Source organism: Sphingobacterium sp. SGR-19 (assembly GCF_011043555.1).
GTDB lineage: Bacteria > Bacteroidota > Bacteroidia > Sphingobacteriales > Sphingobacteriaceae > Sphingobacterium.
Genome location: NZ_JAAKGS010000002.1, coordinates 461,372 through 576,714 on the forward strand (window position 1 = coordinate 461,372; position 115,343 = coordinate 576,714).

A 115,343-nucleotide genomic window follows, 5' to 3' on the forward strand; every position below is an offset into this window, starting at 1 on the left:
GGACGCTTTACCTGAAGCGGAGAACGGGAACTTACCTACTTTAAGTTCATATCCAGCGTCTTTAGCAGCTTTCTCGGTGTAACCGACGGAAGCAATTTCTGGCGAACAATAGGTACATCCAGGAATATTATTGTAATCAATAGGTTCGACATGTAGACCTTTAATTTTCTCTACACAAGTTATCCCCTCGGCAGAAGCAACGTGTGCTAAAGCCTGACCTTTTACGATATCACCGATGGCATAGACACCTTCTACGTTTGTTTTATAGAAATCGTCCACTACAATTCGGCCCTTATCCGTTTTTACGCCAACTTCTTCTAAGCCTAAGTTTTCGATATTTGGTGTGATACCTACAGCAGAAAGTACAACTTCTGCTTCGATAGTTTCCGTGCCTTTTGCTGTTTTAATGGAAACTTTCGATAGGTCACCTTTAGTATCTACGGATTGTACCTCGGATTTGACCATGATATCGATACCTGCTTTTTTAAGAGATTTTTCCAATTGCTTGGAAACTTCTTCATCTTCTACAGGTACAATTCTGTCCATAAATTCAACAATAGTCACTTTTGTGCCAACAGCGTTATAAAAATAGGCAAACTCCACACCAATAGCGCCAGACCCGACAACGACGAGTGATTTAGGTTGCTTAGGAAGGTTCATCGCTTGACGATAGCCGATGATCTTCTTGCCATCCTGAGGCAAGTTAGGTAATTCGCGCGAACGGGCACCTGTCGCCAGTATCGTATGTTTAGCAGTGTATTCTTTGGTCGAACCATCAGCACCTTTCACCTCTATCTTACCGCCTTTTTTAATTTTAGCCGTACCCATAATGACATCAACCTTGTTCTTTTTCATTAAGAACTGAATACCTTTGCTCATGCCATCAGCGACGCCACGGCTTCTCTTTACAATGGCAGAAAAGTCAGCTTCTCCACCTTGAACTTTGATTCCGTATTCTTCGGCGTGGTTTAAATATTCAAATACCTGTGCACTTTTCAATAAAGCTTTCGTCGGGATACAGCCCCAGTTTAAGCAGATGCCGCCTAATGCTTCGCGTTCCACAATGGCTGTTTTAAAGCCTAACTGAGATGCGCGGATGGCAGCAACATATCCTCCTGGACCACTACCGATTACTATGATGTCGTAGTTCATAATGTGTATTTGTTTTTAAGCGTATTTACCGTACAATGGGTATTCTGAGTACGCATTTAATTTAAATGTTTTGTAGTAAAAGACTTTGTTCGCATATGAACGTTCCAAAAATACATATTTTTTTCATCTTGTTCCATACAAATGCCATATTCTTGATCACATGTCAGCATTTGGTCAATAGATGATTAAAATACTTCGCTATTGGACTTTAGAACGTATGTTTGCGGAAACTTTTAATCGATCATTATGCTACGTATTTTTCAGCAAATTGCATTGTGGGAGGCTATCTCCACTGTTATACTTTTCTTCATCGCTATGCCCTTGAAATATCTGGCAGATATTCCGGAGGCCGTTCGTATTGCCGGCTCAATTCATGGTTTTTTAGTCGTACTGTTTGTTATTCTGCTGGTTATGTGCTGGAACGAATATAAATGGCCCGCTAGCCGCGTGGTAAAATACTTTTTGGCTTCCTTAATACCTATTGTATCCTTTTGGGTAGAGCGGGATGTTAAACGTCAGATTCACGCACAAAAGACGACCGATACACTTTAGCCTTATTGCTTGTCCGGAAAGGAGTCGATGCTCATGTAGGCATAAGTGATCTCTGTCTTTCCATGGGGTACAGGATTGCCGTCTTTGTCCAGATTGACGAATACAAGCTTGTCGATCGAAAGTATGGTTTTTCGGGTAATCTTGTTGCGCACTTCACACCGCATGGTGATGGATGTTGTGCCGAAATGTGTCGCCGTGATGCCCATTTCTATAATATCGCCCTGCTTAGCGGAACTTACAAAATTGATCTCGGAAATGTATTTCGTGACAACATGAGGATTGCCTAATTGTACAATTGCATAGATTACGGCCTCTTCATCTATCCAACTTAACAACCTCCCACCGAACAGAGAGCCATTGGGATTTAGATCTTCGGGTTTTATCCATTTTCTAGTGTGAAAATTCATAATGTCAATGATTAATTAAAAAAGGCAAGATAATCGATCTTGCCTTTTAATTATTTAAGCGTGAATTGCTCTATTTGCTGTCGCAGCCAATGCTGCTTCTTTTATTGCTTCCGTAAATGTCGGGTGCGCGTGGCATATTCTGCCGATATCCTCAGCCGACGCCCGGTACTCCATGGCGACAACGGCTTCCGCGATCATATCGGCTGCACGTGGGCCGATCATGTGTACACCTAATACCTCATCGGTTTCGGCATCCGCCAAAACTTTAATAAAACCGTCGGTATCTCCAGAAGCTTTAGCACGTCCAGATGCTTTAAAAGAAAACGAACCTGCTTTATATTTTACGCCTGTTTCTTTCAATTCTTCTTCCGTTTTTCCAACAGAAGCTACTTCAGGCCAAGTATATACCACCCCTGGGATGAGATTGTAGTCGATGTGCGGTTTTTGTCCAACAATTCGTTCAGCTACGTAAATACCTTCGTCTTCCGCCTTATGGGCAAGCATGGCACCTTTTATGACATCGCCGATTGCATAAATACCTTCCACGGATGTTTCCAGGTGCTCATTAACGGGAATTTTGTTTCCTCGTTCTTCGGTTTTGATTCCAATATTGTCTAACCCAAGGCCTTCTGTATAGGCAGTTCTTCCGACTGCAACAATACAGTAGTCACCCTCCAAGGAAACAGCCTCACCTTTTTGATTTTCCGCAGTTACCGTTACTTTTTTACCTTTCGCAGTAGCACCGGTCACTTTGTGACCTAAGAAAAATTCCATACCTAGATTTTTCTTTAGCACACGTTGTAGTTCCTTCCCTAAACCGGCGTCCATGGTGCCGATGATAGATTTAGCAAATTCCACAACCGATACCTTCGCGCCAAGTCGTGCATAAACAGACCCCAATTCTAAGCCAATTACACCACCGCCGATGACAATAAGATGCTTAGGCACTTCTTGAAGGTTTAAGGCTTCCGTAGAAGTGATGATCCTTTTTTTGTCAATTGGTAAAAATGGGAGCGTCGTAGGTTTTGAACCTGTGGCAATAATGACGTTTTTTGCTTTCAGCTCTTCCGTGCTGCCGTCTTTTTTAGTGACCTTAATCGTGTTTTTATCGATGAAAGACCCTACACCTTCGTAAGTGTCTATTTTGTTTTTCTTAAAAAGAAACGTAATACCGGCCGTATTTTGCGAGATAACCTCATTTTTACGCTCCATCATCTTTTTCACGTCGATTTGGAGGTTAGATAAACCTATTCCGTGTGCTTCAAAATTGTGTGCTGCATTGTGGTAATGCTCTGAGCTATCCAATAATGCTTTGGAAGGGATACAGCCTACATTTAAACAGGTTCCTCCAAAAGTGCTATATTTCTCGATTACAGCCGTTTTTAGTCCAAGCTGGGCACAGCGAATAGCGCCAACATATCCACCGGGGCCGCTTCCTATAACGATTACGTCGTATTGCATAAAAATAGTATTGTAGTTTTCGGCCTCAAAGTTAACGATTTAAATAAATTTAATTGTATTTAATGCGTAAAATAAAAAAGCGCTTATCCAAGATAAGCGCCTTTTGTAAAGCTGTTTTAAGAACTATCTTATTATTCAGCAACGATTTTACCTTGCATTACGCCGAAATGTCCTGGGAAACTACAAATGTAGGTATAAACACCCTTTTCCAAGGTAAACGTAATGGTATCTTCTTCCCCTGGTCCTAATAATCTTGTGTGTGCAACGACAGAGCTTAAAGATGTTTTAGGAATATAGTCATTATCAGCAGCAGCAACAGCTTCTCCGCCGAACGTAGCAACATCTACACCCGGAGCCAATACAACGAAGTTGTGCCCCATAGATTCTTTAGGTAATTCACCCACGTTTTTTAACGTCAGTTCAACTTCTTCACCAGCTTTCACACGTAAAAGCTCCTTGTCAAACTTCATTTGGTCGTTGCCTTCGACGACAAGTTTATTGGATAGTTCCACGTTTTCAATACCTGGAACAGTTTCTGTTGTTGCACTTCCCGAGCCAGTTGTGGTTGTTTCTTCTGTTGTAGTCGACGTGTTTTTATTTTCTGAACCACCGCAAGCCGCAAACGACAATGCGATCGCGATCGCTGGAAAAACAAATAATCTTTTCATTTTAAAGAAAGTTAAATATAAATTATATGTGTGTATGCTTTAAGCAAATTTAGCTAATATTATTTTATAATCAAGGTATCATCCCCTTTTTGAAATAAGTTTGTCAATTTTATGATATAAATCTATAGGATCAAAAGGTTTCCCAATTACACTATCTGCTCCCGCTTTATATGCGGCATCTTGTTCGTGTTGCAATACCGATGCAGAAATAGTGATGATAGGGGTATAAGCTTTCTTCAGATTAGGATGTGTTTTGATCTCTTGTATCGCTTGGAATCCTGACATGACGGGCATGTGCGTGTCCATCATAATAAGGTCATAGTCGCGTTCATTGACATATTCTAGGGCTATTTTTCCATTTTTTGCAAGATCGACCTTGCAACCCCAAGATTTAAGGATGTGTAGGAGCATAAAACTGTTTAGCTCGTTGTCTTCTGCTACTAGGATTCGCACATTATCAAATTTATGCAGCAATGAAGTGGTTTTTGTATCTCGTGTTTCTTCTTGTCTAAAATCGTCTACTTTTTCGAAAGTGGCTTGGAAAGAAAATTCGGAGCCTTTTCCATATGTGCTTTTTGCTTCGATTTTTCCATGTAGCAAGTCTGCCAATTTCTTTACAATAGCAAGTCCCAGACCCGTTCCACCATATTTTTTCGTTATGCTGTCGTCTCCCTGTTCGAAAGCCAGAAATATCTTGTCAATTGCTTCCGGTTTGATACCTATTCCCGTATCGGTCACTGTAAACTTAATCGTATAATGTAGGTTCAGTTGTTCGACTACACTTGCTTTCAACGTGATTTTGCCCTCTTCGGTAAATTTCAGGGCATTGGATATAAAGTTGTTTATAATTTGTTGTATACGGATAGGTGAGCTTTTTATATATTCCGGTAATTGTGGGTCAATATCCGTCTCGAAGGCGAGACTTTTATCGAGTGCTTTTATTTTAAAGAAGTTATTGATGTCCATCAATTTTTGATGGATGGAAAAATTCTCATATTCTATTTTCATCATGCCAGAATCTATCTTGGATATGTCCAGGATGTCATTAATGATTAATAAAAGTGAGTTTGAAGCACTGTCTAGCCGATTGATCCAGTCGCGTTGTTCGTTGCTAAGTTGTGTATTTCGGAGGATGTGTATAATACCGACAATGCCGTTAATTGGCGTTCTGATTTCGTGGCTCATGTTAGCGAGGAAGCTTTCTTTTGATCGACTAGCTTCTTCTGCTTCTTCTTTTGCAAGGATGAGTTGTCTTTGCGATTCTTCCAACGCAACGTTCTTCTGTTTGATTTCCTCTTGTATGTGAATTTGCTGGACAAAAGAGGTAACTTTTGCTACCGTGATTTCTGGGTTGAGGGGTTTGTAGAGGTAGTCAACCGCTCCGCTTTCCAATCCTTTCAACAAGTATTTATCTTCTTTGGAAATTGCTGTTACCATGATGGCCATGATATGGTTGGTCTTCGGGTTTGATTTCAGTAGTGAAACAAACTCAAAGCCATTTATTTCAGGCATTTGCACATCTACCAAAGCAATCGCGATATCGTTTTTCCAACAGATCTTCAGTGCTTCATTCGGATCAGTTGAGCTGATGATGTTGATGTGTTCGACTTCCGAAAGTAATGCAGATAAACTGATGATGTTCTCTTCCTTGTCATCTAAAATGAGAAGATTAACAGGCTTCATATTATTTTTTGATAAATGTTAAACTTTTTGTTTATCACCTTGAATTTAGACATGATTTCATGATGGAACAATGTTTCTTTTGTGCCAAGACATAAAAAGCCAAACTTGCTTAAGGATTCGTAAAATAGATGAAATATGCGGTTTTGAAGTTCTAAATCGAAATAAATAAGCACATTCCGACAGGATATGAACTGAAACTCATTAAACACATAGTCTGTAGCAAGGTTATGTTGGGAAAAGAGTATGTTCTTCCGAATATCAGTACGGATGATAGCCGCATCATACATGGCTGTGTAATAATCTGATAGACTATTGAATGCGCCTGTGGCATTGTAGTTAGCGGTGTATAATTTGATGTTTTTAAGTGGATATATTGCTTTTTTTGCAACTTCGAGCACGATGCTATTTACATCCGTACCGTAGATGAAGCTACGATTGTATAAACCCGCCTCCGTCAACATGATAGCTAAGGAATACACCTCTTCTCCCGTGGAACATCCTGCACTCCATAACTTGAGGCGGGGAAAGGTTTCAAGATAGGGGAAAACGTTGCTACGTAAAGCGTTATAATAGAGCGGATCCCGAAACATCTCCGTTACGTTAACGGTAATTTCGTTCATTAAATATGTGTGAAAACCTTCCACATTGATAATAGCATTTTTCAAATCTACGACATCCATCTGCTCTATATCCATCACACGCTGGATACGGCGTTTTAGTGAAGATTTACTATAACCCATTAAATTAAAACCAGAGACTTTACCCACTAACTCTACAATGTCCTGAAGTTCCTGAAAACTGATGTGGGTGGATGTTAACTTAGCCATACACGCATCAACGATATTAATTTGTCAATGTCGATCGGTTTGCTAATATAATCGCTTGCACCAATCTGTATTGATTTTTCCCTATCGCCTTGCATGGCCTTTGCCGTAACGGCAATAATAGGCAGATTAGCGTTTTGTTTATGCTTTCTAATTTTCTTTATCGCTTCATAACCATCCATTTCCGGCATCATGATATCCATCAAAACAATATCGATCTTTCCGATATTATTATTGGCGATCTCTACTGCTTCTATGCCATTATTGGCGATTTCGATTTCCATATTATACTCTTGAAGTGTAGTGGTTAAGGCGAAAACGTTGCGCATATCATCGTCGGCAATCAATACTTTTTTCCCCTCAAGACTACCAGATTGCTGATTATTCTTTTTAAGTTTGTCAATATTCTTTATAGGTGTATAATCGTCTGAGCTTATTTTATTTAGGAACAAAGTAACCTCGTCTATCAATCGGTTATTACTTTTGCTAGACTTAAGTATCATGGCCTTGGTATGCAGCCTGATGTGCTATATCTGTTCAGTTGAAAGATCATAGGCGGTGTTAATAATAACAGGTATATCAGCGTAGGACGGGATAGACTTAATCTGGTCTAAAACATCCAACCCGTTCGCATCGGGAAGTTTGATGTCCAGTATGACACAGTCGATACTTTGTTCTTCTTGGAGTTTACTGAGGGCAGATTTCGCCGAGAACGCTTGGATAACATTAATGTTGTGTTCAGCAAATGCCGATTTTATAACATCACTCTGAAATTCTTGGTCTTCGACCAACAATACTTTTTTGATTTCCTTATTAATATTAAGCTGAATATTTTCAAAGGCTTTTCGTAATGCACCTTCAGAAACGGGTTTCGATAGGAAACCAATAGCGCCTTTTTCGATAAACTCGCGCTGGTTGAAAGTGGCTGCGGACATCATGTGGACAGGAATGTGCTTGGTTTCGGGATCCGCTTTTAGCGTGCGCAGTACTTCCCAACCGTCCGATATTGGCAGCATCACATCCAATATCATGGCTTGTGGTTTAAATTGCCGTGCCTTTTGTATGCCGTCGACACCGTTGTGTACTAACATGACCTGGAAGCCATATAGTTCGGCAAATTCACGTAAAATTTCAGCGAAATTAATATCATCCTCCACGATGAGTAACGTGCGGGTTGCGTCCGGGCCATTTTCATGCTTTGCTGCGGTAGGGATCGGCGTGGTCTCGGGAGCGGATATATCTTTTGCTTCTAAATCGGCGACCGTATTTATTGTCAATTGTTGCCTAAGCGATGTGGCGTTCTTTTCGTTTGCTTGATAAGGGATGGTTAGCGTAAATGTACTCCCTTTATCGATTTCACTAGTTAAGGAGATATGCCCTCCCAATAATATAGCGATTTCTCTGCTGATGGATAAGCCTAAACCCGTGCCTCCGTATTTTTGGCTCGTAGAACCGTCCTCCTGGCGAAACGCTTCAAAAATCAACTGCTGTTTTTCATTGGATATACCTTTCCCGGTGTCCGAAACGGCAAATTTCAAGTAGTCGTTATCGTTTGTAATGGCTAATCTGATCTTTCCTTTATTATCCGTGAATTTGAAGGCATTTGAAAGGAAACTTTTTAGTATCTGCTCTAACCTATAATCATCACAGACAAAGGTTAGAGCGACCCCCTCATGGATAGTGATGTCGAATTGTATGTCTTTTTTTTGTGCATCAGTGGCAAATAAACTTTCGATGTTGTCTGCAAATTCCTGTGTACGGATAATATCTTGGTTGAGTTCGACTTTCCCCGCTTCAATTTTTGCAAGATCTAATAACTCGTTGATAAGCTGTAGCAAGTCACTGCCCGCACTGTGGATAACAGAAGCATATTTGACTTGATCGGCATTGAGCGTTTCCCCTTTATTATCTTGTAAGAGTTTGGCTAAAATTAAAATGCTATTGAGTGGCGTTCTAAGTTCATGGCTCATGTTTGCCATAAATTCCGATTTATACCTGCTGGCAAGCTCTACCTCCTTGATTTTTTCTTCCACAGTTTTCTGCGCCGCGTTCAGTTCTTCATTGCGTGACGTTAGTTGTTTGGCTTTTTCTTCTAATTCGGTATTGGCTTGTTGCAGTTCTTCTTGTTACACACGTAGCTCTTCTTCCGATGCTTCCAATAAATTCGTTTTATAGATGAGCTCTTCGTTGGTAATACGCAGTTCTTCCTGCTGTGCTTCCAACTCCTCCTTTTGTTGTTGCGTTTCTTCCAAAAGATTTTCTACCAACATATGCGCCTGCCCGCTTTTTATAGCGATGGCTAAAACGCGCGCAATACGTTCTATATAACCTTTGATTCTCGGCAGGACATCATCAGTATAGTTACCTTCGATTTCAAGTACGCCCAATGTTCGACTATCTTCTACAAAAGGAATTAAAAGGATAGTCTGAACTTGATTTGAACTCAATGAACTGGAGGAGCTGAGTATTTCTCCACATTTTCATGGATAACCTGTAGTTTCCTCTTTTTTGCAACACGCCCTAACAAGCCTTCACCTTCCAGAAAGGACTCCGGCAGTTTGGATGTGCTATCTACGCCAATGTGTTGCTTTAGTTCATATTCGTACGAATGTACTTTTCTTATATATATCGCTGCAGCATGTGGTTCGATGGCTTCCAAAATGGTGTTAAAAGCAATCTGCGCAATCTTATTGTCGTCGTCCACGCCACTGATCCGCTCATTAAGTTTGCTGGATTCGCTTAGCACCCAGTTACTATCTTCGATCTTTTTTTGAGCCGCTTGGATTTCCTTATTCAACAAATGGGTCTCTTTAGAACGCTGCCTAAGCTCTCGTATAGTTTTTACTATCCTATTCAGGATATACAAGAGGACAAGCATCAGAAAAGCTATCAATATATAGGTTCTAGTTTTCAGAACATCTGCCGATTGGTTGAGCCCATTGACAACGCTGTCAAATTCATGCACGGAGTTTATCTGACCTTGTATTTTTGAGCCGACGCCTTTAAATTTTTCAATCTGTTTATCGATTCCGTTGAAGAAGTATAGGGCAGCACCTATAATTAAGATATAGGTTAGTGTTATGCCGATGAACAATTGCCATTTCAGGCCTACATTTTTTTTCATTTGACTATCCGCATCGTATCTTAAAGGGCAATTTAAACAATCATCGAACCTCTATTCACGTCCTAAATGCTTTTCTCTTAGATAGATGCCCGTTGGTACAAAAATAGCAATTGACTGATAGAAAGATGGCTATATCTAAAAATAATTTATGAGGTGACACGTTAACAAGTGTCCAACCCTTGTACAGTCTGTGTCCACTATTATCAATTAAGTTGTTTAAAATGCGAAATAAAATAATATCTTTAAGGAGTTACTTAAATTAATATTATAACGTATGGGACCTGAAATTAGCTTAATTTTAATTATTGTCGGAGGAGTTGTTGCCTTTTTTGTACTGATATACCTGTTGCCGGTGAACCTTTGGTTTACGGCGCAACTTTCCAATGTAAGAATCAGTCTTTTAAATTTAGTGTTGATGCGTCTGCGGAAAGTGCCACCGTCGTTGGTGACCAATGCGATGATTACGTCGACCAAAGCTGGATTACGTATCTCTACGAATGAAATCGAAACCCATTATCTTGCCGGCGGCAATGTGAATAAAGTGATCAAAGCGCTTATTTCTGCGGACAAAGCGAATATTCCGCTTGATTTCAAGTTAGCCACTGCTATCGATCTAGCCGGTCGGGACGTTTTTGATGCTGTACAGCTGTCCGTGAATCCGCAGGTCATCAATACACCACCTGTTGCGGCGGTTGCAAAGGACGGTATACAACTCATTGCGAAAGCGCGGGTAACCGTACGGGCCAATATCAATCAGCTGGTTGGTGGAGCAGGAGAGGAAACCATATTAGCCCGGGTAGGAGAGGGGATTGTGACGACCATTGGATCTGCTATAGACCATAAACAAGTATTGGAAAATCCCGATAATATCTCTAAAACCGTGCTTTCTAAAGGTTTGGATTCAGGAACAGCATTTGAGATCTTATCCATTGATATCGCCGATATCGATATCGGCGAAAACGTTGGTGCGAAGTTGCAAACAGATCAAGCAGAAGCGGATCTGAAAGTGGCAAATGCCCGAGCAGAAGAACGTCGGGCAATGGCAGTAGCTACCGAACAGGAAATGCGTGCGAAGGCGCAGGAAGCAAAAGCGAAAGTTATCGAAGCAGAGTCGCAGGTTCCATTAGCAATGGCTGAGGCGTTCCGAAGTGGAAATTTGGGTATTATGGATTACTATAAAATGCAAAATATGCAGGCGGATACAGAAATGCGCTCTTCCATTTCTAAACCAACGTCGGGAGGCAAGGGGAAGCCATAACGAAAGCGAATTGTTCTAAAAACAAAACCCTGGCGATGGGCGCCAGGGTTTGCTACTAACCAATTATAAACCTAAATTATGAAAAGACAATTTTATACTGTAATCGCTGATGTTTCGCATTGATTACAGTACAAAAGTACGTCGAAAAATCATATTTGTCAAGGTTTAGGTAGGTATAGTTGCTTATGTAACTAACATCTGACAAATCTCTGATGTTATGACTCTTTTTGATAAAAAATTGACTTAATTAATCAATGTTCTATGATATTACAACGGTTTGCACACATTAAAGTTCTCGTTTTGGATGTAGATGGGGTGCTCACGGACGGCTCGGTACTTGTAACAGAGGAAGGTGAGCAATTGAGGCGGTTCTCTGTTAAAGATGGGTACGCCATACAGTTGGCCATTAAACGCGGGCTTCGTATCCTGGCTATCACCGGGGGAAAGTCGACGGGCATATTCCATCGACTCCGCGGGCTGGGAGTAGAAGATGTTTATCTTGACGTCGCGGACAAGCTGACGCTCCTACAGGAAGTTATTCGCCGTTACGATGTGGCCTTGGAAGATGTAGCTTTCATGGGAGATGATATGCCAGATCTAAAGTGTTTAAAAGAAGTCGGACTACCGATGTGCCCACAAGATGCAGTAGAGGAGATAAAAGCCGTATCTCGGTACGTCTCCCCGAAGAGGGGGGGGGAAGGTTGTGTACGGGATGTCATCGAAAAGATTTTGAAGCTACAAAAAAAATGGTACGAGGACGCCACGGTAAAAAGTGTTTAATATAATGTCGTTAAATAAATTCAAAAATATCCCCATTATTTTGGGTTCGCAATCGCCCAGACGCAAAGAACTCCTAGGGAAAATGGGATTTGATTTCCAAGTCATCGTCAAAGAGACGGATGAAGGTTATGGCGAACTGCAGTCACCCCAAGAGATCGTTAAGCACATTGCCACCAATAAGATTCTAGGCTTTGATGACGTCTTGTTCCGCGACACGTTGGTTATTACCGCAGATACGATTGTTGTACACAAAGATGAGATCTTGGGAAAACCCCGCGATCACAAAGAGGCATTGGAGACGTTGACCACATTACAAGGCAATCGTCACCTCGTATTGACCGGTGTGGCCTTGCAGTATCAAGGGAGGCGGCATTGTTTTGTTGAAGAAACCACGGTGGAATTTTATCCCCTGTCAACGGAAGAAATTCTTTTTTATGTGGAAAGATATCACCCTTTTGATAAAGCAGGTTCGTATGGTATCCAAGAATGGATAGGATTGGTGGGGATAAAATCGATCACAGGCGCCTATGAAAACGTGGTGGGACTGCCGACGGCGCGGCTGTATCAGGAAATGAAAAAATTATAGGGGCAAAGAAAACTGCCCCTATGTATATTACTTAATATGATATCGTATCCCCGTATAGAACATCCGGCCTGTTAAAGGTCCCCACAACAGGTTGGTGTCAAAATGATTTCCAAAAGGTTCTTCGAACGCTAGAATTGGATCTTTCTGGTAGAAGTTCGTCAGGTTTTCCCCTCCAAAGTATACGGTGAAGTTCTTATCTGCACCGAAGCTTTTGCTAATTTGGGCGTTCATGGTAACGTAGGAGTCGGAATAGGCAGCCAATTGATAGTCGACCGGATTATCTACGGTAGATGGCAAGCGTTTTTTGCCAACCACATTCAACGTATAATCGAAACTCCACCCACTATGTAGGTTATAAGCCATATTAATGAATCCACGGTGCTTAGCTGTCAATGGTTTTTGGAGACGCCCTCGATCGATGTAGTCCGTTTGAACATCCAACAACCGGTAAGCCATTCTGGTTTCAAAATGCTGCATCGGCATAAACCGAAATTCTGCTTGTAAACTGTTGGAGTATGATTTTCCGTCTAGATTATAGAAAGACACAGTCCGGGGATCTTCCCAATCTACAACCACCTGATTGGTGAAACTGTTATGGTAAAGTTCGAATGATATCCCCGATTCCCTACCGAATAATCGGAAATCTTGATCAAAAGTAAGTCCTGTATTCCAAGATACCTCTGGCTTCAGTCCGTAAGCTGTACCGTCATTGGTGACGAGATCTTCATAGTCTATTGCGCGGCTAGATGCAAACATGCCTAAGTTTTCCGCGAAAATATTGGCGGTACGCTGTCCTCTTCCAGAGCTTAATCGGAATGTAGTCACGTCGGTGGGCGCATAGCGAATCACCGCCCGCGGTGTGGTAAACCAGCCGTAAATGCTATTGTAGTCTTGCCGTAGACCCAATACGGCATCTAATTTCTCGCTAGGAGCGTAGGTGTATTCAAGAAATGCCCCTGAGACGGTTTCCGTTCGGCGAAAGTCGTATGCGAGGATGTTTTCGTTGTATTTGTCATATGACACGGATAATCCGGCTCTGTATTTATGGTTTACATTGCCTATCACATCTTGATAAAGTAGGTTGGCATATCCGCTATTTTGTTCGTTATCATAAGTCGTTAAACCAAAAAAACTGTTTTGACGGAAATGTGATCCGGAGAGTTGTAAGCCTATGCTGCGGAGTTTGTTGCTTGGGAAAACATAGCCAATTTTAGCGAAACCTTCCACGCGGTCAATATCGAACCCCAATCCGTAACGATTGGTGGTCAACTTGTCGGTTTTTTTATCAAAATCGATTTGTCCCCCGGTACGGTCGTCACTTAAATACTTGATGCCAAACTGTGCAATTAAGCCCTTGCCATCTTCATAATGCCACCTGTTGATACCCGAAAAAGTATTGCCAACAGGCATATCTCTAAAACCGTTGTTGCTGAAATTCATGGTCTTATTATACATGAAATTGTCATGTAACAAGAGGCCTATAGACCATTTGTCATTTATTTTTTGCGCTAGGTTTAAATTGACGTCGGTACGGCCCATGTTATTAGCATAGGCATTAAAATAGAGACGATCTGTGTTATGCGGTTTTTTTAATTCAACATTGATTTGTCCCGACATACTTTCAAAGCCATTTGCCACCGATCCCATACCTTTACTGATATGTATGGCTTCTATCCAAGGCCCAGCCATGCTATTTAAACCCAAGGGGGATGCGAATCCTCGGGGACCAGGAAGATTCTCGACCGTTAATTGGGTGTAAATACCGCTTAAGCCCAATAGTTGTACTTGTTTTGCACCTGTCACCGCATCGCTTGCCACGACATCCACCGAAGCGTTGGTTTCAAAACTTTCACTAAGATCACAACAAGCGGCCTTAAATAGTTCTCTTGCCGTAATCGTCTCTACACGGTTTGCGTTTAATTTATCGACATAAGCCGTGCGCTGCCTTCGGGAAACCACCACTTCGCCTAAAACGTTGTTTTTCGCATGGATGACTAATATCTCATGTAAATTCTTTACTTCTATAGTGTCGGGTTGCATACCGGCATAGCCCACCACGAGATTTCTGTAACCTTTTTCGTGTTTAATGTCAAACACACCTTCTTCATTACTCTGCTTTTGTGTTGTTTTATTTTCGAGCCAATGTACGTTCACACCTGGAATTGGCGTTAAGTCGCCCCGGTTGTTTTCTTGCACGACCACTCCACGTATAATGTGGTCGTGATCATGGTGGTCGTCTTGTTCGTGATCATCGTTTTCCTCACCGAGACGTTCATATAAACAACATTGGTGAAGTTTTTCATAAACCTCTTGCTTTGCTCTTGCCTCGTCGGTATCATGCCCAGCGTCGGCAATCGATTGTTTAATGTTTTTGGAGGAAGTAACATTTGAATTGAAGGCCACGGTCGCCATGCCATCTTGGGCGTTCCATGTGGCTTGGGAAACACCGTCTATTTTCGCTGCTTTCTCGATCCGTTGTTTACACATTGCACAATTTCCCGCTACTTCAAAGGTGATTGTGCTATCCTGTTGGGCTAAGCCGATTGTATATATACTGATAAAAAGTAAGGTAATAAATCCTTTATATATGCTGTTCATTATATTTTGTCATTTGATTACTGTTAAATAAATGATACTCATATTCCTTTTCCTTGAGCGGAAGGGGAATAAATAGTCGTTTTAATCCTTAACAGCGAAAATCAAATTCGGAAGTTACAATGAAGGAGGTAGGTCGGCTTGGATCGTGTTGTCAGAAGGAGCTGATCAGATCCGGTGTTTATTTTTTGCGTGTCATAATGTGGCTGAAAAACAACTAGCCAAATGATTGAGAGCGTAGCTGGCGACAGTGTCATAAAATTAAAGGAAGAAGGTGTACTTTCAACCTCTTCTTGTCCTTTCTTTAAGTCTATTTTAATGTCTCTACAACAATCGTCCTTATCCACGTCACAAACATGGGATGAAGGTGACTCTTTTTCATGTCCATGATCTAGACATATAGAACAATTTTGATGATGTTCACCAGCCTTGTCCTGTAGCATAACCATCGAGCCTCCATGACACTGATGCATATAGATAGTAGCTCCTGTACACGTTAATGTGTAAAAGAATAAAACTATGCTCGACAAGAATGCTCTCATTAAAAACAAAGGTAAGCAAAAGATTTTTAAAATCTTTTGCTAAAAAACGCAAAAAATAAATGTAGGTATTGTTTTTAAGTAAAGAAGATATTAAATTTAAAACATCATAAACTAATCGATATGGAACAATTAATGTCTGAGCCTAGGGTTCTTTTCTCTTTAGCGGCATCGCTCTTGTTAATCGCTATCGGTATATTCAAAGTATACTCGAGGTACGTAAAAGAGCCTTAGGATGTTTTACGATTTGATACCTTTAATGAAAGGCTCTATTTTATCCATATAGTCATTGTCCGACAATAATTTAACAAATGCACTGCCGATAATAGCTCCTTTTGCATAATTGGTGGCTTTCCGGAATGTATCCCTGTCTGAGATTCCGAAACCAATGACCAATGGATTCCCTAAATCCATATCTTTCAAACGTCGAAAATATTGTTCTGCTTGTTCGCCCACTTCCAGGTTTTTGCCTGTAGTCGCATTGGACGATAAAAGGTAAATAAAGCTATTGGAAAGATTGTCTATTTTTCGTATCCGTTCGTAGGATGTCTGTGGTGTCACCAAAAAGATATTACTGATGCCATATTGCTTAAATATATCTTGATACAGGTCCTCGTATTCATATATGGGTAAATCAGGAATAATAGCGCCATTCACACCTACTTCCTGACAAGATTTACAAAAGTTTTCTACGCCGTACTGTAAAACGGTATTAAAATATCCCATTAAAAAAATGGGGATGGATACGCGTGATCTTAACTCACCCAATTGTTGAAAAAGCAGTTGAAGCGTCATGCCGTTTTTTAGGGCGACTTCCGAGCTATGTTGGATAACAGGTCCATCTGCCACAGGGTCGGAATAAGGAAAGCCAATTTCCAAGAAATCTGCACCCGCCTGTTCTAATTTTTCGGCAATAGCAATTGTGCTGTCTAAGTTCGGATATCCTGCTGTATAATAAATGGATAGTAATCCTTTTGATGCGTTGTTTTTAAATATATCTTGTGCTTGCATAGTGTTTAAAATCCAAAATATTTCATATAGTTGTCCAAATCCTTATCTCCACGTCCCGATAAACAGATGACGACATTTTCATTACCTTGAAAAGTCATCTTTTCTAAATAGGCTAAGGCGTGTGAGCTTTCGATTGCGGGTATGATACCTTCCAGTTTAGTAAGTAACAATCCGGCTTGCATTGCTTCGTCGTCGGTAATACTGACATATTTTCCACGACCACTTTTATATAACCATGCATGTTGAGGGCCAATACCCGGATAATCCAATCCCGCAGAAATAGAATAGGGTTCGACGACTTGTCCATCATCTGTTTGCATGAGGATAGAACGGCTTCCATGCAGTACACCTTCTTTACCTAATGCGGTTGTAGCAGCGGATTCACCACTGTCTACACCATGTCCGGCAGCTTCCACGGCGATAAGTTGCACCTGCTCATCTTCCAAAAAATGGTAGAACATTCCCGCTGCATTTGATCCGCCACCTACACAAGCCAACACATAGTCGGGGAGACCATTGCCTGTTTTTTCAGCGAGTTGTTTTTTTGTTTCTTCAGATATGACAGATTGAAATCGTGCGACTAAATCAGGGTAGGGATGAGGACCCACCACCGAGCCGATAATATAATGCGTGTCTACAGGGTTATTTATCCAGTCGCGTAGAGCCTCATTGGTGGCATCTTTCAAGGTTTTACTTCCAGATTGCGCCGCAATGACAGTGGCACCCATCATTTTCATGCGGGCCACATTGGGTGCTTGCCGTTGGATGTCGATCTCGCCCATGTAAACCACACATTCTAATCCTTTTAATGCACATACCGTGGCTGTGGCGACACCGTGTTGGCCTGCTCCTGTTTCTGCGATAATCCGTTTTTTGCCTAGCCGTTCAGCCAAGAGGATCTGCCCGATGGTGTTGTTAATTTTATGTGCTCCTGTATGATTCAGGTCTTCCCTTTTTAGGAAGATGTTCGCACCATATCGTGCAGATAAACGTTGGGCAAGATACAAAGGCGAAGGGCGTCCTACATAATCTTTCAGCAATTCCTGAAATTGTTGTTGAAAGCTCTCTTCTTGCATAATCTCCATATATTTTTTTTGGAGTTCCGCGACATTTGGATACAACATTTCGGGAATATAAGCGCCTCCAAATGGGCCGTAATATCCTTTTTCGTTTACGTTATATTTGCTCATGTTTGATTATTTTCAATACTTGCTTTAATTTGTCAATGTCTTTTAATCCCGGTTTTACCTCAAATTTTGAGTTGATGTCAAGACCGACCAAGCGTTCGTCTGTGATCGTGAGTGCACTTGGAATATTGGTGAGGTCGAGCCCACCACTTAAAAAATAGGGAACGTCATAAGGATAGTTTTTCAATAATCCCCAATCAAAGGTGCGGCCCGTCCCCCCATGTTGTGGGCTGCTGGTGTCAAACAGGAAGTAATCAACGATCCCTACATAGGGTGCCAAGGCTTCCCACCGTGTATCGGCGCCGATTCCAAATGCTTTGATAACCTCAACACACGCTTTTTTTACCTCTTGGCAGAACACGGGGGACTCTTGTCCATGTAATTGTACAGCCTGCAACCCCTGCGCAATGATATGGTCAACATACGTGTTTTCCGCATTTACGAATACGCCCGTTTTCTTTATTCGATCAGGAATGGAAATGGTTGGAAGCTCTGCTATATAGCGGGCTGACTTTTCATAAAAGATAAACCCCATATAGTCGATGGGAAACGAGGCAAGAGCTTGGATATTTATTGGCTCGCGCATGCCACATACTTTTATTTTTAGATCGTTCATGTTATGCGGAAATCAATTTACGGAAACTTTGCCATGCTTTTTTTCCCAGCAAGGATGATTCGGCTTCGTAATAACAATCTCCGAATGTTTTTTCAGGATGTATTGTTTTGATAGCGAAAGCGGCATTCGTCAGTACCACATTATTTTGTTTGTCATTGCCATCCGCGCTGATTATGCGATGGAAGATAGCAGCGGCGTCTTCCACGGTGTCTCCTCCTGCGAGGTCTGCCGGGGTTATCGGCGAAAAACCGAGATCCTCTACCTTCATGTATTTCTCTCCTTGATTATCGATAATTTTAAAATCGCCCGTGAGCGATATTTCGTCGTAGCCATCGAGCGCATGGATAACACTATACTGCTTGGATGTTTGTTGATAGAGATAATTGTACAGACGGGCGAGTTCCAAGCTAAATACACCCACCGCCTGGAATTTAGGGTTAGTGGGATTGGTAAGCGGACCTAACATATTGAAGAATGTTTTGACTCCCAATGCCCTTCGGATCGGTGCAACTGTTTTCATTGCAGGGTGAAAAAGCGGAGCATGCAAGAAACAGATACGAGCCTCATCTAATTGACGTTGAAGTTCATCCTGATTGTTGGTGAACGTATAGCCCAAATATTCCATGACATTGGAGGAGCCACATCCCGAAGAAACACCCACATTGCCGTGCTTTGCCACGTGATAGCCCGCTCCTGCGACAACAAAGGATGCCAATGTGGAAATATTGAAGGTATTTTTACCATCACCACCTGTACCGCATAGGTCAATTAAGTCATACCCAGCAAATTCTACCTTTTGGCAGAGGTCGTACATCGCATTGCGAAAGCCGCTAAGTTCCTCTACACGTATGCTTCGCATGCCATAGGTGGTCATAAAAGCCGCTATTTGGTGTGGGTCATATTTCCCAGTTGCGATATTCGTAAGAATGCTGTATGCCTCTTCTGTTGTGAATGTTTTATACTCAAATAAATGAGCTAGTATTTCTTTCATATTATCCAGGACAAAAGTCTACAAAAAAAGGCTTGCCTAATTTAGGCAAGCCCACTATCTTTTGATGTAAAAATTTCAAGCAATAGGTTTTTGCCACAACATTAACTGTTGTGCCACCACCAAGCTTTATTTACAATACTAAGTTTCATTTTTATCACTATCCAATAGCAAATGTCTAATATTTGTTAATCAAATGCAAGAAAAAATGTAAAAATTGTTCAAAAAGATGTTTACGAGCTACTTTAATATGTCACAAAATGTGCTTTGTTGCCTTTCGATACAAGGGTGAAAGATGCTATTTTGTTCTGTGCGATATAGATAGCTAACATCTGCCGGTTACGGTAGCGCAAGAAGTACATTTTATCTGTAGGTTTTCCCTCGGGATCGATATCTCTGGTTTCCCGTTTGGACAATGCCTGAAAAGGGAGGTATTCTATTTCATTCAGGTTTTTCGGTTGTAGATTAATCCGTATTTCTTCTATACTGGCTTCCAAATAGTCGTATTCTTCATCTGTTTCCGTCTGTTCCAATAATACATGCCTGCTTAAAATGAGGTCCGGGCGTTGTGTTTCGTCCGCTATATCAAAGATAAAATCTTTTATAAGAGCAATATCATCTTGTGCGGTTGTTTCAGAGGTTTGTGCTATAACGGGCTGAATTGAACAAAAAAGAAGAAAAAAACCTTGTAATAATATCTTTTGCATAAAAAGCGTACTTTTTAGGTAAGACCGCTTTTCAAAGAGAAGGATTAATACCTTCTCCTTTTAATATTCGTCTTCGTTAAAGAAGAAATCGTCTTTTGTCGGATAGTCGGGCCAAATCTCTTCGATGTTCTCGTAAGGCTCCCCATCATCCTCCAAGGCTTGGAGATTTTCAATGACCTCAACTGGAGCCCCGGAACGAATACCATAGTCAATTAACTCATCCTTAGTCGCTGGCCATGGTGCGTCTTCCAAATGTGAAGCAAGTTCTAGTGTCCAATACATATATCTAACTATTTAGTGAATCCCTTTTTTTCGCAAAAATAACATTATTATCCACTAAATCAAGTCAAACGATTGTTATTAATTCAGTTGTAATGTAATTGATTGTGGTACAGTTAAATAAAATTATATATTTTCAAAATCAGACCCTTTTTCTTTGAGTGCATCGAGTCTCGGATGTACAGACTTGATGTCCGGGTTAGGATAATCATCCTCAACGAGTCCGTCACGCATACGAACAATGCGGTGTGCATGTTGTGCGATATCCTCTTCGTGGGTTACCAAAATAATCGTGTTGCCTCTTGCATGTATATCTTCCATCAGGCCCATGATTTCAATGGATGTTTTAGTGTCTAGGTTCCCGGTAGGTTCGTCGGCCAAAATGATAGAGGGGTCGTTAATGAGAGCGCGTGCTACAGCTACCCGTTGCCGTTGTCCGCCTGATAGCTCGTTAGGTTTATGGTCGACACGGTTTCCCAGTCCCACGTTTTCTAAAGCTTGCAATGCCTTTTCTTCTCGCGCTTTTTTACTGTAACCGGCGTAAATCAGGGGAAGAGCCACATTTTCCAGTGCCGAATTTTTCGGTAGGAGATTGAACGTTTGAAAAACAAAACCGATTTCTTTGTTACGAACCTCCGCCAGTTCGTTCTCACTCATCTCGGAGACGTTAATGCGGTTTAGTATATATTGTCCTTTAGTCGGTGTATCCAAACAGCCTAAAATATTCATCAAAGTAGATTTTCCAGAGCCAGAGGGGCCCATCAGGGCAACGAACTCTCCCTTTTTTATATTTAAGGATACCGACTTCAGTGCGTGAATCCTTTCCGCCCCGATGACGTATTCTCTTCCAATATCTTCTATTTGAATTAAATAATGCTCTTCCATGCGTTTCGCGTTAAGTGAGGGATAAGATACAATTTATTTGTTACAGATGTTCCATGCTTCGTCCATTTTGTGGTAGACTTCAGCTTCCAGTGAGCTGAATGCTTCGCCACCTTCGGCGTTAGGAGCTATAGGGGCCAATACCTTAACATGAATGACACCGGGTTTCGAACCGTAGGTTTTTCCATCATCCCAAAGCACTTGCCAAGCGTCCTGAATAACAATGGGGAGAATAGGTGTCCGGTTTTCGCAAGCTATCCGGAACGCGCCGGATTTAAAGCGGTGCAGGACGGGAGGATAAACGTTATCAATTCTACCTTCGGGGAAAATAGCCAATGATTTACCGTCTTGGAGAAACTCGAGTGCCCTTTTATATGCTTTAAAGGCGGATACCTTGCTGTCTCTTTTAACAGGTATATCGATGGTCTGAAAGAATATACGCGTAACAGGGTTTTTCAGCAATTCTATTTTCCCCATAAAGGAAAAAGGAGATTTACACAGATAGTTTAAAATGGTGATATCGAGGAAGGAAGTATGGTTGGCACATAGTACATAGTTTTGAGACCAATCGATAGGCGTTTCATACGTCACACGGACGCGGATACCGACAGCGTAGATACCGGCTAAGCTGATCCATCTTCGAAATGAAACCAATTTTCGGTAGTGCTTTTTAGGGTTTCTAGCATAATAAAATAGAAGGGGATAGCCCAATGAAAAGAAAAATAGGACAGAGGCAAAATATGCATAAAGATGTATTCTTCTTAAGATTCCGGTCATACCTAATACATAGAGACGTAGCACGCTACGTCTCTACAATTATAATCTATTTATTCAATTCAGCATAATATTTGAAGAATAACGGAATAGTTTCAATACCTTTCAGATAGTTCTCTATACCGTATTTTTCGTTCGGTGAGTGCAGATTATCGCTGTCAAGTCCAAAGCCTAGCAAAACGGTCTTTACGTTCAGCTCTTTTTCGAACAGTGCTACAATGGGAATGGAACCTCCGCCGCGGGTCGGAATAGGCTTTTTGTTGAACGCTTCTTCTAATGCTTTCTCGGCCGCTCGATAAGCTGTACTATCAGTCGGTGTTACTACTGGCTCACCCCCATGATGCGGTGTTACCATTACTTCCACGTAAGGGGGAGCGATCGCCTCAAAATGTTTTTTGAACAGGTTGGTGATCTTTTCCGAATTTTGATTAGGGACTAATCGCATGGATATTTTAGCGTAGGCTTTAGCGGGCAATACGGTTTTTGCACCTTCTCCTATATAACCACCCCATATACCGTTTACCTCTAGTGTCGGGCGGATTCCGGTACGCTCGATCGTCGTGTAACCTTTTTCTCCCCACACATCGTTAATGCCAAGATCGGCTTTGTATTCTTCGATATCGAACGGTGCTTTATTCAAAGCTTCCCTTTCTTCTTTGCTCAAGTCTACGACGTCGTCATAAAATCCGGGAATGGCGATGTGGTTGTTTTCGTCGTGTAAGGAAGCAATGAGTTTAGCAAGGATGGTTGCAGGATTCGCTACACCACCTCCGTAGACGCCCGAATGTAGATCCCGGTTCGGTCCGGTTACTTCTACTTCGACATACGAAAGTCCTCGCAATCCCGTTTCCAGCGAAGGTTGTTCAAGACTGATCATAGAGGTGTCGGAAATGACGATGACATCGTTCTTTAAACGCTCTTTATTCTCTTTGACAAAAGTTCCTAAATTAGCGGAACCTACTTCTTCTTCGCCTTCGATCATAAATTTAATGTTACAGGTCAAGGAATTATTTTTCACCATGTATTCGAATGCCTTGACATGCATGTAAAATTGTCCTTTATCGTCCGCGGCTCCTCTTGCATATATTTTTCCATCACGGATAGTAGGTTCAAACGGAGGGGTATCCCACAAATCCAAAGGGTCAGCCGGTTGTACGTCATAATGCCCATATACCAAAACTGTCGGAAGGGACGTGTCGACAATTTTTTCGCCATAAACAATCGGATTACCTGCTGTTGGACAAACTTCTACCTTGTCAGCTCCCGCTTCTTTCAACTTATCAGCGACAAAGTTGGCGGTATTTACGATGTCTTCCTTGTATTTGGAATCGGCACTTATAGATGGGAAACGTAATAATGCGAATAATTCTTCTAAAAATCTATCCTTATTGGACAGGACATATTCTTTTATTGTTTGCATAATGTTGTGTTTTTACAAACGTAAATAAAATGCGTCGCATTCACGAACCGAATGTTAAATGAGCGCAAGCACGCCTTTAAAAATAAGTAAAAATGCAACCGCGAGCATAGGCGAAAGATGTTAAGAAAATGCTAAATTTTTAGAAAAAAGAGAAATTATCGTATAATTATGATATTTTCGTAGATCTGTTAGAGTTTTGAATTTAGCTGCCAATTTAATGAAAGGACAATTTATAATATTTTTTGCACTCTTTTTTTTGGGTTGCTTGACGCATTTGGGGGCACAAACGACCATCAAGGGCCGGGTGCTGGATGAAAATGATCAAACTTCGCTTGTCAATGCTACAATTATGTTATTGCAGGCGAAGGATTCTATCTTGGTGGACCACACGAGGGCAGACGAAAACGGAAAGTTCAACTTAACCAAGCCAGACACCATTCCGTATCTATTGATTGTAAGTTATCCGAAATATGGCGATTATTATAAGCGTATTGATGACGATGGCGATACAGATTTAAGCGATGTAAAATTGACGAGCGTAAGCCATTTGATTGAAGAGGTTATCGTTACGGGTAAAATTCCTGTTGTGATAAAAGGAGACACCACGGAATACGATGCATCAAGCTTTGTTGTCGAGAAAAACGCGAAGGTCGAAGATTTATTGAAAGTATTGCCCGGTATTTCGGTAGATGCGGATGGTAAAATAACCGCCCAGGGGAAGACTGTAGAAAAGGTGCTTGTGGATGGCGAGGAGTTTTTCGGTGATGATCCGACATTGGTAACGCGCAATATCCGTTCGGATATGGTGGACAAAGTTCAATTATATGAGAAGAAATCCGAAGAAACAGAGCGTACAGGTGTGGATGACGGGCAACGTATACAGACCATCAATGTTAAATTGAAGGAGGACGCGAAAAAAGGAATGTTTGGTAAGGTAGAGGGTGCGGGAGGTACGGACGATTTTTATTTAGGAAAGCTTGCCCTTAACAAATTCAGTGGTAGCCAGAAAATTGGAGCCTATCTTATGGGCGCGAATGACGGTAATCTAAGCTTAAATTGGCAGGAAGCAGAGAAATTTGGTATGTCGAGTATGGAGACTGGAATGACGGATGGAGGAGATATGTATATGGTATATAGTGGCGACAGCTTTGATTATTGGGATGGGAAAGGTAGGCCCGAAGCGTTGAGTACGGGCGTCAGTTTTCTGGATGCTTGGAAAGAAAATAAGCACAAGTTAAACGGGAGCTATAAATACGGCATGGTCCAAAATGATGTAGGAGAGAGTTCCCTATCCAGGAATAGTTTGCCGGATAATAAAGAACTGAATACATCCAGTATATCCAATAGAGAAACGGATGCACGCAGACATCGTTTTAATACGAAATACGACTTGAAAATAGATTCATTGACCACCCTTACAATCAATCTATCAGCATCAAAAAGCAAATCAGAATCGAATAGCCGCACAGAGGCTTCTTCTTGGGATGAAAATGGTGACTTTGTGAATAGTAATGAGAGAACAGAGAGTTCCATATCCGATAATACGGATTTTAACTACCGAGGTTACCTTACGCGACGGTTCAAAAAAACAGGGCGGTCGGTATCCTTTCGGTTTGGTGGAAATGTCAGTGATAACAAAGGGTCGGGCTTTTTGAACTCTACCCTTGATACGTTAGACAACAGCGGTAATGTCGTGTCTGTTCCCACAGATCAACAAAAAGAAATAGATCGTCAATCGAATAGCATAACCACTTCGCTAACCTATACCGAACCTATTACTTCGAAATTGAATTCCTCTATCGGATATGAGTATAATATGTCTAGAGCGCACGCCATCAATACCTCCTACAATAGCGATGGTGAAGGTAACTATACGGATTTTGATGAGGAATTTAGTAGTGACTTTAATTTCAATACCGTAAGAAATGCGGTTAACGTGGCCTTTAACTATAAGCTGGAAAAATTCGAGGCTAATTTCACGAATAACTTTAGGAATGATGATATGTTCCAGCAAAATAATTACGAAGACCTCAACGCAAGCCGTGACTTTTTTACTTACAATCCGTCGGCAAGGTTACGTTACAATTTAAGTAGTAATAAAAGGATCGGTTTTCACTATAATCATTCGAATACACTGCCTTCACTCTCTCAGATCCAACCGCTTCGGCAGAATCAAGATCCATTAAATATCGTCGTAGGTAATGAAGGTCTGACTCCAGCGCGTAATGACCGATATAATATGTTTTACAGCAACTATAATATGATGAAGGGTACCAATTTATATGTGGATGTAGAGTGGCGGCAAACCCGGAATGCTATTCAACAGAATGTGCAGATTGAAAACGGGGTACGGACACTATTTTATGAAAATTTGGATGGATACGTAACAAATAACGGACGGATATGGTTCGGCGGAGGCTTCGACGTCAGCAAAAAAATACAATTGAAAGCGCGTATTTCGGGAAACGGAAGCTACAATAATGATTATAATTATATCAATGGACAGTTGAACGAGAATACAAACTATGATTACTCCTTTGGTTTGAATCTCTCGAAGAATACAACCAAAAATATTGATTTCAATATCGGTTTCCACCCGGGGTGGCGTTTGTTAGAAACTTCCTTACAGCCAGAGTTAAATAGTTCGGGGTTTGTTTATCGCACGAATGTTTGGTACTCGTGGAAGTTGCCGTGGAAATTGAGTTTCTATGGAGATATGACCTATAATTACGAAGCGCCAACGAAAGCGCTCAACGAGAAATTTGAACTCTTGTTATTCAAGCCGGGGATATCTAAGAAGTTCTTAAAAGATGAAAGCCTCGTGGTGGATATATATGTTAATGATATCTTCAACCAGAATAAGGGGTTCAGAAGATTCCAGTCGGGCAGTATGATCTCACAAAACACCTATAATACGATATCACGCTATTTCATGCTGAAAGTCAGTTGGGATTTTACATCGATGAAAGGAGGAAAAGAATAATGAAAAAAGTAATTTATTTGTTCGTTATAATGACTGCAGTTTTCACTGTTGGATCGGTAAAAGCACAACATGCTTATTTCCCAACGGAAGGTACTATTCTGTATGATAAGACTGTACATGTTAAGAATCTGTTGAAAAGACATATTTCTACATTAAAAGACGATAATTTCAGCAAGACATATTACCAAGAATTGTTGGATAGGGTATCCGAAACGACTGTGTTAAAAAAGAAAGTTTCTTTTCGTGGAAACGAAATGAGTATGGAAAGCGTGCCTGGTACCTATGAACCAATGATTAACAATCTGTTAAGGTCGGGCTTGCTGGACTTTCAACAAACCCTCTATCAAGACTTGGCTAAATCCACGTTAAAATCCGCTTTTGAATTAGGTGGATCTCCGGTTCTTATTCAAGATTCGTTGCTTCAAGTAAAGTGGAAGATTACGAACGAATATCGTAACATCGCAGGGTATGATTGCCGTAGAGCCAATGGCGTTACCTTGGATTCGGTGTATGTAGTTGCTTTCTATACCGACCAGATTCCGACGTCAGCAGGGCCGGGGGCCGTACATGGGCTTCCAGGGGTGATTTTGGGATTAGTGGTGCCAGAACAACATTTTAATATATATGCAACAGATGTGAAGTTCGGTCCTCCTACCTTGAAAACGGCGGTGGGTAGAAAAAGAGACGAACCGATGACACGTAAAGAAGCACAAAGCAGGCTGAAGGATATCCTCGGACGCTGGATGACGGATCAACAATTCAATCTGATACTGGCAGCGATGTTTCTTTAGTACAGGTCTACATGCATAAAAAATCCCGGTTGGATACAATCGGGATTTTTATTTTAAATCATCGATATGAAAGGATTATTTTCCTTCGTTTTTCTTCGCAGTTACCTCATTACGAATTTCTTGCGCTAACGTTTTGATTTCTTGTAAACCTTTACGTACGCGTGTTCCTGCAGCCGAATTACCATTGTTGTAGAACTTGTCTGCATCAGCTTCGATAGATGCTACCAAGTCTTTTAGTTTGTTGTAGTTTTCCATTTTTTAAAAAGTAATTTAGTTTTTATGAATATTATATTTTAAGCTGATTAAAAATACAAGCTAAATATACAAAAACAACGTTGTAAAGTGCAATTTTTGTATTAAAATCAAAAAATAAATTTCGTTTGACGGTATTATTCTACAATTTTCAGTTCATCAATGATATTTTGTGCGCCAGCAAATTTATCGATAATGAACAATACATATCGGATATCGACAGATATCGTACGTTGTAAAACCGGATCAAATATAACGTCGCCTGCCATGGCTTCAATATTTCCGTCAAAAGCCAAGCCGATGAGTTCGCCGTTTCCATTTAATACCGGAGAACCTGAATTCCCGCCGGTGATATCTTGATCGCTTAAGAAATTTACAGACATATGGCCGTCTTTGTCCGCATATCGTCCGTAGTCTTTTGCTTCATACAAGTCCATCAAACGTTGTGGCAGATCAAACTCCTCGTCACCAGGTTGGTATTTTGCAATTGTACCCTTTAAGGTCGTGTAGTTGTTAATTTTTGCATCATTACGGGCATCCTTAGGTAAAGCACGGATGGTTCCGTAAGTTAACCGTAAGGTCGAATTTGCATCCGGATAGTATTTTCCTTTCGGATTGGCCTCCAATGTGCCAGCTATATATTTACGGTAAGCTGACTGGAATTTGTCATCTAGGGCTTCAATTTCCGGCGTTCTTTCGCGGTATTTATCCATTAAAGCGGTGGAAATCAAGTAAAGCGGATCGTTATCAATCACGTCTACTGACGGGTTGGCTAAAAACGAATTCAGTTTGTCTGTCGAAGCAAAAATACTTTGGTCGAAAGCTGTCTGAACATCTGTTTTGAAATTGCCATTATTTTTGGAAGCGAGCTCCTGTATATAAGGCGCGATATTTCCCGCTTTTGCAGCATAGAGGTTCAATTCGTCAGACAAGACATCAATTTCCAATGGAAGATAGAGATTCTCAAAGGTTTCAGCAATTCCATTTTCCAGACGTGGTGACATGTCCGTACGTCCTTTTTCATTAGCAGCGGCATACTGTTTTAAAGCATTTCCCAAGCTGTAAGGAAGCGGAGCAAACGTCGAGGAACGGAGCATACCAATAAGGTAGTTGTCATGTCTCGCCTTTTCGTTGGTCGCGGCATAGTAAGCGTTAATATCAGAAAGTACATCGCCATATTTAGCCCGATTAGCTTTTTTGTTTGCCCATTTCTGAAATTTCTTTTCCTGCTTGCGTTTGGTGGCTGCAGTACGGTGTTTCGTCAATGCGTCAATCATTCCCTGGCGGTTTTTCCAATAATTTGCAACACCGGAATAAGTTGACGCGTAGTTTAACTTTACCGCTTGATCGCTGTCCATATGTTTCTTCATAGCGTCCATCCCTACTTTAGAAGCCTCTACCCAAGCGGGGTACGCATACTCGACATTTTGATCGATGCCAGCGGCAGGCATCCAACGATTTGTACGTCCCGGATAGCCCAAGATCATCGAGAAATCACCTTCTTGAAAACCTTTAATGCTGATAGGCAAGAAATGCCTAGGTTTCAATGGTACGTTGTCTTCCGAATAATCGGCTGGATGACCATCTTTATCTGCATATACACGGAAAACAGAAAAATCACCGGTGTGTCTAGGCCATTCCCAGTTATCCGTGTCGCCACCGAATTTTCCAATGCTGTTTGGAGGGGTACCGACTAAACGTACGTCGTGATAATCTTGGTAAACGAAATAATAATACTCGTTTCCATTGTAGAACGATTTAACGGAAACAATGTATTTGCCATTTTCGCTGTTCTCCTGTTCGATTTTGGCGATCTCTTGGTTAACGATTTTTTCCCGCTCTTTTTCACTCATGTTGTCATTTACCAAACTCAAAATACGTTTGGTAACGTCGTCCATGCGAACGAAGAACCGAACATATAAAGATTTTGGTTTCAACTCTTCGTCTAGTGATTTTGCCCAAAATCCGTTCGTTAAATAATCATTCTCTGGAGAAGAAAGCTCCGCTATAGCGCCATAGCCACAGTGGTGGTTTGTAAATACGAGCCCTTTGCCCGAGACGATTTCCGCCGTACAACCTCCGTTAAACTGTACGATAGCATCTTTCAGGGAGGAATTATTGATGCTGTATATTTCTTCGGCTGTCAGCTTCAGCCCCTTTTTTTGCATATCCGCCTCATTCAGGCGTTTTAAATGCATTAAAAACCACATTCCCTCGTCAGCGAACGTGGTCATACTCACCGTGGTAAGGAGTATAAAAATCCAAATTTTCTTCATATTCAACCAATTTTGATTGACAAAGTTGGCGTATTTATTGCAAAGTAGCAAACGGCAATTTATTCTGCACTATCTCTCTTTAAACATAAAGGGCCACATCAGATCCGAAGTGGCGAGTTTTTGTCCACTTTTGCGGTCAAAAGTGGAGTCAGAAATTACTATCTTTGTTCAATGGCGTCATTTGAAGATTTCAAGCTCAATAAGCAATTGCAAAATGCAATTGTGGAAGCGGGCTACACTGTTCCTACGGAAATTCAACAAAAAGCAATCACACCTATTCTTGCTGGGCAGGATGTAATGGGAATTGCACAAACAGGTACAGGGAAAACGGCTGCTTTCGTGTTGCCGATGCTCATGAAATTGAAATACGCGCAAGGGAATGATCCCCGCGCTTTGATTTTATCTCCCACGCGTGAGTTGGCGATGCAGATTGACGAACATATCCGTTTGTTTTCTACTTACCTCGATTTGCGTACCGTGTTGTTATATGGAGGTTTAGGGCCTAAAACACAAAAAGAGCAGTTAGCAAAAGGATGCGATATCATTGTAGCGACGCCAGGACGTTTCCTTGACCTTTATCTGGAAGGTGATATTAACACCAAATCCTTGAAATTTTTGGTGATGGACGAGGCCGATAAAATGATGGATATGGGCTTTATCGGTAAAATCCATCGGATACTGGAAGTCGTACCGCGGAAACGGCAAAACCTTCTTTTCTCCGCTACGATGAGTGAACTCGTCCGCAAGATAGCGGGTGACTTTCTCGCGTTCCCGACAGTTATTGAAGTGACAGAACAGGCGACCCCGGCACAGACCGTAACCCAAGCGCTTTACGAAGTGCCCAACTTAAAGACTAAGCTCAATCTCCTGCAGCATCTTTTGAAAGATGATGAATCATTTCATCGAATTATCGTTTTCTGCAAAACAAAAACGGTTGCGGATAATGTTTTCCATTACCTGGAGCGGAAATATGGACAGGAACAGGTACGGGTTATTCATGCGAACAAAGGACAAAACACACGTATAAATTCGATCAACGCCTTTAAGGAAGGAAGCATTCGCATTTTAGTTGCGACAGATGTCGCAGCTCGAGGTTTGGATGTTTCGAACGTAAGTCATGTGTTTAATTTTGACGTGCCTATTGTTATCGAGGATTATGTGCACCGGATTGGCCGCACAGGACGAGCGTTTAATCACGGTGACGCCATAACGTTTTGTAATCCGGCAGAGAAATATTACTTGGATAAGATCGAAAAACTTATTCGGCAAAAAATCCCAGTATATCCTATTCCTGATGGAGTTTTTATCGAAAAAACAGATTTTCAGGAAGGCCAAGCGATAGCACGTGAAATAGATAATCAAAAAAGAAAAGAAAACCCGGATTTTAAAGGGGCTTTTCATGAGAAAAAGCATGTGCCAAAAGATAATGGACGAACGAAAAAGGCTTCAAGAGGAAAAACAACGAGCCATAAAGGAAAACCTAGTAAATTCAGGAAAAAATAATTGATGAAGCTTACGCCTTTAAATATCACATTGGCCTGTGTGCTGGTTTGGGTAATTTCGGAAATGAATTTGGACACCGAAATGACATTCTCATGGGACTGGCTGATCGCACTATGTGTAATTTTGTCGCTGGTAGATTTAGGGTTTCGGATGATTTTTAAAGATCTGAAAAAGTTATGGTTTGCTCAGATTGCGTTTATATTGGTCGTTGGGATATTGATGGTGGTTATAAAGGTGATGTGAGGAGTTATAAGATATTGAAAATATGAAACAAGCAGAAATAAAACTAAATGTCACGTTAGATGAACAAAATATTCCGGAGCGTATAGATTGGTCGTCAACGGACGGAGAAACTTCCGAAGAAATGCCCTCAAAGGCGATGTTCTTGGCTCTTTGGGACGCACAATATAAGAATTCTTTACGTATCGACCTTTGGACAAAGGATATGCCTTACGATGAAATGAAGCGTTTCTTCTATGAAACGTTGCAGACTTTGGGCGATTCTTTCTTGCGTGCGTCGGGAGGAGATCCTATGGCAGATAAGGTAATCGGTGACTTGCGGGACTACTGTGCACATTTTGCCGAAAAAATGGAAGTATTGGAGGAGGAAAAATGAACTATTTCTTAGTAAAATCCGAACCGTTTAAATATAGCTGGGAACAATTTAATAAAGACGGAGAAACGTTTTGGGATGGCGTGCGTAACTATCAAGCGCGAAACAATCTTAAAGCAATGAAAAAAGGCGATTTGGTGTTGTTTTATCACAGCAACGAAGGAAAAGAGGTTGTGGGTGTTGCTAAGGTTGTCAAAGAATTCTATCAAGACCCGACCACAGACGACGAACGCTGGGTAGTTGTAGACCTGGCGCCTGTTGAAACATTCAAAACACCTGTAACGTTGGAGATGGTAAAGGCTGATCCGCTCTTGCAGGATATCGCATTGGTACGCCAAGGCCGGCTTTCAGTTATGCCGCTGAAAGCGGAAGAATTTGACCGGATCGTAGAATTGGGGAACGGGTGATTTAGTTAGTGTGCCGCGGCGGAATTAATCAGCTGCTTCAGGCTCTTTGCATCTTTGATTTCCATTTTTCCTGCTAGGATCAATCGCAGCTCGCGACGTTGTAAAGCTTCGTCGAATAGCTTTTTTTCATCTTCCGTTTCCGGCATAAGTTCAGCGACTTTTTTAGGCTTGGTGTGTTCATCAATAGCAACGAACGTGTAGTAGGCTTCGTTGGTTTTCACGCGTGTTCCTTCCGGCAGGTTATGTGCAAAAATCTCCATGCGTACTTCCATCGACGAACTAAATGCGCGAGAAACCTTTGCCTGTATGGTAACCACTTCGCCTAGTTTAATGGAGCGTTTAAACGAAACATTATCCACCGATACCGTTACTACAGGGCTATTGGAGTGCTTTTGGGCTGCCATAGCCGAACAAATGTCCATCCAATAGAGTAACCGTCCGCCCATCAGATTGCCAAACGTGTTTGTGTCGTTGGGAAGTACGAGTTCGTTCATTTCCGTATAGGATTCTTTTGCGAATTTTTTATTCATGCGTTTGTTGTTGTTTTGTCTATTTGTTATAAAAACTGAACTGCTGTTCTATTTCCCTTAATGATTCTATAAACGGAGTAGGAGCATATCCTAAATCCGTTTTTGCCTTGTCGAGGATGAAACCGGTTTTTCTTGGACGATTGTTTTCCTGTCCGATATCCACGGCGCGGATGGGATTAATAAGCGACCTATCCAACTGCCAAAAATCTGCAATATAGTAGACGGCATCTAGTACGGACATCATTTCTTCGCCAGAGATGTGGTATACTCCAGTTGCTTCTTTTTCTATGGCAAGGATACAGGCATTCGCTAAATCGTTTACAAAAGTAGGCATGCGCCATTGGTCGCTTACGACATTGATGCGGTTGTTATTTTCTAATTGTGCTTTCGCCCATAATACCAGATTGGAACGTTTCGGATCCCCATTTACACCGTACACTAAAATAGTCCTTAGGATAGCGGTACGACAAGTGGTGGATAATAAACGAGTTTCGGAGGCCGCTTTGCTTTTTCCATATGCGTTACAGGGATTTGTCTTATGATCCTCCTTATAGGGTCCTTCTTTCCCATCAAATACGAAATCGGTCGATAGATGGACAAGGTGCTTATCATATTGCGCGCAATATTTCCCTAGTTGATAAACGGCTTCTATATTGACCTTTTCGCATAATGCAGGGTCGTTCTCGCAAGCCTCCACACTGCTCATCGCTGCGGTATGGATGATATGATCGGGGTGGACTTCTTCCAATAGCGATCGGAGAGCAGCGCTATCGGTAAAGTTACAAGAACGGTAAGTATAGCCTTCGCGGATAAAATTTCGGTTTTCACTTTTAGAAGTCGCTATGACACGGTAGTGTTGCATGTTGACAAGTTTCTCCATGAGTTTCTGTCCGAGAAACCCGTTTGCACCCGTAATAAGAATCGTTTGTTTTAGTTTGTCCATTGAAAATCCATTTTATCCTGTTTCATGGAATTGTCGATAACATCAACTTCCAGTTTTAAGATAGATTCTAATGCGTTGTAGTCAATTTTTTCCGGATCATCTCCCGGTTTATGGTAGTCCTCATGCCCCCCGGTATGAAAAAACAAGACGGGAATATTTTTTTTATAAAAGGACGTTTGATCGGATCCACCATTTCCATCGCGGCTGAGGTTAAACTTGATATCGCTTGTTATGCTGTCAAAAATAACCGGGAATTTCGAACTGGTTCCATAGCCAATAACGGCAAGGCCATTATTGGCATTGTATCGGCCAATCATATCCATATTCAACATCCAATGGATGTTTTCCAATGGAATCGTAGGGTTCTCAGTAAAATACCGGGAGCCTACCAATCCAAGTTCTTCCGCTCCAAACGCGATAAATAATAAATCGAAGGGTTCCTTTATCTCATTGCTGCTGTAATGACGGGCAAGCTCCAATAAACCGGCAACACCTGAGGCGTTGTCATCCGCACCGTTATGTATTTTGCCCACGCCGAGCGAATCCTTCGAGCCTCCCTGACGTCCGTCTCCTAAGTGATCATAATGTGCGCCGATAACGATAGTGTATCGGGCACCGTTGTCAAGGTAACCGATTACGTTGTCTGCTTGGCGGATACTGTCGTTCACGACGGCACGACGTACTCTTGCTTCGAAAGTTTGACGGTAGCCTTTTTCTCCTTTTGGCTCTAGTCCATATTGTTTGAAATGCTTTTCGATATATTTTGCTGCTTTTTTGACCTGCTTGGAACCGGTACCGCGGCCTTTCATGTTGTCGTCAGCTAAATAATAGATGTGTTTTTTTAGGTTTTCTTGGTTGATCTGTGCTAAAACAGATTGAAAGGGAATAAATAATAGAAAATGTAGCGCTATTATATAAAAAGAAAATGGGGCTTTATTTTTCATGCCCCAAAGATACTTAATCTTCTAAAACTTCGCTGTTCACGCTTTCTTTTTCTACGTGTTCCTCTTTGAAATAACGTTTCTGAAAAATGAGAATAAGGAATACACCAACAGAGATGGCGGAGTCAGCGATATTGAATACAGGTCGGAAAAACAGGAAATGCTCTCCCCCCCAAATAGGGAACCAATCGGGGAAATTACCCTCGATTAAGGGGAAATAAAGCATATCTACGACTTTTCCGTGAAATAAAGAGGAGTATCCTCCGCCGTCGGGAAATAGGACAGCTTTTTCGTAGAACGTACTTTCGCTGAATATAACGCCGTAAAAAGTGGAATCGATTATGTTGCCCAACGCACCGGCAAATATCAACGCGACATTGAGGATAAAGCCCCGGTGGTATTTGTTTTTAACCATATAATGCAAACCGTACCCGATGCCTATCACCGCGACGATTCGAAACAAGGTCAGGAAAAGCTTCCCGAACTCTCCGCCAAATTCCATACCGTAAGCCATCCCGTTATTCTCAATAAAGTGGATGAGAAACTTGTTGCCAATGATATTAAAATCCTGTCCGATGGTCATATTGAGTTTTACCCAGAATTTGGATGCTTGATCGATAAACAGGATAATAGCAATCAGTAAGAGTGGTCGGTTATAGCCTTTCATAAGTACAAAAAAATGGAGATGCTTAAATATAATATTTTGAACATCTCCATGCTATCTCAATTGTTAATATTGTTTATTTTTCGCCTCAATGCTCAATGTGGTGTGCGGTACGGCTTTTAAACGCTCTTTTTGGATTAACTTTCCGGTTTCACGGCAGATGCCGTACGTTTTGTTTTCAATACGTACCAATGCAGCTTCCAAATTGTCAATAAATTTTTTCTGACGAGCAGCAAGCTGGTTTGTTTGCTCCTTTTCCAGCGTCGCTGAACCATCTTCTAACGTTTTATATGTCCCCGCGGTATCGTCCGTTCCATTGGCGTTGCTACTGCTCAGCGAAGACGTCAAAGCTGCAAGCTCTTCTTTTGCGATACGAAGCTTTTCAAGAATAATCTCTTTGAATTCTTGAAGTTCAGCATCACTGTAGCGTGTTTTTTCTGTACTCATTCTCCTAATTAATTTTTATCAACAATTACTCTTAACTCCGTGCCATCGATCTCGATAGTATCTCCTGATTCCAACGGTCCTGCATTAAAATCAATAGAGTTTGCCAGAATTTCGGTGCAAATATACGATAAATTATTCTCTACAGCTTCTTGTATTTCAGTATTTTGAGTTATTGTCACTTTAATTCTATCCGTGACCTCAAAACCCTTCTCTTTGCGGAGATTCTGTATACGGTTAACCAGTTCTCTGGACATCCCTTCTTTTTTCAGTTCAGGGGTAATATTAATGTCCAACGCAACGGTTAATTTCCCCAGATTGGCAACCTGCCATCCGGCAACATCTTCTGCGATAATGTCTACGTCTTCTGGTTGAATTGTATAGAGGGTGCCTTCTAGCTTTAACGATCCCTCGTGTTCTAGTAAGCTAATTTGTTCATCGTTCAAGGACTGGATGGCCGCAGCCACCGTTTTCATATCCTTTCCTACTTTAGCGCCTAGAACCTTAAAGTTTGGTTTTATTTTCTTTTTGATGATTCCCGCCGTATCCGTAATGAAGGATATCTCCTTAATATTTGTTTCCGATAAAATAAGTTCTTTGACTTTTTCTACTTTTTCTTGGAAAGCATTGTCTAATACCGGAACTAAAATTTTGTTTAGTGGTTGACGAACATTAATACCTGTTTTCTTCCGCAAGGACAATGTCAGTGATGAGATGTCTTGTGCCAACGCCATGCGTTCCTCTAGGTCTTTATCCACCAGATCCGCATGATAAGCAGGGAAATCTGCCAAGTGTACCGATTCGTATGGTTCTTTTTTAGAGACCGCATTTAAATCGAGATACAACCGATCGGAGAAGAAAGGCGAAATAGGTGACATCAGCTTTGCAACTGTGTCCAGACAGGTGTATAATGTCTGATATGCCGAAATTTTATCTTCGGTATAATCCCCTTTCCAAAAACGACGGCGGCATAAACGCACATACCAGTTGCTCAGATGCTCGTCAACAAAATTCTGGATAGCACGCGCGGCTTTAGTAGGTTCAAAGTCCGCATAGTATCCGTCTACTTCTTTGGTTAAGCTGTTCAATAACGAGATAATCCAACGATCAATTTCCGGACGCTTTTCTATGGCAATATCCGGCTCGCTATAGTTGAAATTATCAATATTGGCATATAGCGCGAAGAAAGCGTAGGTATTATACAAGGTGCCGAAGAATTTACGACGAACCTCATCCAGTCCCTCTTCGTTAAATTTAAGGTTGTCCCACGGTGCCGCATTGCTGATCATATACCAACGGGTTGCGTCAGCACTGTATTTATCAATAGTGACAAACGGATCAACGGCGTTGCCCAAACGCTTGGACATCTTGTTGCCGTTTTTATCTAATACCAAACCGTTTGAAACGACATTTTTAAATGCCACCGATCCGCGGATCATCGTGGAAATCGCATGAAGGGTAAAAAACCAACCACGGGTTTGGTCTACACCCTCTGCAATGAAATCCGCCGGAAAGGCATCCTCGTATCCGTCTTTGAAAGGATGTTCTCCTCCGCGGGCTAACTTATCATGGTCAATTCCCCATTGCGCGTACGGCATTGCTCCCGAGTCAAACCATACGTCTATTAAATCGGGTTCGCGGAACATCCTTTGCCCATTGTCAGAAACCAGGACGATATCGTCTACATACGGGCGATGCAGATCGAGCGTATCGGTTCCAAATTTATCCAGATAAGATTGGTTCACGGCTTTCTCTTCCGCATTCAAAACGTCTGACTGTATTGCTTGTTCTAAACGTGTCTTTAACTCTGGCAAGGAACCCACACATATTTCTTCATTCTCGTCCGCTGAACGCCATATCGGAAGCGGTGTCCCCCAATAACGGGAACGGGAAAGGTTCCAATCCACGAGGTTTTCCAGCCAGTTTCCAAAACGGCCCGAACCTGTTGCTTCTGGCTTCCAGTTAATGGTTTGGTTTAATGCTACCAACTTGTCTTTAACAGCTGTTGTGCGGATAAACCAACTATCTAGCGGATAATACAATACCGGTTTGTCTGTACGCCAGCAATGGGGATAGGAGTGTTCGTATTTCTTGACGTCAAAGGCTTTATTTTCCTCTTTTAATTTAATAGCAATTAAGACGTCTGTAGGTTTAAAGTCTTTTTCCGCGCGCTCTTCTGCCGAATAATATTCTTCTTTTACAAAACGACCTGCAAAGTCGGTTATTTCGTTGACGAAACGTCCGGTACGGTCTACGGTAGGGACGTCCTTCCCGTTTTCATCGCGTACCAAAATAGCCGGAATACCATGCTCCTTACAGACTCTAAAGTCATCTGCACCGTAAGTTGGTGATGCGTGTACGATACCCGTACCGTCTTCGGTGGTTACGAAATCTCCTGGAATTACACGAAAGGCTTTTTCCAACAATTCTTCGTTGGTGACATAGGGTAGGAGTTGATGGTAACGCAAACCTACTAATGCTTCCCCTTTAAATTCAGCAGCGATTTCCCAAGGTACGATTTTATCTCCCACTTTATAGTCCTGGAAAGACGCTTGTTGCCCCTCGGCTTTAAAATGTTTTCCGATCAGGTTTTTCGCTAAAATAACGGACACCGGAAGGCCTGTATATTGATTAAAGGTTTTTACCTTGACATAGTCAATGTTTTTACCGACGACCAATGCCGAGTTACCTGGTAATGTCCAGGGGGTGGTCGTCCATGCAATAAAAGCAACGTCTTCTTCCTCAGAGTCCACCAAGGTGGTTATAAGCGGGTGTACCTGTGTTTTATCTATGCGGAATTCCGCAACAATCGTAGTGTCTTTGACATCTTTGTATGTTCCCGGCTGGTTCAGCTCATGCGAACTCAAACCAGTTCCGGCAGCAGGGGAGTAAGGTTGTATGGTATAACCTTTGTATAAAAGACCTTTCTTGTAGAGCTCTTTCAATAGATACCATAAGGTTTCTATATATTCGTTCTGGTAGGTGATATACGGATTACTGAGATCAACCCAATAACCCATTTTTTGGGTAAGGTCATTCCATACATCCGTATATTTCATTACCTCTTTCCGACAAGCGTCATTATAAGCTTCGACACTGATTTTTTTGCCGATATCTTCTTTTGTAATGCCTAGTGTTTTTTCAACGGCAAGTTCAATAGGCAATCCGTGTGTATCCCATCCCCCCTTACGCTTTACCTGGAAGCCTTTTAACGTTTTATAGCGACAGAAAATATCCTTGATGGAACGCGCCATAACATGGTGGATACCCGGCATACCGTTAGCAGACGGGGGACCTTCGTAAAAAGTATATGGTTTATTGGCGGGACGATTGGATATACTTTTTTCAAAGATATTGTTCGATTCCCACCGTTTTAGTATTTCTCTACCTATTTCAGGCAAGTTTAACTGCTTATATTCCTTGTACATCCGAAATTGCGATTGTTTTTTTAAAGGTCGCTAATTTAGTGATTTTAAATGGAAAATAGTAGTGAAGTTTTGTGTCGCTCAAGCCGCGACTGGCTTTTCCTTTTTTTTCCGCAAAAAAAGGAAACAAAAAAACTCACCACTTTAAAATTTTGAAAGAGTGGTAGTGCATCTATCATATTTCTACAATTTCAAAATTTTATATGTGGCATTGGAGGCTAAGGAAGGGATCGTGCATTAAATCATGTCTATCATTTAATCATATGAACCGAGCGTAGCGAGCTCATGAATACGATTGAGAACAAACACAAATGAATATCCTAGTTCAGACACTATGCCGAAAACGAACTTCCGCAACCGCAAGTGCTTGTCGCATTCGGATTGTTAAAAGTAAAACCTCGCGCATCCAGGCCACTTTTGAAATCTATTTCCATGCCGGCCAAATAGAGTCCGTGCGCCTTGTTCATAAAAACACGAATGCCCGCTATTGTATATTCGTTGTCGCCGTCTTTCTTTTGATCAAAACCGAGTATATAGCTCATACCTGAACAGCCTCCGCCTTCAACACCAACACGCAAACCGAAATCTGCGCCGATTTCCTGTTGGTCGATCAACTTTTTCAATTCCGCTACCGCTCCTTCGGTTAAGGTTACAGGGGCGGTGTTCGTTGTAGTTTCTGTACTCATTACGCGTTGTTTATATGTTTATTGCCACAAATTTACATCTTTCTTTTAGAGAAGCTTTTGGGAGCGGGCTATTTTTGACAATAATAAAACATTCCTAAATCTTTTATGGATTTATCGTATATTTCCTCTGAAATGTCTATTTTTAAGGCAGAGGAGAGCGAAATGAAAAATTCATGATTATATGCTGTAGAATTAAATTGCATATAATCACGATTTTATTTAGGTTTGCGCCAAAATATAGAAGTTTTTTATCATACTCCTTAAAAATAACACGATGGAAAGAGATCAGGTCATTTTTAACCTAATAGCCGATGAGCTAAAGCGTCAAGAAGAAGGTATCGAATTGATCGCTTCAGAGAACTTTGTAAGTAAACAAGTGATGGAAGCCGCGGGTTCGGTTTTAACGAACAAATATGCAGAAGGCTTGCCCGGAAAGCGTTACTACGGAGGGTGTGAAGTGGTTGACGAGATTGAAGCAATTGCTATCGACCGTGCAAAAAAATTGTTTGGCGCAACGTGGGTGAACGTACAGCCGCACTCTGGAGCGCAGGCAAACGCAGCTGTTTTCTTGGCGACGATTCAGCCTGGTGATAAAATTTTAGGACTTGACCTATCTCATGGTGGACACTTGACGCATGGTTCGCCTGCGAATCTTTCTGGTAAAATTTATCAACCGTTATTTTATGGAGTAAAAGAAGATACGGGTCTTATCGACTATGAACAGTTAGAAGAAACCGCATTGCGCGAAAAACCTAAAATGATCATATGTGGTGCTTCGGCGTATTCGCGCGATTGGGATTACGCTCGTATCCGTAAAGTAGCCGATGAAATCGGGGCGCTTGTATTAGCCGATATTTCACATCCGGCGGGATTGATAGCAAAAGGTTTATTGAATGATCCACTTCCACATTGTCATATCGTAACCACAACAACACACAAAACATTGCGTGGCCCTCGTGGTGGTATGATCATGGTTGGTCAGGATTTTGAGAATCCATGGGGTATTAAAACACCGAAAGGAGAAATCCGCACGATAACCCAGTTATTGGATTTGGCTGTGTTCCCAGGTACACAGGGAGGACCTTTGGAACATACGATTGCAGCGAAAGCTATTGCGTACGGAGAGGCGTTAAGCGATGAATACTTGGAATATGCTAAGCAAGTGCGTAAAAATGCACAGACATTGGCTCAGTTCTTTGTTGATCGCGATTACAAGATCATTTCTGGAGGTACCGACAACCATTTGATGCTGGTCGATTTGCGTAACAAGGATATTTCGGGTAAAGAAGCGGAAGCGGTACTCGGTAAAGCCGGCATCACGACAAATAAAAACATGGTTCCGTTTGATACACGTTCGCCATTCGTTACATCGGGCGTACGTTTCGGGACAGCAGCCGTTACCACGCGAGGTATCAAAGAGGGCGAAATCATCCAAATCGGTGAATTGATTGATGAAGCGTTGGCAAATCGTTCTAATGAAAGCGCTCTGGACGCGATTCACGGTAAAGTGAAGGCCTTGATGGCGCAATTTCCGTTATATAAGTAATAGCTTAATAAATAATATTCGATTATGGGAAAGGTGGGCAAAAATTGCCTGCCTTTTTTTTTGGATATGGGGAATAAAAAAGGTAAATAAAGTAAACTATTTCAAGTATTTATTTGTTCTATCACAAAAAGTGAAAGATGTGTGAATAAATGTTAAAAAATAATTGTTTAATTTGAATCTTCGTTATTTTTCACTTGCTTTGATGTATGGTTATACAAACGAAAGGACGCCTATAAAACACTTTACTCTTTAAAATAAATTCAAACATAAATCTAGGGATTTACTATGAAAACGTTAAAAGAAAAAAGTGACCTTGAGTTGATTCAGGCTTATGTCGCGGGGGATGAATCGGGGATAGAGGTGCTACTGAATAGATATAAGTCAAAAATATATACATCCATCTACCTACAAGTGAAAGACGAATATCTCGCAGAAGATATCTTTCAAGAAACCTTTATAAAGGTTATCAAAACACTAAAATCCGGGCGTTATAACGAAGAAGGTAAGTTTTTGCCGTGGGTCGTGCGTATTGCGCAAAATATGGTGATTGACCATTTTCGAAAAGAAAAACGAAGCCCAACGGTGGTGAGTAGTGAAGGCTACGATATTTTTGGTGTGCTGGAATTTGCCGATGATAACGCGGAATCGAAATTGATGACTAATCAACGTGATGTAGATTTGCGGAAGATTATTCAAAAGTTACCCGATGATCAAAAGGAGGTTCTGATCATGCGCCATTTTTGTGATATGAGCTTTAAAGAAATTGCGGAAATAACCGATGTAAGTATCAATACGGCACTTGGTCGTATGCGCTATGCGCTAAACAATCTGCGAAAAATGATTGAGGAGCACAATATGCTATTGAATATGGGATAAATAGGAGGGGAGAACTAGAATTTCATGTTCTCCACTTCTTCTGCAGTTTCTTCTACTTTCGCTTTGAGGTCTGCCTTAAAAGCCAAAACGGCTGCTGCTAAATCTTCCGAAGAAGTGGCTAAAATCTGTGCTGCTAAAATTCCGGCATTCTTTGCAGCATTCAACGCCACAGTGGCTACGGGGATCCCATTCGGCATTTGTAATATAGAAAGCACCGAATCCCAGCCATCAATAGAGTTCGAGGACTTTACGGGAACACCGATTACGGGTAGGTGGGTAATAGAAGCAACCATTCCCGGTAGATGAGCGGCACCGCCAGCTCCTGCGATTATAACTTTCAACCCGCGCGTTGCAGCTGATTTCGCATAATCATACATTCGTTCGGGAGTACGATGAGCGGAAACGATAGAAACTTCGAAAGCCACTCCTAATTTTTTTAAAACCTCGATAGCATCCTGCATCACAGGGAGGTCCGATTTACTTCCCATGATGATACCTACTTTCGTTCTATTTTCTTGATTCATTTTTAAGCTTTTACCTTTAATGTTTCTTGTACCCAACGTGCGTTTTTTATAGCTAATTCGCGGTCATCATTTACGATACATACGTGCCCCATCTTACGAAACGGTTTCGTATATTTTTTTCCATATAAATGGACAAACACACCTTCAACAGCAAGTACTTCCTCTACACCTTCATATTTAGCAAGACCCTCATAACGTGGTTCACCCAACAGATTTATCATTACTGCATTCGTCCTCGCCGTCGTAGCGCCCAACGGTAAATTGAAAATAGCACGCAAATGTTGCGCAAATTGTGATGTCATATTGCCCTCGATGGTATGATGCCCGCTATTGTGGGGGCGAGGAGCAAGTTCATTTACTAAAATTTCTCCTTCTTTTGTGAGGAACATTTCTACGGCTAAAAGACCGACAATCTGTAGGTCCTCGGCTATTTTCTTCGCGATCTCATCAGCTTGCGTTTGAATTTCAAAAGGCAATGTCGATGGGGAAATCAGAAATTCAACCAAATTGGCGTCGGGATTAAACTCCATCTCTACCAGAGGAAAAGTGGTTATATCACCTCTGTCATTTCTGGCGACGATCACCGCTATCTCTTTTTCGAAATCTACCAGCTCTTCGACCAGCGAGGGTTCTTCAAAAGCCTGTTCTATTTCGGAAGTACTATTGATTTTCTTTACCCCTTTACCATCATAGCCGTCCTTACGGAGTTTCTGTATATACGGTAAGGGGATAGCCGTTTCATATAAATTTTCTTTATTAGAGATTAGTTGGAATGCTGCTGTCGGAATATCGTTTTGTTTAAAAAATTGTTTTTGAAGGCCTTTGTCTTGAATTAACCGAATGATCCGGGATTGCGGATAAACCACAACACCTTCGTCTTCGAGTTTTTCCAAGGCATCTACATTTACTTTTTCGATTTCGATGGTGATCATATCTAAATCTTTACCGAAGTTGTAGACGGTTTCAAAGTCACCTAACGAACCGCATTCAAAACGGTTACATAATTTACGGCAGGGTGCATTTTTATCGGGGTCTAATATATGCACGTTGACGTTGTAATTGATGGCTTCTTGTATAAGCATACGACCCAACTGGCCACCGCCAAGAATACCTAATTGCAACTCGCCATAAAAATCTTTTGCCATAGTGTTTTTAAAATATTAAGCTTGTTCAGAAAAATATTGATCTTGTAATATATTCTCTGTTTCTATTTTCTTTTGAAGTTCTAAAAATGCGCCTATTAATGCTTCCGGTCTAGGTGGGCATCCTTGTACATATACATCTACAGGAATAATCCTATCGACACCTTTCACGACGTGATAGCCATGTTGCCAATATGGGCCACCGCAATTTGAGCAAGAACCCATCGATATGACATATTTGGGTTCAGGCATCTGTTCGTAGAGTTTTTTTATCCTGTCTGCCATCTTAAAGGTCACCGTGCCTGCAATGATCATGACATCGGATTGTCTAGGAGACGGGCGTGGAAATACGCCCAAACGATCCAAGTCATATGTCGAGGCCATTGCACCCATCATCTCTATGGCACAACAAGCGATTCCGAAACTAACTGGCCACATAGACGATAACCTTGCCCAATTTAGCAAATCGTCCATTTTGGCAATGACTACTCCTCCACTTTGTGCTTGGTTCTGTGCTGCATCCATGTTTAATCAGTTTGACTTCTTGAACTTTGGTCGAAACCCTAATCCTCCGCTGCGAGCCACTTTTGTATCGGTATCGACGGTTTCCGACGACACAGTTTCTTTATAGTCAAGGACTTGGTATTTTTTATTGTTCAATTGCTCATAGGCCGTAGCCGGAATACCGACAGAAACGCGCGGTCGTACGTGTGCAGGTTTAATCCACGAAATATCGCCTCGCTTCCATACATAGACTAATCCGACTACCAGAATACCCAAAAACATGCCCATTTCCACTAAAGTAAACCATCCCCAACGCCCATCGGCCGCGACCAATTCTCTACTCCCGAAAACTGTTGCCCACGGAAATACGAAGATCAATTCCACGTCAAATAGCAGGAAAACCAAAGCAATCACATAAAATCGTGGATTTATCTGCACCCAAGCATTGCCTGTGGTTTCCTCACCGCATTCATACGTGCTTAGTTTTTCGGGGGTCGGTTTCTTCGGCGATAATATTTTTGCTAATAAAATGGTTACGCACACCAATAGGATACCTACTATTGCTATCAATAGTATCTTTCCATATTCCGAGAGCTGCGCGGGGTCATCCATAGGGCAAAATTACAAAATATTATTTAAAAAGGTTTTCCAGGCATTTTCGGCATATTACGCATCATCTTAGCGGCCATAGCCGGATTGGACATTTGCTTCATGACCTTGCGCATATCTGCAAATTGTTTCATAAGTTTGTTTACCTCGTTGATATCGGTCCCGGAACCTTTTGCTATCCGCATGCGGCGTTTTGTATCGATGGCATCTGGATTTTCTCTTTCAAAAGGTGTCATGGAGTCGATAATCGCTTCAATCGGTTTGAACGCATCGTCCTCTATTTCCACATCTTTAATGGCTTTGCCGACGCCGGGAATCATCCCCATCAAGTCTTTCATGTTTCCCATTTTCTTAATCTGCTGAATCTGGGACTTAAAGTCGTTGAAATCGAATTTATTTTTGCGGATTTTCTTTTGTAGCTCCGCTGCTTCTTTCTCATCAAACTGCTGTTGGGCACGTTCTACCAAGGAAACCACGTCCCCCATTCCTAGGATACGGGATGCCATACGGTCGGGGTGGAACACATCCAATGCTTCCATTTTCTCTCCAGTACCAATAAACTTAATGGGTTTATTGACGACAGATTTAATGGACAATGCTGCACCACCACGAGTGTCACCGTCTAACTTCGTAAGTACAACACCCGTGAAGTCCAAACGGTCATTAAATGCTTTAGCCGTATTGACAGCATCCTGACCTGTCATGGCGTCCACAACAAATAGGATTTCATGCGGTTGCGTTGCCTCTTTCACCGCTGTGATTTCGGTCATTAAAGCTTCGTCAATAGCTAGCCGCCCGGCAGTATCAATAATGACCATATTATTTCCGTTGCGTTTGGCTTCTGCTACCCCTTCCATAGCAATGGCGATGGGGTCAGTTGATTCGCGATTGACATACACGGGCACATTCACTTGCTCGCCTAGTACCTGTAATTGGTCTATTGCAGCTGGACGATAAACATCTCCTGCTACTAATAGAGGTTTCTTTCCTTTTTTATCACGGAGATAGTTGGCCAGCTTGCCGGAGAAGGTGGTTTTACCTGCACCGTTCAAACCCGCTATCAATATAATCGTAGGGTTGTGTGTTATATCCAGATCGGTAACTGTCCCGCCCATAAGGGAAGTCAGTTCATCGTTCATGATTTTAGTTAGCAATTGCCCCGGCGAAATACTGGTAAGTACATTCTGCCCTAATGCTTTTTGCTTAACCTCGTCGGTAAATGTTTTGGCTGTTTTATAATTCACATCGGCATCTAACAGTGCCTTGCGAATTTCTTTCATCGTCTCCGCGACGTTTATTTCAGTGATACTTCCTTGCCCTTTTAATACTTTAAAGGCTCTATCCAGTTTATCCTGTAAATTCTGAAACATGTTTTATTTCTCGTCTTAAATGTGCTAAGTGCCAAAGTTACAAAATAGTGTCGAATTTTATTTCATCATTCAACGGGGAATCCATTTAAACAATAAAAAAATGCGACAGAGTCAGTCGCATTTCTTTATTATATATGTTTGTATGCCCTCTAGAGTTAATCTCTTCTACCGAAAAGGATAAAGGCATAGTATAGCAATGTTACTAGTGCTGATAACGCGGCTACGACGTAGGTCATCGCGGCCCATTTCAATGCATCTTTCGCACCGTCATGCTCGTCTCGGCTGTGTGTAATATTAGCTGTTTCCAACCATTTCAGCGCTCTGCCCGATGCGTCAAACTCCACTGGTAGGGTCACAAAAGCGAAAAGTGTGGTCAGGAATAGTGCTCCTACACCAACCGCTAATACCCAAGGATTCCCGCTAAAGGCCATTAACAAAACACCACCTATCAACACCCAAGAAGTTAATCGGGAGGCTATGCTCACGACAGGCACCATTGCCGAACGGAACTGTAACCAAGAATAAGCCGTTGCGTGTTGTACGGCGTGACCACTTTCGTGCGCGGCAACGGCAGCGGCAGCAACACTACGACCATAGTATACTTCGTTACTTAAGTTGACGGTTTTATTCGCCGGATTGTAATGATCGGACAAGCCACCTCCATCAGCCACAAGAACCTTCACGTCGTAGATTCCATTTTCATGGAGCATTTTTTGCGCGATTTCAGCTCCTGAAAGCCCTGAACTCAAAGGAAACTCTGAATATTTTTTAAACTTGTTCTTAAACCTGGATTGCACAATCCAACTGATAACCGCAATCCCAATAAATATAATCCAATACATAGTCGTTATTTCTTTTTAAATCTTTTGTTGTTTTACTTTCTTCTACAAACCATATTCCATTCGTTATGATTTGGCTTGAAGATAAGAAAAACGATTCATTTTGTCAGTTTAAAATATAAAATTTGATATTAAGCTGTCAATATTGCTTGGTGTATATGCAAGCGTTAGCGATTAATTAAGGTGACACAGACCGCAACCTACGGCTTTCGGAAGGACACCTAGCGGTGTGTTTGTTTCGAGGACTGAGGTGGTCATAACCGGACATTTACTACCATTTCGGCCTTTTCCGGCCATTTCGGACAAAGAGATTTGGAGGAAGATTTATGTTTGTGCTGTTCGATCGTCTCGAGAAGAGTTGATAGACAGGTACAGTAGTTTCGTTAGGGTTAATTTTTGTCAAATCCTATCAATTTAGATCAAATCAGATCAAAATTTCATTTTGTTTGATCGCTGTGTTTACGTTTGTGCTGTTCATCCACTCGCGAGGGATACGAACAAGAGAGAAGGTAACGGGAACGTCCAACGGAAAGAGCTCGCCGACGGAGCAGTGAACCGCTACCGACAAACATTTTTTTAAATTTTTAAACGTTAGTATTATGGCAATTAAATTCAATGTACAGGAAATCGGCAACCCGCAGGATGCGGCTGCCCCTAAAAAGTTCTATGCACGTCCGGTAAGCAGCGGTGAGATCACTTTAGAAGATCTGGCTTCCGACATCTCCCATGCTTCATCCATCAACGAGGCGGATGTTATGGCGGTTTTATACAGCTTAGTGCGGGAAATCCCGCGTAACATCTCGCAAGGCTACATCGTCCGTCTGGGTGGTCTGGGTTCCTTCCGCTTAGGGACGGGTAGTATTGGCAGCGACACGGCAGAAGACGTGACGGCTGCCAATATCCACCGCAAACGCGTGCTGTTCCAGAACGGCATGCGAATCAAGAAGGCTATAGCGGATTTAACTTTCAGGAAAAGCGAGTAATTCTCGTTTTATAGCTTAATGGTTGAGCCGGCGTCTTAGGATGCCGGCTTTTTTGTGCGTAAATGTCTCGAAATGACCGCGGTCATTGAGGAAAAACAAGGTTTGATTTTCTAAGATGAAAGTTTGTTTTAAGCGAGCGACCGCGGCTACTTTTCAAAAATAAACTTGAAGTTGGAAAAGTTGCCACGGTCAATTTTAGTGAGCGTTCTGTACTCTCAAAAAAAGTCTGATATAGAATTTATTTTATGTTGGATCAATCTGCGGTTTCTTTAGGGTTAATTTTTATTCACGCCTATCGTTGCCTTTTACGATTATGATACCTCTCCAACATACGTTTGGTAAACGCATTATCAATTTGCCAATCCTCTCCAGGACCCCACTCGATCACTTCGCCGTTGAGGAAATACACCCAAACAGGGCGGTTCTCAAAGCTGTCTGTGTATGAATTTCGATTCACTGGCAAATATTCATATACTTCGAGTGGACCGTCTTCCGTGACTTGCGCCATGACAACCATGTTAGGTTTTCCGATCCGTTTAACAACTGTTTCCTTTGACATTCCCAGGTTAATTAAACTCATGTCCCCGTGCCTTAATGCAGCGCATGATCCCAAGAACAATAAAACTCCAGCGGCTAGACAAGTGAATAGTTTATGCATATATTTTTGATTTATTGATTGTTTGACTGGCGTTAATTGAAAAAGATTAACGTTAGTTATTCTTTACCTCGTTTATTTTGAGATATTCGTCTATATAAGCCTCCACTTCTTGTTTTTTCTCCGCGTCTTCAATGAGATTAAAAATTGGTAATAGATTTTCTAAGCCGTCAAAGTAAACGAACCGAGCATTATCTTCGCTTATCGTTTTAGCCCATTCTGTTCTGTCAACTTTAGGGTTTGAAAGGGAGGTTGTGTCTATGAATATTTTAGATGGATCGCCGCCAATCGCCTCGAAAGCTATTGTCAGATTAGTAACATCCTTGAACGCTGTGGAGTCTATTGGATCAAGGAAGCCGGAGAATAATCCAAAACAATCATTTAAAGCTACTCTGAAGCTGCTTTCTACTGCATTACGTCGCTCCGTTCCCGTATATTCGGCTCGGTAATCTAAACTAAACTTTGCTCCTGTAAACAAAGAAAGTAAGACGTGGGTGCCATATTTTTTAACAAGTTCGGCTGGTTCCAATGATTTACTGTCCGCTTGAAAGTCTGCGGTTAAATAGGGTATTAGTTGACTATTCCTGCCAGATAGTGTGAGACGTCTGTATTTTATATAGGAATCATAGAGACCATAGATGTATTGATCTTCCTGTGGATCTGTATCGGGGAACGGATGCGTGATATTTCCTTTAAAATAGCCGATATTCGATGTGCCTTCTGCTAACCATTTAGTAAAATTTTCCGCATCAGTTGCATATATAGATTTGAAACTCGAATTAAGTACACGAAGTACATCGAAACTACCGGAATTATCCTGCACAAATGACGGGGTATTAATTACCGGTTCTTTAATGGAAGTCTTATGTGAATGCTTGCCAGTTATATCATAGCCGAATCCCAAGAAGTTGTAATCTCCATATCCTTCTTCATCTGTAGTATTTCTGTTGTCAGATAGATTCTTGACCAAAAACTTGAGCTCTGTCGGTTTGTTCGTTTCCGGCTCTACAGTTTCAGGGTCCTTTGTTTTGGGATCGTTCAATGTGTTTTTCTCACAGGAGGTTGATGCAATAACAACTACTACCGCTAAGAAGAGTATTGATATGATTTTTGGTGTGTGCATTTGCTCAAGAATAATGGAATGTTTGCATTTAAGCGCCAAGATATGTATTTTATATTACTATGTTCTCGGGATTGTTGTAAATTTGCTAACATATTCATTTTCTTTTTTTGTACTAAATTGAAGTTCATATCAATAATATTATCTAACTGAAACCTATATGGAAACCCATTTTCGTCCTTTCGACGATTCCGAGTTCCGGAAAGCTATCGCAAAAAAAGAAAAATATCAATAAACGGCGTGTTCGAATGAAAATATTATATGATCATCAAATCTTTTTAGCTCAAGGCTTCGGAGGAATTTCCAGATATTTTTCCATGTTAATGGAAGGTATACAGCATACATCAAATGTATCGTATAGCTTTTCTATGTATGGTAATCATGACTATTTTCAATCAGATGAAATGGTATTAAAGCCTGACTATTTTCAAAGAAAGCGATTCCGTCGCTATCCACAAAAAATGTCGGAAGCTAATCAAAGCTATGTTTTGAAAAAATTGTTGGAAAAAGATATTGATGTTTTTCATCCGACTTATTATGATCACTATTATTTGGACGTTATTCGCAAACCATTTGTGATCACAATACATGATATGATTTATGAGAAATACGCTGGTTTTTTTTCGCCTAATGATCCGACACCCTACGAAAAGCGTGTCTTAATAGAACGAGCGGATAAAATAATTACTATATCACAAAAAACAAAGGAAGATATCCTGTATTATAATAGGATTGACGAGAATAAAATAGATGTAGTATATCATGGGGTAGATCTGGACAGAATTATAACCTACGAAGATAATATGATTCTTCCGGAGGAATATGTACTTTACGTCGGAAGCCGGTTCGGGTACAAGAATTTTCCTTTGTTCGTAGAAGCATTCAGTTACCTACCTACCAAGAAGAAAGATTTAAAATTAATCGTTGTGGGAAGTGCTTTAGGTGTGGCAGAGAAAGAACTCCTGTATAGAAATAATATACTGGATAAAACCATACAAATGTCGGTAACAGATAGCCAACTCAATACTTTATACAAAAATGCCATCATGCTCGTTTATCCGTCTTTATATGAGGGGTTTGGATTGCCGATTTTGGAGGCCTTCAAAAACGGATGCCCCGTGCTATTGAGCCAAGCCAGCTGTTTTCCTGAGGTAGCCGGAGATGCTGCGGCCTTTTTTGAACCAACTTCCCCTGAATCGTTGGTTTATGAAATGCTCCGTATCATTGATGACACATCGTATCGGAATTCATTAATTGGCAAGGGTACAGCAAAATTGGCTATGTATGATATGGCTAAGTGTGTGAAGGGGACAATAGATGCCTACCGAAGTATTGTATGATATAGGGTGAGATTGTGTTGTAATTTACGTTTAACTCTCGGAGATCGGTAGTTAAAGCGATATTATTCATTGAATTTTTTCACCCCGAGTGCTTTCAGTAAACGAAATCCTTTGGAGGAATGAAGTCTTTCCAGCTTATTTTCTAATTTTTTTAGCTTATCTTCCAGTTTAGAATACTGTATATAATCATCGTAAAACAACGAGAATTCTTTTTCCAAAAATGTTTTTCGCTCGCATTCAATGGTATTTCTGTTTTTGGAGTCTGAGCTCATACCATCCATATAAAAGCTCGAGATGACATCCGGAATGTATTTGGTCGATTCCCGCTCTTTGATAATAACCTTAGTGAAAAACACCCAATCAGCCACAATAGTATATTTTGTTTCATATTTGCCGTATTTTTCGAATAAATATCGTCGTATAAATGTGGATGGGTGTCCCAAAGATTGGCGATAGAAGTGCTGAAATGTTAAATTTTCTGGAAAGTAATGTATGTAAAGGGGATTGCCGTCTTGTTCCATAAATTGAATATTGCCATAGACGATTCCTTCTGAAGTAAGCTTCGGAAAAGCCGTTTTGATAGTGTCGTCGTTAAAAAGTGCATCTCCACTGTTGAGAAAAAGGAGGTAATCTCCAGATGCCTTTTCGATACCTTTATTCATAGCGTCATACACCCCGCTGTCTTTTTCGGAAATCCAAATATCTATTATAGGAGATTCTTTAATAATATCTACGCTGCCGTCGGTAGAAGCGCCGTCTATTACAATATATTCGAATGCTTTGTATGTTTGTCTTTCTATAGACTTCAGCGTTTTTTTTAAACCTTCGAGATTATTGAGGTTTACTGTAATAATACTAAGCTTCATAAGTTAATTTCTCTCTGTCAAAAGATTTATTGATCAAAAATCAAATATAATATTATTTCTTACATGAAAACGAGTTGGACCCATATTTCATTATTTACTGACAGACGATCTATTGAAGTACTCATTTTTGGTCAACGCGTATATTTTTTTGTACAGGAAAGCATGTTTTACGAGCTTTGTATGGGTGGCAAATCTCCTCCATTTGTTTAGTCGATTACGCCAATTCAGCTGATTTGCGGTGTTTAGTAGTTGATCTGCCATTTTGTATGCATTCAGATGCGACATAGCAATATTCCTTAATTTTTCGCCATCCTCAGGGTTGTATTTTTCGAGTTCTCTTATTAATTCCCTCTCGTGATATTCACGATTTAGATAACGACCTGAGCAATTCTTTTTTACATACTTTGAGAAATTTTCGGGACGTAAATAACCATCAGCCTTGTTTCCGTTATATCCTCGATTATCATAAATTAAACTAGGCCTTCCGCATGCCATAGCATCGTAGATAGACCGTCCAATGCCAACGACCATATCAAAGTTGTTAATCTCTTGCTCTATGTTGTTAGTCGGGTTTTTATGTTTATTATAAGCTTCGAAACGCAATCCTTTTCTGTCGCAAACGGTGCGTAGCATTTTATTAGCTTTTTCGCTCTGACATAGGGACAATACACTCGTCAGTGTTTTATGTATCGGCTTTATTGGTTTTTTTACTTTTATATCAATCCCATTCAATACTACTTCATTGGCATAACCTAAATCTGTTAAATGATCTGCTATTTCCTGAGAAATAGCAACATGGTAATCTGCAAGAGGAGATGGCTGTTCTGGTTCGAGTATCGTGCCATGGCAAATTTGAATAATAGGTCCCCGGCCGAAAAGTTCTTTAACCGTAGTGTTATGAGTAGCAAAAATCAAATCGTATTTCTTCTGGGACATGAACGGAACCTGCAATTCCGCTTCTATTTTTTCGGAAACCAGTCCTTTATTAACGGTAAAGTATTCTACTTCGATTTTTTTTGATGCTGCAAAGGCTTTGATTAAATCAAAGGTATACATTTCTGCCCCGCCTACACGTACCAAGTCGTTTACTGCTACTAAAACTTTTTTTGGTTTTTCTCTCATAGCTTTTGATTTCGTATCAAGATAGTTTTCGCTTTATAGAATAACTTTGCAACAATTATGGTATAAGCGTATCCGATGGATCCGTTTATACTACATCTTTATATACGTAGATGTCTAAAAATATGCTACACATATGGACCCATTATCAAAAAGAGAAGACAACTCCTGTACTGGCAATCTCAAGTAAAAATTGGTGCGCAAAAAAAAAACAATTCATCCTTTTTTTGCATTTTTGTATATGCAGAAGATGAAAAAATCAATAGTTACTCAATAATTTTGAAAAAAGAAAAGTAGGGTAACTTCAGCAAATATTGTTATATCAATCTGCGATTAACGTTTATCAAACAGTTTTTTATTACGATTATATATGTCAAAAAAAAAACTTCTATTAATTTCGCCGTCAAGTTTTAATTTATATCAGCTTATTTTAAGGAATTTGGAATATTTGGGATACGAAGTAGTACATATTGAAGATCAGGGATACAAGTTCCAGTATACTTCACTATTACAACGTATCTATAACCTTATCCGTAAGGTGTTTTTAAATGATAGATATTACAAAGAAAAGTTGAAGAAGGCGTATATCTTTATAAAACAAAGAGAGATTCTGTACGCCTGTGACTCTTTTGATATAGCATTAGTGCTCAGAGCTGATTATTTTAAGGCGGATATCATTAATCTCGCACGTCAAAAAGCTAAGCTAATGATTAGTTTCCATTTTGATGGTATTTCTCGAGACCCAAATGTATTGGAGTATGTGCATTTTTTTGACCAATTTTATGTGTTCGATAAAGATGATCTAAAAAGGTATCCCTCCTATAACTTACTGTATTCTCCAAATTTTTATCTAGACTATCCAGGACTCCTGAAAAATCCGTATGATAAGCATTATAATGTGTATTATGTAAGTACTTTTCATGAAAGTAGAGTACAAGATTTAATTGCTATACATCAATATATGACAGAGCATTATTCCAAGGTTAAATTTGTCGTTGTTTGCTCACAATATTATGATTCTGATCCGCCTGAGTACGTAGTTGAGAATATGGAAATACGCAATGAGACGGTTTCGTTTGACGAACAATTACAACATGTTGCGAATGCCGATATTATCCTTGATTTGGTTATTTCTGATCATAAAGGGTTTTCATTTAGAATATTAGAGGGCGTTAAGTTTGGTAAAAAAGTAATCACTACTAATCCTAGGGTAATTGAAGCAGATTTTTTTCATCCTAGCAATTTCTTTATTCTAACAGATGATAATTTTGATGATATAGCTGCATTTTTAAATACTCCTTATTCTCATATTGATCCTAAAATAACAGAAAAGTATAGTTTCTCATCATGGCTACAAAGCAAAATAGAACTCCATTAAAGGGAGCCATTTTGTATTATAATGAGTTTTATATGTTGTAGTTTTTTATTTGCTATAGAACTTCGAGAAGCTAACTGTTGAATTAAAAAAATAAATTAGATTTTATTTTATGCATTTTTGTATATGGCAAGTATTAAAACACCCCTAGTCAGTATTGTTATTCCTTGCTACAATGGAGCTTCGACGATACTGGATGCTGTTCAGTCAGTTTTAGATCAAAGTTATAAAAATATTGAGATCGTTGTCGTAGATGATGGCTCAACGGATAATTCTCGTATAATTGTAGAGAAAATTATACTTTCAGACCCTAAAGTTTCTTTATATACTCAAGAAAATAGAGGGCTGTCAGCAGCGCGGAATTTTGGCTTGCGTCAAGTAAAAGGGGAATATGTGGTATTTTTGGATGCCGATGATAAGCTAAAAGGAACCTATCTTTCATTAGCGTTAGCTTATTATCTAGAAAATCCTAATACTACCATTGTCTACAGTAATATGGAATTATTTGAAAGAGAGACCGGACTATTTCCGTTGGATGCTTTCGAGATAAAGTCCTTTTTGCGGCAAAACTGTATTCCTGCATTTGCTATGGTACGGGTAAAGCAAATTAGAGCTATTGGAGGATTTGATGAATCAGTCACTTTGTGTGAGGATTGGGAATGTTGGATGCACTTATTAAAAGTTTTCGGAGGAAGCGTTCATCGGATAGAAGAAGCTCAGTATTTTTATCGGAAGCGTATCACCAATGATTCCATCTTGGATAGATATAAAGAGAATACCGAAAAACTTAAAAAGGTAAGGATATATGTGTTTTCTAAACATCAGGAACTCTATGATGAGCACGGCATGGGCTTAGAAGGCTTTTTTCAAATGGAAGAAAAGCTTAAAAAGCTTACTAAAAAATATTACAATACTTGGTATAGAAGATATTTCTATAAATGGTTTAAACCCCGAAAATATAGTTCTATTTATATTAAATAATCAATTTTTAATTAGTTGGCGCTTATTTAATAATTTATCAATAAGTATTGTCAACCTACCCCTAATAGGGTGTTTTTTTACAAGCTCTCGGCACAAGTCATAGTATGTTCTGGTAAGATCGTCTAAAACTTTTTTCATTAACAGATTCTCTTTTGCTTTCAAGAGTCGATTGTATTTTAAACTAATCTTTTTTATCCTTCTCTTAATGGTTGAAAAACTTGAATCTTGAAGTGGCGAAAAATTCCAGTACAAATTATTTCGGGAATTTGCAGTGTTTGGGTACGAGATAATCCCCACTTGTTGTTGATTATGCATTCTATAATAAAAGAGTTTTTCATTTATACTGTCGAAACAATTCTCATGACTCGATATTAGTGCAATCCATTCATCATGATGAAAGTCCTCCATCAACGGTATCGGTAGGATGTGTTGAATATAATCTTTCTTAATAGCCATCGAAGCACCCGTTGCTATATTGCCTCCGTAACACATACTTGCAAAATAGTCTATATTCCCATCTCTTTCTTTTAGAATTTTTGGGACATCCCATACTGTTAAAGCGTCCACAATGTTATCATCTTCGTCTATAAGATGTCCATTAGAGCATAATACCTTTGTGTTATATGATTTTTCGAAATAAGAAATATATCTCTCTACTTTTTGTGGTGCCCATATATCGTCATGATCACTTAGAAATACGATATCGCCAGTACAGACCTCTAATACCTGTTCGAAGTTCTTAACGCTTCTTAAATTTTTGACATTTTTTTTTACATGAAAAAGAAGCGGATATTTTCGTTGGTAGTCCTGCAAAATTTGCCAAGTATTGTCTGAAGAACGATCATCATATACAATTATCTCATCTACTTTTCTTGTTTGCGTAACAATAGAGTCCAACTGCTTATGAAGATGTTGTTCTCCATTATATGTACATAATCCAACGGATATTTTCATGATAAACCTTAATTTAACCTCTTTTATACATTAATCATATGGAAATTGATTAAAGATAATATGAATCTAATTGGGTAAATTTATCGGCATATGGTGCGGTAAATCCAACATATATGCTGCCCAATTTGAGAAGCTATACTTTTGTTTAATATCCTCTGGAAGTACCTGATAAGGCATATCAATAAATTGCTTCAATTCTGCTAAGCTTTGTTCATTCCAAATCAAAATGTTCTCAGGGCGATAGAAGTCATATTTGATAACATTCGGATTAGTTGTGATTACTTTTTTATCATAACCTATGCCTTCGAAAATACGAAAGGATAGTCCATTATGTATAGGATTTTGAATATCAAGAAGAATATGAGCATTCATAACATCAGTTAAGTTTTCTTCATAAGGAACTAAAGTGGATATTGGTGTGAGCCCGTTAGCTTGGACTAGCTGGATAATCCTTTCGTTATTAGTAGCTATTTTAATATTTCTATTTACGTTTAAACCTTTAAGCTTGTTGTCAACGTCTTTTACGATATCAATACGGCCGTCCAAATAGCTACCTATATAGTATAACGTGTTGTTACCAGAAGGTATAGAAGTTGATAAAAAATCAAAATAGAAATTGGTTGTCGGAAGTGTTGTGTCGGATTTTAAGTCAGTTGCGTCAAAAACGAAAAACCTATCCATTAAATGTAGATATTGATATATTGCAGGATACCGGTCAAGTCCGTCCCATTGATAGCCAACGAGCATACCGCACTTTTTTTTTACCAATTGGACAATTTCAAGCGGGAAAAGATCTGGGCGGATAAATAGTGCATAATCTGTGTGTTCAATAGATTTTAATTGCTCGGTAAGCCTCTCTTTGTTGTTTTTGACGAAAAGCTCACGTTTAAAATCTTTGTCGCCTAAAAATGTCTTTCTAAATAAGTTCTGTAGTCTCTGGAAGAGATTTTTGTACTTGAAATGTTCCGAAGCAGGTACTGTAATTAATGAAACGTTAAAACCTTCACTTTCAAAATTTTTTTTAAAAGCTAAAGGAAATCCTACGTGTTCAGGGATAGCTAAAATTATACTTTTACGCATGTTTAGATGTGAAAAATTTTACTAATATACAAAAATCTACACCCTCGACCCACCCATTTCACACTCATAAATTGACGTATCAATCGTACTTCTGAATCGTGATACAATCCGACGTATTTTCGGGTTGTTCATAACGTTATCTGGAGATTTCTCGTCGAAGAAAGAAAGCATATGTTTCAGTTTTTCCTTGCCAACAAATACCCCCAAGGACATCCGTTCGCGAACAATATTTTTGTATTTGCGTTTTTTCTTACGGCTTTCATACTTCAGTTCAAACTCTGTTTTGGAGACAATCTGGTGAGCAGGGAAATGTTGTCCGATATAGCGCTCATATTCGGAATAGAAAGAACCAATAAAACCATGTTCTGTATTCCAAGGCTTCAATTCGCCCACGAAGTGAAAGATTTTTGGCTGAAATTCTGCTAATAAAGGTATAGTTGTATCGATAAGCTGGTAATTATATAAAAAAGATAAAGATCCAATTTCGTCATATAATACGGTGTTAATCAACGTCTGATCGTGTCGTAAAAGTTTTTGTCTGTTTTTTCGTGCGTACGCTATCATTTTCTCCAAGTAGCCTATTTTAAGCAGACGCTCGATATTAAACAGAATCACACCGGCATTTCTGTATTGATGCTTTAAAGCGATATAGCGGTTTAGATACGCATTATGGAAGTTAAAGCCCGATTTACGTTCGATTTCTGATATATCGATAGCCATCATGAGTCCTTTATCTTCATGATTACTATTCAGAATCTGTGAAATACAAGGGGCACTTACATAAACGTCGGCATCCAGATATAAGATTTGCTCGTATTCGTCTTTAAAAAGAGCCGGCAGAAATATCTTATGATAGGTTGCCGAAGACAGTCGTCCTACCGGAAGTCCATTGATTGCTGAGAAATCAACAGTGCAATAACGTATATTTTCGTGCGCTGATACCGGAATTTTTTCCGTGTCGGGCAGACAGATGACCACGTCGAAATCCCGTTCTTCCTCTTTGTCCATAATCTGACTCGCAACAAAAGAAGCATACGGTAAATAGGCGTTATCCACACATAACGCTACAGCTTTCTTGTGTTTTGCAGGTACTGTACTCTGTTTAATCGTTGGTAGTGTATATACCATATAGTAGTGTTTAGTTCTTATCGTAATCTAAATTCGCCAAAATGAAGTACTATCTTGCAAAATATATGCCACCTATACCCGACGTTGACGTTGCATCTCCAATGTCTTGGCATACTTCATATAAGAGAAGAACGATTGGATTAACGAAAACGTTACACCATCAATGCCATGAAAAATACCTTTTTTTAAAAAATAGGCCTTAAAGAAGGCTGTAACGCCATGGACCATAGGAGAAAGTGCGTTCACTTCTTTTTCTTTTTTGATAAACTCCTCTACTTGCCAATCGGTGTATTGGTTCTTTTTGGCAATCAATTGATGGAAACTATCCCAGGCATAATGCAGCAGATGCATGTCAGATTTGTGCATATTAGTGGCGACCACACGCTGATGTACAAGATGAGAGGAGGGGCAGGCTGTATTTTTGTTAAAAAAACGACAAGCATAATCGGGATACCAATCCGCAAAATTTATTTCCTTGTCTTTTAGAAAGTTCCTCCTTTTAAAACTGTAGGCATCGTAAGGAAGCTGGAGATATTCTTTTTTTTCGAAGAATGGATAGCAATCGTCGTCTAGAAACTCATCGGTATCCACATTCAGTATCCAATCATATTGGCAGAACTGGAGACCAAAGGTTCGTTGTGGACCATCTCCCAAAAAAGGTTGAGAAATAACGATGGCTCCTAACGATTTGGCGATTTCAACGGTTTTGTCCTGGCTATGGGAGTCTATAATGATGATTTCATCACAGACTTTCTGTAAGCCTTTGATGCATTTCTCAATATACCTTTCTTCGTTGAACGTGATAACCAGTCCGCTGACGCCCATATTCATAATTTTTTTCTTTTAGACATCGTGAAATGCTATGCATTTTACCTAAGTTTGGGCAAAGATAGATAAATTAGAAAGCAAAACGATGATTCCAAAAATAATTCATTTTTGTTGGTACGGAGGAGGAACATATAGTGAAACCATTCAAAAATGTATTAAATCGTGGGAAACACTTCTGCCAGATTATGAAATTATAAGATGGGACGAATCCAATACACCATTTGAAAGCATGCCTTTTCTGAAAGTTTTATATAAACAAAAAAGGTGGGCATTCATCGCAGACTACGTGCGCTTATATGCTATATTTAAGCACGGAGGGATCTATTTTGACACGGATGTGGAGGTAATAAATACCTTTGATGGCTTGCTCGATGAAAAAGCATTTATTGGATTCCAAACGGAGATTGGGGTATCAAAATTTCCCTTTAATACAGCGGTTATTGGATGTGAGCCGGGAAATAGCTTTATAGAACTTTGCCTACAAGAGACGGAGAAACTGCAGCGTATGCGATACCATCCCATGGCAGCGCCTGTTGTATCAAGCGAACTTCTTATGAATAAATACGGTGTGGATACCTATAAAACCCAACGACTGGCAGATGTACTCGTACTTACGAAAGATTACTTTTATCCTTTTTCGTGGATGGAAACTTTTGATGAGCGTTGTATCACGCCGAATACCTTAGCCATCCATTGGTGGGAGGATTCTTGGGGAAATAAGAAGAAGAATATGGCTTATTATTGGCGATCGTTGTCTCGAAAAATAGAACGCACACCGTTAATCTTGGCCTCCCGGCTGGCCTATGCCTTTGGAAATAGAAAGGATTTCTTTTTGTATCCGCTCGACCACCATCTCCGGCGTCACTAAATCAATTGCTTCTACACCATTACAAATACACGATTTATTTCCATAGATGGAGCTGGGGCGATTAGGATGTTCTACTTGAATACAATCTTCCATAGATTGTCCATAACCCAAGAAACCCGCATAAGGATGTGTTGCTCCCCAGATGGATAAACAGCGGATACCCACCAACGATGCCATGTGCATACCGGAAGAATCCATGCTAATCATAAAGTCCAAATGGCTGATGAGATCAAGTTCACCCTTTACGCCTAATTGCCCAATGGTATTGCATACATGTGGGTATTGTTCGCTCCATGTCGTCGCGGTCTCCGATTCTTGTTTTCCACCCCCAAAGATGAAAAAGGTATATTCAGAAGCAGGAAACGTCTTGAAAATAATATCCCAATAACGCAATTTCCAGACTTTGTAGGGGTGTTGGGCAAAAGAGGCGATACCGATTTTGAAGGTTTTTGATGATAATATCGCTCGATAAGCGTCCGGTATTGGGCGTGCTTCTTTTTGTAGTTGATGCTTTAGTTTCAGTGCAAAACCAAGTGCTCTGAATACATCGGCATAACGCTCAACAGTAGGACGTAGTGGTTTGAAAATCTTATGCCTTTTTCTGGTCAATTCCTTTTTTCTATGACGTGCTTTGTCTAGGATAGAAAAACGATAACCGGCAGTTTTAAAGAACAGCGTCAGAATCCGTGAACGAATGTTGTTATGTAGATCGGCTACGTAGTCAATATCGTATTTTTTAAGTTCATTGAAAAGCCGCCATAACCCTTTGGGGCCTTTGTGTTGCTCGTCGGGAAAGATGGGGTGGAAGGTGAGGTTGGGAATGCTTTCGAAAAAAGCAGCAAACTGTGGGCGGCTTACCATCACGAGCTCTATTTGCTTATGTTGAGCACTGAGCTCTTGTAAGACAGATGCAACCATGGCCACATCTCCCATCGCCGAGAAGCGTATCACTAATACCCGGGCTTTTTTCATCTTCCTTATTGTATTTTTCTGTATAGCACAGGATTCAGAGACGGATCATTATACATTTTCATCTGTTTGTAGACCTTCATGTATTTCTCTCCCGATGCGATATCGGCAAGCAGTTCATCAATGCTTTGCGATAGATCTTCGCGCTGTTCTAATAGCACATCTAACTTCGACTGACAGGAAGCAATATGCGCTTGATCCGCGTCGGCGCGTTTGGTTTCCAGCTCCATGTGGTATATTTTCAGTGCCAAGATAGAGAGCCTGTCGATAGCCCACGCTGGGCTTTCTGTATTGATGCGCGCATGCTCTTTCGCTTGAACATCATGGAACTGCTGCAAATAATAACTATCGATATATTCTACGGTATCGGTTCGCACTTGATTTTGTTTGTCAATACGGCGTTTCCAGTTCAGCCCCTCCTCCGGTGCGATATCCGGATTGCGGACCACATCTTCCATGTGCCACTGCACGGTATCTATCCAGCACTTAAGATACAGTAAATGTTCTAAGGACTGGCTATCGTATGGATTCTCCAAAGGATGGTCAATGTCATCGTAATGATGATAATCCTCAATAGCACGTTGAAATATGTTGTTGGCAATTGCGCTGATCATAGGGGCAAAGATAATGTTTTCTTCATACTTTTTTTCTCTCAAAAAAAGTATGCAAAAAAAGTCGTCGCTTCAAATCTTTGAGAAGAGGGATAGTACTAAAGGATGAATTTCTACATACCTCAAAAATTTGGATGCGACATTGAATGTTAAGGGGGGATTGTGCAAAATGTGTAGCAAAAGCGATTAACAATGCTTCGCGGTTATGCGGATGAAGATGACATCGTCTTTTTTTGCGGGGATTTTTATGAAGGCTATTCCGTTAAAAACAAAATTCTGTTTGAGCGTAGCGAGTTTATTTTGTTTAGGAATAGACGAATAAAAATAGCAAAAACAGACAAGTCTTGACTTTTTTTTGCTTCGTTTTTTTGTGTCAAGACAAAAAAATGAAGAAATTACGTTAGCATCTGCATTAACCAATTGGGAAATATCCCTAATAAGATAACCAATACCGTTAGAATATACGCTATAATAAGCAAAACACTGATTTGTTTTTTAGCGGTTATAGGTTGATCGCTATTGTGCAAAAAGGCGTATAGTGGAATCTTGAAATAGAAAAAGAGGGAGATAACAGCTGTAAGCGCACCGACAATAAGCAGCAGGAGCGGGCCTGTATCACCCGACGACTGAAAAATAGAAAAAGTAGAAGTAAATATCATCAGCTTCGCTACAAATCCTATCGTTGGCGGTATACCGATAAGTGAGACAGCAACCAATGTAAATGCTGTAAATAATAGCGGCATCTTTTTACCCAAGCCGGCGTAGGAAAGGAGGGAAGTGGATCCTGTTTCTTGCTCTATTTGATCGATAAAAATGAAGGTAGCCAAATTCATGATGACGTAAGCTACAACATAGAATAATAAATAGCTAAAAGCATCCTGATAGGCAAATACGACCATAAGGAGCAAGCCGGTGTGGCCGATGGAAGAATACGCCATCATCCGTTTAACATCTTGTTGTCGAAGTGCAGCGAGATTACCGATAAGCATTGTGACGATGGCGACCACAATAATAAACCAAGTGCTTAGTTCTGAAAAATAAAATGCAGTGGACGACCAGGACTGGTAAAGGCGCGCAAATAGGACAATTGCACCCACTTTAGGTATAGTAGATAAAAAAGCGGTAATAGCAGTAGGCGCACCTTGATAGACATCGGGACTCCATACATGAAACGGTACAAAGCTGAGCTTAAATCCGATTCCGGCAAACACAAAAAGCAAGGCAAGTGTAACGATACCCTCGGGTGCGTCCATCAGTCCTTGTAGATGTGCGGCCGATTGGAAATCGAGGTTACCTGTTAATCCATAGACGAGCGAAAGACCATAAAGCATTACCGCGGCACATACCGATCCAAAAAGAACATACTTCATCGCAGCTTCTGATTGGACTTTATTCTGTGAAAAATAACCCACCAAAATATAAGAAGCGATAGAGACCATCTCTATACCGATAAAAGCCATTAACCAGTTACCTGTAGAGCTTAATACATGCATTCCTAATGTAGCGGCTAACAATATGGCGTATACATCACCATTATCCTTAGGGTGACGCTGTTGCAGGAAGATAGCGATGATCAGTGTACTGCAAATAATCACAAGGCGGGCATAGATACTTAATGGATCGACTACCCACATGCCCGAAAAGCCCGCTGCTGTCGTAGAAAGTTGGTCTATGAGAAAGTACAGTGAAAATGCCAACGTAACCATGCAGCCGATAAACGTGCTGTTTTTCCAACGTCTTTCTATAAAAAGAGCCATAAAAATGCACACGATAAAACCAATAATCAACGTTAGTTCCGGTTTAAATAGCGGAATGGAGGAGATTATCTGGTCGAGTATGTTGGGGATGGAGACGTTCACGTGTTTGTTATACTACAAATAGGGTTTTATTAAATCAATAAGTTGTATTACAGAAGCATTGAGGTTGCTAAAGATAAGCGACGGCATAATGCCTAAAAGCAATGCCAAAGCAAGTGCAGGAAACAAAATAATCTGTTCGCGCGTATTCAGATCGGTCAATACTTCTTGCCAAGCTAATCCACCTTTTAATCGCGTCTGTCCGAAAAACATGCGTTGCAATGTCCATAAGAAGTACACTGCACTTAATAATATCCCGATCGACCCACCGATGGCCATCCAACGGGGTACACCGGTGGCCATGCTTTCGGCGTTGAACGCACCAATGATAACGAAAGCCTCTCCGATGAAGGCCGAAAAGCCAGGCAACCCTAATGAAGCAAAAAACGCAATAGCTACATACGCAGTATACTTCGGCGTAAGCGAGGCTAGACCACGGAAGTTATAGATATAACGATCGTGTACACGGTCGTATAGCACACCGACTAAGAAAAACAACGCTGCACTGAGGAATCCATGGGAAACCATTTGGAATATAGCGCCCGATACCCCTTCGGCTGTCAATGATGCAACTCCGAGTAATACGAACCCCATATGCGATACCGAAGAATAGGCAATCATGCGTTTTAGATCCTTCTGTGCTAATGCATTGAGTGCCCCGTATAATATGGATATCACCCCAATCAAGGCAAGCCACCAATTGGTGTCCGCGGCAATATCGGGGAAAATGCTATAACAGACCCGAATGATACCGTACCCACCTATTTTCAGCAATATACCTGCAAGAATGATAGAGACCGGCGTAGGTGCCTCCACGTGTGCATCGGGTAACCAAGTGTGGAGGGGAACAATCGGTACTTTAATAGCAAAGGCGAAAAATAAGACAATAAAGCCGATTAGACGAGCTGGTATACCAAAGACTTCATGATAATTGGCAATATAAGCGAAGAAAGAACCATCCACATAGTTGGCGGGCTTCATCATATGCAACATATTGAACGTATGTGCTCCTGTTGCTGGGTTGATTACGGAGAAGTAGAGCCCTACGATAACCAAAAGCATGAGCACGGAACCTAATAAGGTATAGATAAAGAACTTGATCGCGGCATATTCACGTCGCTCGCCCCCCCATATGCCGATAAGGAAATAGAGTGGAAGCAACATAACCTCGTAGAAGACATAGAATAGGAAAAAGTCCAACGCGGAGAAAATACCCATCACGGCCGTATTCAGTATCATCAATAAGGCAAAATACCCTTTGGGACTTTTGTCGATGTTCCACGAAGCACCAACGCCCATCAGCATAACCAGCGTACTTAACACGATAAGGGGGAGTGAAATTCCGTCTAAACCGATTAAGTAGTCGATCTCCAGTTTTCCGATAGCGCCTAAATCCATGCGTATCCACGCCAACTGCTCCACAAACTGGTAGGCATCTAACTGTTGGATGCCACCCAATGTAGCATCAAAATTTCCGTATAGATAAAGCGAAACACCGAATTGCAGAAAGGTGAAACCTAAAGCAATGTATTTATAGGTCGCTTTAGCTGATGACGGCAAGGCCAAAATCAGTAATGTTGCAACCAACGGTAAAAATATCAATATGGATAACAAGCCCATTTTCTATTTAATTATCAGATAAAGTATTCCCAAAACAACAACGGTCAATGCAAAGCCCAAATACGCCTGTAACTGTCCGTTTTGAATATGCCGGACAAGATGACCAATATAATATGTCACATGGGCAAACAAATTGACCAGCCCGTCGACGATATGTTTGTCAAACCAATAAACAACAACTGAAAGCCGACGTACAAACCAGGAAAAAAGCCTAGTGAACCCGTCCACCACGTGACGATCGAAAGCATATAATATTCGGCTAAGTTCTAAAGTTCCTGTTACGAATATGCGTTCGTTAAATTCGTTCAGATATCCCTGCTTATTGGCGAAGCGCACCAAGACATTGTTTTCAGATAAAGGATATTTTTGTTTTACATACCAACTCCATCCGATAAGCCACACCAAAACTGCTCCGGCCGTTAAAAGGGCGGGAATGAATAAATGGGCTTGTGCCAAGCTAGGAGAGATGGAGTCCGTATCCAATGTCAGCATAATCCAAGAACGATGATAATCTACCGGCGACGGACCAAAGAAGGGGAATAAGCTACCTGCTGCAAGGAAAAACATCGGTATAAGCATGGCCTTCGGAGCTTCATGCAACGTAAAACCAGCTTTAATATAAGTACGGTATTTAAAAGAACCGAAAAACGCCTTGAAGATAATCCGACCGATGTAGAATGCCGTCAGTAAACTAACGATAATCAATACCACTGGAATCAATACATACACACCGCCAAGGTGGTTTGCCCATTCATATGCGGTAATCACGATGCTATCTTTGGAGAGATAACCCGAAGTGAATGGGAATCCAGCAAGAGATAACGAAGCGACCACCATACAGATGAAGGTCTTGGGCATGAAACGCCGTAAGCCGCCCATATTACGTAAATCCTGCGGATCGAAGTCCAATTCTGCCTTTGTTTTCAAATGGGCCATTTCATGTATGATTGCTCCTGCACACAAGAACAATAAACATTTAAAAAACGCGTGTGTGGTAAGGTGGAACATGGCAGCATCCCAAGCGCCGATGCCAACACCCACCATCATGAAGCCTAATTGGGAAATCGTTGAAAAAGCGAGTACTTTTTTAATGTCATATTGCCCCAAAGCAAAGAGAGCAGCGGACAGCGCAGTAATTGTACCAATGATAGTGATGACCAAGAGAACCGTTTCGTTGAAAAGTGGGAAAACAGTACATAGCAAGAACACACCTGCGGCGACCATCGTAGCGGCATGGATTAGAGATGATACCGAAGTAGGTCCCTCCATCGCATCGGGTAGCCATACATGCAATGGAAACTGTGCCGATTTTGCCATAGCACCCAGAAAAAATGCAAGCCCAGCGAAGGTAACCCAAAGGACGTTTTTATCTAGAGTTGGGATGATGCCCATATCGACTCCCGTAAAGAATGTTCCTGTCTGCCCAAATAAAGCCGATAGATCTAAAGTGCCACAATGTGCATAAACTAAAGCTATCCCAACGAGAAAGCCAATGTCCCCTATTCTATTGATCAGAAATGCTTTCTTGTTGGCCTGCGCAGCAGTCTCTTTGGTAAACCAAAACCCTATCAATAAGTAGGAAGCAAACCCCACCAGTTCCCAAAAAATATATAGTTGTAGCAGATTGAGAGATACGGTGAGACCCAACATGGCAAAGCAGAACAGGCTTAGGTACATCCAATAACGGTGTATACCGCTATCGCCTTTCATATAGGCGCGGGAATAGATATGTACAGGTAGCGCGATAATACAAACGATCAGTTGCATCAATGCGGTGAGATTATTGACGAGTATGCCCACATGAAGTGTATGCTGTCCAATGGTGAACCACTCCCATTTTTGTAAAACAGTGGTTTCATTCCATATAGGCAAAAACACACCGAACAGGCTTATTATAGTACTCGCTAAAATAGCGATTAATGAAATATTGCCCGAAATTGCTTTTTTACCCAATAAGGCTTGTGTAATGAATGCCAATAAGGGAAACAACATCACGAGAATGCTGGCGGTAACGGGTGATATGTGGAAAAAAGTGTTCACTTAATCTTTCAATTCGTGGATGTTTTCGGGATTGATGGTTTTAAAATGGCGGTATACATTTAAGATAATTGCCAGGCCCACAGCAACGGCTGCTGCGGCAAGAACGATGGCGAACAAAGCGAAAACCTGGCCGCCATAATTTACCTTATCGTATTTTCCGAATGCTACAAAATTCAATATCGCGGCATTGATCATTAGTTCAATGCCAACCAATATCATAATGGTGTTGCGTTTAGCAAGCACTGCGTACAAACCGATACAAAAAATACATGCACTAACAACCAAAAAATGGGTAAGGGTTATCATTCGTTATTCTCCTTTCGTGATAAGTGTGCAGCTCCCATAAGTGCCATCATGAGGAAAACGGATATGATTTCAAAAGGTAAAACATACTGGGTCATAAATTTGAACCCCAATACTTTTATATTATTGTCCGTAGGTAAAATAACCGTTCCTTTGGCTTCAGATTGCGTAATCCATTGTGGCATATGCTGCGACCAGCTGATATAGCTGTATACCATAACGCCCAGAAAAGCCACGGCTAGAGCCAATGCCTGCCAATTAGGTAATGAGATAAACCGCTTGGATGTAGATTGTAGGTCGTTAAGCAATTCTTTGTTGGACAGCATGAAAGCAAATATCAACAGGATCAGCACTCCACCGACATACACCAAAATCTGTGTGATAGCGATAAAGTCCGCCAGAGCGAAAAGGTAAAGTCCAGCCATCGCAAAAAGCACGATGAAAAGCAAGAATAGCGCACGAGCAGTATTGCGTATATTGACTAATAAAAGGGCAGAAACGATAGCCATGCTGGCGAAAGCGTAGAATAATAAGGACTCGATCATCATTATTTTTTCTTAGCCGCCTCCTTATCAGCTTGAAATCGTGTCCACTCTTCTTTTCGTTTCGCTATCTCTTCGTCCGTCATATCGGAAAAACCATAGATCAGATCGGTCAGTTTTGATGTGCTGCGGTCGTATTGATCAGTCATGGTAATACATTCGGTAGGGCATACCACGGTACATAACCCACAGTACATGCATTTTGCCATGTCGATATCAAACTTCTCCGGATATAACCGTTTGACACTGCCATCCGATGTTTTTCCGATGACGCCTACCGATTTGATGGATTGGATGTCTATACAATCTACTGGACACGCCTTTGCGCATAGATCACAGACGATACAGTCTTCAATATCGACCTGCAATTGATAACGTGCGACTTCCGGAATAGGCATCTTTTCCTTTGGATACTGTACCGTGGTAACACCTTGCTGCTGCTTAAAGTAGTTTTCGTCGCGAATGTCGAACGTACTACGTGATTTGCGTGCGCCAAACAAGTGCCTGACCGTTAAAAATAAACCTTTAACGGCAGTCATAAATCCTTGTATGGTTGTTTTTAATACCAAAGTTATCTTACGTTTACAACATAACCAATATTCTCCATAATCCCGATATAGCGAGACAAACAAATGCTAAAGGGATTAAAACTTTCCAACATAAGGTCATCAGCTGGTCAGCCCGAAAACGGGGCAAGGTCCAACGGACCCACATCTGTATACCGACAATGGTCAGCGATTTCATTAATGTCCATGTAATTCCCCAACCTAAACCTGTTGTCCAGTCGGCAAGACGCAAACTGCCAATATTGGGCAATGGGCTGTTCCATCCTCCTAAGAAAACGACGACTCCCAAGATAGCAACTAGAAACATCATCGCATATTCGGCAAGGAATAAAAAGGCGAATTTGATTCCACCATATTCAGTGTGAAATCCACCGATAAGTTCCGATTCGGCTTCGGGGATATCAAATGGAGCGCGATTACACTCGGCAAGCGAAGCGATGAAGAAAATAGCGTAAACGATGAGGAGGTGGGGCGCTTGGAAAATGTGCCACGCGAAAATGCCTCCAATATCGGTTACATTCCAAAATCCCATAAAATAAATCTGCTCTGGCGATGCAACGCCTTGCAGGTATGCGATGTCGTTGAGATTTAATGTCTGTGTAATCATAACCGCTGCGATCAGCGACAAGCCTACCGGCAGTTCATAGGATACCATCTGTGCAATAGCGCGGATAGATCCTAATAACGAATATTTGTTGTTGGAGCCCCAGCCCGCCATTAAAATGCCAATGGCGTCGATCGCTACGATAGCTATGATGAAAAAAAGTCCGGTATTGGTATTTGCAGGTATGAAACCCGGCGCCCACGGCACGACACTGAAACCTATGAATACGGCGACAAATATCACGATAGGGGCAAGTGTAAACAAAACCTTATCTGCCGCAGATGGCGTAATAAACTCTTTCTGTAATAATTTCAAAATGTCCGCTAACGTTTGGATAAGACCGTATTTTCCTGTTTCCATAGGGCCTAAGCGATCTTGTACAAAACCGGCGATTTTACGCTCTGCGTAAACAGCAAAAAGCGTAAACCCCGCAATGAAAGCAAAGATTGCGACAGGTACAATGATATGGACAATGAGATCGACCAATTTGCCTTTTTAGAATAGTTCTTAATTGGATGCAAACATACACAAATCGTAGCAAAACGCCATAATATTTGAAGAAAATATACTAAAATAGTAGAGTTTATTTTTCATGTTGATATCTATAGCGTTATACTTTTGCCAATAATCCAACTGTCTAATATGTAGCGTGACGCTTAAACCTTTCGTTTGTAAAGGTGTTTAATATAGAAAAATTATGCAGATGAAAAAAATCAACTTTGTTTATTTAGGCCTTTTGGTGATGCTGTTGGCAAGTTGTGCCGTCCGAAAATCGTCAAATAATGGTGTATCCGATTTGGTCGGAAAAAAATGGCAGTTGGTGGAGCTCCATGGTAAACCTGTTGCGGCTAAGGTCAACGGTAAGATGCCATTTTTAAAACTTGAAGAAAAAAGTGACCGTTATAGTGCTAGTGGGGGATGTAATGGTATTGGAGGCGAATACACGCTGGAGAAAAACAATGGTATTACATTCTCTCGCGGGATGTCTACGATGATGGCTTGTGCCGATATGAGCATTGAAAACGGTCTACGTACATTATTTGACGAAGTGGATACCTATGCAGTGAATGAAAATACGATGCGTTTATCAAAGGGAAAAGATGGAGAAGCATTGGCGAAATTTGCACTGGTTGTTGATCAGTCGGATAAGCTGGCAGGTACATGGGAATTAGATTATATCCTGGAGCATGAAATTAACTTTGATGAGCTATATTCGGGTCGGAAGCCAACTATTACATTTAACGTTGCGGAAAAGAAAGTAAGCGGTAACAGCAGCTGTAATAATTTTTCAGGTTCGGTGAATATGGACGGTCACACTATTTCATTTGGCCCAATGATGTCGACCAAAATGGCTTGTCCAGGAAATGGTGAACAAGTATTCTTTAAAAACTTGGAGCGCGTGACTTCATTCGACGTGCGGGATTCCACGTTGACCATGATTATGGATGATATGGTGGTAATGCGCTGGCAACAGAAATAGAAAAAAGGCACGATTTTTTTTTAAATCGTGCCTTTTTTCTATCGCTTGTCGAAACCGACATAATCTCGTTTTGCCTCGCCGACATACACTTGACGTGGACGTCCGATAGGTTCTTTATTATCACGCATCTCTTTCCATTGCGCAATCCAACCCGGAAGACGACCCAAAGCAAACAATACCGTGAACATATCCGATTCAAACCCTAGAGCGCGATAAATAATACCTGAATAGAAATCGACGTTTGGATATAGTTTTCTATCGATGAAGTATTGATCATTCAACGCAGCTTCTTCGAGTTTTTTGGCAATATCTAAAACAGGATCTTGTACGCCCAGTTTTTCTAAAATATCATCACAAGCTTTCTTGATGATTTTGGCGCGGGGATCGAAATTCTTGTATACACGATGGCCAAATCCCATCAATCGGAAAGGATCATTTTTGTCTTTCGCTTTCGCCAAGTATTTCTCGGCATCACCGCCATCATTTTTGATAGCTTCCAACATTTCGATAACTGCTTGATTTGCTCCGCCATGTAATGGACCCCACAACGCGTTGATGCCCGCTGATATGGAAGCATATAAATTAGCATTGGAAGAACCGACAATGCGAACTGTAGATGTCGAGCAGTTTTGCTCGTGGTCTGCATGCAAAATCAATAACTTATGCATCGCACTAATAACAACCGGGTCGAAAGTAGTTTCACCGGTCACTTCTCCGAAAATCATATTCAGGAAGTTTTCAATGTAACCGTAGTTGTTTTTAGGATATACCACCGGTTGGCCCAATGATTTCTTTTGTATCCAGGATACGATGGTCGGCATCTTTGCCAGAAGATTGATTATGGTCTTGTTATCTTCTTCCTCCGTAGCATTCGGATTTAAAGATTCTGGATAGAAGGCAGATAATGCACCTACCAAACAGGATAACTGCCCCATTGGGTGCGATTTGGAAGGAAAGCCAACGAAGAAGTTTTTCATGTCTTCGTGGATCATCATTTGCTTTCTGATATCGGAACGAAAATTTTCTAATACCTCTTTGGTAGGAAGCTTACCATATATGAGTAGGTAAGCCACTTCCAGAAATGTCGACTTTTCTGCTAATTGCTCGATGGGATACCCACGATAGTGTAATATACCTTGCTCACCATCTAAAAAGGTAACAGCACTTTTGGTAGCTCCAGTATTTTTAAATCCCGGATCTAATGTGATATATCCTGATTGATCTCGTAATTTGGAGATATCTATTGCTTTTTCGTTTTCAGTACCAATAATAACTGGCAATTCATAAGATTTTCCGCCTAAATTTATTGTTGCTTTATCCGACATATGTTATTAATCTAAAATAATCTACTTTCTACAAATGTATAAAAATCGGTGATAAATTCTAATACCGTTGCAATTTAAATGACAAAGAATTGTCATGATTCGTTTTAATCTCTTTTTCTTTTTTTTGAAAATATTTTTTTCTTTTACGAAAGTTTCGTAATATTGTGAAAGATTAGTATTTTTGGTTATGGAAAAGTTAACTATTCAAGAAGAAGAAGCGATGTTATCCATTTGGCAATTAGGCGGCGGATTTGTAAAGGAGATACTGGATAATTTAAAAGGGGAGAAGCCTCCCTATACTACATTGGCGTCGACGATAAGGAATCTGGAGCGTAAAGGATACGTAAAAGCGGTTAAGTACGCCAATGCAAAGCGCTATGATCCCATTATTTCGGAAAAAGAATATAAAGGGAAGTTCATGCACGGATTCATAGGGGATTATTTTAAGAATTCCTATAAAGAAATGGTTTCTTTTTTTGTGAAAGAAGAGAAGCTTTCCGCAGCAGAATTAAAGGAAATTATGGATATGATAAAGAAAAATAAATCGTAGCTTATGTATTCCTTGCTCGCCTATATTATTCAAGTGAATATCTTACTAGCCATAATATATTTAGGATATTATGGCTTATTGAAAAGACTGACCTTCTATCGTTTGAATAGAGGTTTTTTCCTTATTGGAGCTGTTTTCTCCTTCGTCTACCCCTTTTGGGATATCAAATCTTTATTTCGTAAACATGTAGAACCGGTAGGCGAGTGGATGGGGTATTTGCCGGATTTTTATGCGAAGCAAGTCGCAAAATCTATTTATACGTTGGAAAACGTAATATATAGTTGCATTGCAGTTGTCGGATTATGGTTTGCTGTGCGACTATGCTTGCAGTTATTGAGTTTATTGCGTATCCATATCTACTCGCGAAAGACTATATGGAAAACGTACTGGTATCAAAACGTATTATTTCCTATTGTTCCGTTCTCTTTTCTGAACAAGATTTATCTTCATAAGGAGCAACATGAGGAACCGGAACTTCATGATATTTTTGAACATGAGGATATTCATGTGAAAGGCCTTCACAGCTTGGATATTCTAATGTTTGAGATCTTACTGATAGTTTGTTGGTATAATCCCTTCGTATGGCTCATGCGCAGAGCGGTACGTCAAAATTTGGAATACTTGACTGATCAACAAGTGCTGAATAAGGGCGTGGACCGGCAAACCTACCAGTATTCGTTGCTGAACGTATCGAAGCAAGGTGCTTCGTTGGGGGTAAGCAGCCAGTTTAATTTTAAATTTTTAAAAAAGCGCATTATGATGATGAACAAGAAAAAATCGTCGAAACTCGAATTGAGTAAATATGCTTTTCTGCTACCGATCGTTATCTTTTCGGCAGGAGCGTTTACCATTAGCAAGGCTGATGAAAAAATTACGGAAACGGTGGAAGTGGTTAGGGAAAAACAGCTTGATATAACTACCCGACCAGATACGACGAAGACACCACCATTTGAAGCGAAATTTTTGAAAAGTAAGTCGGAAATTGATCAAACGCAGGACTATTTATACCTATACGATAGGAAGGTATTGTCTAAAGATGATTTTTTTCAGATAGACGATTCAGAATTGTACGGAATGATGTTTTCTTCGAAAGGTGCTTTAAAGGTACGATATGCGGACTATAATGATAAGGATGGCGTTATTTCAGCATATTCAAAGGAGGAGCGTGACCGACAACAAGAGCAGAGTGCTAAAGCTTTATATGTGATAGATGGAGTGATGCAAGAGGGAAAAGAAAGCATGGACGCCTTGGATCCTAATGAAATAGAATCTATTGATGTTCTTAAAGATAAAACTGCAACAGAACGCTATGGAGATAAAGGGAAATATGGTGTTATTATTATCACAACAAAGAAATAAGATAATATGTTGAGTAAATCCCTGATGGACTCATCGGGGATTTATCCCTACTTTGTATTCAGATTCGTCATCGTCAATTCGACGCCAATGTGGACAAAACTCTGTATCATCTTCACAGCATGGTCAATGAGTGCAGGCAATTCCTTTTGCTCGTTGGCATCAAAAGGACTCAATACATAATCTACTTGCCTTCCTTTAGGAAAATTGTCGCCAATACCGAAACGTAAACGAGGATAGTTTTGTCCGCCACAGGTAGCCTCTATGGAGCGCAGCCCATTGTGACCAGCAGCGGAACCCTTCGGCTTGATTCGTAGAGAACCAAATGGAATAGCTAAATCATCCACCACAACCAATACATTTTGTATCGGAACTTTCAGCTCCTGCATCCAATAGTTTACAGCCTTTCCGCTTAAATTCATAAAAGTAGTGGGCTTAATCATGTATACGTTTCTGCCTTTAAGTTTAAATTCTGTATAGTAGGCAAGTTTCATCAGCGACCAGGTTGACCCTGCTTGGTTTGCTGCTTCATCCACCGCCATAAACCCGATGTTATGGCGTGTATCAGCGTATTCCTTTCCGATGTTGCCCAGCCCGACAATTAAATAGTTCATGGATGCAAAGATAGGGATTCGTGTTACATACAAATAAAAAAGCATCGCATATGCGATGCTTTTTTATTTGTCTAAATACCTCGTATTATTTCTTAGAGCCTTTTGCTGCTTTCGCTGCTTCTTGCTCTGCTTGACGCAACGCACGAGACATTACTACAGAAACTATCGTATCGTCTGCATTGTTAAGAACTTTGGCATTTTCCAACGATACCTGTCCTACGCGATAAGATTTACCAACCTCTAACGATTCCATAGGAACCTCGATTTCTTGAGGAAGGTCATTCGGTAACGCTTTCACACGAAGGCTACGCAGTTTCTGAACAAGTTTTCCCCCCATTTTAACACCTGGAGAATCCCCCGTTAATTTGATAGGAATGTTTACAGAAACTTGTTTGTCATCAAACAATTCCAAGAAATCCACGTGTGTCACCAAGTCGGTAAGTGGGTGAAATTGTGCATCTTGAACAATAGCACGTGTTTTTTTGCCGTTGATATCCAATTCTACAAATACCACATCAGCAGTATAAAGAACAGGTTTCAAATCAGCTGCGGATACAGCAAGGTGGGTTTGTTCTTTGCCACCATAAAGAACTGCAGGAATCTTTCCTTCGTAACGCAATTCTTTTGCATCTCTTTTCCCTACGTTCTGTCTAACAGAACCGCTAATAGCAATTGATTTCATCTGATAATTTGTTTTTTTAATTGTTGATGAGAGCTCCCCCGATATACGGGGCCGGTTTCATCTTATATATCTATATTTGAGGTGCAAAAATACAGTATTTTTTTTGATAAGCAAATTTTATTTCCAGCCATCTAAACGGTTATGTTTCCCGGAAATTTAAAGTCTATCGACTATGATAGATAGCAATTTAGCGTTTTGTTTTAAGAAACATTTGGCTAACTTTGTGGCAAAACTAAGTTAATCTTGGAGTTTGTCCGATAGTATAAGGGTAGTACAAATGATTTTGGTTCATTTAGTCCTGGTTCGAATCCAGGTCGGACAACTTTTTGATTTTGCTTTCTTCGAATTGGAAATATTAATAAATCCAACATACATAAAACACGCATAAGAAATGCCTTTGCAATTTAATACGGTGAAGCTGTTCGCAGGGTCGGGAACAGTGGAATTAGCAGAAAAAATCTCCACATCTTATGGAAAACCCCTTGGTGACATGACCTTATCCAAGTTTAGCGACGGAGAAATTCAGCCTTTTTATAACGAGTCAGTGCGCGGAAGCGACGTGTTCCTGATCCAATCCACCAACCAACCAAACGACAATCTTTTAGAGCTTTTATTGATGATAGATGCGGCAAAGCGTGCTTCTGCTCATTATATCACGGTAGTTGTTCCTTATCTTGGTTATGCTCGTCAGGATAGGAAAGATAAACCGCGTGTAGCTATCGGTGCAAAATTAATCGCAAACCTCATTATGGCAGCGGGTGCACATCGAATTATGACCATGGATTTGCATGCTGCACAGATTCAAGGGTTCTTTGATATTCCGGTGGATCACCTAGATGGATCTATTATATTTGTACCGTATATCAAATCGTTGAACTTGCCTAATCTGACCATTGCATCTCCAGACATGGGTGGTTCGTACCGTGCCCGGACATTTGCTAAATTCTTCAATGCGGAGGTTATCATTTGTGACAAACGTCGTAAACGCGCTAATGAGATCGAGTCCATGTCGATTATCGGAGAGGTGAAGGATCAAGACGTCGTTTTGATAGACGATATATGTGATACGGCCGGTACATTGTCTAAAGCGGCAGCGTTGATAATGGAAAATGGTGCCCGTTCGGTAAGAGCGGTATGTACACATGCGGTCTTATCCGGAAAAGCTTATGATACAATCGAGAATTCGGTGTTAACTGAAATGATCGTCACAGATACCATTCAGTTAAATCCGGAAAAGCAAAGAAGCTGTAGTAAAATTAAAGTTTTATCTACCGCTGATTTATTTGCCGGGGCGATAAAAAATGTAAATGAACACGGGTCTATTTCTGATCTGTTTGATATTAAATAATAAATAATGTTGTTTTATAAAAAGGCTGCCTCTCCGATGAGGCAGCCTTTTTAACCTTAGAGGTGACGACTTTTTTTGCTTCCTTTTAAACCTTCATTTTATGTTGACAAATTCAGGCAATAAAAAAAGCGCCTAGAAAAATACTAAGCGCTTTTACGTAGTAGCGGGGACCAGACTCGAACTGATGACCTTCGGGTTATGAGCCCGACGAGCTACCAACTGCTCCACCCCGCAATATTTCCTTTTGCTCAGCCTCGCGCTTTGCTCCTTTATTAGTAGCGGGGACCAGACTCGAACTGATGACCTTCGGGTTATGAGCCCGACGAGCTACCAACTGCTCCACCCCGCAATTTTTTTGGTGACACAAAGATAGCGTTTTTTTAAGCTAAAACCAAAACGAAATTGGCTTTTTTGAAAAGATTGACAAAGAAAATTGGATAATGAGCTAATATTCTGTACTTTCAATTTATCAATTATAATGAATTGTGATGAAAAGAAGATTACCACTAACCGTTGTAAATCTCTATTTATCCGTTCAGCAGTTTTATTTATCCTCTCCTTGTGAGTGGAAAAGTAGTGCTTTGACGCGTAAAAAGAGGTTTTTACTGCCGGATAGTCCGGCGGACAACACAGCCCATTGGGGTGTATGTACACATGAGTCCGATCTGTTTATCTTAAATGCTCAAAGATTATGCGTTCTACCGCTGTATTTATCTTAGCAACTGCTGTTTTGCTGGGGTATAGTACGCTGGTAAAAAGCCAAACATGGAGCGAAAACTCGGTTGTAGAGCAAATTGTAGAACAACTTGTGGAAGAACTGGATGAAGAAATCGACGTCGATGAATTCCTTGAGCTTCTGCGTTACTACCATACACGGCCAATTGATTTAAATAAAACAGACGAACAGGAATTGGCCAGGCTCTTATTTCTATCGCCCTTGCAGATTGCTAGCCTATTAGCACACCGCGAACAGACAGGGAAGTTTCTTTCTGTGCTTGAACTGCAGGGGATTGCTCATTTTGATCTACCGACTATCGAACGGTTAAATCCTTTTATCACTGTCTCTTCTACGTCCACGCTTGAGGGATTAACTTGGCGGAAGCTCTATAACGATAGTGAGCAGCAGTTGATGTTGCGTTATGGTACCGTATTCCAGGAACAGCGTGGTTACCTTATTACGGACAGCACGCGATCGCGTTATTTGGGGGATGCAAACCGTTATATGCTCCGTTATCGTTTCAATTTCCGCAATCGCTTACGCTTGGCGGTCAATATGGAAAAAGATGCCGGAGAGCCTTTCTTTCAAGACAAGCAACGCTATGGTTTTGACCATTACGGCGTTAGCCTATATGTGAAAGATGTCAGTATATTTAAAGAATTGGCGCTAGGGAACTTTGCATTGCAAGTGGGGCAGGGGCTAGTCATGTGGAATGGTCTGAGTTTTGGCAAAGGAGCAATGATTACAAGCAGTGCGAGGCAGGGAGCAGGATTACGAAGTTATACATCGATGAATGAGCATAACTATCTTTCCGGTTTCGCCACGCGGTTATCTATTGATAATTGGGAAATTACGCCTTTTGTTTCCTGGCGAAAATTATCGGGGAACCGTTCCATAACAGAAGACAATAGTTATATCATCAGCTCCATTTCGACATCCGGATTACATCGTACACCCAATGAGCTCCGTAATCGCCGTGCTATAACCCAACGTGTTGCCGGAATTGATGTAACTTATCGTTATAAACGCTTGAAGGTAGGTGCTGTAGGTGTTTACACGGGATATGACGGTACTATTGTGCACGATGGCTCACCACGACACGCCTATTCTTTTGAAGGCGACCGGTTGGTCAATATGGGTGTTAACTACCAGTACACGTTTCGAAATATATATCTGTTTGGTGAAACGGCTCATGCGTATGGGCGGGGTTGGGCAACGCTAAATGGCTTAATCGCTAGTGTGCATCCGAAAGCATCAACGTTTGTTAACTATCGGAATTATCAACGGAACTACCATGCTGTTTTTGCACAAGCACTAGGAGAGGGAAGCGCGGTGACCAACGAAGAGGGGATCTACACTGGATTTATGTTTCATCCCCATAGAAAAATAGAATGGGTAAGTTATATTGATGTGTTCCGCTTTCCATGGTTACGTTATCGCGTGGACGAACCCAGTACCGGAATGGACGTTCTATCTCAATTTACGTATACTTGGTATAAGATAGGACGGGTTTCCCTGCGCTACCGCCATCGGCTAAAACAACAAAACAATAGCGAAAGGCCGCCGGACAGGGAAGTTGTGGATGTATTGAAAGATCAGCTGCGTTTGGCTTTTCAGTATAAACTGTCTAATAAGTGGGAAATCCGGACAAGGGCAGAGGGTGTACGATATGAAAAGGACGGCACAATCGATTTTGGATGGCTAGCTTATCAAGATGTCTTCTGGAAACCTGCCCGTCTGCCCCTGCAGGCAAATTTACGCTTGGCTCTGTTTGCTACCGACTCGTACAATGCTAGGCTGTATGCGTACGAAAATGATGTGTTATATGCGAGTGCGTTCCCCATGTATAATGGCAAGGGTGGCCGTTCGTATATCAATCTGCGCTATCGTATAGGTCGCAAAACAGATTTCTGGCTCCGTTATAGCCAAAATCATTATTTGGATGTGGAAACGGTAGGTTCTGGATTGGATCAAAGCGAAGGTCCGCGCCGGTCGGAGATTAAAATTCAATTCCGATATCAATGGTAGGGCAAGCTTGTTATCTGGCGGTGCGAAAGGTGCCATCTGCCAGGTTTTTTCTATTCTTCGGAATAGGTATTGTTTGTGGCTATTACATAGCATTACCAACATGGCTTTTTCAGGTTGTTATCGGATGTATTATAGCTATACTTCTGCTTTTAATAGGGATCGAGATATATAGTCGACGATGGAGGCGTGTTTTCTTTCCGTGGTTGTTTTACACCCAGTTGTTCTTGTTGGGTATTGTTTGGATAGGACGGGCCCTCCCTGCGCATCAATCACGACATTTTGTTGACAAGGAAGCCGAATATTTGATAGGAGTAGTGATTGATGAACCCGTATATCGCGAGGGAAGTATCCGCTTTCCCTTAGAAATTCGCCATATTGTATACGGTGAAAAAGTAAGTCCTGCAACAGGACAAATCATGTTGACTATTGTTCGGAAAAAGAATGTGTCTGATTTAACATTATCTTACGGCGACAAGCTGTTCTTTCGTAATGAAGTAACGGAAGTACGCGCGCCTCATAATCCAAAGCAGTTCGATTATAAACGATATCTGGCGCATAAAAACATCTATCATCAAGCCTATATACAACCTGCGGATGTCCGGCTGATAGGAAGTGGGGAGGGGAATAATATGGTAGCACGTGCGTTGGCCGTGCGCCAATATTTTGTCCGCAAATTCGAGCAATTTATAATAGACAGAGAAGCGCTGGAGGTATGCTCGGCACTCATTCTAGGCCATCGTGCCAATTTTCAGGCGGAGATATTAGCCGCTTTTATCAATACAGGAACGGTGCATGTTTTGAGTGTGTCGGGATTGCACGTGGGTATGGTATTTTTTCTGCTGAATTTTTTATTGGGTTTTTTAAATCGGTTCCCTCATGGCAGGCCTATTCGATTTGTACTGATCCTTATTTCTATCTGGGGTTATGTTTTATTGACCGGAATGGCACCGTCTATTTTGCGCGCAGGGGTGATGATTTCTTTTCTTTTGGTAGCGGGATGGAGTCAACGATCCAACCAAAAACTTAATTCGCTTTTTGCATCTGCATGTTGTCTACTTTTACTTGATCCCTTTATGATCTTTGACATGGGCTTTCAACTGTCCTATTTGGCTGTTTTAGGATTATTTACACTCTATCCGCTGCTGAATAGAGCCTTTCCAATAAAGAACAGGTGGATACGTATCATATGGCAAGCTGTATTGGTCTCGTCCAGTGCTCAGCTTTTTACAACCCCTTTTGCGTTGTATTACTTCCATCAGTTTCCGAATTATTTTTTACTCGGGAACCTATTTGTAACGGTACCGGCTACTGTGTTGATGTATGGTGGTATCGTATTGGCGGTATGTCCTTTTCTAGCTGTCAATAACTATCTAGGAATAGGGTTATCTCATTTGAGCCGCTTTCTCTTGGGTGGGCTTAAAGCGATTGAGAGCTTACCCTTTGCTACGACGCAAGGCATTGACCTGTCAACGTGGCAACTCTTTTTGTTTCTATCGGTCATCGTTTTTGTACTTATCACCTGGTATGGATTGAGCAAGCCATTTTTGTGGTGTACACTCGTTTCCCTAGGAATACTGGTGTTTTCTACTGTCGTAACCTCGATCAGATATACTTCCTATCAAGGTATAAAAATATACAACGTGGGTCGTGAGGTTGCTATTGCCGTGATCAATTGCGGTAAAGTTTCCGTTATCTCCACGCTGGATAGTCTACAGCATCCACGATTGATGACACAGGTTCTGCCGGATCTTCATCATTATGTACGAACAGGGGATATAGCCTTTCACCAGTTACCCGAGTTAAAAAGAGGGCAACATATGAAGATCCATACAGCTATGGGTACGTTAGGTGTTGTGGAGAGCAGGATAGAAAAGAAGCCTGTGGCATGTGATATTTTATTATGGCGTAACATGTCTCCTTACGATACCCTTGAGCATAAGGATTTCAGCAATATTAAACTTTTGATATTAGACGGGTCGAACAGGGCGAGTATTTTGCCAGAGATGATAAAAAATGCAGATGCTTTGGGGTTATCCTATTACGTGTTGAAAAATAATTTTGCTTATGTTTGGAATAAGAAGCATGGAAAATAAAAGTCTGGACATACTAGAACAGTATTGGGGATATAAAGCCTTTCGGCCGCTGCAGCAGGATGTTATCAACGCGGTGCTACAAGGTAACGATACCTTGGCGTTAATGCCTACAGGTGGAGGAAAATCTATTTGTTTTCAAGTGCCGGCACTTCAGTCGGCGGGTATATGCATTGTGGTCAGTCCGCTTATCGCATTGATGAAAGATCAGGTCCAGAACCTACGAAAAAAAGGTGTCGAAGCGGTCGCTATCTTTTCTGGTATGTCGCGTAGGGAAGTGGATATTGCATTGGATAATTGTGTGTATGGACGGGTGAAGTTTCTTTATCTTGCGCCGGAGCGTCTGTATAGTGATCTGGTGAAGGAGCGGATACGCTATATGAAGGTGAGTCTTTTTGCTATTGACGAAGCACACTGTATTTCGCAATGGGGGTATGATTTTCGTCCCGCTTATTTGGAACTGGCGAAGTTGAGGGAGATTCATCCAAGCACACCTTTTTTGGCATTGACGGCTACAGCGACACCTCGTGTCGTTGATGACATTCAAGATAAATTACGTTTCGTAGAAGGTCAAGTATATCAAAAAAGTTTTCGAAGGGAAAATTTAGCGTATATGGTATTGGCCGAGGAAGACAAGATGGGACGCATGTTGCGAATGATTCACAAGATTGGAGGATCGGGGGTGATCTATGTCCGTAATCGCCGCGAAACGCAAGAAGTGGCACAATATTTAATCAACCACGGCGTGCCTGCGGATTTTTATCATGCTGGACTTGACGCACAAACGCGTTCACAAAAGCAGGACAGCTGGATGGAAAATCGGGTGCGTGTCATTGTAGCGACCAATGCTTTTGGGATGGGAATCGATAAGCCGGATGTGCGGTTTGTACTGCACCTGGATATTCCCGATTCATTGGAGGCGTATTACCAAGAAGCGGGCCGGGCGGGTCGAGACGGAAAAAAGGCTTTTCCAGTTCTGATGTATCAACAGGCGGATCGCGAAAAATTGTGGGATAATTTTATAGCTGGTTTTCCACCAATACCGTTTATTCAACAGGTTTATCATCATCTGGGAAATTACTTCCAGATCGCTTACGGTGCAGGGAAAGGACTTTTCTTTGATTTTGACGTCGTCGATTTCTGCAAACGCTATAAAATAGATGTTCTCCCAACATGGAGTGCTTTGAAGTTTTTGGAAAGAGATGGATGGATTGCTGTATCTGAAGCTGTTTTTATTCCTTCGCGGTTTAAGTTTGAAATAGACTATCAAGAGCTTTATAAATTTCAGGTGCAATCTGCGAAATATGATCCGCTCATAAAATTAATTTTGCGTGCGACAGGTGGCGCATTCGATTTTTATATCACGTTGAACGAATATGAACTAGCGAAAAAGCTTAAGGTTTCGTATGATACTGTAGTGGATATGTTGCGAGGACTCCAACAATTGGAAATAGCTTCCTATCTTCCTAAGACAGATGCTCCACAACTAGAATTTCTGCAAGCGCGTGTAGATTATAAGCACCTCTTTATTGATACATCCTTTATCGAGGAAAGAAAGAATATTAAGGAACAACAGATAAAAGCTATTTATACTTTTCTCGATACGAAAGACTGCCGAAGCATCGCATTGCAAACCTATTTTGGAGAAAAAGAGGAAACGTTTTGTGGAATTTGTGATTTATGTCTGGTGCGTCAACATCGTGAAGATATACGGGAAAAATTGCAGGAGGAAATAAAGACCGTCTTATTGGTGGGCGAAAAAGATGTGAAGCATCTTGTTGATGAATTAACGCTTGGCGACGATGATACGAAGTTACACGTTATTCGATTGCTTCTGGATCAAGAGCAGATTGTTTTGCGGGATGGTTTGTATTATTGGAATAGCGATTTTTAGGGCAGGAATAAAACCTACCCTAAAAATTATTATTTGATCAAACTTAACCAAGCTTCCGCCATTAGATTTGCTCCCGCAAGGGAAGTATGTACACCATCTGTTGTCCAATAATCGCCGGCGCCGCGGCTTGCCGCTTTGTCGAATATGGCCTGATAAGGTAGGAATGTGGCATTATATTCCTTTGCTATTTCTTTCGCCACTTGTTGATAGCCTAGAAAATCGGGATACCAGGCGTCTGTTACATGTTTTACATCTTTCACACCGAATGGTTCGCCAACAATTAATTTAACTTGGGGCAGCTGTTTCAATGTCGTGTCCAACAACTGTTGATATTGCTGTTTATATTGTTGGGGCGTGTTTTGAGCGCCTCTATCGATGGTGCGCCAAAAATCGTTTACGCCGATAAGTATACTTAATATCGTTGGACGTAGTTGAAGAGCGTCGGCATCCCATCTGCTGATAAGGTCTGGTACTCTATTCCCGCTGATACCCCGGTTATATACCTGAATGTTTTTATCTGCATATTTATTTAGCAGCGTAGCGGCGGCCATCATCGCATAGCCATGACCAAACGCGCCCGTGTCGTTTGGTTTTAAATTATCCCTTTTGCGTCCTGCATCGGTGATTGAATCACCTTGAAATAAGATAACATCATTTTGTTGTATGCGTAACTTTTCATTTTTTGCTAGATTATTTTCTGCTGCAAATAACGCTTTAGTGCCTATAGTGGCAGCTCCTAAGGTAAGGAGGCTTTTCGCTAAGAATTTTCTTCTTGTTTCCATATAAAATGAAGGTTTATAAAACCAAGTTAGGCTTTTCATGCGAATTTTTCAACACCTTGTCGTATTATTTCACAAGCATGTTTTATTTCAACTTCCGATATGGTAAGTGGTGGGGCTATGCGTAAGGCGGTTTCACAATGCAGATACCAATCGATCATAACGCCGTGTTCCGCACAAAAGCTACTTACCTGATATACTTGTTCAAAGGTTTCCAATTGCAGACACATCATTAACCCCATCCCCCTAATCTCCTTTATTTTAGGATGGGTCAATTCGTTGCGGAACAACGCTGCTTTTGTTTCCACCGAATCCAGCAGTTTTTCATTTTGGATGACGTGCAAGGAGGCCAGTGCAGCAGCGCAGCTCACGGGGTGACCTCCAAAAGTGGTGATATGTCCCAGCATAGGATTGTCCTTGATGACGTCCATAATTTCCTTTCGCGCAACGAATGCGCCGAGTGGCATACCGCCTCCGATACCCTTCGCTAACATCAAGACATCCGGTACAATGCCAAAATGCTCAAAAGCGAACATTTTTCCCGTCCTTCCAAAACCTGTTTGTATTTCATCGAAGATAAGAATAGCACCCGTATCGTCACATTTTCTGCGAAGAGCCTGCATAAATTCCGTAGATGGAACGCGTACACCTGCCTCTCCTTGGATAGCTTCCACGATAACCGCTGCGGTTTGGTTTGTGATAATACCTAAACTGCTTAAGTTATTGAACTGGATAAATTCTATTTCTGGAAGTAGTGGAGCATACGCCTCTTGATACGCCGGGTTGCCGATTAGACTTAATGCTCCCTGTGTACTGCCATGATATGCTTTTTCAGCAGCGATAATCTGTCGACGCTCTGTATACTTCTTGGCGATTTTCATGGAACCTTCGACAGCCTCTGCCCCGCTATTCGTAAAGTAAACGGAACCGAATGATGGGGGAAGGGTGGCAAGTAATTCGGTGGCAAACTGCACCTGTGGTGCTTGTATAAATTCACCGTATACGGTAACATGAAGATATTTTTCCAGTTGCTGTTGTATAGCAGCTAATACTTCTGGATGCCGATGCCCAATATTGCTCACGTTAAAACCTGAGACGAGATCTAAATAGCGTTCACCATTAGGGCCGTATAGATAGATGCCCTCGGCTTTTACGATTTCGAATAAACGGGGGGATGAAGATGTTTGGGCAGTGTTTTTAAGAAAGAGTTCTCTATTGCTAATCATTTTTACATAATTCGTAGATTCGTGATTCGAAACCGGTTACGACCTATGAATCACGAATGAAGAACTAACGGTTTCTTCTTTGTAGTTCCTTATAAAGCAATTCTCTGAAGTTCTGTTCAACTTCGAAAAACTGAGACGCCCTAGCTGAACCGATTACTTCAGCAAACTTTTTTCTATATTCTTTTTTGATATCCAACTCTTTGGCATCATAAGAGAGCACATCTCGTTTTTCCGATCTATCTGTTCTATTAAAAGAGTTCACTCCCCTCGGAGAAGGTGTTTGCGAATTTTCTTTTTTCCGTGATCGAATAGCCCATACATCTTTACTATATTGATTGTAAATAGGGAAGAAACGTTGTGCTTCAGCGGGCGTTAAATTAAGCTCTTTTGTGATATAGGCAATCTTTTCACTCTCAATCGCTGCAAATCGTTTGGAATCACGAGGCTGTGCACCCGCTGACAGTATACAGAATATAACTGCACTGATTGTGACAAATAAATGTTTAAAACGTAACATTATAACGCGTAATTTAAATAGTCTTCAATATCATTTTCCTTTACATGCGTACAGATCCCTTCAGCATCGTGGGAATGATTGATACACTCCATGATATAAAGAATATCATGACTATCATTCAAAGCACTTAGATAATTAATAATCTCGTCATCGGGAATAGAAGACAAATGTGATTCGCTGAAACTCGCTTGAGCCCCATTGTTTACACTCCCGTTGTTTATACTATTGTATGAAGCGATTCCAATTACTAAGACAACACAGGCCGCAGCCAAATACTGAATCCACTTGTTGAAGTTCAGTCTACGCACGATGGTTTTTTGTCTTTCTTTTGGAACTGTAAAGCCATCAGCAGATATCTGCTGTTTCAGTTTATCTTCAAATATGTTAGTTTGAATGCGCTCAGACAGACTTTCAAAATAGCCCATCGGAACATCGAACTCTTCTTGCTTTACAACGCTTTCTATTCTTGTTTGAGACAGAATCTTATCCGATAAATCTTCAAAGTATCCTTCAGGGACTTTCCATTCTCCATGCACAGCCTCTTTATACTGCTCCATTTTTATGTGAAGCTGTATGTTGTCTGCTAATTGAGAAAAGTAGACCTCGGGTACGCTGAATCCCGTTCTTTCTACATTTGCAAAACCCATTAAGCGTGCTTGAGACAGGACAGAAGAAGAGAGTTGACCAAAATAATTTTCAGGTACCACAAAGGGATTTACACGTAATGATCCCGGCAGGTTTAAACCATCCATTCCATCGTAATATGTATTATCTTCCTTCATAGTCACTTGTTTAGAATCGAAAAGCCGGTTAGGGTTTAATCGTGTGATGTAAAAAAGTGCTCTATTTTTTTAACTGCCAGATGATAAGAGGCTTTTAATGCTCCGACGCTCGTACCTAGGATCTCCGATATTTCGTCATATTTAAGATCCTCGAAATATTTCATATTAAATACCAACCGTTGTTTATCCGGAAGAGTTAAAAGTGCCTGTTGCAGTTTCATTTGTGCTTGATCACCGTTAAAATAGCTTCCTTCTGTTAGTGTTTCTGCTAGATAAGCAGAACTGTCGTCGTCCAACGACAGGTTCTGCTTTTGCTTTTTTCTATTTAGAAAAGTGATACATTCGTTCGTGGCTATACGGTACAGCCAAGTGTAAAGCTGAGAGTCTTCTCGGAATTTTTCGAGATTTCGCCACACTTTGATGAATATATCCTGTACGACATCATCCGCATCATCATGGTCAATGACCATCCGGCGCACATGCCAATATATTTTTTGTTGGTATTTTTCGAGCAAATAGCCAAACGCCTCTTCGCGTGTGCGTTCATCAGCAAATTTTGATATAATTAAGGCGTCTTCCATTTGTTCTCCGCAACTATTTTCTAGTAATTACTTTTCTTGCTGCTGCAACAATAGAAGCGGCATTAAGTCCATATTTTTCCATCAACTGAGCTGGTTTGCCGGATTCGCCAAAGCTATCGTTGACTGCCACGTACTCTTGGGGAGTTGGTTTCTTCGTCGCTAATAGTTGTGCTACGCTGTCGCCCAGGCCGCCTAAACGGTTATGCTCTTCAGCCGTAACCACGCAACCTGTTTTGGTAATAGACGTTAAGACGGCTTCCTCATCCAAAGGTTTGATGGTGTGAATGTTGATGATTTCTGCGTTAATGCCCAGCTTCTCTAATTCCTCGCCTGCCTGGATCGCTTCCCAAACCAGATGACCTGTCGCGATGATCGTTACATCCGTACCTTCATTCAACATCACTGCCTTCCCGATTTCAAAGACCTGATCGGAAGGAGTAAAATTAGGCACAACCGGTCGCCCAAAACGCAGATAAGCAGGCCCTTCGTGATTAACTAAGGCTAAGGTAGCCGCTTTGGTCTGGTTAAAATCGCAAGGATTAATAACGGTCATCCCAGGGAGCATCTTCATCAATCCAATATCTTCCAGTATCTGATGTGTTGCACCATCTTCTCCTAACGTTAATCCAGCATGTGAAGCACATATCTTCACATTTTTATCCGAGTAGGCTATGGATTGTCTGATCTGGTCGTATACACGACCCGTTGAAAAGTTAGCAAATGTACCTGTGAATGGAATCTTGCCGCCAATAGTCAAGCCAGCCGCGATTCCCATCATATTTGCTTCCGCAATACCGATTTGGAAAAAGCGCTCGGGAAACTCTTTGATAAAATCGTTCATTTTTAACGATCCGATCAAATCGGCACAAAGTGCCACTACGTTTTCATTCTGTCTCCCAGCTTCTAATAGACCTGCGCCGAAGCCAGAACGAGTATCTTTTGATTCTGTATATGTGTATTTTTTCATTATGTGCAATTAATAATCTCCTAAGGTTTCCGCATTTTGTGCCAATGCAGATGCTAATTGTTCGTCGTTAGGGGCGATACCATGCCATTTGTGCGAGCCCATCATGAAATCTACGCCGTTCCCCATTTCTGTATGCAATAGTATCATGACAGGTTTACCCTTGCCTGTGCGTGATTTAGCTTCATCTAAGCCTTGGATGACCGATGTCATATCATTTCCCTGTTCTATTTCCATAACATTCCAGCCAAAAGCTTCCCATTTTGCACGGAGATTTCCGAGTGATAATACCTGTTCGGTAGAGCCGTCAATCTGTGCGCCGTTATAATCCACTGCGGCAATAATATTGTCCATTTTATTATGTGGAGCATACAAGGCGGCTTCCCATACTTGTCCCTCCTGTAACTCGCCATCACCCATCAACACATATACCAAACCATTGTCTTTATTTAATTTCTTGGCTTGAGCAGCACCGATAGCAACAGACAGACCTTGTCCCAACGATCCTGACGCGATGCGGATACCCGGTAGCCCTTCGTGTGTGGTCGGGTGGCCCTGGAGACGGGAATCGATTTTTCTAAACGTACCGAGTTCGCTTACAGGAAAGTACCCCGAACGGGCTAGTGTACTATAGAAAACGGGAGAAATATGCCCGTTTGATAAGAAAAATAAATCTTCTCCGACGCCATCCATATTAAAGGAAGGATCATGTTTCATCGCATAGAAGTATAACGCTACGAAGTAGTCCGTACAACCAAGCGAACCTCCCGGATGACCGGATTGGCAAGCATGCACCATACGAACGATGTCACGTCTTACCTGTGAAGCGATCTGTTCTAGTTTGTTGATATCTGCACTCATTTTTGAAATATAATGTTTCGGTTATTTTGGCTATAAAGTTAATGATTTTTAGCAGAGTAGCTGTAAAAAGCACAATTAAAAAAGGGAAGATCTTATGATCTTCCCTTTTTTAATTTTTTATATGGTATTATAGCGCTTCAGCTACCACTTCTTCTACTTCTGGTACCATTCTTTTCAATAGGCCTTCAATACCGGCTTTTAAGGTAATTGTAGAGGATGGACAACCGCTACAAGAACCACGCAATTCCACCGTAACAATACCATTGTCAAATGATCTGTACGCAATAGCACCTCCGTCCTGTTCCACTGCCGGACGAACGTAATCATGCAGAACCTGCTGAATTTTTACTTCAACCTCCGTGCCTTCAAAGTTTACATCCTCGGAATGCTCAACTGGTTTAACTGCCAATTCCGATTCGACAGCTCCCTTGACAAAATCTTTTAGCAAAGGCTCGATATCCGGCCATTCTACTCCTTCGCTCTTTGTAACGGTTACAAAATTACTCGCAAAAAAGACGCCCTCTACAAAGTTGAATTTAAATAACTCTCTGGCAAAATCAGATTCTTGCGCTTTCTCTCGGTCGGGATAATCTAGACTACCGTTAATCAATAATTTATTGACCAAGAACTTCATGGTAGAAGGATTGGGGGTCGATTCTGTATATACATTAATTGTTGCCATATTTCCTCTAATCTATAATAGTTGACAAATATACACCAAAAATAGGCCAATGCCGGTCATTTTGACGTCAAAGCTTATTGTATAATGCCCGTATAGTTGCTTGGAGAAATTGCTTTGATTTCTTCCTTGATTTCTTCATTTACATTCAACCCGTCAACGAAAGTTGCAATGGTTTCCTGTGTTACGTGTGTATTGGTACGGGTTAAGTCTTTCAGTGCTTCATAAGGTTTGGGATACCCTTCTCTTCGTAATATCGTTTGGATAGCTTCTGCTACTACCGCCCAATTGTTATCTAAATCCGCCTGAAGTGCAGGTTCATTAAGGATGAGTTTTCTTAATCCCCTAAGAGTAGATTTGATCGCGATAATGGTATGTGCAAAAGGAACACCAATATTCCGCAGCACTGTTGAATCGGTCAGATCACGTTGTAAACGTGAAATAGGAAGTTTTGCCGCTAAATGTTCAAATAGAGCATTGGCGATACCTAAATTCCCTTCTGCATTTTCAAAATCTATAGGATTTACTTTATGCGGCATCGCTGATGATCCGATTTGTCCAGCCGTTATTTTTTGTTTGAAATACTCCATGGAGATATACGTCCACATATCCCGGCAGAGATCAATGAGGATATTATTGACGCGTTTGAGCGCATCACAGCTTGCTGCAAAGTTGTCATAATGTTCAATTTGGGTCGTCGTTTGAGAACGTGATAGACCGAGTTTTTCATTCACAAAGTTATTACCGAATGCTACCCAATCGATAGCAGGATATGCTACGTGGTGTGCATTAAGGTTTCCTGTGGCACCTCCGAATTTTGCAGAAAGGGGAATTTGTTGTAGCAGCTCCAGTTGCTTTTCTATCCGTTCGATGAATACCCTAACTTCTTTTCCCAAGCGGGTAGGAGAGGCAGGTTGTCCATGTGTCCTGGCCAACATGGGTATATCCTTCCATTGCTTGGCAAGTGACGTCAGTTCGTCCGTTAGCTCTTGGATGTTCGGAAGGTAGGTTTGATTCAAAGCTTCTTTCCATGAATATGGAATAGCCGTATTATTTATGTCTTGTGAGGTCAACCCGAAATGGATGAATTCGAGTGAGTCGTGTAATCCTAGTTTTTCAAACTCATTCTTTAGAAAATATTCAACCGCTTTAACATCATGATTGGTTACTTTCTCGGTATCTTTAATCCATTGTGCATTTTCCAACGAAAAGTTTTCGTATATCTGCCGAAGACGTTCGTTAAGAGATCCATCGAAATGTGCCAGTTGTGGGATTCCGGACTCGGATAAAGCAATGAAATATTCCACTTCTACCAATACACGGTACTTAATCAAAGCAAATTCCGAGAAATAATTAGTGAGTTCTTTTGTATTGTTATGGTAACGTCCGTCGATAGGAGAGACGGCAGTCAAAGGTGATAAGCTCATGGTCACGAAAAAATAAAAATAAAAATTAACATCTGCCTTTTGTGGAAGAATAAAACTATGAACAAAAATAGTAAAAACTCCAAAACTAGCATTGCCAGAAAAAAAGAAAACCCACACAATTGTGTGGGTTTTTAGTATTTTTTTTAATACTGTCTCGGATTATTGAACGTTATCCAAAGAATCAACGATAGAATCACCTTCAGCTCTAACTGAATCAGCAACATTTTCTAATGAGTCTGCTACTTGTTCAGTTTGGTTTTCGATTCCTTCAGTTAATGTTTCAGTAGCATCTTCGTTTTGAGTTTGCTGACCGCCACATGAAGCGAATCCGATTGTTAAAGCTAGACCTAAAAATCCGAATTTGAATAAATTTTTCATTTTTAATTTTCTATTTTATATTGAAACAAATTTGTTTATTTACACTTTAATACCAGCAATTATAAAAGGTAACCTATGTTTTTACAAAAAATAAAAAAACTGTACGTTTCTTTACAAAGGTCCTTTTTAAGGCCGGCGCAAATATAACGGTGTTTTGCTGAAAAACAACAATAAAAAAAACATTTTTATAAAAAAAGTGTTACAATGGAGGGTACCCAAATAACTAAACATGATAAAAAAAATCAAAAATATACTTCAATTATTGAAGCACGTCGACCTAGCGCAACTGGATGCATTATCTAAGAAAATCGATATTCCAACACTTATGGCAGGGATGTCCAAAATGAGCGAGGAACAGTTGAAAGGTATGGCGAAGATGCTAACAGATGGTGTTAAGAGACGCGAAACACCTGAAATTAATGCAGACTTTTATGCTGTAGAAGCCAAGTTATCTGCCGACGACCGAAATTTACAGTTAAAGGTAAGGGATTTTTTAGAGCGTGAAATTAAACCTATTGTAAATAAATATTGGTTGCATGATGAATTCCCGTTTGAAATCATTCCTAAGTTAGCGGAGTTGAATGTATGTGGATATGTTTATGAGGGATATGGTTGTGCGGGTGGTACTTCGTTGATGGATGGCATAATAGCCGCAGAATTTGGGAGAATAGATCCGTCTATTGCGACATTTCTGGGGGTTCAAAGCGGATTGGCCATGGGCTCTATCTATATGTGTGGTTCAGAAGAACAAAAGAGTGAATGGTTGCCCAAAATGCAGCGATTGGAGAAAATTGGGGCGTTTGGATTGACGGAACCAGAAGTAGGCTCAGGGACAGCAGGTGGTCTAACGACGACTTGTCGCAAGACAGCGGAAGGATGGGTGCTAAACGGACAAAAGAAATGGATCGGCAATTCCACATTCTCCGATATGACGATTATCTGGGCTAGGGATGTGGATGATAATCAAGTAAAAGGGTTTATTGTCCGTAAAGAGAATCCGGGTTTTATGGTGGAGAAAATAAAGGGTAAGATGGCCTTGCGTATTGTGCAAAATGGGTTGATTACGTTGACAGACTGTTTAGTGCAAGAAGTTGATCGGTTGCCGCTTGCGAATAGCTTCAAGGACACGGCGAAGGTATTGCAGATGACGCGTGCGGGAGTGGCCTGGATGGCGGTCGGTTGTGCTCGTGGCGCTTATGAAAACGCATTGGATTACACGTTAAAGCGTAAACAGTTTGGGAAACCAGTTGCGTCATTTCAGCTGATTCAAAATCATTTGGTGGAAATGCTTTCCAATTTAACGGCTATGCAGACGCTCGTTTTTAGATTGTCAGAATTGCAAGATGAAGGGAAACTGAAAGATGAGCACGCTTCGTTAGCTAAGGTATTTTGCACGATGCGTACGCGGGACATTGTGTCGAGGGCACGTGAGGTAATGGGGGGCAATGGAATCTTATTAGAATACAATGTTGCTCGTTTCCTAGCTGATGCGGAAGCTATTTATTCGTATGAAGGTACGAAAGAAATTAATTCCCTTATTGTCGGAAGAAGTATTACCGGAATAAGTGCATTTGTGTAAGGACGAATAACATGTCATAAAAATAAAGCCCGAACAATGCTCGGGCTTTATTTTTTTATTTCTTCTTGTTTTGCTGTTGTGCTTGTTGTTGGCGCATCATTTCTTCCATTTTTTGCTGGAAAGATGATTTCTTCGCCGCTTTCGGATTCTTCTTATGCTCCTCAATTTTTGCCAATATCTTATCATCGTCGATAAATTGACGGATAATAAACTGTGTGAGGAATGTCAAAACTGCTGACAAAAAATAATAATAGTTTAATCCTGCTGGGAAGCTATTCAACACGAAGAAGAATATCAAAGGCATAAAGTACCCGATATATTTCATTTGATTGTTGGCAGCGGCACCCGATGTAGCATTGTTATACCACGTGGTCAACAGCGTCGTCAACGTCATGAGCACACACATAAAAGAGATGTGTCCAATTCCAAAAATCGGAGAAAAAGTAATCGGGGCGTCGTAAGTAGACAAATCTTTTACCCAAAGGAAACTTTCGCCCCGTAACTCAAATAGATTAGGAAAGAAAAAGAAGAAAGCGAGCGTGAAAGGCATCTGCAATAATAGAGGCAAACATCCACCTAGTGGATTTACACCGGCTTGTTTATACAGCTTCATTGTCTCCTGCTGGAGTAACATCGGATTGTCGTCACCTACCTTCTCTTTAATTTCGTCTATTTGTGGCTTCAATACACGCATTTTAGCCATAGATTTATATGATTTATAGGTCAACGGGAATAATACTCCTTTCAAGATAAGGGTTAGTATTAATATAATAATCCCATAACCCAAATGGAGGCCGTCGAGAACGTCAAAAATAGGCACCGTAATGAACTTGTTTATCCATCCCATAGGTCCCCAACCCATTTTAACGATTTTTTCGAAATCATCTCCATGTGCCTTTAATACTTTATATTGATTAGGACCGAAAAAGAAATTGAATGTATAGTGGTTATCTTTCTGAGCAGAGAAATCCAAATCCGCCACTGCTTTGTAGTGTTTTATGATACCATCATCTGAATCGAAAGCTACACTCAACGCCGAGTTGTTTAGTGGTTGGCTTGAGGTTACCGCGGCGGAAAAGAAATGTTGTTTGAACGCTACCCAGCTTAATTTGTCTTCAATTTGCTCTTTGTCATCGCTCGTTTCGGAAAGGTTGTCTACATTTCCCGCAAGGTCTTTATAGAATATCGTTGACCGTTCGCGTTCGGATTTCGCATTACGTTCTTTCCGTAGCAAAGTTGTTTCCCAGTTTAGTCCGATGGAACTGGTCTTAACATCCATGAGGTTTTGGATGCCTACGGCTTTGACGTCAAGGGCCACATTATAATCATTGCCTTTGATAGTATAGGTATACTCCAAATATTGGGTTTCGCTATAATTCAATCTAAACCCAATCGATTGAGCAGATTCGCCCGTAACTGAAATGTCTCCGCTTTGTGGTGTGAAATTCAAGTCACTGGTATTAATATTTTCACCGTTTGCTTTAAAAACAAAGCCAAACTGGTTTTGCCCCTCGTCAATAACCATGAGCGGTTTGCCGTCATAATTTGTTTCATTCTTTAACTGAACAGATCTGACTTGTCCACCTTTAGAACTTATTTTGGCAATAATCAACTCGTTTTCCAGTGTAACAATCTGCTCATCTCCTAACCGAGCGTTACCGAACGGTTTATTCGAGATTTCGGCAGTGTCTATTGTTGGTTGTGAATTAGTGCTTAAAGTGTCTGCTATGGGAGGGAGGCCTTCTCTAACTCTTTTTAACGAATCCTGAAGCCTTTGTTCTTGCTTAAGCTCTTGTTCAGTAGGTTTCATTAAATAAAAAGAGCCTGCCAGGATGCCGAAAATCAGCACTAATCCAATGAGGGTATTTCTATCCATTTTTTATTTTTTAATTTTCAATTATATATTATAAGTACATCTCAGCCTTTTTTATAGGCTATGGCGGCGGCTACAAAGCTAACAAAAAGTGGGTGAGGGTTTGCCACAGTCGATTTTAACTCGGGATGGAATTGCCCTGCCACAAAGAACGGGTGGTTTTTCAATTCGACGATTTCCACCAGTCCCGTTTCGGGATTTTTTCCGGAGGCGATCATACCAGCTTCTTCATATTGCTTTAGATATGCATTGTTAAATTCATAACGATGTCTGTGCCGTTCCGATATTTTTGTTTTGCCATAAATAGAATAGGCTTTTGTACCCTTTTTGACTTCGCACGCGTATGCACCTAGTCGCATGGTGCCGCCCATATTCGTGATGGACTTTTGCTCTTCCATTAAGTTAATAACAGGATGAGGTGCTTTTTCATCCATCTCGAAGCTATTCGCCTTTTTTAATCCAAGCACATTTCTTCCAAATTCAATGACAGCGCATTGCATACCCAAACAGATACCGAAGAATGGGATTTTGTTTTCCCGTACAAATTTAATGGCACTCAGTTTTCCATCTAAGCCACGTTCACCGAAACCAGGCGCAACTAAAACACCAGCAAGATCTTTCAATTTCTCGACTACGTTTTCGTCGTTTATGCTTTCTGCTGCAATGTACTTAACCTTTACCTTGGTCTCATTCATGGCGCCTGCGTGGATGAAAGCCTCGGTAATGGATTTGTAGGCATCGGGAAGTTCGACGTATTTGCCGACCAGACCTATGGATACTTCACTCGTCGGATTTTTAAGTTTGCCCAGAAAAGTTTTCCAATTTTCTAAATCTGGTTCGTTTTTATTGGATAACTTCAATTTTGCCAAAGCTGTTTTGTCCAACTGCTCCTTCAGCATATTCAAAGGTACATCGTATATAGTCGGTGCATCAATGGATTCGACTACAGCATTGATATTGACGTTACAGAATTGGGCAAGTTTTTTTCTGATATCGTGTGTTAGTTTGTGTTCGGTACGGCACACGAGAATATCGGGTTGTATACCATATTCCAAAAGCGTTTTTACGGAGTGTTGCGTAGGCTTTGTTTTTAATTCTCCTGCTGCGGCTAAATAAGGCACGAGCGTGAGGTGAATGACCAAAGAGTCGCTATTGCCGAGCTCCCAGCGCAATTGTCTTACTGCTTCGATGAATGGAAGCGACTCTATGTCGCCTACTGTGCCACCTAGTTCGGTAATAACGATGTCGTATTCTCCGGTTTGTCCTAGGAGTTGCATCCGACGCTTAATTTCATCAGTAATATGAGGTACGACTTGAACCGTTTTGCCTAAATAAGCTCCTGCGCGTTCTTGATCGATAACATGTTGGTATATTCTTCCCGTTGTGACATTGTTGGCTTGTGAGGTAGCAACATTTAGGAATCTTTCGTAATGGCCTAGATCTAGATCGGTTTCCGCTCCATCCTCCGTAACATAACATTCTCCGTGTTCATATGGGTTCAACGTTCCTGGATCGATGTTGATGTAGGGGTCAAATTTTTGGATGGTCACTTTAAGCCCCCGAGCTTGTAAAAGTTTAGCCAAGGAAGCCGCGATAATGCCTTTTCCTAACGACGAGGTTACGCCGCCCGTAACGAAGATATATTTACTCATAGCAATAATGGAATTTCAAGTATTTCAAGCCTTAAATACGGCCTTAAATCTGCTTTATGTACGGGATACAAAGATAAGTTTTTTTCCGATACTAACGGAAATTAAAGCATAAAAAACCCTAAAGTATTATTCGTGCTGGTATAGTAGGTATCTGGAGTGGCTGGGCGAGTTAGAAAGGACATAAAAAGCCGCTATTGACGTAGCGGCTTTTTCATATTTCTTGAGCAGTGGTTTTGTTATACACGTTTTGCTTTAATACGCGCAGCTTTACCGGTAAGACCGCGTAAATAGAATAATTTAGCACGACGAACTTTACCAACACTATTAACTTCTATTTTTTGAATGTTAGGTGAATTCACAGGGAAGATACGTTCAACACCAACACCGTTAGAGATTTTACGAACAGTAAAAGTCGCGTTAGTACCTTCGCTGTTTAACTGGATAACTACACCTTGGTACACCTGAACACGCTCTTTATTTCCTTCGCGAATTTTATAATGAACGCTGATGGTATCTCCGGCTTTAAAAGCGGGGATTTCATTTTTCACTACCGCTTGTTCTTCTACAAATTTTACTAAATCCATGATTTCGAGTAATTATTAAACGATTTTATCCTGAAAAAATCGGAATGCAATATTACAGCTTTTATTTTAAATAAAAAAATACTTTTTTAAAATCCTGTAAGTGGTTGCAAAGGTAAGAAAATTATTCTCAAAAAAAATATGATAGTAATTAAATATGCCGTATATTTGTGCCACAGAAAAAAAGGTGATGCCTTTCGGGGTGTAGCGTAGCCCGGTATCGCGCCACATTTGGGATGTGGAGGTCGTAGGTTCGAATCCTGCCACCCCGACGAAAGCCGCTGATTATCAGTGGCTTTTTCTATTTTCGGACATATTTCGGACAAAACTATTGGATTTTTCACCTATAACATCCCAGCTATAAAGATAGGTCAAGATAAGCGTTATTCGGAATAAGTTAATTGGAGAGGCTGTAAGGAGGCTATTAAATTCCGTTTTTTATAAAATTAATTTATCTACTTTTCCCTTTATGTCACCTACAAATTCTCCTTTTATTATTTTTGACAGATCTCCAAATTGAGACCTGTCAAAGCTTTGTGAAAGTTGCTTGTTCTTTACTAAAATCACTTTATCTGCATGGTGAAGAATTGTTTCTAAGATATGCGAAGATAATAATATAGTACTGCCTGTTTCTTTTAGCCGTTCAATGATAATATTGACTATTTCACTCGTTTTTAGATCTAGACCGTTAAACGGTTCGTCCATAATAATTATTTTCTTATCCAATAATAGAATGCCCATGATCGATAGCTTTTTTTGCATTCCAGTCGAATAGTTATGAATATATTCTTTTAAAGGTAGCTGAAAAATAGAATTCCATACGTTTACTTTCTCCTCTGAATATTGACCCACAATTTTGAGATATTCTAAACCTGTCATATATGGATAGAAATAAGGGGTTGCCTGTAGAAAAGCTATATCTTTAGGAAGAGGCAATGTTTGATTTTCTTTGTCAACATCAATATTCCCGCTAATAATATTAAATAGGGTTGTTTTGCCTGCCCCATTGTCACCCACAATGCCGTATATTTGACCGTTTTCGATACCCAGACTCACATTGTCAAATATCGGTTTCCTCCCATAAGCAAATGTGAATTGTTCTAATTTAATAATGCTCTCAGATTTTCTCGGTTCTTTCTCCATACTTTGTAAAGTAAATATAATGATACAGGAAGGACTGGCGTTAAGATAAAATAAAGCGTAATCGGTATAGTATTCTGAACCTTGGTGCTTATTGTTTTTAGCGTATACTTTAACAGGAAGGCGTATATAAGCACCATATTAAACAATATGGCACATCCTACCAGTATTAGGATTTGAGGGGTAGTATATAGAAAGACAAACAGAATATAATGTGGCAGAAATAATAGGTTGCATGCCAATAAAATACTCTTTATCTTCTGTTCGTAAAAATATTTATGCGTCCTATACGATTGTACTATCTCCCGGGCTTCTAAATACGCGTAAAACTCTCCTGAAAATGTCATCCAGTAGAGCATCATAATAGGAGTTATGGGGAAGAAAAACAACAAGATTATCCCAACGATATAGCTGGACAAAAAAAGTAGTGGACTTTGTCTGATTCCCGATCTCCATTCAAACGCATGCAATGGTAAAGCACGAGTTAATTTTCTGATAAAGTAGAACTTTTTAATTTTTCTTTTGAATATTGATTGATATACTGCCATAGCGAAAATTAACAAAAGAGGGAGTGTCATCAAAAAATCAATGCTATGCACGGATAGTGCAAAAAGTTCTAAGAATAGATAAAGCGTCAAATATTCTATCAAAAAAATAAGCAAGGTCCTGTTTTTAAATACGGAACTTAAAAACTCGGTATCTTTGCGTTTTAACCCTAAAGACAACAAAATTATGGCGATCATTATCTGCGTTCCCTCTACTCCCACATTGGTCAATACTTTGTTTAAATAGAATAGCAATATTAGTGCAAAAGGAACCAGTATAAAAAGGTTGCCACCCGCTGCTGATAGGTAACGAAACAGTTGTTTAAATCTAAAAGTAAAATACTCAAACATCCTATCTTACAATTTCATGTTTTAAGAAATCAGGTTCTAATAGATTAACACTTTCATTGGCTAATGGAATTCCACAACCAACAACGAGAGTAGCTCCTTCAGTAAAGCCGTCTAGAGACAGTTCCTGTTCAATCAGCGATGTGTTTATAGCTCCTGTTACGAAACTTCCCAGATTTTCTTTAGCTGCATTTAAATAAAACATTTGGCTTAGGTGCCCTGTGTCCAATAAAGTGACTTTATATGCTAAAGTATGTTGTTGATATTTCCAAAAGTTTCTAAAGTATCGAGTAGTCATAAGAACAAGAAAACCAGCATCTTTGACATAATGCTGTCCAGCCACAAATTTGTTAGCAAAATCCTTCGCTTCCTCTGCATTGTATATTTTAACCAAATCTAAACTATGCATTTCAACATTATAATGATAAATTCCAGGTTCTAACGATTCAACGTTTAAACATAGAATGTACGCTTCCGTTGGGTGTAGTGACCCTCCTGAGGGAACTGTTTTATGTAATAACGTTAACTGCTTGTGCATGTCATACTTTCCATGACATCCGAACGTATAAAGTAGCACGGTTGATAAAGTCTCCAATTTTACAGAAATGTTCTTGTTGAAGATTCGACTGGTCTTTCTTTTTAGGATAGTCTGATAATAAGTATCATCAGACAAATCTTCAAGGGGTAACATAGTTCTATTTTCGGAATTTATTTTGTGAAAATGAGTTGGTGGAACGCCATTTTTTTTAATTATGTTATCCATTCCTTGCTCATATAGATCCATATTATCATCACCCTCGTAATCCTCGGTAACCATCTCAACATCCACTTTACTCCATTTTGTTAAGTAGTGGAAGAAAGCTGCATATATGTTCCATTTGGACTTGTTTAAAATATCTTCTTTTCGAATATATTGTGCAAATTCCTCCTGCCCATTATCAAATAGTAATATTCCTACTGAAGCAAATTTTTCAAGAAACTCAAGAGTAAAACCTAGATTTTCATTGAATTCTACCCATTCAGTTATCGAAATAGATTTTAATATTTCGAATTCTTCGTCTGACACAACAATCTCTTCCCCATTTAAAACAGGAAAAGCCAACATTTTCCGCGATTCAATTTGTTGAATTTTTCCTTTCAATAACTCTTGGATATCAAGTGTTTTTCCGTTTTTATGATAGAAAAACACAAACTCACTTCTTTTAATTTTTTTTGACTTCATAACCTGTTCTAAAAATGATTAATATAGGAGTTTATCAAGTTGGCGATTAAGCTACATTTTTCATCTTTGCACTGGATGTCATGGGTAAAAAAACAAATACAACAGTGATAGCGAATGCTAGCGGAAGCCCCATCTGAACGTTAGATTGGGCAGGAAATGCAAATTTCTCTCTTTCCATGAATTCTGCAACCGCCTCTCTAAATTTCTCCGTTTCTGGAAGTTTTATTAGTTCATCAATGGCTGAATCTTCAATGTGAATACCGTAATTAGAAAGCGTTTTCTTGGTATTTTCTTCTAATTCTTTCTTGAAAGAATCATCTGTCAATAGACTGCTTAGAAAACTAACAAGTTTTCTTGGTGCCAAATTGTTTAAATTTTGAGTCTCCATAATAGTAAAGTTTTAATTAGTGCTCTAAATCATTATGTTTACTTAATCCTTGATAAACTCCTGTTGCTAATCTAACCAACTATTTCAATAAATACAAGTGTTTTTCTTTCATTATGAGTTGTTTATAAAGTAAATAGCCAGCATTTATTCGCAATCCCTCCTTTCTGTTTGTTGTTTTCCTCCGCTCATTAGTGGCTTGCGAAACCCCACCGCTCTTGGCCTGCGCTGTTCTCGCTTTGGGCATTTACGGGATTGGTTTGGCGACTAAATTCTATGATAAAGGATTTTAGTTATCGGGGAGCTTTTTTATCTTTATGGCAACAAAGTACATTGACTGATTGGAACTGGTGTTATCAAGAGGCCTCAAAGCCCGACAAAGTAGGATACATTAAATGAGACCTATTCGGTTACCTATCTTGATAGTTTGCTTGCTAACAATAACAAAATCAACGAATTAGAGGAGTGGTGACAAATCCTGCCACCCCGACAAAAAGCTTCTCTGAAAAGAGAGGCTTTTTTGCTTTCGGGCAGGATGAGAACCGGGGTTCGATCCGTAGGAGCTTTAGGGTAAAGGTTGGGGATGAGGGGCTAAAGCAATCCTGCCACCCCGACGGAAAAGCTCGACAATAAGTCGGGCTTTTTGTGTTTTAGGGGATGACTGATGAGAACCTAGATTTGATCCGTACGAACCGACTATAATATAAATTATCAGATATTTTGTATCTTGGGACTGGACTATATGAAAAACTTTATTTTGATTATAATTTCGGCTACTTTTTTATCGAGTAATACGCCGATACAGGAAGAGACCGTAACCTTATCAGTGAAACCGACTGTTTTTAATCTCTCCCAGCTCCCTGAGACAGTAGAAGTGACCATGATAAACAATACGCGAGAAACGATACTGGCGGGATTACATTATTGGATTGAGCGTTTCGAAAATAATAAGTGGGTAAAAGTATCGCCAGATCAAGTTTTCGAGGATGTGGGCTATAATTTCTCGCCTTCGGTTTTTTATACATATGAAAAAAACCTTTTCAGAGAAGAAATTGATTACAAAGTCGGGAAATACAGAATTGTTAAATATTATCTAAAGTCTGACTATCAAAAACCAGAAGAAGAGGTCAAAGTCTATGCCGAGTTTTACGTTAAGAAATGCGGAGCGGACGATGTAAATAATTCTGGAAATGGAAAGTGGGTGCGTTGAGTATTGACGAGAAGATCCGCTTTCGATATTAAGAATAAAGTGCGAAAGCAACAAAAAGGAGCGCAAAAATCTGCGCTCCTTTTTTGTTGTCCCACCTGGATTCGAACCAAGACTAAATGAACCAAAATCACTTGTACTACCCTTATACTATGGGACAAACATTTGTCTAAACAGCTTGTTTTCGTTTTGACGATGCAAATATACGTCAGTTTTTAAAACTTACAAAAAAAAATGTCTAAATTCCTATATCCAGACTGATTCTCAACGAAATATTTTTTAGTCTACCGTTGCTGCGGCAGTTCTCGTCCTATTGTTTGTAACAAACTTCGTTAAAATGTGCAAATAATATTTAATAGTCGGTTTGTATTCCTTATTTTCGGAGCATATTTTAGAATAACCTTATCTAGTATAGAATGGATTACAAGAAGATTAATAACCTTTTGGGATGGATATGTGCGATCATTGCGACAGCAGTGTATGTCATGACGGTAGAGCGTACAGTGAGTTGGTGGGATTGTGGCGAATTTATTGCATCCGCTTATAAAATGCAGATTGTGCACCAGCCAGGAGCACCGCTTTTTCTGATGATACAAAATATTTTCTCCAATTTGGCGATGGGTGATACCACCAAGATTGCTTTTTGGATGAATATAGGCTCAGTTGTCTGTAGTGGTTTGACAATTCTCTTTCTGTTTTGGACAATTACAGCGTTGGCTCGGAAAGTATTCGTCGGGACTTCTCGCGATGCTGAAGTTAGTCAGCCTCAACTGTTTTTGATCATGGCGTCCGGTGTGGTGGGTTCGTTGGCATACGCCTTTACGGATACATTTTGGTTTTCCGCAGTAGAATCGGAGGTCTATGCAATGTCTTCACTCTGCACTGCTGTTGTATTCTGGGCTATATTGAAATGGGAAGCACGGGCAGATGAAGCCCAGGCTGATAAATGGCTCATCCTCATCGCGTATGTGATGGGATTATCTATCGGTGTGCATTTGCTGAACTTGTTGGTTATCCCTGCTATCGCCTTGGTTGTTTATTTCCGTAAAACGAAGCAAAGTACCGGAGCGGGAATTTTAAAGGCATTGGCTATAGGGGTCGTTGTATTAGGTTTTATCCTTTGGGGTGTTATTCAATATTCCGTTAAGATTGCGGCGTATTTTGATTTGTTTTTTGTGAACACGCTAGGCTTAGGTTTTGGATCCGGACTTGCTTTCTTTATCATACTACTTGTTGGCGGATTGATCTACGGTGTCTATTATTCCATTCAAAAGAAGAGGTACGTCTTGAATATAGCTATGATTAGTACGGCTTTTATTATTTTAGGATACAGTTCTTTCGCTATGATTATGATCCGCGCAAAAGCTGATCCTACGTTAAACAATAGTGATCCAGACAATGCATTTTCATTTCTCAGTTATTTGAACAGAGAACAATACGGGGATGAACCTCTTTTTAAAGGGAAGTTTTTTGATGCTCGGCTTACAAATATAGAAGATGGAAAGAAAGTATACCGCAAGGACGGAAATAAATATGTGGTCGCCAAACGTAATCCGGTATATAGTTACGATAGAGAAACGATATTTCCCCGAATTTACAGTGATAAAGGTGGCCACCCACAATATTATAGGGAATATTTGGGATTAGGGCCGAATGAAACACCGACGTTTGCCGATAACTTAAAGTTCTTCTTTGGTTATCAAATAGGGCATATGTATGGACGTTATTTTCTATGGAATTTTGCCGGCCGTCAAAATGACCAACAAGGACATGGCTCTTTTACCGAAGGAAATTGGATAAGTGGGATTAAACCCGTTGATAATGTGTTGGTTGGTGGGCAAGATGTCTTGCCGACCTCAACTAGAACAGATCCATCTCGCAATACCTATTTTTTCCTTCCACTTATCTTGGGGTTATTGGGAGCTTTTTGGCATTTTGGTAAGCGACAGCGCGATGCAGGTGTAGTTGGTCTATTGTTTTTCTTTACGGGTATCGCCATTGTGCTGTACTTGAACCAAAACCCGCTGCAGCCGCGTGAACGAGATTATGCTTATGCCGGCTCGTTTTACGCTTTCAGTATCTGGATGGGATTAGGCGTCATGGCGATTACCGATTTTCTCCGCAAGAAGGTAAATGTCAAGGTTGCAGGGTATGTTGCCGCGATTGTCGGCATATTGGCAGGCCCCGTTATCCTAATTGCCCAGAATTATAACGATCACAACCGTTCGGAAAAGTCTTTGGCTCGCGATATGGCTCGAAATTATTTGGAATCCTGTGCGCCCAATGCGATCTTGTTCAGTTACGGTGACAACGATACTTATCCACTATGGTATGTGCAGGAGGTTGAAGGCTTCCGTACAGACGTTCGTGTAGTCAATTTGAGTCTGCTTAGCGCCGATTGGTATATGAGACAGATGATGAAGAAAGTCAATGATGCTGATGCATTGCCGATTAATATCGATCCAGAATTGATTAAAGACGGCGTACGCGATGTGATTTATTATCAGGATTATAATATTCCGGGATACATTCCAGTGCAAGATCTCTTGAAGGTGATGTTGTCCGATAATCCACAGAATAAAGCGCAGCTACAGAGTGGTGAGTTTGTTAATGTGCTGCCAACTAAAAAAATGGAATTGGCGGTAGATAAACAAGCGATACTGGCAAATCATGTTGTTCCTAAAGAATGGGAGTCCGCTATCGTGGATACCATGCGTTGGACTTATAGTCAAAATCATGTGAGTCGTGCGGAGCTTTCTATGTTAGCAATTCTGGCGAACAATAATTGGGAACGTCCGATATATTATACGATTACGACTCCAGAAAGTAACTATATGGGGTTGGATAGGTATTTGGTAAACGAAGGTTTTGCTTATCGTTTGATGCCAGTTGATTTCGGACTGAAGGAAGGAGATCCTTCTACAATCGAGAACGTCGATCAAATCTACGACAATGTGATGAATAAATTTTCATGGGGGAATATTGGCAACGCGTCCTATATAGATCCCGATTCCTATCGCTACATTAGTATGTATGTAGGATCGATATATGGTCAATCAGCGCAACAGTTGCTGTCCGCAGGAGAAACGGATAAAGCGAAGAAATTGGTGTTGGACGCGTATGAGAATATGCCAAAAAGGGCTTTTCTCATGTCGGAGGTGATGGGCTATGTTCCGCTGTTGGGGGCAATGTATGATGTAGGCGAAACCGCGAAGGCAAACGAAATTACACAACGGAACTTAACATTTATCCGAGAGAACATGACCTATTACGAAGCAGTAGCACAAACGAAATCAAATGTAGAATACCAAAATATGCGGTTCGGTTTGGCATCGATCCAGCGGTACAAACAATTGTTGGATGAGGTTAATCAGCCCGAGTTGCAAAAGCAAATTGATGGATTATATAATTCGTATAGACACTATTTTGAACAAGCAGGTGAATAAAAACAGGAAAAGCCCAAAAAAATACGTTATTTTTGCTTAAATATTCCCGTGATGAAACAATCCATTTTATTAGAAGGAGCCAAATTTCAGATAACAATTAAGCGTCTTTGCCAACAACTGATTGAGAATCATGGCGATTTTTCTAATGCCGTACTCATGGGGATTCAACCACGTGGCACTTATCTGGCAAAACGTATCCAAAAGGAACTTAAAACAATGACCGGTGTGGAGGTGCAGTTGGGTGTTTTGGATATTACGTTTTACCGGGACGACTTTCGGATGAAAGGTGCTAATCCGTTGGCAGCAAACAGTACGGATATCGACTTTATGGTGGATGATAAAAACGTTATTTTGATTGACGATGTGCTGTGGACTGGACGGACTATCCGTTCCGCTATGGATGCCATACAGGCTTTTGGTAGACCGGGGAAAATGGAACTCCTGGTGCTTGTCGATCGTCGTTTTTCCCGTCAAATACCTATTCAACCTGACTATATCGGTATACAAGTGGATTCCATAGATTCACAAAAAGTGATCGTGAGCTGGCAGGATATTGACGATGCAGATAGCATTGTGCTGATTACGGAAAAGAAATAAAGCGAAAGAAAATTTTCACAACATGTCAACGACAATAGAGCAGCTAAGTACAAGACATCTTCTAGGAATAAAGGATCTGAATGAAAACGACATTCAACTTATCCTAGATACAGCGGCAAATTTTAAGGAAGTATTGAATCGCCCTATAAAGAAAGTACCTTCCCTACGGGATATAACCATAGCAAATGTCTTTTTCGAAAATTCTACGCGTACACGATTGTCATTTGAACTGGCGGAAAAACGCCTTTCGGCCGATACCATCAATTTTGCAGCTTCTTCTTCGTCTGTAAGCAAAGGTGAAACTCTGATTGATACGGTCAATAATATTTTGGCTATGAAAGTCGATATGATTGTCATGCGCCATCCGTATGCCGGTGCTGGTATTTTCTTAAGTAAACATATTGATGCCCAGATTGTCAATGCTGGAGATGGCGCTCACGAACATCCTACACAAGCGTTGCTCGATTCTTTTTCTATTCGGGAACGGTTTGGCGATGTCGCCGGACGAAAAGTGGCCATCATCGGCGATATATTGCATTCACGTGTTGCATTATCGAATATCCTCTGCTTGCAAAAGCAGGGAGCGGAGGTCATGGTTTGTGGGCCAACGACCCTAATTCCGAAATACATCAGCTCACTTGGCGTCAAAGTGGAACATAATCTGCGCAAGGCTTTACAGTGGTGTGACGTAGCTAATATGTTACGCATCCAGCTTGAACGGCAGGATATAGGTTATTTTCCCTCTTTGCGTGAATATTCCATGCTTTACGGACTCAATAAAGATATATTGGACTCCTTAGACAAGGAAATTACCATTATGCATCCCGGTCCCATCAATCGGGGAGTGGAGATTACATCAGATGTAGCAGATAGTAAACATTCCATTATCTTGGAGCAGGTGGAAAACGGTGTGGCCGTACGCATGGCTGTGCTATATCTCCTTGCAGGCCAACGGGGGTAAGGTGTAAAGGTCTGCCTTTAAGTTTGACCAAAATATAAAAAATAAAAATATGCCCGACTTTTAGAAGCCGGGCATATTTTTTGGGTAAAAAGTTCGTTATAAATGCATGGTTACCAACAGATGTTAAGAACTTTTGAGGAAAACGTGAAAGTTTAGTTATAATTTAGTATCCTGAAGAATTGAGCCTTGAGGTGAGGCGTTTTCATGTATAATGCGAAGATTTAGTTGTTGAATAATTCATCAGTATGAATAAGAAAATTTATGGTGTAGGAGTGGCATTGAGTTTAATGGGAACCACAGCGTTTGGACAACAAACGGCCTGGCAACAGATAAACAATGCATACAAATCCGGAATGGAGTTGTTTGAAAGAGGGAAATTTAGCTCCGCTGCAAAGCAATTTGATCGGTTCGAAGACATCCGGACTAAATCTACCTTGCAACTGGACGAAACGGAAGAACTTACCCTGATCAAAGAAAATGTTCGTTTTTATCAGGCTATCTGTGCACTGGAGTTAGGCGATACCAACGCCGAATCCCGTTTCTTGAAATATATTAAAGATTATCCGGCTAGCGCCAATTCGAAAGCTGCCTATTTTCAGATAGGACGGTCATATTACGCGAAGAAAGACTACACGAAGGCCATCGAGTGGTTTGAGAAGATTGATAGCAAGAATCTTGCGGGAGCGGAAAACGTTGAATATCGTTTTAAATTGGCTTATGCGAAATTTATGACGAATGACTACGAAGCCTCCAAGCCACTATTTGAGCGATTGAAGGATGAAAGTGGTCCATATCAGGAAGCATCTATTTACTACTATGCCTATTTGAGCTATTTGGACGCTGAATACAAAACAGCATTAAATGAGTTTGAACGACTTGAGGGTTCGAAAACTTACGAGAATAGCTATCCTTATTATATTACGGCTCTTTACTTTTTGGATAAGCGCTATGATGATGTATTGAACTACGCTTTGCCTATTTTGGACCGTACCAAGCAAGAGAACGAAACGGAACTCTTCCGTATTGTGGCGGCGACTTATTTCATTAAAGGAGATTTAGAAAAATCAAAAAATTATTACGATAAATTTCAAGCGCAAGATCAAGGTAAAACACAGAACAATCAAGACAGCTATCAGATAGGTTATATTGCTTATAGACTGAAGGACTACGATAAAGCCATCAGTGAATTGGAAAAGTTGAGCGAGCCGGATGCCTATTACCAGAGCGCGATGATTACGCTGGGGGATGCTTTTTTGAAAACCGGAAATAAACAAAGTGCACGTAACGCTTTCTTTAGGGCTTCAAAATTGGATTTTGACCCAGAGCTTAAAGAAGAAGGTCTTTTTAATTACGCGAAGCTTTCTTACGAGTTGGAGTTTCATCAGGTAGCATTGGACGCGACGCAGGAATATTTAGATACGTACCCACGTTCAACTCGTTTGGAAGAAGCAAAAACCTTATTGGCAGAGGTGTTATTAAGTACAAAAAACTACCGTGCTGCGGTCGATATTTTGGAAGGCATCGGAAAGCGTGGTCGGGAGGCTAATGCCGCTTACCAAAAAGTAACTTATTATCGTGGACTGGAATTCTATAATGAACGCGCTTTTGAGAACGCGATCTCTATGTTTATGCGCTCTGAAGCCCATCGGTATGATGAGGAGATATACGCATTAGCGTTGTATTGGAAAGCCGAAGCGATGTATGAGGTACGCAAATATGGCGAGGCGGTGGTCAATTTTAACAAGTTCATGCAACTGCCGGCAGCGCGTAAAACAGACGTCTATAGTTATGCTAACTATGCTTTAGCTTATGCGGCATTCCGTAACGATCGTTATAATACAGCAGCGAACTATTTTGAGCGCTTTTTGGCAACAGGTAGTAAAGGAGGAATCGAATTAAATACGCGCAACGATGCCATTGCTCGTTTAGCAGACTCTTATTTCGGTATGAAAAACTACGGTAGAGCTATGGAGTATTATAATCGGCTGATTAGCTCGAATGCGGCAAGCCAAGATTACGCATTGTTCCAAAGAGGGATTATACAGGGGCTACAAGGAGATAACAATTCAAAAATCGCTACATTAAATTCAGTTGTAGCAAAGTATCCAAAATCAAATTATGCAGATGATGTGGCCTTTGAGATTCCCTATACCTATTTCTTAATGGGAGATCATGACCGTGCTATTGATGGGCTACAGAAGATGGTGGAAGATTACCCGCGTAGTAGTTATGTGCCGCGCGCACTCGTGACAATTGGATTGGTACAATATAACAAAAATGATAACGACGCGGCGTTAAAGACCTTCCAACGTGTAGTTGATCAATATGCTATAACCGATGAAGCTCAGCAGGCCATGCGTTCTATCGAGAATATTTACCTAGATAAAGGAGATGCAACGGGATATATCCGTTATGCAACGAGTACCAATATCGGTGATTTGAGTACTGCGGAACAAGATGCACATACGTTTAGTGTAGCAAAGACATTATTCGATAGAGGTAACTATCAAGGAGCAGTCGAAGCAACCAACGCTTATTTTGATAAATTTCCGAAACCAATCCAGGAAAAACATGCTCGCTTTATCCGAGGAGAAAGTTATGCGCGATTAGGTAAGGACAATGAAGCTCTCCATGATTTTAATATTATCATGAACGATTGGACAAGTGCCTATACCGAACAAACGTTGGTTAGTGTTGCTAAATTACATCTAAACAAAAAAGCGTACAATGAGGCCGTGCAGGTATTGCGAAAACTAGAATTGACTTCCGAGTATAAGTCGAATTATGGTTTTGCGATCAAAAATCAGTTGATCGCCTACTATAATATAGGGGATTACGTAGAGACACAGACCTACGCTAAATTGGTAAAAGAGCATGATAAATCTTCCGAAGAAGATATCGCGCTTGCACATCTTTATTCCGGTAAAGCATATGTGGCGACCAATAAGCCAGCAGAAGCGTTGAAAGAATTTAACCTAGCGGCATTGAAGAGTAATACGATTACCGGTGCGGAAGCCAGATACCTTGTGGCAGAGCAACAATTGAAAGCGAAGCAATACGACAAAGCGATTGAGTCAGCATTTGATATCTCCAATACTTTTTCTTCGTACGACTATTGGGTGGCTAAAGGATTTATTCTTATGGCCGATGCCTATGCCGGGAAAGGCGATACCTTCCAAGCCAAATCAACATTGGAAAGTGTAATAGACAATTATGATAATGAAGAGGATGATGTGCTGAAAGAAGCTACGTCCCGTTTACAAAAATTGAAATAAGTAAGAATAGGAAGAATGATGAAGCATAAAACAGTATTTAAGAATTACGCTATCATGGCGTTGTTACTTGGTATAGGTGTGGAGGGATATGCACAGCAGCGGGATACCGTTCCGGATAGACCGGTAACGATCGATTCTTTTGACATCGTCCGTGACTATAGACCTATTCTTGCAGATGCGGTTAAGATTCGCCGCAGTCCAGATATGACAAACAAGCGCAGTTACATGCCAAAACTGTCCTACGGAAATATACCGGACAAAAAGTTGGATATCAATACAGGATTAAAAGAACTGGATGTGCAGGAAACGCCCTTCTCACAAGCGCAAAACCTACAAAGCAATTACGTGAAGTTTGGTTTAGGGAATTTCAATACGATCTTAGGCGAGGGGTATTTCTCGTATGATGAGTATGAGGATATGCAGGTAGGTGGATTCCTAAAACATTTAAGTCAAAAAGGAAGTCTGGAAGGACAGAAGTTTTCACGTCAGGAAGTGGGTGTATTCGGCAGACGGATTTTACCATTATTTACAGTAGATGGTTTAGTAGGCTATAACCGTTATGCTACCAACTTTTATGGGATACCGTTGGCGGACGATGGTATGACGATTTTAAATCCGTCACTCGAGAGTCAGGCATTTAACGATATTTATTTTACCGGCGAGCTGACAAGTAACTACGATCCGAACGATGACGAAGCGCTTAGCTATTCCACAAAGTTGGACGCTTACTCGTTCAGTGACAAGTTTGATGCGAAAGAAACATCTGTCGCGCTATCCGCATATTTAAATAAGCGCGTGAATGCTTTTAATGTTGGCGCAAATGTGAGTGTGGACATAAACAGTGTGGATGGAACCAACAATGTAGCTAATGGTGGACGAACAAAGAACTCGCTGGCCATTTTAAATCCGTATATCCGTTTTAAAGGAGATAACTACGCTATTACATTAGGGGCTAACTTTATCCCGGAGTTCGGAGATAGTACGAGCTTCAACATTTTCCCTTCTGCGGAAGTGGACTTTGCTCTGGCGCCGGAATACTTCCATATTTTTGGAGGAGTGAACGGTGGTGTGAAAAAAGCATCTTATCGTGAATTTGCCAGACAGAACCCGTTCTTAGGCCCTAACCCTGCTATCCAGAATATGGTAGAGCGTTTACACGTTTTTGGAGGTATTAAAGGTAATGCAGGAGCAACATTCGGTTATAAAGTGAAAGCCATATACCGGCAATTGGAAGGTATGCCATTGTTCGTGAACAATACGGAGAGACCTTTCCAGTTTGATTTGGTATATGATGGCAATGGCGATAAAGCAGTAAAACATGTGGGTATAGAAGGAGAACTAAACGTTCGCCTTTCCGAATTGGTGAATTTGGGCGGTCGCTTGAATATTGACCAGTATACAACAGCGCAGCAAGAGGAAGCTTGGCATACACCAAAACTACGTTTAGCAGCAAATGCACGCTTTAATATTTCTGAAAAATTGTATATAGACGCAGAGGCATTGTTCCATGGGGTCTCCTATGGGAAAGCCTTTGATTATGATGCAACCACGGGAGGCGTAATATCGGCAGATGATTACTATAGAAAAGAAGTACCTTCCTTTTTTGATTTGAGTGCAGGAGCAGAGTATAAGGCGACTAAGCAACTGGGGCTATTCGTTAAAGCAAACAATATTTTCAATACAGAATACCAAACATATTTATATTATCCGAAACTCGGATTTAACATCCTCGGGGGGGTAAATTTTTCATTTTAATCACAGAACATTATAACTTTGTAAGTTAATAGAAAATAGGATGAATTTAGGTAAAAACGTTTATAATCTGTTAAAAAGGCAACCTGAGGTACATGTAGAGGGGTTGGGCACCTTTAGGCGGAATCATACGCCTGCAACGTATGATGAGAAGCGGAATGTTTATCTTCCTCCTATTACCTATATTGATTTCGATAGAACAAGTAAGCAGGGGTACGATTTTATCCAATATATACAGCAACTCCAGCTTACCGATCGGAAGGAAGCCAAGGAAGCGGTAGCGTTACAAGTGGCAGATTTGCTTCGTCGTGTACAAGAAGATGGTCAGGCGAAGCTAGACGACTTGGGTCATTTGGTAAGCTATGGCGATAGTTATGTATTCAAAGCGTTGGATCTATCGGGCTTCCATTATCAGCCTATAGAAGCGGTAGCGGGACAACCGCAATCTACTAAAGAGGATACACTTGAGCCAGAGCAACGGGAGGTAGTAAAACCTGTAGAGGATGAGATTCCTCTTGAGGTTGATGAACCGCAGGAGGAAGTACCACGAACAGCTGAAATAGAACAACCCGTCGCTGCAGATATTGTGGAACCAGCTGTTGGTGACGAAGAAGAGATGCCAGTATCACGCAGTAACACGATATGGTACGTCGTCATTGTATTGATCGCCTTGGGGATTATGGTAGCGTTGTATTTAGCAAATCAAAGCCAACAGGCAGCAACGTCGAAACAGACGTCTGTGGTGGCGACCGTGGATTCGAATCCGAATAGGCAAGACACGACTGCGCCTTCTATCGTGGGAGATTCTACGAAGATCACTGATTCGTTGGCACAACATCCTGTTGATAGTGCCGGATTAAAAGCAATAGAGAAAGAGCCTTTGGTTCCCGAGCACCATATGTGGCAGATTGTAATTGGTTCACATAAAACATTGGCACAAGCTTACGAACAGGCTGAATCCTATAATAAAGCCGGGTTCTCTCGGGTAAGGGTCATTCCGAGTAACTTGGCAAAGAATCGAAAGAAAGTAATTTGGGATTCTTATGAAACAAAACAGGAGGTGGATTCGGCACTAAAATACGTACAAAGGCATCATATAAGGGATGCTTGGCCGGATAAGATTAAATAAAGTAAATAAACCCTATAACAAATATTACAAAAGACAATGTCATTTATGCAAGGTATGGATTCGTTGAACACAGTTCAACAGCAGACACTAGAGTTAGCAACGGCAGAAGAGAACCTAAACATGATTCAGATGTTAATGAAAGGAGGATGGATCATGATTCCCATCACGTTTCTTTTATTTCTCGCGTTGGTTATTTTCTTTGAACGGTATATAACGATTAGGAAAGCGACAAAATCTGACACGGGTTTAATGTCACAGGTGAAGAGTAATGTGATGTCTGGCCGCTTGGATGCTGCAATTGCTGTATGTCGTTCGAGTAATTCCGCTTTGGGCCGGATGTTACAAAAAGGGTTGGCTCGCGTAGGGAGACCGATTAAAGATATCGAGGGAGCCATAGAAAATGCAGGTAAACTGGAAGTTTCCAAATTGGAAAAAAATATCAATGTTTTGGGTATTGTGGCGGGTATCGCTCCCATGATGGGCTTCGTCGGAACAATTTTTGGGGTTATTCAGATTTTTCGTGAAGTAGAAATGGCTGGTGGTATAGACATTGGTACAGTTTCGGGTGGTCTTTACGTGAAGATGATTGCGTCGGCCAGTGGATTGACGGTAGGTATCTTGGCGTATATCGGTTATCACGCGTTGAATATGATGGTAGAGCGATTGATTCTTCGTATGGAAACTGAAGCCGTGGAGTTTATCGATTTATTGGATGAGCCGGGAACGTAAAACTTTGTACAATGAATTTAAGAAATAGACGACATAAGCCCACAGCGGAGGTGCACACAGCGGCACTAAACGATATCATGTTTTTCTTGATGTTGTTCTTTTTGTTGGCTTCTGCTGTGGCAAACCCGCAGGTGGTCAAATTGTTGTTGCCGAAGTCTAGTGCAGGCGAGCAATCCGTAGCAAAAAAGACCATGACTGTTTCGATTACGTCAGACTTGACTTACCATGTGGATAAACAGCCGGTCAGTTTAGAGCAATTGGAACCTCTTATTCAGTCGAATATAGCGAGTGGCGAAGAATTGACGATCATGCTGTATGCAGATAGTGCTGTGCCTATCCAAAATGTCATCTCTGTAATGGATATAGCGAATAGAAATCGCGTAAGGATGGTTTTGGCAACGGAGCCGAAGAAAGATTAGGATTAAACGATTTGGCAATCAGATGGTCAAAGGGTATGAAACCTATCTCGATTTATTGGGATAGTGTTCATCAGCCACTGAAAGAAAAAATAAATAGATGAAATAGACATGTACTATCATTCACAAGAGGAAAATAACATGCCTAAAGCACTCGGTTTATCGACCGCAGTGATGGGCTTATTCGTGTTGATTGGTTTCTTCATCGTTTTTGGGGGGGATGTTCCACGTTATGGTATGGGAGGAATCATTGTTAATTATGGTACCTCCGACGAAGGGATGGGAGATGATTATATGCGTGTCGATGAGCCATCGATGAGTGAAGAGGCCAATAATGTGCAACCCGATAAAATCGATCCGAATACGACCCCAGTGCCGACACCATCGCAACAGGTGACAGATAAAGTGGTCGCTACGCAGGATATGGATGATGCACCAGCAGTGCCGAAACAGGAAAA

Annotated in this window: 106 protein-coding genes and 3 tRNA genes (2 of these 109 running past the window's edge); 36 read left to right on the forward strand and 73 right to left on the reverse strand. The window is 40.8% G+C overall.

Annotated features, from left to right (window positions below; translation table 11 throughout):
- A protein-coding gene (gene lpdA, locus G5B43_RS05565) for a dihydrolipoyl dehydrogenase (RefSeq protein ID WP_165293719.1) crosses the window boundary here: on the reverse strand, nt 1–1,152 show its 5' portion. It extends 237 nt beyond the left edge of the window; the window shows 1,152 of its 1,389 coding nt (coding positions 1–1,152); it begins with the start codon at nt 1,150–1,152; the stop codon falls past the left edge of the window.
- 246 nt (nt 1,153–1,398) lie between these two features.
- On the opposite strand from lpdA (G5B43_RS05565), the gene G5B43_RS05570 reads away from it, so the two are divergent.
- Nucleotides 1,399–1,704 carry a DUF3817 domain-containing protein gene (locus G5B43_RS05570; protein WP_165293720.1) on the forward strand — a complete coding sequence of 102 codons (306 nt, stop codon included), beginning with the start codon at nt 1,399–1,401 and terminating at the stop codon, nt 1,702–1,704.
- 2 nt (nt 1,705–1,706) lie between these two features.
- Here G5B43_RS05570 and G5B43_RS05575 read toward each other — a convergent pair whose 3' ends face one another.
- From G5B43_RS05575 to G5B43_RS05615, 9 genes are all read right to left on the reverse strand, one after another.
- On the reverse strand, nt 1,707–2,111 hold the full coding sequence (locus G5B43_RS05575) for an acyl-CoA thioesterase (RefSeq protein ID WP_165293721.1): 405 nt from the start codon (nt 2,109–2,111) through the stop codon (nt 1,707–1,709).
- Nucleotides 2,112–2,165: 54 nt separating this feature from the next.
- Nucleotides 2,166–3,572: a dihydrolipoyl dehydrogenase gene (lpdA, locus tag G5B43_RS05580; RefSeq protein ID WP_165293722.1), complete on the reverse strand. Its 1,407-nt coding sequence runs from the start codon at nt 3,570–3,572 to the stop codon at nt 2,166–2,168.
- Nucleotides 3,573–3,703: 131 nt separating this feature from the next.
- Complete coding sequence (locus G5B43_RS05585; RefSeq protein ID WP_165293723.1) at nt 3,704–4,240, reverse strand: plastocyanin/azurin family copper-binding protein; 537 nt, start codon at nt 4,238–4,240, stop codon at nt 3,704–3,706.
- A 78-nt stretch (nt 4,241–4,318) separates the two neighbouring features.
- Entirely contained in the window at nt 4,319–5,923 is a 1,605-nt protein-coding gene (locus G5B43_RS05590; protein WP_165293724.1) for a response regulator, read from the reverse strand.
- Nucleotides 5,920–6,750: a CheR family methyltransferase gene (locus G5B43_RS05595; RefSeq protein ID WP_165293725.1), complete on the reverse strand. Its 831-nt coding sequence runs from the start codon at nt 6,748–6,750 to the stop codon at nt 5,920–5,922. Before G5B43_RS05595 ends, G5B43_RS05590 begins: the two co-directional genes overlap by 4 nt.
- Nucleotides 6,738–7,250: a response regulator gene (locus tag G5B43_RS05600; protein WP_165293726.1), complete on the reverse strand. Its 513-nt coding sequence runs from the start codon at nt 7,248–7,250 to the stop codon at nt 6,738–6,740. The genes G5B43_RS05595 and G5B43_RS05600 overlap by 13 nt, the downstream gene beginning before the upstream one ends.
- Before the next feature lie 24 nt (nt 7,251–7,274).
- Nucleotides 7,275–8,780: a response regulator gene (locus G5B43_RS05605; RefSeq protein ID WP_165293727.1), complete on the reverse strand. Its 1,506-nt coding sequence runs from the start codon at nt 8,778–8,780 to the stop codon at nt 7,275–7,277.
- A 93-nt stretch (nt 8,781–8,873) separates the two neighbouring features.
- Nucleotides 8,874–9,194, reverse strand: a complete 321-nt coding sequence (locus G5B43_RS05610) for a hypothetical protein (RefSeq protein ID WP_165293728.1) — start codon at nt 9,192–9,194, stop codon at nt 8,874–8,876.
- Nucleotides 9,191–9,871, reverse strand: a complete 681-nt coding sequence (locus G5B43_RS05615) for a hypothetical protein (protein WP_165293729.1) — start codon at nt 9,869–9,871, stop codon at nt 9,191–9,193. Before G5B43_RS05615 ends, G5B43_RS05610 begins: the two co-directional genes overlap by 4 nt.
- Before the next feature lie 274 nt (nt 9,872–10,145).
- Between G5B43_RS05615 and floA the strand changes: the two genes are divergently transcribed.
- The 3 genes from floA to G5B43_RS05630 all read left to right on the forward strand — a co-directional run bounded on the left by floA (nt 10,146) and on the right by G5B43_RS05630 (nt 12,495).
- Nucleotides 10,146–11,129: a flotillin-like protein FloA gene (gene floA, locus G5B43_RS05620; RefSeq protein WP_165293730.1), complete on the forward strand. Its 984-nt coding sequence runs from the start codon at nt 10,146–10,148 to the stop codon at nt 11,127–11,129.
- A gap of 261 nt (nt 11,130–11,390) precedes the next feature.
- Nucleotides 11,391–11,909, forward strand: a complete 519-nt coding sequence (locus G5B43_RS05625; protein ID WP_165293731.1) for a KdsC family phosphatase — start codon at nt 11,391–11,393, stop codon at nt 11,907–11,909.
- A 4-nt stretch (nt 11,910–11,913) separates the two neighbouring features.
- Nucleotides 11,914–12,495, forward strand: a complete 582-nt coding sequence (locus tag G5B43_RS05630; protein WP_165293732.1) for a Maf family nucleotide pyrophosphatase — start codon at nt 11,914–11,916, stop codon at nt 12,493–12,495.
- A 27-nt stretch (nt 12,496–12,522) separates the two neighbouring features.
- On the opposite strand, the gene G5B43_RS05635 is transcribed toward G5B43_RS05630, so the two are convergent.
- From G5B43_RS05635 to G5B43_RS05680, 10 genes are all read right to left on the reverse strand, one after another.
- Complete coding sequence (locus G5B43_RS05635) at nt 12,523–15,093, reverse strand: TonB-dependent receptor domain-containing protein (protein WP_165293733.1); 2,571 nt, start codon at nt 15,091–15,093, stop codon at nt 12,523–12,525.
- 776 nt (nt 15,094–15,869) lie between these two features.
- Nucleotides 15,870–16,640: a tryptophan synthase subunit alpha gene (gene trpA, locus G5B43_RS05640; protein WP_165293734.1), complete on the reverse strand. Its 771-nt coding sequence runs from the start codon at nt 16,638–16,640 to the stop codon at nt 15,870–15,872.
- Between the two features lie 5 nt (nt 16,641–16,645).
- Nucleotides 16,646–17,830, reverse strand: a complete 1,185-nt coding sequence (gene trpB / locus G5B43_RS05645) for a tryptophan synthase subunit beta (RefSeq protein ID WP_165293735.1) — start codon at nt 17,828–17,830, stop codon at nt 16,646–16,648.
- Complete coding sequence (locus G5B43_RS05650) at nt 17,817–18,413, reverse strand: phosphoribosylanthranilate isomerase (RefSeq protein WP_240904770.1); 597 nt, start codon at nt 18,411–18,413, stop codon at nt 17,817–17,819. The genes trpB and G5B43_RS05650 overlap by 14 nt, the downstream gene beginning before the upstream one ends.
- A 31-nt stretch (nt 18,414–18,444) precedes the next feature.
- On the reverse strand, nt 18,445–19,434 hold the full coding sequence (trpD, locus tag G5B43_RS05655) for an anthranilate phosphoribosyltransferase (protein WP_165293737.1): 990 nt from the start codon (nt 19,432–19,434) through the stop codon (nt 18,445–18,447).
- A 242-nt stretch (nt 19,435–19,676) separates the two neighbouring features.
- Entirely contained in the window at nt 19,677–20,138 is a 462-nt protein-coding gene (locus G5B43_RS05660) for a hypothetical protein (protein WP_165293738.1), read from the reverse strand.
- Between the two features lie 60 nt (nt 20,139–20,198).
- Nucleotides 20,199–20,420, reverse strand: a complete 222-nt coding sequence (locus G5B43_RS05665) for a DUF2795 domain-containing protein (RefSeq protein ID WP_017258669.1) — start codon at nt 20,418–20,420, stop codon at nt 20,199–20,201.
- Nucleotides 20,421–20,543: 123 nt separating this feature from the next.
- Nucleotides 20,544–21,302 carry an ABC transporter ATP-binding protein gene (locus G5B43_RS05670; RefSeq protein WP_165293739.1) on the reverse strand — a complete coding sequence of 253 codons (759 nt, stop codon included), beginning with the start codon at nt 21,300–21,302 and terminating at the stop codon, nt 20,544–20,546.
- Between the two features lie 33 nt (nt 21,303–21,335).
- A complete protein-coding gene (locus tag G5B43_RS05675) occupies nt 21,336–22,076 on the reverse strand; it encodes a lysophospholipid acyltransferase family protein (protein WP_165293740.1) in 741 nt (246 codons plus the stop codon).
- A gap of 46 nt (nt 22,077–22,122) precedes the next feature.
- On the reverse strand, nt 22,123–23,493 hold the full coding sequence (locus G5B43_RS05680) for a dipeptidase (protein WP_165293741.1): 1,371 nt from the start codon (nt 23,491–23,493) through the stop codon (nt 22,123–22,125).
- Nucleotides 23,494–23,710: 217 nt separating this feature from the next.
- Between G5B43_RS05680 and G5B43_RS05685 the strand changes: the two genes are divergently transcribed.
- Both G5B43_RS05685 and G5B43_RS05690 read left to right on the forward strand, forming a co-directional pair.
- Nucleotides 23,711–26,476, forward strand: coding sequence for an outer membrane beta-barrel protein (locus tag G5B43_RS05685; RefSeq protein ID WP_165293742.1), 2,766 nt, complete (start codon nt 23,711–23,713; stop codon nt 26,474–26,476).
- Complete coding sequence (locus G5B43_RS05690) at nt 26,476–27,267, forward strand: GLPGLI family protein (RefSeq protein ID WP_165293743.1); 792 nt, start codon at nt 26,476–26,478, stop codon at nt 27,265–27,267. The genes G5B43_RS05685 and G5B43_RS05690 overlap by 1 nt, the downstream gene beginning before the upstream one ends.
- A 75-nt stretch (nt 27,268–27,342) precedes the next feature.
- On the opposite strand, the gene G5B43_RS05695 is transcribed toward G5B43_RS05690, so the two are convergent.
- Together G5B43_RS05695 and G5B43_RS05700 are read right to left on the reverse strand one after the other, a co-directional pair.
- Nucleotides 27,343–27,522, reverse strand: coding sequence for a histone H1 (locus G5B43_RS05695; RefSeq protein WP_165293744.1), 180 nt, complete (start codon nt 27,520–27,522; stop codon nt 27,343–27,345).
- Nucleotides 27,523–27,656: 134 nt separating this feature from the next.
- Nucleotides 27,657–29,795 carry a S46 family peptidase gene (locus G5B43_RS05700; RefSeq protein WP_165293745.1) on the reverse strand — a complete coding sequence of 713 codons (2,139 nt, stop codon included), beginning with the start codon at nt 29,793–29,795 and terminating at the stop codon, nt 27,657–27,659.
- A gap of 171 nt (nt 29,796–29,966) precedes the next feature.
- On the opposite strand from G5B43_RS05700, the gene G5B43_RS05705 reads away from it, so the two are divergent.
- The 4 genes from G5B43_RS05705 to G5B43_RS05720 are packed head-to-tail and all read left to right on the forward strand — an operon-like array spanning nt 29,967 to nt 32,318.
- Nucleotides 29,967–31,298, forward strand: coding sequence for a DEAD/DEAH box helicase (locus G5B43_RS05705; RefSeq protein WP_165293746.1), 1,332 nt, complete (start codon nt 29,967–29,969; stop codon nt 31,296–31,298).
- 3 nt (nt 31,299–31,301) lie between these two features.
- Complete coding sequence (locus G5B43_RS05710; protein ID WP_165293747.1) at nt 31,302–31,541, forward strand: hypothetical protein; 240 nt, start codon at nt 31,302–31,304, stop codon at nt 31,539–31,541.
- A 22-nt stretch (nt 31,542–31,563) separates the two neighbouring features.
- Nucleotides 31,564–31,914, forward strand: a complete 351-nt coding sequence (gene gldC, locus G5B43_RS05715; RefSeq protein WP_165293748.1) for a gliding motility protein GldC — start codon at nt 31,564–31,566, stop codon at nt 31,912–31,914.
- Nucleotides 31,911–32,318 carry an EVE domain-containing protein gene (locus G5B43_RS05720; protein WP_165293749.1) on the forward strand — a complete coding sequence of 136 codons (408 nt, stop codon included), beginning with the start codon at nt 31,911–31,913 and terminating at the stop codon, nt 32,316–32,318. The genes gldC and G5B43_RS05720 overlap by 4 nt, the downstream gene beginning before the upstream one ends.
- A 5-nt stretch (nt 32,319–32,323) precedes the next feature.
- Here the strand turns inward: G5B43_RS05720 and G5B43_RS05725 are convergent, their stop codons facing one another.
- From G5B43_RS05725 to G5B43_RS05755, 7 genes are all read right to left on the reverse strand, one after another.
- On the reverse strand, nt 32,324–32,848 hold the full coding sequence (locus G5B43_RS05725; protein ID WP_165293750.1) for an acyl-CoA thioesterase: 525 nt from the start codon (nt 32,846–32,848) through the stop codon (nt 32,324–32,326).
- A gap of 19 nt (nt 32,849–32,867) precedes the next feature.
- Nucleotides 32,868–33,791 carry an SDR family oxidoreductase gene (locus G5B43_RS05730; protein ID WP_165293751.1) on the reverse strand — a complete coding sequence of 308 codons (924 nt, stop codon included), beginning with the start codon at nt 33,789–33,791 and terminating at the stop codon, nt 32,868–32,870.
- On the reverse strand, nt 33,779–34,735 hold the full coding sequence (locus tag G5B43_RS05735) for a M20/M25/M40 family metallo-hydrolase (RefSeq protein ID WP_165293752.1): 957 nt from the start codon (nt 34,733–34,735) through the stop codon (nt 33,779–33,781). Before G5B43_RS05735 ends, G5B43_RS05730 begins: the two co-directional genes overlap by 13 nt.
- A 13-nt stretch (nt 34,736–34,748) precedes the next feature.
- Complete coding sequence (locus G5B43_RS05740) at nt 34,749–35,399, reverse strand: lipoprotein signal peptidase (protein ID WP_165293753.1); 651 nt, start codon at nt 35,397–35,399, stop codon at nt 34,749–34,751.
- A gap of 63 nt (nt 35,400–35,462) precedes the next feature.
- Nucleotides 35,463–35,843, reverse strand: a complete 381-nt coding sequence (locus G5B43_RS05745) for a TraR/DksA family transcriptional regulator (protein ID WP_165293754.1) — start codon at nt 35,841–35,843, stop codon at nt 35,463–35,465.
- A gap of 8 nt (nt 35,844–35,851) precedes the next feature.
- Nucleotides 35,852–39,268, reverse strand: a complete 3,417-nt coding sequence (gene ileS / locus G5B43_RS05750) for an isoleucine--tRNA ligase (RefSeq protein WP_165293755.1) — start codon at nt 39,266–39,268, stop codon at nt 35,852–35,854.
- 329 nt (nt 39,269–39,597) lie between these two features.
- Nucleotides 39,598–39,951, reverse strand: a complete 354-nt coding sequence (locus G5B43_RS05755) for a HesB/IscA family protein (protein WP_165293756.1) — start codon at nt 39,949–39,951, stop codon at nt 39,598–39,600.
- A 274-nt stretch (nt 39,952–40,225) separates the two neighbouring features.
- Here G5B43_RS05755 and glyA point away from each other — a divergent pair, with 274 nt between their 5' ends.
- Nucleotides 40,226–41,497 (forward strand): serine hydroxymethyltransferase, encoded by a 1,272-nt coding sequence (gene glyA / locus G5B43_RS05760; RefSeq protein ID WP_165293757.1) that lies wholly within the window; start codon nt 40,226–40,228, stop codon nt 41,495–41,497.
- 285 nt (nt 41,498–41,782) lie between these two features.
- Nucleotides 41,783–42,373 carry an RNA polymerase sigma factor gene (locus G5B43_RS05765; protein ID WP_165293758.1) on the forward strand — a complete coding sequence of 197 codons (591 nt, stop codon included), beginning with the start codon at nt 41,783–41,785 and terminating at the stop codon, nt 42,371–42,373.
- 14 nt (nt 42,374–42,387) lie between these two features.
- Here the strand turns inward: G5B43_RS05765 and purE are convergent, their stop codons facing one another.
- From purE to G5B43_RS05795, 6 genes are all read right to left on the reverse strand, one after another.
- Complete coding sequence (gene purE, locus G5B43_RS05770; protein WP_165293759.1) at nt 42,388–42,897, reverse strand: 5-(carboxyamino)imidazole ribonucleotide mutase; 510 nt, start codon at nt 42,895–42,897, stop codon at nt 42,388–42,390.
- A 2-nt stretch (nt 42,898–42,899) separates the two neighbouring features.
- A complete protein-coding gene (locus tag G5B43_RS05775) occupies nt 42,900–44,042 on the reverse strand; it encodes a 5-(carboxyamino)imidazole ribonucleotide synthase (RefSeq protein ID WP_165293760.1) in 1,143 nt (380 codons plus the stop codon).
- Between the two features lie 15 nt (nt 44,043–44,057).
- Nucleotides 44,058–44,564, reverse strand: a complete 507-nt coding sequence (locus tag G5B43_RS05780) for an NADH-quinone oxidoreductase subunit B (RefSeq protein ID WP_165293761.1) — start codon at nt 44,562–44,564, stop codon at nt 44,058–44,060.
- A gap of 6 nt (nt 44,565–44,570) precedes the next feature.
- Nucleotides 44,571–45,155 carry an NADH-quinone oxidoreductase subunit A gene (locus G5B43_RS05785; RefSeq protein WP_165293762.1) on the reverse strand — a complete coding sequence of 195 codons (585 nt, stop codon included), beginning with the start codon at nt 45,153–45,155 and terminating at the stop codon, nt 44,571–44,573.
- Nucleotides 45,156–45,178: 23 nt separating this feature from the next.
- On the reverse strand, nt 45,179–46,522 hold the full coding sequence (ffh, locus tag G5B43_RS05790) for a signal recognition particle protein (protein WP_165293763.1): 1,344 nt from the start codon (nt 46,520–46,522) through the stop codon (nt 45,179–45,181).
- 155 nt (nt 46,523–46,677) lie between these two features.
- Complete coding sequence (locus G5B43_RS05795; protein WP_165293764.1) at nt 46,678–47,364, reverse strand: zinc metallopeptidase; 687 nt, start codon at nt 47,362–47,364, stop codon at nt 46,678–46,680.
- A 596-nt stretch (nt 47,365–47,960) separates the two neighbouring features.
- Between G5B43_RS05795 and G5B43_RS05800 the strand changes: the two genes are divergently transcribed.
- Nucleotides 47,961–48,344 (forward strand): HU family DNA-binding protein, encoded by a 384-nt coding sequence (locus G5B43_RS05800; protein ID WP_165293765.1) that lies wholly within the window; start codon nt 47,961–47,963, stop codon nt 48,342–48,344.
- Between the two features lie 292 nt (nt 48,345–48,636).
- On the opposite strand, the gene G5B43_RS05805 is transcribed toward G5B43_RS05800, so the two are convergent.
- Nucleotides 48,637–48,924 (reverse strand): hypothetical protein, encoded by a 288-nt coding sequence (locus G5B43_RS05805; protein WP_165293766.1) that lies wholly within the window; start codon nt 48,922–48,924, stop codon nt 48,637–48,639.
- A gap of 130 nt (nt 48,925–49,054) precedes the next feature.
- Nucleotides 49,055–50,122 carry an MAC/perforin domain-containing protein gene (locus G5B43_RS05810; RefSeq protein WP_165293767.1) on the reverse strand — a complete coding sequence of 356 codons (1,068 nt, stop codon included), beginning with the start codon at nt 50,120–50,122 and terminating at the stop codon, nt 49,055–49,057.
- Between the two features lie 245 nt (nt 50,123–50,367).
- On the opposite strand from G5B43_RS05810, the gene G5B43_RS05815 reads away from it, so the two are divergent.
- Entirely contained in the window at nt 50,368–51,459 is a 1,092-nt protein-coding gene (locus G5B43_RS05815; protein ID WP_165293768.1) for a glycosyltransferase family 4 protein, read from the forward strand.
- A 62-nt stretch (nt 51,460–51,521) separates the two neighbouring features.
- Here G5B43_RS05815 and G5B43_RS05820 read toward each other — a convergent pair whose 3' ends face one another.
- Both G5B43_RS05820 and G5B43_RS05825 read right to left on the reverse strand, forming a co-directional pair.
- Nucleotides 51,522–52,325, reverse strand: a complete 804-nt coding sequence (locus G5B43_RS05820; RefSeq protein ID WP_165293769.1) for a glycosyltransferase family 2 protein — start codon at nt 52,323–52,325, stop codon at nt 51,522–51,524.
- A gap of 90 nt (nt 52,326–52,415) precedes the next feature.
- On the reverse strand, nt 52,416–53,447 hold the full coding sequence (locus G5B43_RS05825) for a glycosyltransferase family 4 protein (protein ID WP_165293770.1): 1,032 nt from the start codon (nt 53,445–53,447) through the stop codon (nt 52,416–52,418).
- Between the two features lie 367 nt (nt 53,448–53,814).
- Here G5B43_RS05825 and G5B43_RS05830 point away from each other — a divergent pair, with 367 nt between their 5' ends.
- Nucleotides 53,815–54,822 (forward strand): glycosyltransferase family 4 protein, encoded by a 1,008-nt coding sequence (locus G5B43_RS05830; RefSeq protein ID WP_165293771.1) that lies wholly within the window; start codon nt 53,815–53,817, stop codon nt 54,820–54,822.
- 123 nt (nt 54,823–54,945) lie between these two features.
- Nucleotides 54,946–55,800: a glycosyltransferase family 2 protein gene (locus G5B43_RS05835; protein WP_165293772.1), complete on the forward strand. Its 855-nt coding sequence runs from the start codon at nt 54,946–54,948 to the stop codon at nt 55,798–55,800.
- Here the strand turns inward: G5B43_RS05835 and G5B43_RS05840 are convergent, their stop codons facing one another.
- The 4 genes from G5B43_RS05840 to G5B43_RS05855 all read right to left on the reverse strand — a co-directional run bounded on the left by G5B43_RS05840 (nt 55,801) and on the right by G5B43_RS05855 (nt 59,793).
- The gene (locus G5B43_RS05840; protein ID WP_165293773.1) at nt 55,801–56,754 is read right to left on the reverse strand and encodes a glycosyltransferase; all 954 of its coding nucleotides are present in this window, start codon (nt 56,752–56,754) and stop codon (nt 55,801–55,803) included.
- 66 nt (nt 56,755–56,820) lie between these two features.
- Nucleotides 56,821–57,834 (reverse strand): hypothetical protein, encoded by a 1,014-nt coding sequence (locus G5B43_RS05845; protein WP_165293774.1) that lies wholly within the window; start codon nt 57,832–57,834, stop codon nt 56,821–56,823.
- Nucleotides 57,835–57,870: 36 nt separating this feature from the next.
- Nucleotides 57,871–58,962: a glycosyltransferase family 8 protein gene (locus G5B43_RS05850; RefSeq protein WP_165293775.1), complete on the reverse strand. Its 1,092-nt coding sequence runs from the start codon at nt 58,960–58,962 to the stop codon at nt 57,871–57,873.
- A gap of 72 nt (nt 58,963–59,034) precedes the next feature.
- Nucleotides 59,035–59,793: a glycosyltransferase family 2 protein gene (locus tag G5B43_RS05855; protein ID WP_206367253.1), complete on the reverse strand. Its 759-nt coding sequence runs from the start codon at nt 59,791–59,793 to the stop codon at nt 59,035–59,037.
- Between the two features lie 82 nt (nt 59,794–59,875).
- On the opposite strand from G5B43_RS05855, the gene G5B43_RS05860 reads away from it, so the two are divergent.
- Entirely contained in the window at nt 59,876–60,658 is a 783-nt protein-coding gene (locus G5B43_RS05860) for a glycosyltransferase family 32 protein (protein ID WP_165293776.1), read from the forward strand.
- Here the strand turns inward: G5B43_RS05860 and G5B43_RS05865 are convergent.
- From G5B43_RS05865 to nuoH, 9 genes are all read right to left on the reverse strand, one after another.
- Entirely contained in the window at nt 60,569–61,630 is a 1,062-nt protein-coding gene (locus tag G5B43_RS05865) for a glycosyltransferase family 9 protein (RefSeq protein ID WP_165293777.1), read from the reverse strand. The genes G5B43_RS05860 and G5B43_RS05865 overlap by 90 nt on opposite strands.
- Nucleotides 61,631–61,635: 5 nt before the next feature.
- Complete coding sequence (locus tag G5B43_RS05870; RefSeq protein ID WP_165293778.1) at nt 61,636–62,241, reverse strand: DUF4254 domain-containing protein; 606 nt, start codon at nt 62,239–62,241, stop codon at nt 61,636–61,638.
- A 392-nt stretch (nt 62,242–62,633) separates the two neighbouring features.
- Nucleotides 62,634–64,097, reverse strand: coding sequence for an NADH-quinone oxidoreductase subunit N (locus tag G5B43_RS05875; RefSeq protein WP_165293779.1), 1,464 nt, complete (start codon nt 64,095–64,097; stop codon nt 62,634–62,636).
- A 12-nt stretch (nt 64,098–64,109) separates the two neighbouring features.
- A complete protein-coding gene (locus G5B43_RS05880; protein ID WP_165293780.1) occupies nt 64,110–65,714 on the reverse strand; it encodes a NuoM family protein in 1,605 nt (534 codons plus the stop codon).
- Nucleotides 65,715–65,717: 3 nt separating this feature from the next.
- Nucleotides 65,718–67,754 (reverse strand): NADH-quinone oxidoreductase subunit L, encoded by a 2,037-nt coding sequence (locus tag G5B43_RS05885; protein WP_165293781.1) that lies wholly within the window; start codon nt 67,752–67,754, stop codon nt 65,718–65,720.
- Nucleotides 67,755–68,060, reverse strand: a complete 306-nt coding sequence (nuoK, locus tag G5B43_RS05890) for an NADH-quinone oxidoreductase subunit NuoK (RefSeq protein ID WP_165293782.1) — start codon at nt 68,058–68,060, stop codon at nt 67,755–67,757.
- Nucleotides 68,057–68,605 (reverse strand): NADH-quinone oxidoreductase subunit J, encoded by a 549-nt coding sequence (locus G5B43_RS05895; protein ID WP_165293783.1) that lies wholly within the window; start codon nt 68,603–68,605, stop codon nt 68,057–68,059. The genes nuoK and G5B43_RS05895 overlap by 4 nt, the downstream gene beginning before the upstream one ends.
- Nucleotides 68,605–69,138: a 4Fe-4S binding protein gene (locus tag G5B43_RS05900; RefSeq protein ID WP_165293784.1), complete on the reverse strand. Its 534-nt coding sequence runs from the start codon at nt 69,136–69,138 to the stop codon at nt 68,605–68,607. The genes G5B43_RS05895 and G5B43_RS05900 overlap by 1 nt, the downstream gene beginning before the upstream one ends.
- Nucleotides 69,139–69,181: 43 nt before the next feature.
- The gene (gene nuoH / locus G5B43_RS05905; RefSeq protein ID WP_165293785.1) at nt 69,182–70,255 is read right to left on the reverse strand and encodes an NADH-quinone oxidoreductase subunit NuoH; all 1,074 of its coding nucleotides are present in this window, start codon (nt 70,253–70,255) and stop codon (nt 69,182–69,184) included.
- A 217-nt stretch (nt 70,256–70,472) separates the two neighbouring features.
- On the opposite strand from nuoH, the gene G5B43_RS05910 reads away from it, so the two are divergent.
- A complete protein-coding gene (locus tag G5B43_RS05910; RefSeq protein ID WP_206367254.1) occupies nt 70,473–71,249 on the forward strand; it encodes an META domain-containing protein in 777 nt (258 codons plus the stop codon).
- Between the two features lie 38 nt (nt 71,250–71,287).
- Here G5B43_RS05910 and G5B43_RS05915 read toward each other — a convergent pair whose 3' ends face one another.
- Nucleotides 71,288–72,574: a citrate synthase gene (locus G5B43_RS05915; RefSeq protein ID WP_165293787.1), complete on the reverse strand. Its 1,287-nt coding sequence runs from the start codon at nt 72,572–72,574 to the stop codon at nt 71,288–71,290.
- A 187-nt stretch (nt 72,575–72,761) separates the two neighbouring features.
- Here G5B43_RS05915 and G5B43_RS05920 point away from each other — a divergent pair, with 187 nt between their 5' ends.
- Both G5B43_RS05920 and G5B43_RS05925 read left to right on the forward strand, forming a co-directional pair.
- Nucleotides 72,762–73,124, forward strand: coding sequence for a BlaI/MecI/CopY family transcriptional regulator (locus tag G5B43_RS05920; RefSeq protein WP_165293788.1), 363 nt, complete (start codon nt 72,762–72,764; stop codon nt 73,122–73,124).
- 3 nt (nt 73,125–73,127) lie between these two features.
- Nucleotides 73,128–74,483 (forward strand): M56 family metallopeptidase, encoded by a 1,356-nt coding sequence (locus tag G5B43_RS05925; protein WP_165293789.1) that lies wholly within the window; start codon nt 73,128–73,130, stop codon nt 74,481–74,483.
- 47 nt (nt 74,484–74,530) lie between these two features.
- Here the strand turns inward: G5B43_RS05925 and pth are convergent, their stop codons facing one another.
- On the reverse strand, nt 74,531–75,094 hold the full coding sequence (pth, locus tag G5B43_RS05930) for an aminoacyl-tRNA hydrolase (RefSeq protein WP_165293790.1): 564 nt from the start codon (nt 75,092–75,094) through the stop codon (nt 74,531–74,533).
- 85 nt (nt 75,095–75,179) lie between these two features.
- The gene (locus G5B43_RS05935; RefSeq protein ID WP_165293791.1) at nt 75,180–75,776 is read right to left on the reverse strand and encodes a 50S ribosomal protein L25/general stress protein Ctc; all 597 of its coding nucleotides are present in this window, start codon (nt 75,774–75,776) and stop codon (nt 75,180–75,182) included.
- Nucleotides 75,777–76,167: 391 nt separating this feature from the next.
- Here G5B43_RS05935 and G5B43_RS05940 point away from each other — a divergent pair, with 391 nt between their 5' ends.
- Nucleotides 76,168–77,124 carry a ribose-phosphate pyrophosphokinase gene (locus G5B43_RS05940; RefSeq protein WP_165293792.1) on the forward strand — a complete coding sequence of 319 codons (957 nt, stop codon included), beginning with the start codon at nt 76,168–76,170 and terminating at the stop codon, nt 77,122–77,124.
- A gap of 161 nt (nt 77,125–77,285) precedes the next feature.
- Here G5B43_RS05940 and G5B43_RS05945 read toward each other — a convergent pair.
- Nucleotides 77,286–77,358: transfer RNA gene (locus tag G5B43_RS05945), tRNA-Met, on the reverse strand.
- A gap of 42 nt (nt 77,359–77,400) precedes the next feature.
- Nucleotides 77,401–77,473 (reverse strand) — tRNA-Met (locus G5B43_RS05950).
- 342 nt (nt 77,474–77,815) lie between these two features.
- On the opposite strand from G5B43_RS05950, the gene G5B43_RS05955 reads away from it, so the two are divergent.
- The 3 genes from G5B43_RS05955 to G5B43_RS05965 are packed head-to-tail and all read left to right on the forward strand — an operon-like array spanning nt 77,816 to nt 83,854.
- A complete protein-coding gene (locus tag G5B43_RS05955) occupies nt 77,816–79,870 on the forward strand; it encodes a ComEA family DNA-binding protein (RefSeq protein ID WP_165293793.1) in 2,055 nt (684 codons plus the stop codon).
- Nucleotides 79,864–81,963: a ComEC/Rec2 family competence protein gene (locus G5B43_RS05960; RefSeq protein ID WP_165293794.1), complete on the forward strand. Its 2,100-nt coding sequence runs from the start codon at nt 79,864–79,866 to the stop codon at nt 81,961–81,963. The genes G5B43_RS05955 and G5B43_RS05960 overlap by 7 nt, the downstream gene beginning before the upstream one ends.
- Entirely contained in the window at nt 81,953–83,854 is a 1,902-nt protein-coding gene (locus tag G5B43_RS05965; protein WP_165293795.1) for an ATP-dependent DNA helicase RecQ, read from the forward strand. The genes G5B43_RS05960 and G5B43_RS05965 overlap by 11 nt, the downstream gene beginning before the upstream one ends.
- 29 nt (nt 83,855–83,883) lie before the next feature.
- Here G5B43_RS05965 and G5B43_RS05970 read toward each other — a convergent pair whose 3' ends face one another.
- The 10 genes from G5B43_RS05970 to G5B43_RS06015 all read right to left on the reverse strand — a co-directional run bounded on the left by G5B43_RS05970 (nt 83,884) and on the right by G5B43_RS06015 (nt 92,048).
- The gene (locus G5B43_RS05970) at nt 83,884–84,636 is read right to left on the reverse strand and encodes an SGNH/GDSL hydrolase family protein (protein WP_165293796.1); all 753 of its coding nucleotides are present in this window, start codon (nt 84,634–84,636) and stop codon (nt 83,884–83,886) included.
- A 35-nt stretch (nt 84,637–84,671) separates the two neighbouring features.
- Entirely contained in the window at nt 84,672–85,859 is a 1,188-nt protein-coding gene (locus tag G5B43_RS05975; protein ID WP_165293797.1) for an aspartate aminotransferase family protein, read from the reverse strand.
- A 64-nt stretch (nt 85,860–85,923) separates the two neighbouring features.
- A complete protein-coding gene (locus tag G5B43_RS05980; protein ID WP_165293798.1) occupies nt 85,924–86,376 on the reverse strand; it encodes a hypothetical protein in 453 nt (150 codons plus the stop codon).
- On the reverse strand, nt 86,376–87,158 hold the full coding sequence (locus G5B43_RS05985; RefSeq protein ID WP_165293799.1) for a hypothetical protein: 783 nt from the start codon (nt 87,156–87,158) through the stop codon (nt 86,376–86,378). The genes G5B43_RS05980 and G5B43_RS05985 overlap by 1 nt, the downstream gene beginning before the upstream one ends.
- A 35-nt stretch (nt 87,159–87,193) precedes the next feature.
- Complete coding sequence (locus G5B43_RS05990; RefSeq protein ID WP_165293800.1) at nt 87,194–87,739, reverse strand: RNA polymerase sigma factor; 546 nt, start codon at nt 87,737–87,739, stop codon at nt 87,194–87,196.
- A 13-nt stretch (nt 87,740–87,752) separates the two neighbouring features.
- Entirely contained in the window at nt 87,753–88,706 is a 954-nt protein-coding gene (locus tag G5B43_RS05995) for a transketolase family protein (RefSeq protein ID WP_165293801.1), read from the reverse strand.
- Between the two features lie 9 nt (nt 88,707–88,715).
- Nucleotides 88,716–89,564: a transketolase gene (locus tag G5B43_RS06000; protein WP_165293802.1), complete on the reverse strand. Its 849-nt coding sequence runs from the start codon at nt 89,562–89,564 to the stop codon at nt 88,716–88,718.
- 127 nt (nt 89,565–89,691) lie between these two features.
- A complete protein-coding gene (locus G5B43_RS06005) occupies nt 89,692–90,246 on the reverse strand; it encodes a NifU family protein (RefSeq protein ID WP_165293803.1) in 555 nt (184 codons plus the stop codon).
- A gap of 74 nt (nt 90,247–90,320) precedes the next feature.
- A complete protein-coding gene (purB, locus tag G5B43_RS06010; RefSeq protein ID WP_165293804.1) occupies nt 90,321–91,670 on the reverse strand; it encodes an adenylosuccinate lyase in 1,350 nt (449 codons plus the stop codon).
- 159 nt (nt 91,671–91,829) lie between these two features.
- Nucleotides 91,830–92,048, reverse strand: coding sequence for a hypothetical protein (locus G5B43_RS06015; protein WP_165293805.1), 219 nt, complete (start codon nt 92,046–92,048; stop codon nt 91,830–91,832).
- Between the two features lie 229 nt (nt 92,049–92,277).
- Here G5B43_RS06015 and G5B43_RS06020 point away from each other — a divergent pair, with 229 nt between their 5' ends.
- Entirely contained in the window at nt 92,278–93,627 is a 1,350-nt protein-coding gene (locus G5B43_RS06020) for an acyl-CoA dehydrogenase family protein (protein ID WP_165293806.1), read from the forward strand.
- Nucleotides 93,628–93,682: 55 nt separating this feature from the next.
- Here G5B43_RS06020 and yidC read toward each other — a convergent pair whose 3' ends face one another.
- The 3 genes from yidC to rplS all read right to left on the reverse strand — a co-directional run bounded on the left by yidC (nt 93,683) and on the right by rplS (nt 97,736).
- Nucleotides 93,683–95,503 carry a membrane protein insertase YidC gene (gene yidC / locus G5B43_RS06025; protein WP_165293807.1) on the reverse strand — a complete coding sequence of 607 codons (1,821 nt, stop codon included), beginning with the start codon at nt 95,501–95,503 and terminating at the stop codon, nt 93,683–93,685.
- Nucleotides 95,504–95,544: 41 nt separating this feature from the next.
- The gene (locus tag G5B43_RS06030) at nt 95,545–97,152 is read right to left on the reverse strand and encodes a CTP synthase (RefSeq protein ID WP_165293808.1); all 1,608 of its coding nucleotides are present in this window, start codon (nt 97,150–97,152) and stop codon (nt 95,545–95,547) included.
- Nucleotides 97,153–97,388: 236 nt separating this feature from the next.
- On the reverse strand, nt 97,389–97,736 hold the full coding sequence (gene rplS / locus G5B43_RS06035) for a 50S ribosomal protein L19 (protein ID WP_165293809.1): 348 nt from the start codon (nt 97,734–97,736) through the stop codon (nt 97,389–97,391).
- 195 nt (nt 97,737–97,931) lie between these two features.
- Here rplS and G5B43_RS06040 point away from each other — a divergent pair.
- Nucleotides 97,932–98,005: transfer RNA gene (locus G5B43_RS06040), tRNA-Pro, on the forward strand.
- Between the two features lie 166 nt (nt 98,006–98,171).
- Here the strand turns inward: G5B43_RS06040 and G5B43_RS06045 are convergent.
- The 3 genes from G5B43_RS06045 to G5B43_RS06055 form a co-directional block, all read right to left on the reverse strand.
- Nucleotides 98,172–98,876, reverse strand: a complete 705-nt coding sequence (locus tag G5B43_RS06045) for an ABC transporter ATP-binding protein (protein WP_165293810.1) — start codon at nt 98,874–98,876, stop codon at nt 98,172–98,174.
- An 894-nt stretch (nt 98,877–99,770) separates the two neighbouring features.
- Nucleotides 99,771–100,988: a putative peptide maturation dehydrogenase gene (locus G5B43_RS06050; protein WP_165293811.1), complete on the reverse strand. Its 1,218-nt coding sequence runs from the start codon at nt 100,986–100,988 to the stop codon at nt 99,771–99,773.
- Between the two features lie 46 nt (nt 100,989–101,034).
- Entirely contained in the window at nt 101,035–101,376 is a 342-nt protein-coding gene (locus tag G5B43_RS06055) for a hypothetical protein (RefSeq protein ID WP_014773753.1), read from the reverse strand.
- Between the two features lie 739 nt (nt 101,377–102,115).
- On the opposite strand from G5B43_RS06055, the gene G5B43_RS06060 reads away from it, so the two are divergent.
- The 10 genes from G5B43_RS06060 to G5B43_RS06105 form a co-directional block, all read left to right on the forward strand.
- A complete protein-coding gene (locus G5B43_RS06060; RefSeq protein WP_165293812.1) occupies nt 102,116–102,583 on the forward strand; it encodes an immunoglobulin-like domain-containing protein in 468 nt (155 codons plus the stop codon).
- 413 nt (nt 102,584–102,996) lie between these two features.
- The gene (locus G5B43_RS06065; RefSeq protein ID WP_165293813.1) at nt 102,997–106,026 is read left to right on the forward strand and encodes a DUF2723 domain-containing protein; all 3,030 of its coding nucleotides are present in this window, start codon (nt 102,997–102,999) and stop codon (nt 106,024–106,026) included.
- Between the two features lie 51 nt (nt 106,027–106,077).
- Nucleotides 106,078–106,623, forward strand: a complete 546-nt coding sequence (gene pyrR / locus G5B43_RS06070) for a bifunctional pyr operon transcriptional regulator/uracil phosphoribosyltransferase PyrR (protein ID WP_165293814.1) — start codon at nt 106,078–106,080, stop codon at nt 106,621–106,623.
- Nucleotides 106,624–106,645: 22 nt separating this feature from the next.
- A complete protein-coding gene (locus tag G5B43_RS06075; protein ID WP_165293815.1) occupies nt 106,646–107,584 on the forward strand; it encodes an aspartate carbamoyltransferase catalytic subunit in 939 nt (312 codons plus the stop codon).
- A 245-nt stretch (nt 107,585–107,829) separates the two neighbouring features.
- Nucleotides 107,830–110,859, forward strand: coding sequence for a tetratricopeptide repeat protein (locus G5B43_RS06080; RefSeq protein ID WP_165293816.1), 3,030 nt, complete (start codon nt 107,830–107,832; stop codon nt 110,857–110,859).
- A 15-nt stretch (nt 110,860–110,874) separates the two neighbouring features.
- Nucleotides 110,875–112,614, forward strand: coding sequence for a TonB-dependent receptor (locus G5B43_RS06085; RefSeq protein WP_165293817.1), 1,740 nt, complete (start codon nt 110,875–110,877; stop codon nt 112,612–112,614).
- Nucleotides 112,615–112,654: 40 nt separating this feature from the next.
- Nucleotides 112,655–113,740, forward strand: coding sequence for a hypothetical protein (locus tag G5B43_RS06090; protein WP_165293818.1), 1,086 nt, complete (start codon nt 112,655–112,657; stop codon nt 113,738–113,740).
- A 36-nt stretch (nt 113,741–113,776) separates the two neighbouring features.
- Nucleotides 113,777–114,469 carry a MotA/TolQ/ExbB proton channel family protein gene (locus G5B43_RS06095; RefSeq protein ID WP_165293819.1) on the forward strand — a complete coding sequence of 231 codons (693 nt, stop codon included), beginning with the start codon at nt 113,777–113,779 and terminating at the stop codon, nt 114,467–114,469.
- An 11-nt stretch (nt 114,470–114,480) separates the two neighbouring features.
- Complete coding sequence (locus G5B43_RS06100) at nt 114,481–114,888, forward strand: ExbD/TolR family protein (RefSeq protein ID WP_165293820.1); 408 nt, start codon at nt 114,481–114,483, stop codon at nt 114,886–114,888.
- Between the two features lie 108 nt (nt 114,889–114,996).
- Nucleotides 114,997–115,343, forward strand: the beginning of a protein-coding gene (locus tag G5B43_RS06105; protein ID WP_165293821.1) for an energy transducer TonB. 475 nt of this gene lie beyond the right edge of the window; the window shows 347 of its 822 coding nt (coding positions 1–347); the start codon lies at nt 114,997–114,999; the stop codon falls past the right edge of the window.

What these genes read in the sequence shown, in the direction of transcription:
- G5B43_RS05570 (WP_165293720.1), top strand. Translation starts at nt 1,399, where the DNA reads ATGCTACGTATTTTTCAGCAAATTGCATTGTGGGAGGCTATCTCCACT.
- G5B43_RS05575 (WP_165293721.1), bottom strand. Translation starts at nt 2,111, where the DNA reads ATGAATTTTCACACTAGAAAATGGATAAAACCCGAAGATCTAAATCCC.
- lpdA (WP_165293722.1), bottom strand. Translation starts at nt 3,572, where the DNA reads ATGCAATACGACGTAATCGTTATAGGAAGCGGCCCCGGTGGATATGTT.
- G5B43_RS05585 (WP_165293723.1), bottom strand. Translation starts at nt 4,240, where the DNA reads ATGAAAAGATTATTTGTTTTTCCAGCGATCGCGATCGCATTGTCGTTT.
- G5B43_RS05590 (WP_165293724.1), bottom strand. Translation starts at nt 5,923, where the DNA reads ATGAAGCCTGTTAATCTTCTCATTTTAGATGACAAGGAAGAGAACATC.
- G5B43_RS05595 (WP_165293725.1), bottom strand. Translation starts at nt 6,750, where the DNA reads ATGGCTAAGTTAACATCCACCCACATCAGTTTTCAGGAACTTCAGGAC.
- G5B43_RS05600 (WP_165293726.1), bottom strand. Translation starts at nt 7,250, where the DNA reads ATGATACTTAAGTCTAGCAAAAGTAATAACCGATTGATAGACGAGGTT.
- G5B43_RS05615 (WP_165293729.1), bottom strand. Translation starts at nt 9,871, where the DNA reads ATGAAAAAAAATGTAGGCCTGAAATGGCAATTGTTCATCGGCATAACA.
- floA (WP_165293730.1), top strand. Translation starts at nt 10,146, where the DNA reads ATGGGACCTGAAATTAGCTTAATTTTAATTATTGTCGGAGGAGTTGTT.
- G5B43_RS05625 (WP_165293731.1), top strand. Translation starts at nt 11,391, where the DNA reads ATGATATTACAACGGTTTGCACACATTAAAGTTCTCGTTTTGGATGTA.
- G5B43_RS05630 (WP_165293732.1), top strand. Translation starts at nt 11,914, where the DNA reads ATGTCGTTAAATAAATTCAAAAATATCCCCATTATTTTGGGTTCGCAA.
- G5B43_RS05635 (WP_165293733.1), bottom strand. Translation starts at nt 15,093, where the DNA reads ATGAACAGCATATATAAAGGATTTATTACCTTACTTTTTATCAGTATA.
- trpA (WP_165293734.1), bottom strand. Translation starts at nt 16,640, where the DNA reads ATGCAAGCACAAGATATATTTAAAAACAACGCATCAAAAGGATTACTA.
- trpB (WP_165293735.1), bottom strand. Translation starts at nt 17,830, where the DNA reads ATGAGCAAATATAACGTAAACGAAAAAGGATATTACGGCCCATTTGGA.
- G5B43_RS05650 (WP_240904770.1), bottom strand. Translation starts at nt 18,413, where the DNA reads ATGCGCGAGCCAATAAATATCCAAGCTCTTGCCTCGTTTCCCATCGAC.
- trpD (WP_165293737.1), bottom strand. Translation starts at nt 19,434, where the DNA reads ATGAAAGAAATACTAGCTCATTTATTTGAGTATAAAACATTCACAACA.
- G5B43_RS05660 (WP_165293738.1), bottom strand. Translation starts at nt 20,138, where the DNA reads ATGCAAAAGATATTATTACAAGGTTTTTTTCTTCTTTTTTGTTCAATT.
- G5B43_RS05665 (WP_017258669.1), bottom strand. Translation starts at nt 20,420, where the DNA reads ATGTATTGGACACTAGAACTTGCTTCACATTTGGAAGACGCACCATGG.
- G5B43_RS05670 (WP_165293739.1), bottom strand. Translation starts at nt 21,302, where the DNA reads ATGGAAGAGCATTATTTAATTCAAATAGAAGATATTGGAAGAGAATAC.
- G5B43_RS05675 (WP_165293740.1), bottom strand. Translation starts at nt 22,076, where the DNA reads ATGACCGGAATCTTAAGAAGAATACATCTTTATGCATATTTTGCCTCT.
- G5B43_RS05680 (WP_165293741.1), bottom strand. Translation starts at nt 23,493, where the DNA reads ATGCAAACAATAAAAGAATATGTCCTGTCCAATAAGGATAGATTTTTA.
- G5B43_RS05685 (WP_165293742.1), top strand. Translation starts at nt 23,711, where the DNA reads ATGAAAGGACAATTTATAATATTTTTTGCACTCTTTTTTTTGGGTTGC.
- G5B43_RS05690 (WP_165293743.1), top strand. Translation starts at nt 26,476, where the DNA reads ATGAAAAAAGTAATTTATTTGTTCGTTATAATGACTGCAGTTTTCACT.
- G5B43_RS05695 (WP_165293744.1), bottom strand. Translation starts at nt 27,522, where the DNA reads ATGGAAAACTACAACAAACTAAAAGACTTGGTAGCATCTATCGAAGCT.
- G5B43_RS05700 (WP_165293745.1), bottom strand. Translation starts at nt 29,795, where the DNA reads ATGAAGAAAATTTGGATTTTTATACTCCTTACCACGGTGAGTATGACC.
- G5B43_RS05705 (WP_165293746.1), top strand. Translation starts at nt 29,967, where the DNA reads ATGGCGTCATTTGAAGATTTCAAGCTCAATAAGCAATTGCAAAATGCA.
- G5B43_RS05710 (WP_165293747.1), top strand. Translation starts at nt 31,302, where the DNA reads ATGAAGCTTACGCCTTTAAATATCACATTGGCCTGTGTGCTGGTTTGG.
- gldC (WP_165293748.1), top strand. Translation starts at nt 31,564, where the DNA reads ATGAAACAAGCAGAAATAAAACTAAATGTCACGTTAGATGAACAAAAT.
- G5B43_RS05720 (WP_165293749.1), top strand. Translation starts at nt 31,911, where the DNA reads ATGAACTATTTCTTAGTAAAATCCGAACCGTTTAAATATAGCTGGGAA.
- G5B43_RS05725 (WP_165293750.1), bottom strand. Translation starts at nt 32,848, where the DNA reads ATGAATAAAAAATTCGCAAAAGAATCCTATACGGAAATGAACGAACTC.
- G5B43_RS05730 (WP_165293751.1), bottom strand. Translation starts at nt 33,791, where the DNA reads ATGGACAAACTAAAACAAACGATTCTTATTACGGGTGCAAACGGGTTT.
- G5B43_RS05735 (WP_165293752.1), bottom strand. Translation starts at nt 34,735, where the DNA reads ATGAAAAATAAAGCCCCATTTTCTTTTTATATAATAGCGCTACATTTT.
- G5B43_RS05740 (WP_165293753.1), bottom strand. Translation starts at nt 35,399, where the DNA reads ATGAAAGGCTATAACCGACCACTCTTACTGATTGCTATTATCCTGTTT.
- G5B43_RS05745 (WP_165293754.1), bottom strand. Translation starts at nt 35,843, where the DNA reads ATGAGTACAGAAAAAACACGCTACAGTGATGCTGAACTTCAAGAATTC.
- ileS (WP_165293755.1), bottom strand. Translation starts at nt 39,268, where the DNA reads ATGTACAAGGAATATAAGCAGTTAAACTTGCCTGAAATAGGTAGAGAA.
- G5B43_RS05755 (WP_165293756.1), bottom strand. Translation starts at nt 39,951, where the DNA reads ATGAGTACAGAAACTACAACGAACACCGCCCCTGTAACCTTAACCGAA.
- glyA (WP_165293757.1), top strand. Translation starts at nt 40,226, where the DNA reads ATGGAAAGAGATCAGGTCATTTTTAACCTAATAGCCGATGAGCTAAAG.
- G5B43_RS05765 (WP_165293758.1), top strand. Translation starts at nt 41,783, where the DNA reads ATGAAAACGTTAAAAGAAAAAAGTGACCTTGAGTTGATTCAGGCTTAT.
- purE (WP_165293759.1), bottom strand. Translation starts at nt 42,897, where the DNA reads ATGAATCAAGAAAATAGAACGAAAGTAGGTATCATCATGGGAAGTAAA.
- G5B43_RS05775 (WP_165293760.1), bottom strand. Translation starts at nt 44,042, where the DNA reads ATGGCAAAAGATTTTTATGGCGAGTTGCAATTAGGTATTCTTGGCGGT.
- G5B43_RS05780 (WP_165293761.1), bottom strand. Translation starts at nt 44,564, where the DNA reads ATGGATGCAGCACAGAACCAAGCACAAAGTGGAGGAGTAGTCATTGCC.
- G5B43_RS05785 (WP_165293762.1), bottom strand. Translation starts at nt 45,155, where the DNA reads ATGGATGACCCCGCGCAGCTCTCGGAATATGGAAAGATACTATTGATA.
- ffh (WP_165293763.1), bottom strand. Translation starts at nt 46,522, where the DNA reads ATGTTTCAGAATTTACAGGATAAACTGGATAGAGCCTTTAAAGTATTA.
- G5B43_RS05795 (WP_165293764.1), bottom strand. Translation starts at nt 47,364, where the DNA reads ATGTATTGGATTATATTTATTGGGATTGCGGTTATCAGTTGGATTGTG.
- G5B43_RS05800 (WP_165293765.1), top strand. Translation starts at nt 47,961, where the DNA reads ATGGCAATTAAATTCAATGTACAGGAAATCGGCAACCCGCAGGATGCG.
- G5B43_RS05805 (WP_165293766.1), bottom strand. Translation starts at nt 48,924, where the DNA reads ATGAGTTTAATTAACCTGGGAATGTCAAAGGAAACAGTTGTTAAACGG.
- G5B43_RS05810 (WP_165293767.1), bottom strand. Translation starts at nt 50,122, where the DNA reads ATGCACACACCAAAAATCATATCAATACTCTTCTTAGCGGTAGTAGTT.
- G5B43_RS05815 (WP_165293768.1), top strand. Translation starts at nt 50,368, where the DNA reads ATGAAAATATTATATGATCATCAAATCTTTTTAGCTCAAGGCTTCGGA.
- G5B43_RS05820 (WP_165293769.1), bottom strand. Translation starts at nt 52,325, where the DNA reads ATGAAGCTTAGTATTATTACAGTAAACCTCAATAATCTCGAAGGTTTA.
- G5B43_RS05825 (WP_165293770.1), bottom strand. Translation starts at nt 53,447, where the DNA reads ATGAGAGAAAAACCAAAAAAAGTTTTAGTAGCAGTAAACGACTTGGTA.
- G5B43_RS05830 (WP_165293771.1), top strand. Translation starts at nt 53,815, where the DNA reads ATGTCAAAAAAAAAACTTCTATTAATTTCGCCGTCAAGTTTTAATTTA.
- G5B43_RS05835 (WP_165293772.1), top strand. Translation starts at nt 54,946, where the DNA reads ATGGCAAGTATTAAAACACCCCTAGTCAGTATTGTTATTCCTTGCTAC.
- G5B43_RS05840 (WP_165293773.1), bottom strand. Translation starts at nt 56,754, where the DNA reads ATGAAAATATCCGTTGGATTATGTACATATAATGGAGAACAACATCTT.
- G5B43_RS05845 (WP_165293774.1), bottom strand. Translation starts at nt 57,834, where the DNA reads ATGCGTAAAAGTATAATTTTAGCTATCCCTGAACACGTAGGATTTCCT.
- G5B43_RS05850 (WP_165293775.1), bottom strand. Translation starts at nt 58,962, where the DNA reads ATGGTATATACACTACCAACGATTAAACAGAGTACAGTACCTGCAAAA.
- G5B43_RS05855 (WP_206367253.1), bottom strand. Translation starts at nt 59,793, where the DNA reads ATGAATATGGGCGTCAGCGGACTGGTTATCACGTTCAACGAAGAAAGG.
- G5B43_RS05860 (WP_165293776.1), top strand. Translation starts at nt 59,876, where the DNA reads ATGATTCCAAAAATAATTCATTTTTGTTGGTACGGAGGAGGAACATAT.
- G5B43_RS05865 (WP_165293777.1), bottom strand. Translation starts at nt 61,630, where the DNA reads ATGAAAAAAGCCCGGGTATTAGTGATACGCTTCTCGGCGATGGGAGAT.
- G5B43_RS05870 (WP_165293778.1), bottom strand. Translation starts at nt 62,241, where the DNA reads ATGATCAGCGCAATTGCCAACAACATATTTCAACGTGCTATTGAGGAT.
- G5B43_RS05880 (WP_165293780.1), bottom strand. Translation starts at nt 65,714, where the DNA reads ATGGGCTTGTTATCCATATTGATATTTTTACCGTTGGTTGCAACATTA.
- nuoK (WP_165293782.1), bottom strand. Translation starts at nt 68,060, where the DNA reads ATGATAACCCTTACCCATTTTTTGGTTGTTAGTGCATGTATTTTTTGT.
- G5B43_RS05895 (WP_165293783.1), bottom strand. Translation starts at nt 68,605, where the DNA reads ATGATGATCGAGTCCTTATTATTCTACGCTTTCGCCAGCATGGCTATC.
- G5B43_RS05900 (WP_165293784.1), bottom strand. Translation starts at nt 69,138, where the DNA reads ATGACTGCCGTTAAAGGTTTATTTTTAACGGTCAGGCACTTGTTTGGC.
- G5B43_RS05910 (WP_206367254.1), top strand. Translation starts at nt 70,473, where the DNA reads ATGAAAAAAATCAACTTTGTTTATTTAGGCCTTTTGGTGATGCTGTTG.
- G5B43_RS05915 (WP_165293787.1), bottom strand. Translation starts at nt 72,574, where the DNA reads ATGTCGGATAAAGCAACAATAAATTTAGGCGGAAAATCTTATGAATTG.
- G5B43_RS05920 (WP_165293788.1), top strand. Translation starts at nt 72,762, where the DNA reads ATGGAAAAGTTAACTATTCAAGAAGAAGAAGCGATGTTATCCATTTGG.
- G5B43_RS05925 (WP_165293789.1), top strand. Translation starts at nt 73,128, where the DNA reads ATGTATTCCTTGCTCGCCTATATTATTCAAGTGAATATCTTACTAGCC.
- pth (WP_165293790.1), bottom strand. Translation starts at nt 75,094, where the DNA reads ATGAACTATTTAATTGTCGGGCTGGGCAACATCGGAAAGGAATACGCT.
- G5B43_RS05935 (WP_165293791.1), bottom strand. Translation starts at nt 75,776, where the DNA reads ATGAAATCAATTGCTATTAGCGGTTCTGTTAGACAGAACGTAGGGAAA.
- G5B43_RS05940 (WP_165293792.1), top strand. Translation starts at nt 76,168, where the DNA reads ATGCCTTTGCAATTTAATACGGTGAAGCTGTTCGCAGGGTCGGGAACA.
- G5B43_RS05955 (WP_165293793.1), top strand. Translation starts at nt 77,816, where the DNA reads ATGCGTTCTACCGCTGTATTTATCTTAGCAACTGCTGTTTTGCTGGGG.
- G5B43_RS05960 (WP_165293794.1), top strand. Translation starts at nt 79,864, where the DNA reads ATGGTAGGGCAAGCTTGTTATCTGGCGGTGCGAAAGGTGCCATCTGCC.
- G5B43_RS05965 (WP_165293795.1), top strand. Translation starts at nt 81,953, where the DNA reads ATGGAAAATAAAAGTCTGGACATACTAGAACAGTATTGGGGATATAAA.
- G5B43_RS05970 (WP_165293796.1), bottom strand. Translation starts at nt 84,636, where the DNA reads ATGGAAACAAGAAGAAAATTCTTAGCGAAAAGCCTCCTTACCTTAGGA.
- G5B43_RS05975 (WP_165293797.1), bottom strand. Translation starts at nt 85,859, where the DNA reads ATGATTAGCAATAGAGAACTCTTTCTTAAAAACACTGCCCAAACATCT.
- G5B43_RS05980 (WP_165293798.1), bottom strand. Translation starts at nt 86,376, where the DNA reads ATGTTACGTTTTAAACATTTATTTGTCACAATCAGTGCAGTTATATTC.
- G5B43_RS05985 (WP_165293799.1), bottom strand. Translation starts at nt 87,158, where the DNA reads ATGAAGGAAGATAATACATATTACGATGGAATGGATGGTTTAAACCTG.
- G5B43_RS05990 (WP_165293800.1), bottom strand. Translation starts at nt 87,739, where the DNA reads ATGGAAGACGCCTTAATTATATCAAAATTTGCTGATGAACGCACACGC.
- G5B43_RS05995 (WP_165293801.1), bottom strand. Translation starts at nt 88,706, where the DNA reads ATGAAAAAATACACATATACAGAATCAAAAGATACTCGTTCTGGCTTC.
- G5B43_RS06000 (WP_165293802.1), bottom strand. Translation starts at nt 89,564, where the DNA reads ATGAGTGCAGATATCAACAAACTAGAACAGATCGCTTCACAGGTAAGA.
- G5B43_RS06005 (WP_165293803.1), bottom strand. Translation starts at nt 90,246, where the DNA reads ATGGCAACAATTAATGTATATACAGAATCGACCCCCAATCCTTCTACC.
- purB (WP_165293804.1), bottom strand. Translation starts at nt 91,670, where the DNA reads ATGAGCTTATCACCTTTGACTGCCGTCTCTCCTATCGACGGACGTTAC.
- G5B43_RS06015 (WP_165293805.1), bottom strand. Translation starts at nt 92,048, where the DNA reads ATGAAAAATTTATTCAAATTCGGATTTTTAGGTCTAGCTTTAACAATC.
- G5B43_RS06020 (WP_165293806.1), top strand. Translation starts at nt 92,278, where the DNA reads ATGATAAAAAAAATCAAAAATATACTTCAATTATTGAAGCACGTCGAC.
- yidC (WP_165293807.1), bottom strand. Translation starts at nt 95,503, where the DNA reads ATGGATAGAAATACCCTCATTGGATTAGTGCTGATTTTCGGCATCCTG.
- G5B43_RS06030 (WP_165293808.1), bottom strand. Translation starts at nt 97,152, where the DNA reads ATGAGTAAATATATCTTCGTTACGGGCGGCGTAACCTCGTCGTTAGGA.
- rplS (WP_165293809.1), bottom strand. Translation starts at nt 97,736, where the DNA reads ATGGATTTAGTAAAATTTGTAGAAGAACAAGCGGTAGTGAAAAATGAA.
- G5B43_RS06045 (WP_165293810.1), bottom strand. Translation starts at nt 98,876, where the DNA reads ATGGAGAAAGAACCGAGAAAATCTGAGAGCATTATTAAATTAGAACAA.
- G5B43_RS06050 (WP_165293811.1), bottom strand. Translation starts at nt 100,988, where the DNA reads ATGAAGTCAAAAAAAATTAAAAGAAGTGAGTTTGTGTTTTTCTATCAT.
- G5B43_RS06055 (WP_014773753.1), bottom strand. Translation starts at nt 101,376, where the DNA reads ATGGAGACTCAAAATTTAAACAATTTGGCACCAAGAAAACTTGTTAGT.
- G5B43_RS06060 (WP_165293812.1), top strand. Translation starts at nt 102,116, where the DNA reads ATGAAAAACTTTATTTTGATTATAATTTCGGCTACTTTTTTATCGAGT.
- G5B43_RS06065 (WP_165293813.1), top strand. Translation starts at nt 102,997, where the DNA reads ATGGATTACAAGAAGATTAATAACCTTTTGGGATGGATATGTGCGATC.
- pyrR (WP_165293814.1), top strand. Translation starts at nt 106,078, where the DNA reads ATGAAACAATCCATTTTATTAGAAGGAGCCAAATTTCAGATAACAATT.
- G5B43_RS06075 (WP_165293815.1), top strand. Translation starts at nt 106,646, where the DNA reads ATGTCAACGACAATAGAGCAGCTAAGTACAAGACATCTTCTAGGAATA.
- G5B43_RS06080 (WP_165293816.1), top strand. Translation starts at nt 107,830, where the DNA reads ATGAATAAGAAAATTTATGGTGTAGGAGTGGCATTGAGTTTAATGGGA.
- G5B43_RS06085 (WP_165293817.1), top strand. Translation starts at nt 110,875, where the DNA reads ATGATGAAGCATAAAACAGTATTTAAGAATTACGCTATCATGGCGTTG.
- G5B43_RS06090 (WP_165293818.1), top strand. Translation starts at nt 112,655, where the DNA reads ATGAATTTAGGTAAAAACGTTTATAATCTGTTAAAAAGGCAACCTGAG.
- G5B43_RS06095 (WP_165293819.1), top strand. Translation starts at nt 113,777, where the DNA reads ATGTCATTTATGCAAGGTATGGATTCGTTGAACACAGTTCAACAGCAG.
- G5B43_RS06100 (WP_165293820.1), top strand. Translation starts at nt 114,481, where the DNA reads ATGAATTTAAGAAATAGACGACATAAGCCCACAGCGGAGGTGCACACA.